At 31.6% G+C, this 115343-nt stretch carries 118 protein-coding genes, 2 tRNA genes and 1 riboswitch (1 of these 121 running past the window's edge); of the genes, 50 read left to right on the top strand and 70 right to left on the bottom strand.

Features of this window, described 5'->3' with window-relative positions; translation table 11 throughout:
- The first annotated feature begins 369 nt into the window (after positions 1 to 369).
- The 4 genes from thrS to rplT all read left to right on the top strand — a co-directional run bounded on the left by thrS (position 370) and on the right by rplT (position 3578).
- Positions 370 to 2307 (top strand): threonine--tRNA ligase, encoded by a 1938-nt coding sequence (gene thrS, locus ACI5KZ_RS07960; RefSeq protein ID WP_406847380.1) that lies wholly within the window; start codon positions 370 to 372, stop codon positions 2305 to 2307.
- Between the two features lie 28 nt (positions 2308 to 2335).
- A complete protein-coding gene (gene infC / locus ACI5KZ_RS07965) occupies positions 2336 to 2890 on the top strand; it encodes a translation initiation factor IF-3 (protein WP_165815813.1) in 555 nt (184 codons plus the stop codon).
- A 56-nt stretch (positions 2891 to 2946) separates the two neighbouring features.
- The gene (rpmI, locus tag ACI5KZ_RS07970; RefSeq protein WP_109308746.1) at positions 2947 to 3144 is read left to right on the top strand and encodes a 50S ribosomal protein L35; all 198 of its coding nucleotides are present in this window, start codon (positions 2947 to 2949) and stop codon (positions 3142 to 3144) included.
- Positions 3145 to 3233: 89 nt separating this feature from the next.
- Positions 3234 to 3578, top strand: coding sequence for a 50S ribosomal protein L20 (rplT, locus tag ACI5KZ_RS07975; protein WP_109308747.1), 345 nt, complete (start codon positions 3234 to 3236; stop codon positions 3576 to 3578).
- A gap of 158 nt (positions 3579 to 3736) precedes the next feature.
- Here rplT and ACI5KZ_RS07980 read toward each other — a convergent pair whose 3' ends face one another.
- The 7 genes from ACI5KZ_RS07980 to tgt form a co-directional block, all read right to left on the bottom strand.
- Complete coding sequence (locus ACI5KZ_RS07980; RefSeq protein WP_406847519.1) at positions 3737 to 4921, bottom strand: asparagine synthetase B; 1185 nt, start codon at positions 4919 to 4921, stop codon at positions 3737 to 3739.
- A 140-nt stretch (positions 4922 to 5061) separates the two neighbouring features.
- Positions 5062 to 6081: an AI-2E family transporter gene (locus ACI5KZ_RS07985; protein ID WP_109308749.1), complete on the bottom strand. Its 1020-nt coding sequence runs from the start codon at positions 6079 to 6081 to the stop codon at positions 5062 to 5064.
- Between the two features lie 32 nt (positions 6082 to 6113).
- The gene (gene dnaB, locus ACI5KZ_RS07990; RefSeq protein WP_406847381.1) at positions 6114 to 7652 is read right to left on the bottom strand and encodes a replicative DNA helicase; all 1539 of its coding nucleotides are present in this window, start codon (positions 7650 to 7652) and stop codon (positions 6114 to 6116) included.
- A 168-nt stretch (positions 7653 to 7820) separates the two neighbouring features.
- Positions 7821 to 8774: an acetyl-CoA carboxylase carboxyltransferase subunit alpha gene (locus ACI5KZ_RS07995; protein ID WP_109308751.1), complete on the bottom strand. Its 954-nt coding sequence runs from the start codon at positions 8772 to 8774 to the stop codon at positions 7821 to 7823.
- A 126-nt stretch (positions 8775 to 8900) separates the two neighbouring features.
- Positions 8901 to 9812 (bottom strand): DMT family transporter, encoded by a 912-nt coding sequence (locus ACI5KZ_RS08000; RefSeq protein ID WP_109308752.1) that lies wholly within the window; start codon positions 9810 to 9812, stop codon positions 8901 to 8903.
- Positions 9799 to 10875: an LptF/LptG family permease gene (locus ACI5KZ_RS08005; protein ID WP_109308753.1), complete on the bottom strand. Its 1077-nt coding sequence runs from the start codon at positions 10873 to 10875 to the stop codon at positions 9799 to 9801. The genes ACI5KZ_RS08000 and ACI5KZ_RS08005 overlap by 14 nt, the downstream gene beginning before the upstream one ends.
- A gap of 2 nt (positions 10876 to 10877) precedes the next feature.
- Positions 10878 to 12008 (bottom strand): tRNA guanosine(34) transglycosylase Tgt, encoded by a 1131-nt coding sequence (tgt, locus tag ACI5KZ_RS08010; protein ID WP_406847382.1) that lies wholly within the window; start codon positions 12006 to 12008, stop codon positions 10878 to 10880.
- A gap of 169 nt (positions 12009 to 12177) precedes the next feature.
- Here tgt and ACI5KZ_RS08015 point away from each other — a divergent pair, with 169 nt between their 5' ends.
- From ACI5KZ_RS08015 to ACI5KZ_RS08025, 3 genes are read left to right on the top strand one after another with little or no spacing between them, the layout of a single operon-like run.
- The gene (locus ACI5KZ_RS08015) at positions 12178 to 13023 is read left to right on the top strand and encodes a transketolase (protein WP_406847383.1); all 846 of its coding nucleotides are present in this window, start codon (positions 12178 to 12180) and stop codon (positions 13021 to 13023) included.
- Between the two features lie 19 nt (positions 13024 to 13042).
- Positions 13043 to 13996, top strand: coding sequence for a transketolase family protein (locus ACI5KZ_RS08020; protein ID WP_406847384.1), 954 nt, complete (start codon positions 13043 to 13045; stop codon positions 13994 to 13996).
- A gap of 45 nt (positions 13997 to 14041) precedes the next feature.
- Positions 14042 to 14629: an outer membrane beta-barrel protein gene (locus tag ACI5KZ_RS08025; protein ID WP_109308757.1), complete on the top strand. Its 588-nt coding sequence runs from the start codon at positions 14042 to 14044 to the stop codon at positions 14627 to 14629.
- A 53-nt stretch (positions 14630 to 14682) separates the two neighbouring features.
- On the opposite strand, the gene ACI5KZ_RS08030 is transcribed toward ACI5KZ_RS08025, so the two are convergent.
- Positions 14683 to 15777: an FKBP-type peptidyl-prolyl cis-trans isomerase gene (locus tag ACI5KZ_RS08030; protein ID WP_109308758.1), complete on the bottom strand. Its 1095-nt coding sequence runs from the start codon at positions 15775 to 15777 to the stop codon at positions 14683 to 14685.
- Positions 15778 to 15858: 81 nt separating this feature from the next.
- Here ACI5KZ_RS08030 and ACI5KZ_RS08035 point away from each other — a divergent pair, with 81 nt between their 5' ends.
- Positions 15859 to 16230, top strand: a complete 372-nt coding sequence (locus ACI5KZ_RS08035; protein WP_109308759.1) for an RNA-binding S4 domain-containing protein — start codon at positions 15859 to 15861, stop codon at positions 16228 to 16230.
- Positions 16231 to 16287: 57 nt separating this feature from the next.
- Positions 16288 to 16791, top strand: a complete 504-nt coding sequence (locus ACI5KZ_RS08040) for a phosphoribosyltransferase domain-containing protein (RefSeq protein ID WP_109308760.1) — start codon at positions 16288 to 16290, stop codon at positions 16789 to 16791.
- On the opposite strand, the gene ACI5KZ_RS08045 is transcribed toward ACI5KZ_RS08040, so the two are convergent.
- Positions 16783 to 17301, bottom strand: coding sequence for a shikimate kinase (locus ACI5KZ_RS08045; protein WP_109308761.1), 519 nt, complete (start codon positions 17299 to 17301; stop codon positions 16783 to 16785). The two genes, ACI5KZ_RS08040 and ACI5KZ_RS08045, sit on opposite strands and share 9 nt — an antisense overlap.
- A gap of 131 nt (positions 17302 to 17432) precedes the next feature.
- Here ACI5KZ_RS08045 and ACI5KZ_RS08050 point away from each other — a divergent pair.
- A tRNA-Lys gene (locus tag ACI5KZ_RS08050) sits at positions 17433 to 17505 on the top strand.
- A gap of 57 nt (positions 17506 to 17562) precedes the next feature.
- Positions 17563 to 17646, top strand: a tRNA-Leu gene (locus tag ACI5KZ_RS08055).
- A 4-nt stretch (positions 17647 to 17650) separates the two neighbouring features.
- Here the strand turns inward: ACI5KZ_RS08055 and ACI5KZ_RS08060 are convergent.
- The 8 genes from ACI5KZ_RS08060 to ACI5KZ_RS08095 all read right to left on the bottom strand — a co-directional run bounded on the left by ACI5KZ_RS08060 (position 17651) and on the right by ACI5KZ_RS08095 (position 27832).
- Positions 17651 to 18214 (bottom strand): TlpA family protein disulfide reductase, encoded by a 564-nt coding sequence (locus ACI5KZ_RS08060; RefSeq protein ID WP_406847385.1) that lies wholly within the window; start codon positions 18212 to 18214, stop codon positions 17651 to 17653.
- Between the two features lie 157 nt (positions 18215 to 18371).
- A complete protein-coding gene (locus tag ACI5KZ_RS08065) occupies positions 18372 to 19244 on the bottom strand; it encodes an anti-sigma factor domain-containing protein (RefSeq protein WP_406847520.1) in 873 nt (290 codons plus the stop codon).
- A 72-nt stretch (positions 19245 to 19316) separates the two neighbouring features.
- The gene (locus ACI5KZ_RS08070) at positions 19317 to 19988 is read right to left on the bottom strand and encodes a Crp/Fnr family transcriptional regulator (protein WP_406847386.1); all 672 of its coding nucleotides are present in this window, start codon (positions 19986 to 19988) and stop codon (positions 19317 to 19319) included.
- Positions 19989 to 20100: 112 nt separating this feature from the next.
- On the bottom strand, positions 20101 to 22365 hold the full coding sequence (locus tag ACI5KZ_RS08075; protein WP_406847387.1) for an aconitate hydratase: 2265 nt from the start codon (positions 22363 to 22365) through the stop codon (positions 20101 to 20103).
- Positions 22366 to 22626: 261 nt separating this feature from the next.
- A complete protein-coding gene (locus tag ACI5KZ_RS08080) occupies positions 22627 to 23580 on the bottom strand; it encodes an AAA family ATPase (RefSeq protein WP_406847388.1) in 954 nt (317 codons plus the stop codon).
- A 2-nt stretch (positions 23581 to 23582) separates the two neighbouring features.
- Positions 23583 to 25031: a peptidylprolyl isomerase gene (locus tag ACI5KZ_RS08085; protein WP_109308765.1), complete on the bottom strand. Its 1449-nt coding sequence runs from the start codon at positions 25029 to 25031 to the stop codon at positions 23583 to 23585.
- Entirely contained in the window at positions 24994 to 25854 is an 861-nt protein-coding gene (locus tag ACI5KZ_RS08090) for a peptidylprolyl isomerase (protein WP_109308766.1), read from the bottom strand. Before ACI5KZ_RS08090 ends, ACI5KZ_RS08085 begins: the two co-directional genes overlap by 38 nt.
- Position 25855: 1 nt before the next feature.
- Positions 25856 to 27832, bottom strand: coding sequence for a peptidylprolyl isomerase (locus ACI5KZ_RS08095; protein WP_109308767.1), 1977 nt, complete (start codon positions 27830 to 27832; stop codon positions 25856 to 25858).
- Positions 27833 to 27994: 162 nt separating this feature from the next.
- On the opposite strand from ACI5KZ_RS08095, the gene ACI5KZ_RS08100 reads away from it, so the two are divergent.
- Complete coding sequence (locus ACI5KZ_RS08100; protein WP_406847389.1) at positions 27995 to 28450, top strand: SRPBCC family protein; 456 nt, start codon at positions 27995 to 27997, stop codon at positions 28448 to 28450.
- On the top strand, positions 28443 to 28679 hold the full coding sequence (locus ACI5KZ_RS08105) for a hypothetical protein (RefSeq protein WP_406847390.1): 237 nt from the start codon (positions 28443 to 28445) through the stop codon (positions 28677 to 28679). The genes ACI5KZ_RS08100 and ACI5KZ_RS08105 overlap by 8 nt, the downstream gene beginning before the upstream one ends.
- Positions 28680 to 28681: 2 nt before the next feature.
- Here ACI5KZ_RS08105 and ACI5KZ_RS08110 read toward each other — a convergent pair whose 3' ends face one another.
- From ACI5KZ_RS08110 to ACI5KZ_RS08120, 3 genes are all read right to left on the bottom strand, one after another.
- On the bottom strand, positions 28682 to 30319 hold the full coding sequence (locus ACI5KZ_RS08110; RefSeq protein WP_406847391.1) for an ABC-F family ATP-binding cassette domain-containing protein: 1638 nt from the start codon (positions 30317 to 30319) through the stop codon (positions 28682 to 28684).
- 135 nt (positions 30320 to 30454) lie between these two features.
- On the bottom strand, positions 30455 to 31912 hold the full coding sequence (gene cls / locus ACI5KZ_RS08115; RefSeq protein ID WP_109308770.1) for a cardiolipin synthase: 1458 nt from the start codon (positions 31910 to 31912) through the stop codon (positions 30455 to 30457).
- A gap of 27 nt (positions 31913 to 31939) precedes the next feature.
- Positions 31940 to 33514, bottom strand: coding sequence for a serine hydrolase (locus ACI5KZ_RS08120; protein WP_406847392.1), 1575 nt, complete (start codon positions 33512 to 33514; stop codon positions 31940 to 31942).
- A 288-nt stretch (positions 33515 to 33802) separates the two neighbouring features.
- Between ACI5KZ_RS08120 and ACI5KZ_RS08125 the strand changes: the two genes are divergently transcribed.
- Entirely contained in the window at positions 33803 to 36544 is a 2742-nt protein-coding gene (locus tag ACI5KZ_RS08125; protein WP_406847393.1) for a LamG-like jellyroll fold domain-containing protein, read from the top strand.
- Positions 36545 to 36638: 94 nt separating this feature from the next.
- Here ACI5KZ_RS08125 and hisS read toward each other — a convergent pair whose 3' ends face one another.
- From hisS to rpsF, 5 genes are all read right to left on the bottom strand, one after another.
- On the bottom strand, positions 36639 to 38009 hold the full coding sequence (hisS, locus tag ACI5KZ_RS08130; RefSeq protein ID WP_109308773.1) for a histidine--tRNA ligase: 1371 nt from the start codon (positions 38007 to 38009) through the stop codon (positions 36639 to 36641).
- Between the two features lie 100 nt (positions 38010 to 38109).
- Positions 38110 to 38577, bottom strand: coding sequence for a DUF6495 family protein (locus ACI5KZ_RS08135; protein ID WP_109308774.1), 468 nt, complete (start codon positions 38575 to 38577; stop codon positions 38110 to 38112).
- Between the two features lie 115 nt (positions 38578 to 38692).
- Positions 38693 to 39154, bottom strand: coding sequence for a 50S ribosomal protein L9 (gene rplI / locus ACI5KZ_RS08140; RefSeq protein WP_109308775.1), 462 nt, complete (start codon positions 39152 to 39154; stop codon positions 38693 to 38695).
- A gap of 13 nt (positions 39155 to 39167) precedes the next feature.
- Entirely contained in the window at positions 39168 to 39467 is a 300-nt protein-coding gene (gene rpsR, locus ACI5KZ_RS08145) for a 30S ribosomal protein S18 (protein WP_188467106.1), read from the bottom strand.
- The gene (gene rpsF, locus ACI5KZ_RS08150) at positions 39467 to 39805 is read right to left on the bottom strand and encodes a 30S ribosomal protein S6 (protein ID WP_109308777.1); all 339 of its coding nucleotides are present in this window, start codon (positions 39803 to 39805) and stop codon (positions 39467 to 39469) included. Before rpsF ends, rpsR begins: the two co-directional genes overlap by 1 nt.
- A gap of 198 nt (positions 39806 to 40003) precedes the next feature.
- Here rpsF and ACI5KZ_RS08155 point away from each other — a divergent pair, with 198 nt between their 5' ends.
- On the top strand, positions 40004 to 40705 hold the full coding sequence (locus ACI5KZ_RS08155; protein WP_109308778.1) for a LytTR family DNA-binding domain-containing protein: 702 nt from the start codon (positions 40004 to 40006) through the stop codon (positions 40703 to 40705).
- 2 nt (positions 40706 to 40707) lie between these two features.
- Here ACI5KZ_RS08155 and priA read toward each other — a convergent pair whose 3' ends face one another.
- The 5 genes from priA to nadC form a co-directional block, all read right to left on the bottom strand.
- Complete coding sequence (gene priA, locus ACI5KZ_RS08160; protein ID WP_406847394.1) at positions 40708 to 43098, bottom strand: primosomal protein N'; 2391 nt, start codon at positions 43096 to 43098, stop codon at positions 40708 to 40710.
- A 4-nt stretch (positions 43099 to 43102) separates the two neighbouring features.
- Positions 43103 to 43255, bottom strand: coding sequence for a hypothetical protein (locus tag ACI5KZ_RS08165; RefSeq protein ID WP_406847395.1), 153 nt, complete (start codon positions 43253 to 43255; stop codon positions 43103 to 43105).
- Positions 43252 to 43632, bottom strand: coding sequence for a DUF2147 domain-containing protein (locus ACI5KZ_RS08170; RefSeq protein WP_406847396.1), 381 nt, complete (start codon positions 43630 to 43632; stop codon positions 43252 to 43254). The genes ACI5KZ_RS08165 and ACI5KZ_RS08170 overlap by 4 nt, the downstream gene beginning before the upstream one ends.
- 34 nt (positions 43633 to 43666) lie before the next feature.
- Positions 43667 to 44608, bottom strand: a complete 942-nt coding sequence (locus ACI5KZ_RS08175; protein WP_109308781.1) for a YihY/virulence factor BrkB family protein — start codon at positions 44606 to 44608, stop codon at positions 43667 to 43669.
- A 72-nt stretch (positions 44609 to 44680) separates the two neighbouring features.
- Positions 44681 to 45538, bottom strand: a complete 858-nt coding sequence (nadC, locus tag ACI5KZ_RS08180) for a carboxylating nicotinate-nucleotide diphosphorylase (RefSeq protein WP_406847397.1) — start codon at positions 45536 to 45538, stop codon at positions 44681 to 44683.
- A 173-nt stretch (positions 45539 to 45711) separates the two neighbouring features.
- Here nadC and rlmH point away from each other — a divergent pair, with 173 nt between their 5' ends.
- Positions 45712 to 46185 (top strand): 23S rRNA (pseudouridine(1915)-N(3))-methyltransferase RlmH, encoded by a 474-nt coding sequence (gene rlmH, locus ACI5KZ_RS08185; protein ID WP_109308783.1) that lies wholly within the window; start codon positions 45712 to 45714, stop codon positions 46183 to 46185.
- Between the two features lie 65 nt (positions 46186 to 46250).
- On the opposite strand, the gene hpf is transcribed toward rlmH, so the two are convergent.
- The 4 genes from hpf to ACI5KZ_RS08205 all read right to left on the bottom strand — a co-directional run bounded on the left by hpf (position 46251) and on the right by ACI5KZ_RS08205 (position 50233).
- Positions 46251 to 46550 carry a ribosome hibernation-promoting factor, HPF/YfiA family gene (gene hpf / locus ACI5KZ_RS08190; RefSeq protein WP_109308784.1) on the bottom strand — a complete coding sequence of 100 codons (300 nt, stop codon included), beginning with the start codon at positions 46548 to 46550 and terminating at the stop codon, positions 46251 to 46253.
- A gap of 161 nt (positions 46551 to 46711) precedes the next feature.
- The gene (locus ACI5KZ_RS08195) at positions 46712 to 46873 is read right to left on the bottom strand and encodes a hypothetical protein (protein ID WP_165815800.1); all 162 of its coding nucleotides are present in this window, start codon (positions 46871 to 46873) and stop codon (positions 46712 to 46714) included.
- Between the two features lie 138 nt (positions 46874 to 47011).
- Positions 47012 to 48559 carry a lipopolysaccharide assembly protein LapB gene (locus ACI5KZ_RS08200; protein WP_109308785.1) on the bottom strand — a complete coding sequence of 516 codons (1548 nt, stop codon included), beginning with the start codon at positions 48557 to 48559 and terminating at the stop codon, positions 47012 to 47014.
- Positions 48560 to 48589: 30 nt separating this feature from the next.
- Positions 48590 to 50233: an AMP-binding protein gene (locus ACI5KZ_RS08205; RefSeq protein ID WP_406847398.1), complete on the bottom strand. Its 1644-nt coding sequence runs from the start codon at positions 50231 to 50233 to the stop codon at positions 48590 to 48592.
- A 180-nt stretch (positions 50234 to 50413) separates the two neighbouring features.
- Here ACI5KZ_RS08205 and ACI5KZ_RS08210 point away from each other — a divergent pair, with 180 nt between their 5' ends.
- The 3 genes from ACI5KZ_RS08210 to ACI5KZ_RS08220 are packed head-to-tail and all read left to right on the top strand — an operon-like array spanning position 50414 to position 52173.
- Positions 50414 to 51712, top strand: a complete 1299-nt coding sequence (locus ACI5KZ_RS08210) for a DEAD/DEAH box helicase (protein WP_406847399.1) — start codon at positions 50414 to 50416, stop codon at positions 51710 to 51712.
- A gap of 5 nt (positions 51713 to 51717) precedes the next feature.
- Entirely contained in the window at positions 51718 to 51933 is a 216-nt protein-coding gene (locus ACI5KZ_RS08215; protein ID WP_109308788.1) for a DUF6500 family protein, read from the top strand.
- On the top strand, positions 51934 to 52173 hold the full coding sequence (locus tag ACI5KZ_RS08220; RefSeq protein ID WP_406847400.1) for a VF530 family DNA-binding protein: 240 nt from the start codon (positions 51934 to 51936) through the stop codon (positions 52171 to 52173).
- On the opposite strand, the gene ACI5KZ_RS08225 is transcribed toward ACI5KZ_RS08220, so the two are convergent.
- Positions 52157 to 53056 (bottom strand): DUF4421 family protein, encoded by a 900-nt coding sequence (locus tag ACI5KZ_RS08225; protein WP_406847401.1) that lies wholly within the window; start codon positions 53054 to 53056, stop codon positions 52157 to 52159. The genes ACI5KZ_RS08220 and ACI5KZ_RS08225 overlap by 17 nt on opposite strands.
- Positions 53057 to 53247: 191 nt before the next feature.
- On the opposite strand from ACI5KZ_RS08225, the gene ACI5KZ_RS08230 reads away from it, so the two are divergent.
- The 5 genes from ACI5KZ_RS08230 (at position 53248) to ACI5KZ_RS08250 (ending at position 59291) form a co-directional block, all read left to right on the top strand.
- Entirely contained in the window at positions 53248 to 53823 is a 576-nt protein-coding gene (locus tag ACI5KZ_RS08230; RefSeq protein ID WP_406847402.1) for a non-canonical purine NTP diphosphatase, read from the top strand.
- A 134-nt stretch (positions 53824 to 53957) separates the two neighbouring features.
- Positions 53958 to 55622, top strand: a complete 1665-nt coding sequence (locus ACI5KZ_RS08235) for a serine hydrolase (protein ID WP_109308790.1) — start codon at positions 53958 to 53960, stop codon at positions 55620 to 55622.
- Between the two features lie 169 nt (positions 55623 to 55791).
- Positions 55792 to 56211, top strand: a complete 420-nt coding sequence (locus ACI5KZ_RS08240) for an urea transporter (protein ID WP_406847521.1) — start codon at positions 55792 to 55794, stop codon at positions 56209 to 56211.
- A 334-nt stretch (positions 56212 to 56545) separates the two neighbouring features.
- Positions 56546 to 58405, top strand: a complete 1860-nt coding sequence (locus ACI5KZ_RS08245; RefSeq protein ID WP_406847403.1) for a DEAD/DEAH box helicase — start codon at positions 56546 to 56548, stop codon at positions 58403 to 58405.
- Between the two features lie 106 nt (positions 58406 to 58511).
- Entirely contained in the window at positions 58512 to 59291 is a 780-nt protein-coding gene (locus ACI5KZ_RS08250) for a carboxypeptidase-like regulatory domain-containing protein (RefSeq protein WP_165815801.1), read from the top strand.
- Between the two features lie 105 nt (positions 59292 to 59396).
- Here the strand turns inward: ACI5KZ_RS08250 and ACI5KZ_RS08255 are convergent, their stop codons facing one another.
- Both ACI5KZ_RS08255 and ACI5KZ_RS08260 read right to left on the bottom strand, forming a co-directional pair.
- Positions 59397 to 60053: a TrmH family RNA methyltransferase gene (locus ACI5KZ_RS08255; protein ID WP_406847404.1), complete on the bottom strand. Its 657-nt coding sequence runs from the start codon at positions 60051 to 60053 to the stop codon at positions 59397 to 59399.
- A gap of 173 nt (positions 60054 to 60226) precedes the next feature.
- Positions 60227 to 61426, bottom strand: coding sequence for a CHRD domain-containing protein (locus ACI5KZ_RS08260; protein WP_109308795.1), 1200 nt, complete (start codon positions 61424 to 61426; stop codon positions 60227 to 60229).
- Between the two features lie 109 nt (positions 61427 to 61535).
- On the opposite strand from ACI5KZ_RS08260, the gene ACI5KZ_RS08265 reads away from it, so the two are divergent.
- A complete protein-coding gene (locus tag ACI5KZ_RS08265; protein ID WP_406847405.1) occupies positions 61536 to 62210 on the top strand; it encodes an SIR2 family NAD-dependent protein deacylase in 675 nt (224 codons plus the stop codon).
- A 105-nt stretch (positions 62211 to 62315) separates the two neighbouring features.
- Complete coding sequence (locus tag ACI5KZ_RS08270) at positions 62316 to 62861, top strand: phosphatase PAP2 family protein (RefSeq protein WP_165815802.1); 546 nt, start codon at positions 62316 to 62318, stop codon at positions 62859 to 62861.
- 4 nt (positions 62862 to 62865) lie between these two features.
- Here the strand turns inward: ACI5KZ_RS08270 and ACI5KZ_RS08275 are convergent, their stop codons facing one another.
- From ACI5KZ_RS08275 to ACI5KZ_RS08310, 8 genes are all read right to left on the bottom strand, one after another.
- Entirely contained in the window at positions 62866 to 63513 is a 648-nt protein-coding gene (locus ACI5KZ_RS08275) for a sterol desaturase family protein (protein WP_109308798.1), read from the bottom strand.
- A gap of 55 nt (positions 63514 to 63568) precedes the next feature.
- Entirely contained in the window at positions 63569 to 65041 is a 1473-nt protein-coding gene (guaB, locus tag ACI5KZ_RS08280; protein ID WP_109308799.1) for an IMP dehydrogenase, read from the bottom strand.
- A gap of 55 nt (positions 65042 to 65096) precedes the next feature.
- Positions 65097 to 65816, bottom strand: a complete 720-nt coding sequence (locus ACI5KZ_RS08285) for an Insecticidal toxin complex protein (protein ID WP_109308800.1) — start codon at positions 65814 to 65816, stop codon at positions 65097 to 65099.
- A 35-nt stretch (positions 65817 to 65851) separates the two neighbouring features.
- Positions 65852 to 66352 carry a hypothetical protein gene (locus ACI5KZ_RS08290; RefSeq protein ID WP_406847406.1) on the bottom strand — a complete coding sequence of 167 codons (501 nt, stop codon included), beginning with the start codon at positions 66350 to 66352 and terminating at the stop codon, positions 65852 to 65854.
- 1 nt (position 66353) lies between these two features.
- Positions 66354 to 66881, bottom strand: a complete 528-nt coding sequence (locus ACI5KZ_RS08295) for an FMN-binding protein (protein ID WP_109308802.1) — start codon at positions 66879 to 66881, stop codon at positions 66354 to 66356.
- A 114-nt stretch (positions 66882 to 66995) separates the two neighbouring features.
- Positions 66996 to 68174, bottom strand: coding sequence for a porin (locus tag ACI5KZ_RS08300; RefSeq protein WP_109308803.1), 1179 nt, complete (start codon positions 68172 to 68174; stop codon positions 66996 to 66998).
- A gap of 167 nt (positions 68175 to 68341) precedes the next feature.
- Positions 68342 to 69205, bottom strand: a complete 864-nt coding sequence (locus tag ACI5KZ_RS08305) for a hydroxymethylglutaryl-CoA lyase (protein ID WP_406847407.1) — start codon at positions 69203 to 69205, stop codon at positions 68342 to 68344.
- Positions 69206 to 69235: 30 nt separating this feature from the next.
- Complete coding sequence (locus ACI5KZ_RS08310; RefSeq protein ID WP_109308805.1) at positions 69236 to 69811, bottom strand: LysE family translocator; 576 nt, start codon at positions 69809 to 69811, stop codon at positions 69236 to 69238.
- A 283-nt stretch (positions 69812 to 70094) separates the two neighbouring features.
- Between ACI5KZ_RS08310 and ACI5KZ_RS08315 the strand changes: the two genes are divergently transcribed.
- Complete coding sequence (locus tag ACI5KZ_RS08315; RefSeq protein WP_109308806.1) at positions 70095 to 71009, top strand: spondin domain-containing protein; 915 nt, start codon at positions 70095 to 70097, stop codon at positions 71007 to 71009.
- Here ACI5KZ_RS08315 and ACI5KZ_RS08320 read toward each other — a convergent pair.
- Positions 70995 to 72011: a quinone-dependent dihydroorotate dehydrogenase gene (locus ACI5KZ_RS08320; RefSeq protein ID WP_109308807.1), complete on the bottom strand. Its 1017-nt coding sequence runs from the start codon at positions 72009 to 72011 to the stop codon at positions 70995 to 70997. The two genes, ACI5KZ_RS08315 and ACI5KZ_RS08320, sit on opposite strands and share 15 nt — an antisense overlap.
- Before the next feature lie 123 nt (positions 72012 to 72134).
- Here ACI5KZ_RS08320 and pepT point away from each other — a divergent pair, with 123 nt between their 5' ends.
- The 3 genes from pepT to ACI5KZ_RS08335 all read left to right on the top strand — a co-directional run bounded on the left by pepT (position 72135) and on the right by ACI5KZ_RS08335 (position 75027).
- Complete coding sequence (gene pepT / locus ACI5KZ_RS08325) at positions 72135 to 73379, top strand: peptidase T (protein WP_109308808.1); 1245 nt, start codon at positions 72135 to 72137, stop codon at positions 73377 to 73379.
- A 112-nt stretch (positions 73380 to 73491) separates the two neighbouring features.
- Positions 73492 to 74274 (top strand): hypothetical protein, encoded by a 783-nt coding sequence (locus ACI5KZ_RS08330; protein WP_406847408.1) that lies wholly within the window; start codon positions 73492 to 73494, stop codon positions 74272 to 74274.
- A gap of 156 nt (positions 74275 to 74430) precedes the next feature.
- Positions 74431 to 75027: a YdeI family protein gene (locus ACI5KZ_RS08335; RefSeq protein ID WP_109309108.1), complete on the top strand. Its 597-nt coding sequence runs from the start codon at positions 74431 to 74433 to the stop codon at positions 75025 to 75027.
- 4 nt (positions 75028 to 75031) lie between these two features.
- Here the strand turns inward: ACI5KZ_RS08335 and ACI5KZ_RS08340 are convergent, their stop codons facing one another.
- From ACI5KZ_RS08340 to ACI5KZ_RS08365, 6 genes are all read right to left on the bottom strand, one after another.
- A complete protein-coding gene (locus tag ACI5KZ_RS08340; RefSeq protein WP_406847409.1) occupies positions 75032 to 76069 on the bottom strand; it encodes a hypothetical protein in 1038 nt (345 codons plus the stop codon).
- A 23-nt stretch (positions 76070 to 76092) separates the two neighbouring features.
- Entirely contained in the window at positions 76093 to 76818 is a 726-nt protein-coding gene (locus ACI5KZ_RS08345; protein ID WP_406847410.1) for a porin family protein, read from the bottom strand.
- Between the two features lie 103 nt (positions 76819 to 76921).
- Positions 76922 to 77218 carry a preprotein translocase subunit YajC gene (gene yajC, locus ACI5KZ_RS08350; protein ID WP_109308812.1) on the bottom strand — a complete coding sequence of 99 codons (297 nt, stop codon included), beginning with the start codon at positions 77216 to 77218 and terminating at the stop codon, positions 76922 to 76924.
- Between the two features lie 4 nt (positions 77219 to 77222).
- On the bottom strand, positions 77223 to 77792 hold the full coding sequence (locus ACI5KZ_RS08355) for a DUF1573 domain-containing protein (protein WP_109308813.1): 570 nt from the start codon (positions 77790 to 77792) through the stop codon (positions 77223 to 77225).
- Between the two features lie 49 nt (positions 77793 to 77841).
- Entirely contained in the window at positions 77842 to 78753 is a 912-nt protein-coding gene (nusB, locus tag ACI5KZ_RS08360) for a transcription antitermination factor NusB (RefSeq protein WP_165815814.1), read from the bottom strand.
- A gap of 166 nt (positions 78754 to 78919) precedes the next feature.
- Entirely contained in the window at positions 78920 to 80023 is a 1104-nt protein-coding gene (locus ACI5KZ_RS08365) for a Glu/Leu/Phe/Val dehydrogenase (RefSeq protein ID WP_109308815.1), read from the bottom strand.
- Between the two features lie 141 nt (positions 80024 to 80164).
- Here ACI5KZ_RS08365 and ACI5KZ_RS08370 point away from each other — a divergent pair, with 141 nt between their 5' ends.
- Positions 80165 to 81937 (top strand): ABC transporter ATP-binding protein, encoded by a 1773-nt coding sequence (locus ACI5KZ_RS08370; protein WP_109308816.1) that lies wholly within the window; start codon positions 80165 to 80167, stop codon positions 81935 to 81937.
- Between the two features lie 134 nt (positions 81938 to 82071).
- Positions 82072 to 82461, top strand: coding sequence for a PUR family DNA/RNA-binding protein (locus tag ACI5KZ_RS08375; RefSeq protein ID WP_109308817.1), 390 nt, complete (start codon positions 82072 to 82074; stop codon positions 82459 to 82461).
- A gap of 62 nt (positions 82462 to 82523) precedes the next feature.
- On the opposite strand, the gene ACI5KZ_RS08380 is transcribed toward ACI5KZ_RS08375, so the two are convergent.
- Genes ACI5KZ_RS08380 through ACI5KZ_RS08390 form a run of 3 tightly spaced genes read right to left on the bottom strand, consistent with a single transcriptional unit; the run spans position 82524 to position 84805 of the window.
- Positions 82524 to 83555 (bottom strand): lysophospholipid acyltransferase family protein, encoded by a 1032-nt coding sequence (locus ACI5KZ_RS08380; RefSeq protein WP_406847411.1) that lies wholly within the window; start codon positions 83553 to 83555, stop codon positions 82524 to 82526.
- On the bottom strand, positions 83552 to 84466 hold the full coding sequence (locus tag ACI5KZ_RS08385) for a bile acid:sodium symporter family protein (RefSeq protein WP_406847412.1): 915 nt from the start codon (positions 84464 to 84466) through the stop codon (positions 83552 to 83554). The genes ACI5KZ_RS08380 and ACI5KZ_RS08385 overlap by 4 nt, the downstream gene beginning before the upstream one ends.
- 3 nt (positions 84467 to 84469) lie before the next feature.
- The gene (locus tag ACI5KZ_RS08390; protein WP_109308819.1) at positions 84470 to 84805 is read right to left on the bottom strand and encodes a tRNA-binding protein; all 336 of its coding nucleotides are present in this window, start codon (positions 84803 to 84805) and stop codon (positions 84470 to 84472) included.
- A 148-nt stretch (positions 84806 to 84953) separates the two neighbouring features.
- Here ACI5KZ_RS08390 and ACI5KZ_RS08395 point away from each other — a divergent pair, with 148 nt between their 5' ends.
- Positions 84954 to 85511 carry a thioredoxin family protein gene (locus tag ACI5KZ_RS08395; RefSeq protein WP_109308820.1) on the top strand — a complete coding sequence of 186 codons (558 nt, stop codon included), beginning with the start codon at positions 84954 to 84956 and terminating at the stop codon, positions 85509 to 85511.
- 20 nt (positions 85512 to 85531) lie between these two features.
- Here the strand turns inward: ACI5KZ_RS08395 and ACI5KZ_RS08400 are convergent, their stop codons facing one another.
- Both ACI5KZ_RS08400 and ACI5KZ_RS08405 read right to left on the bottom strand, forming a co-directional pair.
- Positions 85532 to 86788, bottom strand: a complete 1257-nt coding sequence (locus ACI5KZ_RS08400) for a glycosyltransferase family 4 protein (protein WP_109308821.1) — start codon at positions 86786 to 86788, stop codon at positions 85532 to 85534.
- A 59-nt stretch (positions 86789 to 86847) separates the two neighbouring features.
- A complete protein-coding gene (locus ACI5KZ_RS08405) occupies positions 86848 to 87321 on the bottom strand; it encodes a heme-binding domain-containing protein (RefSeq protein WP_109308822.1) in 474 nt (157 codons plus the stop codon).
- A 37-nt stretch (positions 87322 to 87358) separates the two neighbouring features.
- On the opposite strand from ACI5KZ_RS08405, the gene ACI5KZ_RS08410 reads away from it, so the two are divergent.
- From ACI5KZ_RS08410 to ACI5KZ_RS08420, 3 genes are all read left to right on the top strand, one after another.
- Positions 87359 to 87940: an adenylosuccinate lyase gene (locus ACI5KZ_RS08410; RefSeq protein ID WP_109308823.1), complete on the top strand. Its 582-nt coding sequence runs from the start codon at positions 87359 to 87361 to the stop codon at positions 87938 to 87940.
- 123 nt (positions 87941 to 88063) lie between these two features.
- Positions 88064 to 89407: an adenylosuccinate lyase gene (gene purB / locus ACI5KZ_RS08415; RefSeq protein ID WP_109309110.1), complete on the top strand. Its 1344-nt coding sequence runs from the start codon at positions 88064 to 88066 to the stop codon at positions 89405 to 89407.
- Positions 89408 to 89411: 4 nt separating this feature from the next.
- On the top strand, positions 89412 to 89648 hold the full coding sequence (locus ACI5KZ_RS08420) for a hypothetical protein (RefSeq protein WP_123808357.1): 237 nt from the start codon (positions 89412 to 89414) through the stop codon (positions 89646 to 89648).
- A gap of 57 nt (positions 89649 to 89705) precedes the next feature.
- Here the strand turns inward: ACI5KZ_RS08420 and ACI5KZ_RS08425 are convergent, their stop codons facing one another.
- From ACI5KZ_RS08425 to ACI5KZ_RS08440, 4 genes are read right to left on the bottom strand one after another with little or no spacing between them, the layout of a single operon-like run.
- Positions 89706 to 90248 (bottom strand): DUF4252 domain-containing protein, encoded by a 543-nt coding sequence (locus tag ACI5KZ_RS08425; RefSeq protein ID WP_109308824.1) that lies wholly within the window; start codon positions 90246 to 90248, stop codon positions 89706 to 89708.
- Between the two features lie 10 nt (positions 90249 to 90258).
- Positions 90259 to 90825: a DUF4252 domain-containing protein gene (locus tag ACI5KZ_RS08430; RefSeq protein ID WP_109309111.1), complete on the bottom strand. Its 567-nt coding sequence runs from the start codon at positions 90823 to 90825 to the stop codon at positions 90259 to 90261.
- Between the two features lie 53 nt (positions 90826 to 90878).
- Positions 90879 to 91355, bottom strand: a complete 477-nt coding sequence (locus ACI5KZ_RS08435; protein WP_109308825.1) for a hypothetical protein — start codon at positions 91353 to 91355, stop codon at positions 90879 to 90881.
- Complete coding sequence (locus tag ACI5KZ_RS08440; protein ID WP_406847413.1) at positions 91342 to 91851, bottom strand: RNA polymerase sigma factor; 510 nt, start codon at positions 91849 to 91851, stop codon at positions 91342 to 91344. The genes ACI5KZ_RS08435 and ACI5KZ_RS08440 overlap by 14 nt, the downstream gene beginning before the upstream one ends.
- Before the next feature lie 134 nt (positions 91852 to 91985).
- Here ACI5KZ_RS08440 and ACI5KZ_RS08445 point away from each other — a divergent pair, with 134 nt between their 5' ends.
- Complete coding sequence (locus ACI5KZ_RS08445) at positions 91986 to 93407, top strand: S41 family peptidase (RefSeq protein WP_406847414.1); 1422 nt, start codon at positions 91986 to 91988, stop codon at positions 93405 to 93407.
- Positions 93408 to 93447: 40 nt separating this feature from the next.
- Here ACI5KZ_RS08445 and ACI5KZ_RS08450 read toward each other — a convergent pair whose 3' ends face one another.
- Complete coding sequence (locus ACI5KZ_RS08450) at positions 93448 to 95376, bottom strand: TonB-dependent receptor plug domain-containing protein (RefSeq protein WP_406847415.1); 1929 nt, start codon at positions 95374 to 95376, stop codon at positions 93448 to 93450.
- A 66-nt stretch (positions 95377 to 95442) separates the two neighbouring features.
- Positions 95443 to 95649, bottom strand: a riboswitch (cobalamin riboswitch).
- A 204-nt stretch (positions 95650 to 95853) separates the two neighbouring features.
- Here ACI5KZ_RS08450 and ACI5KZ_RS08455 point away from each other — a divergent pair.
- The 9 genes from ACI5KZ_RS08455 (at position 95854) to ACI5KZ_RS08495 (ending at position 104508) form a co-directional block, all read left to right on the top strand.
- The gene (locus ACI5KZ_RS08455; RefSeq protein ID WP_406847416.1) at positions 95854 to 96996 is read left to right on the top strand and encodes an ABC transporter substrate-binding protein; all 1143 of its coding nucleotides are present in this window, start codon (positions 95854 to 95856) and stop codon (positions 96994 to 96996) included.
- The gene (locus ACI5KZ_RS08460) at positions 96997 to 98025 is read left to right on the top strand and encodes a FecCD family ABC transporter permease (protein ID WP_406847417.1); all 1029 of its coding nucleotides are present in this window, start codon (positions 96997 to 96999) and stop codon (positions 98023 to 98025) included.
- Complete coding sequence (locus tag ACI5KZ_RS08465) at positions 98026 to 98820, top strand: ABC transporter ATP-binding protein (protein ID WP_406847418.1); 795 nt, start codon at positions 98026 to 98028, stop codon at positions 98818 to 98820. It abuts the gene before it with no gap.
- A gap of 124 nt (positions 98821 to 98944) precedes the next feature.
- The gene (locus tag ACI5KZ_RS08470) at positions 98945 to 100672 is read left to right on the top strand and encodes a tetratricopeptide repeat protein (protein ID WP_406847419.1); all 1728 of its coding nucleotides are present in this window, start codon (positions 98945 to 98947) and stop codon (positions 100670 to 100672) included.
- A 78-nt stretch (positions 100673 to 100750) separates the two neighbouring features.
- Positions 100751 to 102073 (top strand): DNA recombination protein RmuC, encoded by a 1323-nt coding sequence (gene rmuC, locus ACI5KZ_RS08475; RefSeq protein WP_406847420.1) that lies wholly within the window; start codon positions 100751 to 100753, stop codon positions 102071 to 102073.
- A gap of 12 nt (positions 102074 to 102085) precedes the next feature.
- Positions 102086 to 102454, top strand: a complete 369-nt coding sequence (locus tag ACI5KZ_RS08480) for a 6-phosphogluconate dehydrogenase (protein WP_109308836.1) — start codon at positions 102086 to 102088, stop codon at positions 102452 to 102454.
- The gene (locus ACI5KZ_RS08485) at positions 102455 to 103000 is read left to right on the top strand and encodes an acyl-CoA thioesterase (RefSeq protein WP_406847421.1); all 546 of its coding nucleotides are present in this window, start codon (positions 102455 to 102457) and stop codon (positions 102998 to 103000) included.
- A 192-nt stretch (positions 103001 to 103192) separates the two neighbouring features.
- On the top strand, positions 103193 to 103807 hold the full coding sequence (locus ACI5KZ_RS08490) for a transcriptional regulator (protein ID WP_109308838.1): 615 nt from the start codon (positions 103193 to 103195) through the stop codon (positions 103805 to 103807).
- Positions 103804 to 104508, top strand: a complete 705-nt coding sequence (locus ACI5KZ_RS08495) for a DUF3307 domain-containing protein (RefSeq protein ID WP_109308839.1) — start codon at positions 103804 to 103806, stop codon at positions 104506 to 104508. Before ACI5KZ_RS08490 ends, ACI5KZ_RS08495 begins: the two co-directional genes overlap by 4 nt.
- A gap of 81 nt (positions 104509 to 104589) precedes the next feature.
- On the opposite strand, the gene ACI5KZ_RS08500 is transcribed toward ACI5KZ_RS08495, so the two are convergent.
- The 4 genes from ACI5KZ_RS08500 to rpmH all read right to left on the bottom strand — a co-directional run bounded on the left by ACI5KZ_RS08500 (position 104590) and on the right by rpmH (position 109127).
- On the bottom strand, positions 104590 to 105396 hold the full coding sequence (locus ACI5KZ_RS08500) for a T9SS type A sorting domain-containing protein (protein WP_165815803.1): 807 nt from the start codon (positions 105394 to 105396) through the stop codon (positions 104590 to 104592).
- Between the two features lie 6 nt (positions 105397 to 105402).
- The gene (locus tag ACI5KZ_RS08505; RefSeq protein WP_406847422.1) at positions 105403 to 105918 is read right to left on the bottom strand and encodes an ankyrin repeat domain-containing protein; all 516 of its coding nucleotides are present in this window, start codon (positions 105916 to 105918) and stop codon (positions 105403 to 105405) included.
- An 85-nt stretch (positions 105919 to 106003) separates the two neighbouring features.
- The gene (gene carB, locus ACI5KZ_RS08510) at positions 106004 to 108856 is read right to left on the bottom strand and encodes a carbamoyl-phosphate synthase large subunit (protein ID WP_406847423.1); all 2853 of its coding nucleotides are present in this window, start codon (positions 108854 to 108856) and stop codon (positions 106004 to 106006) included.
- Positions 108857 to 108965: 109 nt separating this feature from the next.
- A complete protein-coding gene (rpmH, locus tag ACI5KZ_RS08515) occupies positions 108966 to 109127 on the bottom strand; it encodes a 50S ribosomal protein L34 (RefSeq protein WP_109308843.1) in 162 nt (53 codons plus the stop codon).
- 171 nt (positions 109128 to 109298) lie between these two features.
- On the opposite strand from rpmH, the gene ACI5KZ_RS08520 reads away from it, so the two are divergent.
- Together ACI5KZ_RS08520 and ACI5KZ_RS08525 are read left to right on the top strand one after the other, a co-directional pair.
- Positions 109299 to 110195 carry a DUF6263 family protein gene (locus tag ACI5KZ_RS08520; protein ID WP_123808362.1) on the top strand — a complete coding sequence of 299 codons (897 nt, stop codon included), beginning with the start codon at positions 109299 to 109301 and terminating at the stop codon, positions 110193 to 110195.
- Positions 110185 to 110757 carry a hypothetical protein gene (locus ACI5KZ_RS08525; protein WP_109308845.1) on the top strand — a complete coding sequence of 191 codons (573 nt, stop codon included), beginning with the start codon at positions 110185 to 110187 and terminating at the stop codon, positions 110755 to 110757. Before ACI5KZ_RS08520 ends, ACI5KZ_RS08525 begins: the two co-directional genes overlap by 11 nt.
- A gap of 75 nt (positions 110758 to 110832) precedes the next feature.
- Here ACI5KZ_RS08525 and ACI5KZ_RS08530 read toward each other — a convergent pair whose 3' ends face one another.
- Both ACI5KZ_RS08530 and ACI5KZ_RS08535 read right to left on the bottom strand, forming a co-directional pair.
- Entirely contained in the window at positions 110833 to 111762 is a 930-nt protein-coding gene (locus ACI5KZ_RS08530; RefSeq protein ID WP_109308846.1) for a lytic transglycosylase domain-containing protein, read from the bottom strand.
- 42 nt (positions 111763 to 111804) lie between these two features.
- On the bottom strand, positions 111805 to 112479 hold the full coding sequence (locus ACI5KZ_RS08535; RefSeq protein WP_109308847.1) for a YqiA/YcfP family alpha/beta fold hydrolase: 675 nt from the start codon (positions 112477 to 112479) through the stop codon (positions 111805 to 111807).
- Between the two features lie 120 nt (positions 112480 to 112599).
- On the opposite strand from ACI5KZ_RS08535, the gene ACI5KZ_RS08540 reads away from it, so the two are divergent.
- A complete protein-coding gene (locus tag ACI5KZ_RS08540; RefSeq protein WP_109308848.1) occupies positions 112600 to 112896 on the top strand; it encodes an N-acetyltransferase in 297 nt (98 codons plus the stop codon).
- A gap of 33 nt (positions 112897 to 112929) precedes the next feature.
- On the opposite strand, the gene mtaB is transcribed toward ACI5KZ_RS08540, so the two are convergent.
- Both mtaB and ACI5KZ_RS08550 read right to left on the bottom strand, forming a co-directional pair.
- A complete protein-coding gene (gene mtaB, locus ACI5KZ_RS08545) occupies positions 112930 to 114255 on the bottom strand; it encodes a tRNA (N(6)-L-threonylcarbamoyladenosine(37)-C(2))-methylthiotransferase MtaB (protein ID WP_406847424.1) in 1326 nt (441 codons plus the stop codon).
- Positions 114256 to 114366: 111 nt separating this feature from the next.
- Complete coding sequence (locus ACI5KZ_RS08550) at positions 114367 to 115185, bottom strand: T9SS type A sorting domain-containing protein (RefSeq protein WP_109308850.1); 819 nt, start codon at positions 115183 to 115185, stop codon at positions 114367 to 114369.
- A gap of 54 nt (positions 115186 to 115239) precedes the next feature.
- Between ACI5KZ_RS08550 and ACI5KZ_RS08555 the strand changes: the two genes are divergently transcribed.
- A protein-coding gene (locus ACI5KZ_RS08555; protein WP_109308851.1) for an ABC transporter substrate-binding protein crosses the window boundary here: on the top strand, positions 115240 to 115343 show its 5' portion. Its footprint extends 1477 nt past the window's final position; only the first 104 of its 1581 coding nucleotides appear in the window; the start codon lies at positions 115240 to 115242; its stop codon lies beyond the right edge, outside the window.

A 115343-nucleotide genomic window follows, 5' to 3' on the forward strand; every position in this document is an offset into this window, starting at 1 on the left:
CGGGGTGCAAATATACAACCCTTTTTTTATCCTAAACAAACTTTTTTTAACCTTTTTTGAATCTTTTTCTTAAACACCTTTTAAAACTCTTATTAACTGCATTTTATATAATTGAGTTTTTTTTAAAATATATACATTAGTAAAAAATCGGATATTATTAAAACCTAAATTTTATAGATTGATATAACCAATCTCTTACAATAAGTCCAAATCATCTTGATCCAAACTAAACGAATCATGCCTATATATAAGTATAAAACATTAGTCCATTATAATCTGATACATTATGTTATATAAATAATGGATGGAACATTGTATGTAAAATTTTATACTATTATCTTTGCTTCTTTATTTTAAGACATATATATAATGATACAGATTACATTACCAGATGGTAGTATTAAGTCGTTTGAAAAGAATACGACTGCAATGGAGGTTGCAAAAAGCATTAGTGAAGGGCTTGCTAGAAATGTTATTTCTGCTAGTTTTAACAATACTATTATTGAAACGACCACTCCATTAACTACCAATGGTTCATTAATCTTATATACATGGAATAACGAAGAAGGTAAAAAAGCATTTTGGCATTCTTCTGCACATATATTAGCACAAGCTATAGAAGAACTATATCCTAATTCAAAATTATGGGTTGGTCCAGCTATTGAAAATGGCTTTTATTACGATATTGATTTAGGAGAAGAAACTATTTCAGACAAGGATTTTAAGAACATTGAAGATAAAATGTTAGAAATAGCTAGAGGTAAACATGATTTCAAAATGAGATCTGTATCAAAGGCTGAAGCTTTATCATACTATAAAGGTAAGAATAGTTATAAAGTAGATTTAATTGAAAACCTTGAAGATGGTACCATTACATTCTGCGACCATTCAACTTTTACAGATTTATGTCGTGGTGGTCATATTCCTAACACAAGTATTGTTAAGGCTGTAAAAATTCTAAGTGTTGCAGGAGCTTACTGGAAAGGTGATGAAAATAATAAGCAATTAACTCGTGTTTATGGTATTTCTTTCCCAAAACAAAAAGAGCTTACTCAATATTTAGAACTTCTTGAAGAAGCAAAGAAAAGAGACCACAGAAAACTTGGTAAAGAATTAGAGTTATTTACTTTTTCGCAAAGAGTTGGTCAAGGACTACCTTTGTGGTTACCAAAAGGAGCTGCCTTACGTGAGCGCTTAGAAAACTTTCTAAAAAAAGCTCAGAAAAAAGCTGGATACGAAATGGTAGTTACCCCACATATAGGTCAGAAAGAATTATATGTCACATCTGGACATTATGCAAAATACGGAGAAGACAGTTTTCAACCAATACACACTCCTAAAGAAGGTGAAGAGTTTTTATTAAAACCAATGAACTGCCCTCATCATTGTGAAATATATAATAGCAGCCAGTGGTCTTATAAAGATCTTCCAAAGCGATTTGCTGAATTTGGAACCGTTTATAGATATGAACAAAGTGGCGAACTACATGGATTAACACGTGTGAGAGGTTTCACTCAAGATGATGCACACATTTTCTGCACACCAGACCAATTGGATAAAGAATTTAAAGATGTTATAGATTTAGTACTTTATGTCTTTGGCTCATTAGGCTTTGAAAATTTTACAGCTCAAGTATCTTTAAGAGATCCTGATAACCCAGAAAAATATATTGGAGATGATCATTTATGGGAAAAGGCTGAGCAGGCAATTATCAATGCAGCAGAAGATAAAAAATTAAATTTTGTCATTGAAACTGGTGAAGCTGCTTTCTATGGACCAAAATTAGATTTTATGGTTAAAGATGCCCTTGGTAGACAATGGCAACTAGGAACTATACAAGTTGACTATACGCTTCCTGAACGTTTTGATTTAACTTATAAAGGCAGTGATAATGAATTACACAGACCTGTAATGATTCACCGTGCACCTTTTGGAAGTATGGAACGTTTTATAGCAATTCTACTTGAACATACTGGAGGAAATTTCCCACTTTGGTTGATACCAGATCAAGTAATTGTGTTATCAATTAGTGAGAAATATGAAAAATACGCGAAAAAAGTTTTAAATGTGTTAGAAAATAACGAAATTCGCGCCCTGATTGATAACAGAAATGAGACCATGGGTAAGAAGATTCGGGAAGCCGAAATGAAAAAAATCCCATATATGGTCATAGTTGGAGAGAATGAAGAGCAAGAAGATATGATTTCTGTTCGCCAACATGGTGGAGAAGATCTTGGCATGATTACTGTACAAGATTTGACAGATATTATAAATAAAGAGATAAATAAGTCATTAAAGACATTTTAAAAATAAGTTTAACTAAAATTATAAAGCCATAGCAATACGTAGAAGAAAACAAGTCTCTAGACGAGTTAGTCAAGAAGATCAACACAGAATTAATTCTAAAATTAGGTCTGAAAAAGTGCGATTAGTAGGTGATAATGTTGAAGTTGGTGTATACCCAACTAAGGACGCACTAGCTATTGCAGATGAACAAGGTTTAGATCTTGTTGAAATATCACCTAAAGCTGATCCTCCGGTTTGTAAGGTTATGGATTATAAAAAGTTTCTTTACGAACAGAAGAAACGTGAAAAAGCTTTAAAATCTAAAGCTAGCAAAGTTGTAGTTAAAGAAATTCGATTTGGTCCACAAACCGATGATCATGATTACGATTTTAAAAAGAAACATGCTGAGAAATTTTTAAAGGAAGGTGCAAAATTAAAAGCTTTTGTATTCTTTAAAGGTCGTTCGATTGTTTTTAAAGAACAAGGTCAAATCTTACTTTTAAGATTAGCTCAAGATTTAGAAGAATTAGGTAAAGTGGAACAAATGCCTAAATTGGAAGGTAAACGTATGACCATGTTTATAGCTCCAAAAAAATCAAAATAAATCCTGATTTACAGGTTGAAAATAATAAGTGAAATAAACAAAACTAGGAGAACAAGATGCCTAAAATGAAAACCAAATCTAGTGCCAAAAAACGTTTTAAGTTAACAGGTACTGGTAAGATTAAAAGAAAGCACGCTTTTAAAAGTCATATCTTAACAAAGAAGTCTAAAAAGCGTAAGTTAGCATTAACTCACAGTACTTTAGTACATGCGAGTGATGAGAACAGTATTAAAGAACAATTACGATTAAAGTAATCACGTTCGGTTAAATTATTATTTAAACCCTGGAGTTAGGCAATTAAAGTGTCGATTATCGGCCGCCTACTACAAAAAACAATTAAATTATGCCAAGATCAGTAAATTCTGTTGCCAAAAGAGCCAGAAGAAAAAAGGTGCTTAAACAAGCAAAAGGTTACTTCGGACGTCGTAAAAACGTTTGGACAGTAGCAAAAAATGCGGTTGATAAAGCGATGCAATATTCGTATAGAGACCGTAGAAACAAAAAGAGAACATTCCGTGCTTTATGGATTACGCGTATTAACGCTGGAGCTAGAGAACATGGATTATCTTATTCTCAATTTATGGGAAAATTAAAAGCTAATGATATTGAATTAAACCGTAAGGTTTTAGCAGATTTAGCTATGAATAATCCTGAGGCTTTTAAAGCTGTAATAGAGAAAGTAAAATAAGGCGTTTCGCCTATTGTATAACATATTTCACTTATAAAAAAACCAACTCTTTTGAGTTGGTTTTTTTGTTTAAAGAATTACATTATACATTTTTATAAATTGAATTAACGTTATAATTCATTCCAAAGTTTAACAAATAACAAAGAGAGTTAATGCAGTTAAGTTTTCTGCTTCTTTTTTCTTGCTGCCGGAAACAAGACATTATTTAAAATAAGCCTATAACCTGGTGAAGTTGGATGCAGGTCTAATTCTGTTTTTGGGTCTCCTACTCTATGTGTATAATCTTCTGGGTCGTGACCTCCATAAAAAGTAAAAAAACCTTTTCCTTTTATTCCATGAATGTATTTGGCTTCTCCATTGGTTTTGTTTTCTCCAAGCACTAATACATTTGACTTAATTTCATCTCTTGTAAAAGACGTTGTTTGTCCCATAAACCCTTTAACTAAAGCTGTATGGTTCTGATTTAACATCGTTGGAATTGGATCCCATTTTGCAGAAAAATCCATCAATGTAAAATAATCTGTCATTTTAGGAATCTGTCTTTTTTGAGTCATATCTATAGAAGAAAACTCATAAACCATAGGATTTCTTTCCAATTTAAAATCTTTAAATGCGAACGTTTTATTGTAATTTATTTTAGATTGATAGTTTGGATCGCTAGCGTCTCCATCGAACATGGGTTCGCAAATATCTATTCCTTCTGCAGAGAGAGCTATATCAAAACTATCTGTAGCGCTACACATAGCAAACATGAAGCCTCCACCTACTACATAATCTCTTATTTTTAAAGAGACAGCAAGTTTTTCTTCAGATACTTTAGAATAACCCAATTTAGCTGCTAATGCTTCAGAAGCTTTCTTTTCTTCTATGTACCAAGCAGCAGTTCTATAATTTGCGTAGAATTTACCATATTGCCCTGTAAAATCTTCATGGTGTAAATGCAACCAATCGTAAAGTAATAAAGCATCATTCAACACTTCTTCATCATATACTGTTTCATAAGGAATTTCAGCATAAGTTAAAACCATGGTTACAGCGTCATCCCAAGGTAGTTTTCCTTTTGGCGTATAAACAGCAATTTTAGGTGCTTTCTCTAAAACAACAGCTTCCATATTTTTACTAGGACTACTAATTTCTTCTAGTATGGATTCAGTTTTGGCATCAGATAATATTTCAAAAGAAACTCCCCTTATTTGGCATTCACGTTGAATTTCTTCAGTATCTGGCATTAAAAAAGAACCTCCTCTGTAATTTAATAACCATTTTACTTTTAATTGTTTTTCTAAAGTCCAATAAGTAATTCCGTAAGCTTTTAAATGATTTTTCTGACTTTCTGCATCCATAGGAATAAGGATATATGATGCAAATGTGTTTACCGAAAATAATAGGACAAATATAAGGGCTAGCTTTTTCACAGTTGAAATATACTTAAAAATTATGCCTCTAAATACCTTTTAAATAAAATTTAACCTATAGTTACTTATTAACTGTTTCTTGAGAGAATATCTGAGAGAACTTTGGTTGATGGAAATTGGTCTAAGATAATTTTAATAAAAACTGTAATAGGAATGGCCATAATTAAACCTGGAACTCCCCAGAGAAAACCCCAAAACATAAGCATCACTAAAACGGTTATAACGTTTAATGAAAATGATTTTCCCATAAAAATAGGCTCTAAAATAGAACCGAATAATACTTGAACACTTGTAATTGATATGATAAAAAACAGGAGTGTACTTGTTGGATCTAACTCAATAAAAGCGAATATTGATAATAAAACGACTGTAATAATAGAACCAACCATTTGCACAAAATTAATAACAAAAGCAAAAAGACCCCAAAAAATTGGAAAACTCACATCGAAAAACAAGCAAGCTAAACCAGTTCCAATTCCAGTTGCAAGGCTAACAAAAAACTTGACTTTAATAAACTTTATAAGATCTTTTTCAATCTTAAAAAACGTTTTAAGAGATGTATGTCTCTGTTTTAGGATGGTACTATTTAATACTTTTTGGATATTTATAGATTCAGCTAACCATAAAACAACGAAAAAAATTATCATGAGTATCATGGTAAGCGTTCGTTGAATGAAGTTTATAGTGTTTCCTAAACTATCTTTTGCAAGAAACTGTTTTAAAACACTTTCTTTATCATCTAGTTTGAATCCAAATGTTTCTTGTGCTAAATGAAATAAACTGTCTAACTTTACTTCTGCTTTAGAAAAGAATTCGGTATCTGAATTTAGGATTTGTTTGCTTGATAATTGGATTAATTCTACACCAATTTTCAAACCTCCAATGATTAGTAAAACAACAATTACAATACTAATGAATTTAGGAACATTCTTTTTCCCTAACCAACGCATAATTGGCAAAAAAAGTAGTGCAATAAACATCGAGAACACTAATGGAACAAAAATGAAAGAAAGTATTTTTAGTAAATAAAAAATTAAAGGGATAACAATTACTAATAATAATATGTTTGTGGTTCTTAATTTATCCATAATATTTGAGCTATATAAAATAGACTTGGGCTTTAAAATGGCACGTCGTTATCATCTTCTGGTGTACCGAAAGCATCACTTGCAGAAGGGAAATTATCTGGAGAAAATGTATTATCGTTTGCTGCAGCATTCATTTTAGAATGAAACTCTTGTCCAAATGGTGTATCAAAATCATCAAGATTATCAAATTTACCTAAATGACCAATAAATTTTAGACGAATATTCTCTAATCCTCCATTTCTGTGTTTCGCAATAATAAATTCGGCTTGACCTTCAGTTGGTGTTCTTTCATCGTCGTCCCATTCGTCTATTTTATAATATTCCGGTCTATAAATAAAGGATACAATATCAGCATCTTGCTCGATGGCTCCAGATTCACGAAGATCGGAAAGCAAAGGCCTTTTGCTACCTCCACGCGTTTCAACTGCACGAGATAATTGCGACAAAGCAATTACAGGGATACTTAATTCTTTTGCTAATGCTTTAAGGTTACGCGATATCATAGAAATCTCTTGTTCTCTATTTCCACCTTTCTGGCCACCACCTGCAGTCATTAATTGTAAATAATCCACCACAATTAATTTAATACCATGCTGAGAAGACAGACGTCTAGCCTTAGCTCTAAGGTCAAATATAGAAAGTGAAGGTGTGTCATCAATAAACAAAGGTGCTTTTTCTAAGCTCTTAACTTTAACATTTAGTTGTTCCCATTCATGTTTTTCTAGTTTTCCAGTTCTCAACTTTTCTGAAGACAAACCAGTTTCACTAGAAATTAAACGCATAATTAATTGTACAGAAGCCATTTCTAATGAGAAAAAAGCTACAGGGATGTTTTGAGTGACAGCAATATTTCTTGCCATAGACAAGGTTAGGGCAGTTTTTCCCATACCTGGTCGAGCAGCTACAATAATCAAATCGCTTTCTTGCCAGCCAGAAGTAAGTTTATCTAGTTTTGTAAACCCAGAAGGAATACCACTCAAGCCTTCTTTATTAGAAATTTCTTCAATTTTCTTTTTAGCTTGAATAACTAATTCTTGAGCTGTTTCACTAGATTTTTTTATATTTCCTTGTGTTACTTCATATAGTTTAGATTCTGCGCGATCTAACAAATCAAAAACATCTTGGGTTTCATCGTAAGAATCTTCAATAATTTCATTTGAAATTTTAATTAAACTTCGCTGAATAAATTTTTGAAGAATGATTCGTGCATGAAACTCAATGTGGGCAGATGAAGACACTTTTTGAGTTAATGAAATAAGGTAAAAATCTCCACCTGCTAAATCTAACTTTGAGTTTTTCTTTAATTGGCTAGAAACGGTTAATAAGTCGACTGGTTCACTATTTTCAAATAATTGAAAAATAGCTTCAAAAATATGTTGATGAGCTTCTTTATAAAAAGTGTCAGCACTTAAAATATCTATAACCTCATCGACTCCTTTTTTATCAATCATCATTGCGCCAAGCACAACTTCTTCTAAATCAATAGCTTGAGGTGGTATTTTACCTCTTTCCAGATTGATAATTGTGCTTTTATCTACTTGATATCCTTTAATTTGGTTCGGTTGTTTCATACGTTACGAAAGTAGCTAAATTGAAAAGAAAAATGACGAATAATCAACTCTTGATTGTTCACCATAAGTTAACAATTTAACTGTTAATAACTTAAAAATATTGTTAATAAGCATAAAAAAATCTGAAATATGACATTTCAGATTTATGCATTATAGGTTTTAGTTGAGTTAACTTTTAAAAACACCCATTTCCATATATTTTTCCATGCGTTGTTTTACTAATTCTTTTGGTGATAAGTTTTTTAATTCATCGTAAGACTTAATTATTGCCTGACTAACCGATTTGAAGGTTGTTTCTCTATCACTATGTGCTCCTCCTATTGGTTCTTTTATAATTGCATCGACTACTTTTAGCTTTTTAGCATCTTTAGCTGTTAATTTTAAGGCTTCGGCTGCTAGTTCTTTTTGATCCCAGCTACGCCATAAGATGGAAGAGCAGTTTTCTGGTGAGATAACAGAGTACCATGAATTTTCTAACATAAGAACCTTATCTCCTACTCCTATTCCTAATGCTCCACCAGAAGCACCTTCACCTATAACGATGGTAATAATTGGCACTTTTAAACGTGTCATTTCAAGAATATTTCTTGCAATGGCTTCACCTTGCCCACGTTCTTCAGCTTCTAAACCTGGGTATGCCCCTGGTGTATCGATTAAAGTAACAACTGGAATTCCAAATTTTTCGGCTGATTTCATTAAACGCAAAGCTTTTCTATAACCTTCTGGGTTTGCCATTCCAAAATTTCTGTATTGTCTAGTTTTAGTATTATAACCCTTTTGTTGACCAATAAACATAAAACTTTGGTCTCCAATTTTCCCTAATCCGCCAATCATGGCTTTATCGTCTTTAAAGTTTCTATCGCCATGAAGCTCTAAAAAAGTGTCTCCACATAGGGCCTTAACATAATCTAAAGTATAAGGTCTACTTGGATGACGAGACATTTGTACACGTTGCCAAGGGGTTAGGTTTTTATAAATTTCTTTTTTGGTAGTTATAAGTTTTTTTTCAATTTGTTTACAGGTTTCCGTAACATCTACTTCGCTCTCTTGACCAATAACTTGGCATTTCTGCAGTTGATCTTCAAGTTCTTTAATAGGAAGTTCAAATTCTAAATATTCCATTGGAAGTTATAGTTTGTTTTTTGTTAGCTTACAAAATTACATATTTTATTTCGTTTAAATTTTCGATTTAAACATAAAATTTCATGTCAATAATTAAATAAAAATAAGGTTTTAAAAACAAACTAGCTACTCTTCTAGACTAGTTCTTTTTCTTTTTCTTTTAATTTTGATGTTTTTCAATATTCCATTTAGCATCACTACGCCAATAATAATTGAAGCTCCCAAATAAAAAGACGGACTCATTATTTCTTTTTTTGGAAATAAAATAAGCGCTAAAACAATACCATAAATTGGTTCTAAATTATAAGTTAACACTACTGTATATGGACTAACGTATCTCATAACATAAACTGAAGCAATAAAGGCATATGCTGTACATACAGAGGCTAAAACAAAAAGATAACCAAAGTCTGATATGCTTAGAACAAAGAACTCTTTTGAAAATCCATTACCAAATAAAATAATAAACAAACTAATAAATAAAACACCACTAATAAACTCGTAAACTGAAATAACAGTTGCCGTATGTTTCTCTAAGAATTTGCCGTTTAAAACAGCAAATGTAGAGGATAAAAATGCTGAAACAATTCCTAAAATAATACCATATAAATATTTAAACTCACTATTAGTAATGATAGCAACACCAACCATAATAAGAAGTCCAAATACAATTTCATACCAAATAATTTTTCGTTTATAAATTATAGGCTCAAGCAATGAAGCAAAGAATGCTCCAGTAGAAAACATCGCAAGGGTAATAGATATATTTGACACTTTTATCGATTCGAAAAAAGTAATCCAATGCAAAGCAATAATAATACCAGCAAAGGCTAATTTTGCAACCGATTTTAATGGGATCTTAATATTTATCTTAGCAAAAATAATATACATAAACATTAAGGCAGTTGCTATAAGCATACGATACCAAACCAATGACACGGCATCTATAGATATTAACTCACCTAAAATAGCTGTAAATCCTGCGATAAATACAAGAAGATGTAGGTGCAGGTAATTTTTTAAATTATCGTTTAGCATTGTAAAGAAGATAAGCCGCTAAAAAACCAAAAATCACATTAGGAAACCAAACTGCCACCAATGGAGAAAAATCTGATTGTGAGGCTAACACACCAAATATTTTATCGAAAAACACAAAAACCATAGCGATACAAATTCCGAAAGCTAGGTTAACTCCCATTCCACCACGACGTTTAATAGAAGAAACAGCTACTGCAATAATCGTTAAAATAAATACAGATACTGGTAAACTCCATTTACGATATTTTACCAATTTATATCTATTTATATAAGACGATCCCCTCTTTTCTTCTTTTTCAATAAATTTATTTAACTCGCCATAAGGTAATGTTTCTGCTATGTAAACTACTGGTGTTAAATCTTCTAAATCGAATGGAAAAAGGGTGTCTTTTTTTCTTACTATATCAAGAATGTCATCGCTTTCTCCAATTAATCTTTTGGTATAATTATTTAAAATATATGTGCTATCTTCTTCATTAAACTTAATCGTATTAGCACTAATCTTATAAGTCATTTTATCATCTTCAAAATGTTCTAAAGTAAAATTTCTACCGATTTTTTGTTTCACGTCAAAATTTTTCACATAAATATAATCGTGATCATTAATTTGCCTATAAACGTTCTGATTATTAAGTGCATCATTACTGTTTTTAAGGTATTTATAATTAAAATCGTTAAACCCTCTACTTGCATTTGGTGCTAAATACATGCCTAAAACCAAAGCTAAAATAGCAACAATAGTAGCTCCAATCATGTAAGGTCTTAAAAATCTAGAGAAAGAAACACCAGAACTTAAAAATGCAATAACTTCTGTGTTATTAGCCAATTTTGAAGTAAACCAAATTACAGAAAGGAATAAAAACAATGGAAATAATAAATGGGCGAAATAAATTGTGAAGTCTAAAAAGTAGATTAATACTTCTCCAAAAGGCACTTCGTTTTCAAGTATTTTACCTATTTTCTCTGCTAAATGGACTGTTATTCCAATAGGAATAAACAATAGCAACATGATAAAAAATGTAAACAAATAACGTTTTAATATGTACCAATCGAGTATTTTCAAAATTATAGTCGTTTATCCATTTGTTTCACCATCCTATCTTTCCAAATTCTAAAATCTCCTGCTAATATATGCTTTCTCGCTTCGCGAACCAACCACATATAGAACCCTAAATTATGTATGGTTGCTATTTGCGCTCCTAATCTCTCGTTTACAGTAAATAAGTGACGAAGGTAGGCTTTAGTGTAATCTGTATCTACAAAAGTAATTCCCATATCATCAATTGGTGAAAAATCGTCAGCCCATTTTAAATTCTTTATATTAATGGTACCTTGGGCTGTAAATAACATGCCGTTTCTAGCATTTCTAGTAGGCATCACACAATCAAACATATCAACTCCTAAGGCGATATTTTCAAGAATATTTATAGGAGTTCCAACACCCATTAAATATCTTGGTTTGTCTTCTGGTAGAATATCGGTTACAATTTCTGTCATGGCATACATTTCTTCAGCTGGTTCCCCGACAGACAAACCTCCAATAGCATTCCCTTCTGCACCTGCATTGGCAATATATTCGGCAGATTGCTTCCTTAAATCTTTATAGGTGCTTCCTTGAACAATAGGAAAAAAGGTCTGACTATAATTGTATTTAAAAGGCACTTTTTCTAAATGATTAATACATCTATCCAACCATCTATGCGTCATATGCATAGAGCGTTTTGCATAATGATAATCGCACGGATAAGGCGTGCATTCATCGAATGCCATAATAATATCTGCTCCAATGGTTCGTTGAATTTCCATCACATTCTCTGGAGTAAACGTATGGTAACTTCCGTCAATATGACTTTTAAATTTAACGCCTTCCTCTTTTATTTTTCGATTAGCAGAAAGCGAATACACTTGGTATCCACCGGAATCGGTTAAAATATTACGATCCCAATTCATAAATTTATGCAATCCTCCAGCTTTTTCTAAAATAGTTGTTTGTGGACGAAGGTATAAATGATAGGTATTACCTAGAATTATATCTGGATTAATATCATTTTTAAGTTCACGTTGATGAACCCCTTTTACAGATGCAACAGTACCAACTGGCATAAATATTGGAGTTTCTATTTTACCATGATCTGTTGTAATTACTCCAGCCCTGGCATTTGATTGAGTGTCTTTTCCTTTTAATTCAAAAATCATATACTAATAACATCAGTTGGCAAATATAAATAACATAAAGCGAGGAATTTCTTAATAAAATCAAAATTGTTAGCAAAACACCAACATTCGTTAATAAGTGACTTAAAACTCCTTTTGAATACGTATTTTAAACCATTATTTTTGCAACTGAAAAACTAACAAAATAAACATGCCAAACACACAACAATTAAAAGATTTAACTACCCAGGTTCGTAGAGATATTCTTCGAATGGTACACAAAGTAAATTCAGGTCATCCTGGAGGTTCCTTAGGATGTGCTGAGTTTTTTGTAGCACTTTACCAAGAAATTATGGATAGAAACACCCATTTTGACATGGATGGAATTGATGAAGATTTATTCTTTTTATCGAATGGCCATATTTCTCCAGTTTATTATAGTGTTCTTGCAAGATCTGGTTATTTTCCGGTGGACGAGTTAAACACCTTTCGTTTAATTAATTCGCGCTTACAAGGTCACCCAACAACTCATGAAAACTTACCAGGAATACGAATTGCCTCAGGTTCTCTAGGTCAAGGTATGTCTGTTGCATTAGGTGCTGCTCAAACCAAAAAATTAAATAAGGATTCGCATTTAATATATAGTTTGCATGGTGATGGCGAATTACAAGAGGGTCAAAACTGGGAAGCCATTATGTACGCTGCAGGAAACAAAGTAGATAATATTATTTCTACTATAGATTTAAATGGTCAGCAAATTGATGGTTCTACAGATACCGTTTTACCAATGGGGAGTTTAAAAGCAAAATTTGAAGCTTTTGGCTGGACAGTTGTTGAAATAAACGAAGGAAATAACATCGAAGCTATTTTAAAAGGCATGGCTGAAGCAAAAAGTAAAACTGGGCAAGGAAAACCAGTTTGTGTTTTATTAAAAACCATTATGGGTAATGGTGTCGATTTTATGATGCATACACATGCATGGCATGGCAAGGCTCCAAACGATGAGCAATTAGCTAATGGGTTAGCGCAAAACCCAGAAACTTTAGGAGACTATTAATTATCAATCAACAACGAACATGAAAACATACATAAATACAGGAAATAAAGATACTCGTTCAGGCTTTGGAGACGGTTTAACAGAATTGGGACAAACGAATGAAAATGTTGTGGCATTATGTGCCGATTTAATTGGCTCTTTAAAGATGGACGATTTTAAAGCAAATCATCCCGAACGTTTTTTTCAGGTAGGGATTGCTGAAGCTAATATGATTGGTTTAGCAGCTGGAATGACGATTGGTGGAAAAATTCCATTTACTGGTACTTTTGCTAACTTTTCTACGGGTCGTGTTTACGATCAAATTCGTCAGAGTGTTGCTTATTCAGATAAAAATGTAAAAATATGTGCCTCACATGCTGGTTTAACTTTAGGTGAAGATGGTGCTACCCATCAGATTTTAGAAGATATAGGCTTGATGAAAATGTTGCCAGGAATGACGGTTATTAACACTTGTGATTATAACCAAACAAAAGCAGCAACTATTGCTATTGCAAATCATCAAGGACCAGTCTACCTACGTTTCGGAAGACCAAAAGTGGCTAACTTTACTTCTGAAGATCAGACATTTGAAATTGGGAAAGCCCTTCATTTAGTAGAAGGTTCAGATGTTACTATTGTTGCCACTGGGCATTTGGTGTGGGAAGCTCTTGAAGCTGCTAAAACTTTAAATGAAAAAGGGATTTCTGCTGAAGTTATAAATATTCATACCATAAAACCATTAGACGATGAAGCCATTATCAAATCTGTTTCAAAAACAGGCTGTATAGTAACTGCTGAAGAACATAATTTTCTTGGAGGTTTAGGTGAAAGTGTTGCACGAGTATTAGCAACAAAAAAACCAACACCACAAGAATTTGTGGCTACCAAAGATACCTTTGGTGAATCAGGAACCCCTGAACAGCTTATGGAAAAATATGGTTTAAATAGCCAAGCCATTATTAAAGCCGTTGAAACTGTATTAAAAAGAAAATAATTGCTTTAATGTTTCGTTTTATATTAAACCCTAAAACGAAAATTTATGAAGCAGGTATTTTATTTAAGTATAGTTCTAATAGTTTTTACAACGTTTGCTCAAGCACAAAACAAATCTGGTTTTGGATTTAAAGGAGGTTTAAACTATAATGCAAATGGGGACTATTTTGAATCTATAGGAAGTAATGCAGAACATCCAGATAGACATGTAGGTTATCACTTTGGTATCTTTGGTAAGATAGGTGGTAAAATTTATTTAAAACCAGAATTGGTTTATACAAGCACTAAAAGTGACTATAATACTGGGAGTTTTAAAATGCAAAAGCTGGATGCTCCAGTATTGGTTGGTTTAAGATTCTTTGAATTTCTTAATGTCTTTGCTGGTCCTTCTTTACAATATATTCTAGATTCAGAATTTGAAGGAATTGACATTAATGAAATTGAAAATGATTTTACTGTTGGTTTAAACTTTGGCGTTGGAGTTAGTTTCAACAGAATTGGAATCGACCTAAGATATGAAAGAGGGTTTAGTGAAAACGAAGCTACTTTTATAAATAGTAATTCTGGTTTAAATGTCAGTAGAATTGATACTAGACCAGATCAATTAATCTTGAGTTTATCTTTTCTTTTATAAACAAAAAAACCTCTTAATAATTTAAGAGGTTTTTTTGTTTTACAATGTTACTTTTAGTTTACACTACTATCTAAATAATCTGGAATCCCATCATTATTTGAATCTGTGTAAATAACCGTATTTAAAGTAAATGTCCCATTGTTATTATCTACAATATTATATAATACTTCATCTGGTGCCGCATAGGTATCATAATACGTTTGAGCTGCTGTATTTGAAGTAAAAGGCATCATGTTTTCATCTTCAGTATAAACCGTTCTTTCTATTTCATCTTTTGTTAAAACCCCATCACCATCGTCATCAACATCCACAAAGTCTGGAATATCATCACCATCTGTATCATCATCAAAAGAATCTTGATTATTGTTTAAATCTTCTAAATAAGAAAATACACCATCAGAATCATGATCAAAAAGCGTTCGTTTTTCTGGATTAAAAGTAAAAATTAAGTTAGAATATGCAGGCACATTTGCTTGTGTTTGAGAAAAATAACCCAATCCAGAAGGAACAAAAACAGCACCAATACCATGATTGTGATTTGTAATAGTTCCGTCCATATTTTCGGTATAACCTTGTCTAGCTTTAAACTCTATAATGCCTTCTTTAAAACCATCTACCACACCTAAATAATTACCAACCGAAGTTAAATGAAAAGGGATTCCAGTTACAGCACTGTCAAAAAGAGTTCCATCTATTAAAGTCCCATTATAATTAGCAAAAACCTGATCGATTGGGTGAATATCACCTCCTAAACCTTCTCTAACAACTAAATAATAAAGCTTATAAACTATGCCTTCAGAATCTGTTACTTCTTTAATTTTCAATTCGTCACCTAGCATATCCATTAATGATGTTTTATCGCTATTTGCACCAGCAATGGTATCGATAACTATTTCAAAACTATCGTTAGGTGTTACGATATAAGGCATCACGTCTAAATTACTATAAACTTGGTTTTGCTCAAATTCTTCATAATTATAAAAATGAGTTTCTAAATACGCCTCTATTTCTACGATATTTTCATCATAAACTTCCTGTCTATCTCTTGGTGGTACAACATATGGACTATCATCATCTTCATCTTTTTTACAAGATAAAACAATCAAACCAAAACATAAAACAGCAGTTGCTATATTTCTAATTTTCATTATTGCTTCTTTTTTGAGGTGCAAGATACAATTTATTAATAATTTTGCACAAGAACATTAACGTAGATTTTAGATAATATTATGCGAATTGACAAGTATTTATGGTGTGTAAGATATTATAAAACAAGGAGTCTTGCTACAACTGCATGTAAAAAAGGGCATGTAAAAGTTAATGGAGACCCTATAAAGCCTAGCCGTGAAGTTTACCCAACAGATGAGGTTCAAGTAAGAAAAGACCAAATAAACTATACGTTTACTATAAACGATTTACCTCCAAGTAGGGTTGGCGCCAAACTAGTCGATATTTATAGAACAGACACTACACCCAAGGAAGCATTTGAAGCACAAGAGCTTTTAAAATACTCTAAAGACTACTACCGAAAAAAAGGAACCGGAAGACCAACAAAAAAAGATAGAAGAGATATTGACGACTATCAAGATGAAATTGAATAACAAAAATCTCCAAAATTCTAAATTTGTATTTTATCTTTGAACAAAGAACTATCTAAGATGACTTTAACAAAAAATATTATTTTAAACCACGAAGAAATAAATCATAAAATCAAGCGAATTGCTTATCAGATTTATGAAAACAATGTAAATGAAACCGAGGTTATCTTAGCAGGTATTGACAAAAATGGATACATTCTTGCCAAGAAACTAAAAACAGTCTTAAGTAAAATTTCTCCTATTACTCCAGTTTTGTGCAAGGTGGTTATTGATAAGAAAAATCCAAGAAACGATATTAAAACATCTCTTAACACTAAAGATTACGAAAATAAATCTGTTGTTTTAATAGACGATGTCTTAAATTCTGGTACGACTTTGATTTATGGCGTGAAATATTTTCTTGAAGTGCCATTAAAACAATTTAAAACTGCCGTTTTAGTTAATAGAAATCATAAAAAATATCCTGTTAAAGCGGATTTTAAAGGTATCTCACTTTCTACTTCCTTAAACGAGCACATAGATGTCATTTTAGAAGGAAAAGCGTTTAAAGCATATTTAAAATAGCTTTGAAACTATATTTTCTATCACTTCTGCTTTAACTTTGTTTCCATCTATTTTATAATTAGCCTGATTATAAAAAGGCAAACGTTCAAATAAATGCTTACCAACAAATTCTAACATATCATTTTGGTCTGAAACATAGGCAACTAATGGTCTATTGCTTTTATCATTCATTAACCTTCTTGCCAATTCATTTACAGGAACATTTAAAAAGAATGAGGTTACATCTTTATTTTCTTTGAGTAATTCTAAATTATTCGAAAAGCAAGGAGTTCCACCACCGAGAGATAAAATCAAATCGTCTTTTGATGAAATAATCTCTTTTAAATAGCTATTTTCAATTTTTCTAAAAAAAATTTCACCTTTTTCTAAAAATATTTTCTGAATGGATTTACCTTCTTTTTCTTCAATAAATTGATCCAGATCGATATAATTTATTTTTAAAATTTTGGCTAATTCGCTGCCTATTAAAGACTTCCCCGAAGCCATATATCCTAATAAAATAATTTTCATAATTGCTCAAAATTTTTAACTAAATGACTTTGCAAAGTAACAAAACAAAAAAACAAAAATAATCTTTTAAAAAGGTTTGGAATATTGATTAAAGCTCTTATATTTGCACCCTCGTTAGAGAAAAACAAATTGACCTGGTAGCTCAGTTGGTAGAGCATCTCCCTTTTAAGGAGAGGGTCCTGGGTTCGAGCCCCAGCCCGGTCACAAAAAAAAGTTAAGCTACATGCTTAACTTTTTTTATTTTTATATCTTACACATTATGCGCACGTGGCGGAATTGGTAGACGCGCCAGCTTGAGGGGTTGGTGAACATTAGTTCGTGGAAGTTCGAATCTTCTCGTGCGCACAATTTATTCTTTTATTAAATTGTTTAATTGCTCTCTAACTCCATCGCTATGCCAATTTGCTGCACCTGTTTTATCAATAATAATATTACCTAATTTGTCTATAATAAAAGTTCTTGGAATTGCGCTTACTTGAAATGTTTCTGGGTTAGTTGTTTTTGGTGTATGAAACTGAAAGCTATATTCATTTTTATTAATAAAACTTTGAATAACTTTTGACTCTTCATTGGATACAAATAAAAACACAACATTATCCTTATATTGATTATAAAGCGCTTCTAAACTTGGCATTTCTGCTATACATGGTGGACACCATGTTGCCCAAAAATTAATAACAATAACTTTCCCTTTTGCTTCGTTAAAATTATAAGTTTCACCGGAATCACTAATTAATTGCCAATTATAATCTGTTAGCTTTTCTCTTTTATTTTCATCAATTATTGAAGGTCCAAATAAGGCAAGTCCCTTATGAAGAAATATTTGTATAGGTTGCCTAGTCTGAGGAATTATTAATAGGGCTATAACTATTAAAAATATGATGTTACTAGTATTGAATTTTGGTTTTTTCATTTGTTGATCCCTATTTTTTAATGGTTATTTGGAACATACTTATTATTATTCTGACTCTTAATTAAACTTTATATATAGATGTTTCGTAAAAATTAAAGCATAGTCCCTTTGACGAAACTATGCTTTATAACTAACAAAAACAAAATTGTTAAAGCTATTATCGATTAACCATTCCTGTTGGAAACGATGCTAAATTAAGACTCAGATTATGAGTTGCAGGTGCAGTTGTATCTCCAGCAGTACCAACTAGTGGTTTCAATGCAAAAGGTGCAGGAGAATTATCTGGTACCGGCTCTACTGAAATGACTACTGTTCTATTTCTTACATCTAAAGGAAATGTTTCTCCAACTGGAGCATTTAAAAAGAAATCTTCACCTGGAACAGGAGGACCTGGTTGTATTGTTTCGCTAAAAGGTGCTGCATCATCAACAGTATCAAACATATTAAATGTCCCAGTCGTTAATGGTCCCGAATCACCAACTACCCAACCTTCATAAACCCAGCCTTCAGGTAGCGTTGGTAATATGAAATTTGTAGTTGGAGGAGCTCCTGGTGTACCAAACCAAATACCATTTTCATCGTTCCCATTGTTCATTCCAGTTTCATCTGTTGGAGTTCTTAAAAAGAAAGTCCCTTCTGCTGTTAGAAAATCGCCAACTATTCCAGTATTGACATTTGCTGAGTCTCCTGTGAAATCTCCTGCTAAAATTTTTGTTGCTGCAGGAGCTGGATCTGCATCGTTTGCTGGTTCTATAGACAGCACAAAAGTTGTAGCGCTATTAAGTTGTGTTGAGTTTACTGAAAATGTTTGAGGAAAAGTTACACTTGAAAATGTTCCAGTTGAAACTGGAGATCCATCTACAATAATCCAACCTTCGTAAACATAATCATTTCCTAAAGATTCAAGTCCAGAAAGATTTAAAGTTAAGTTTGAGGTTGAAGGCACATTGTTGTTAACATCATCATCACTACTACAAGAAACGAGTAAGGCAGATAATGCTAATACTGAAAAAATCATTTTTTTAATCATCACATTTTTATTTTTAAATTTATAATTCAAAATTAAGTTGATGTTATGATTTAAAATGTTAGCTAGCTAACACTAAGCAGATTTTTTTAAAATTCTAATTTCTTTTCGGTTAAAATCTATATATTTTTCTGTCCTAAGTTCCTGAAGTAAAATATTTAACGTTGGACGTGATGTACCTATTAACGAAGCAATATCTTTTTGAGTGTAAGGATGCTTAATAACGTGGTCGCCTGTTTTTTCGCAATCATAACCATAATCTGTACATAATTCATCTAAAAATTCTATTAAACGGGTTTTAGCATCTTTAAACAATAGTAATTGCAATCTCCTTTCAAGCTTTTTAAATTTAAATCCAATAAACTTATATATTTTAAAGCTAAAGGTTTGATTGTCACGCATTAAATCATGCATGGTTTGAACGCTTATAGGACAAATTGAAGTTTGGTTATCTAAACATTGGGCAAACTCTTCTCTAATGTTTTCGCCTAAAATGGCTTGTTCACCAAATAATTCACCTTTTGTAAGTATGGCTTTTACAACTTCTGTCCCATCTTGATTATAATACCCAATTTTAACTTTACCTTTTTCAATTAAATAAACTTTAGAAGCCGAATCTTCTTCAAAATAGATATAGTCTTTTTTATTATATATATCAAAACTGTGACAGCTCTTATAAGCTTTGAATTTATGAGGACAAAGTATTTTAAATAAATTGACATCGTCAAAAAACCAAATGGAGTTCATTGCGTAAAGTTTTTGTTAGTTAAAAGAGTTGTCGTGAATTCATATAAAAAATTACAAAAAAACTCCTGAATTGCTTCAGGAGTTTTTTTATAAAATTCAACTTCTTAAAACCTTATGAAGCATTTTCTTTTTTAATTAAATTTAAAGCAGAACCTTCATTATACCAATCTATTTGAGATTGATTGTAAGTATGGTTGGCAACAATTACATTTTTACTTCCATCTGCATGAACAAACTCTAATTTTAAAGGTTTACCAGGAGCAAATTCGTTTAAATCTAGGAAATTAATTGTATCGTCTTCCTGAATTAAATCGTAATCAGATTCATTAGCAAAGGTTAAACCTAACATCCCTTGTTTTTTAAGGTTTGTTTCATGAATACGAGCAAACGATTTTACTAAAACTGCTGCAACACCTAAATGCCTTGGTTCCATAGCAGCATGTTCACGAGAAGAACCTTCACCGTAGTTATGGTCTCCAACTACTATTGAATATATTCCTTTTGCTTTATAATCTCTTGCTACATCTGGAACACCGCCAAATTCGCCAGTTAATTGGTTTTTTACAAAATTGGTTTTCTTACCAAATGCATTAACAGCCCCAATTAACATGTTATTAGAAATATTATCTAAATGTCCTCTAAAACGTAACCAAGGTCCAGCCATAGAGATATGGTCGGTTGTACATTTCCCGAAAGCTTTAATTAATAATTTAGCACCTGTAATTTTATTTCCAATAGGTGTAAAAGGCTCTAATAATTGTAAGCGCTCTGAATTTGGATTAACAGATACATCTACTTTACTTCCATCTTTAACAGGCTCTACATAACCAGATTCTTTAACATCAAACCCTAATGGTGGTAATTCAAGTCCTTTTGGCTCATCTAATTTAATTTCTTGACCATCTTCATTAATTAACGTATCATTCATTGGATCAAAATCCAATCTTCCTGAAATGGCGATTGCCGCAACCATTTCTGGAGAACCAACAAAAGCATGCGTATTTGGATTTCCATCAGCTCGTTTTGAGAAGTTTCTGTTAAAAGAGTGTACAATGGTATTTTTTTCATCTCCCTTTCTATCGCTTCTATCCCATTGTCCAATACAAGGTCCACAAGCATTTGTAAAGATAGTGGCATTTAAATCTTCAAATATTTTTAAAACGCCATCTCGTTCAGCAGTAAAACGAATTTGCTCAGAACCTGGATTAATTCCAAAATCGGATTTGGCTTTAATATTTTTATCTACCGCTTGTTTAGCAATAGAGGCTGCACGTGTTAAATCTTCGTAAGAGGAGTTTGTACAAGATCCAATTAATCCCCAATCAACTTTTAATGGCCAATCGTTTTTTCTTGCTTTTTCACCAAGATCACCAACTTCTGTTGCTAAATCTGGGGTAAATGGTCCGTTTAAATGTGGACGTAACGTATTTAAATCGATTTCGATAACTTGATCAAAATATTGTTCTGGAGACGCATATACTTCATCATCTCCTGTTAGATATTCACGGATTTTATTTGCTTCATCAGCAATATCATTTCTATCTGTAGCACGTAAATAACGTTCCATAGAATCGTCGTAACCAAAAGTAGAAGTAGTAGCTCCTATTTCTGCTCCCATATTACAAATAGTTCCTTTCCCTGTACAAGATAAATTTTTAGCACCAGGACCAAAATATTCAACAATGGCACCTGTTCCACCTTTTACAGTAAGAATGCCTGCAACTTTAAGTATTACATCTTTTGCAGATGTCCACCCATTTAAGCTACCAGTTAATTTAACACCAATTAGTTTAGGGAATTTTAATTCCCAAGCCATTCCTGCCATAACATCTACAGCATCAGCACCACCTACACCAATTGCAACCATTCCTAGTCCACCTGCATTTACAGTGTGAGAATCGGTTCCAATCATCATTCCTCCAGGAAATGCATAATTTTCTAAAACTACTTGATGAATAATACCTGCTCCTGGTTTCCAGAAACCAAGACCATATTTATTAGAAACGGATGCTAAAAAATCAAAAACCTCGTTACTAGTTTCATTAGCACGTTTTAAATCAGGCACTGCTCCTTGTTTCGCTTGGATTAAGTGATCGCAATGTGTCGTTGTTGGTACTGCCACTTTAGGCTTACCTGCTTGCATAAATTGTAATAATGCCATTTGAGCAGTAGCATCTTGTAATGCGATACGGTCTGGAGCAAAATCTACATAATCTTTACCTCTTCTAAATGCTTTCGTTGGCGTTCCATCCCAAAGATGTGAATATAGAATCTTTTCTGAAAGTGTTAATGGTTTACCTACAATTTCTCTAGCTTTATCTACACGACCTGCCATTGTAGAATAAACCTTTTTTATCATTTCAATATCGAATGCCATATGTTTTTATTTTAAGGATTATAGTTTTAATTTTTGTGTCTTGCAAAATTACAAATTTTAAAGGAGATTTAAAAATATGTAACAAAATCGATTAATCTTTGAATATAATTCAAAAAAAAGTCTATAATTAGATGTAAATTTGATGATTTCGCAATTTATTACGCAATAAAATAATAAATTAACAATTCAGTTTTTGATATATTTCAATTACTTGAATAAAGAAATTGAAAAAAGTAATAGATTAAATTATTTTAAGACTTATTAGAATAAGCTTTTAATAATCTGTTCTTCAGAAATCCCTTCAGCTTCAGCTTTATAATTTTTTATAATTCTATGTCTTAAAATACTACCAGCTACAGCTTGAACATTTTCAATATCTGGCGAAAATTTTCCATGGATAGCTGCATGTGTTTTAGCCGCTAGTATTAAATTTTGAGATGCTCTAGGCCCAGCTCCCCAATCTATATAATTTTTAACTAAATCTGTTGCTTCTTTACTATTAGGTCTAGTTTTACCAACCATTCTAACAGCGTATTCAATAACATTATCTGCCACGGGAATTCTTCGTATTAGATGTTGAATATCTATAATTTCTTGGGCTGAAAATAACGAATTGACTTTTACTTGAACGTCTGTTGTGGTAGATTTTACAACTTGAACTTCTTCTTCAAAAGAAGGGTAATCTAAATTTACAGCAAACATAAACCTGTCTAATTGGGCTTCTGGTAAAGGATATGTTCCTTCTTGCTCTATTGGGTTTTGCGTAGCAAGTACAAAATAAGGTAGGTTTAATTTATAATTATGTCCGGCAACGGTTACTGAGCGTTCCTGCATAGCTTCTAATAAAGCTGCTTGTGTTTTTGGAGGTGTTCTATTTATTTCGTCTGCTAAAATAATATTTGCGAAAATAGGTCCTTTTATAAATTTAAACTGTCTGTTTTCGTCTAAAATTTCGCTTCCTAGAATATCGCTTGGCATTAAATCTGGCGTAAACTGTATGCGTTTAAAATCAAGACCTAATGTTTGAGCAATGGTATTAACCATTAATGTTTTGGCAAGACCTGGCACACCAATTAATAAAGCATGACCACCAGAAAAAATAGAGATTAGAATTTGACTAACAACTTGATCTTGCCCAACAATTACTTTGGCAATTTCAGTTTTTAATGTTTGATATTTTTGAACTAATTCTTCTATTTTCGCTACGTCCGACATATTTATTTTTTTAACCAGTTACTAGAAAATTCACAATCTCTATAGTCCCCATTAATTTTAATATAGGTTTCCATAATTTTTTCATCTTGCCAATCTTCAATAACTTTAAAACGCTTTTCGTTTAGTGCTAATTCTTTAATTTTTAAATAGTCTCTTGAAAAGTCTGCAACGTGCTCGTCTATTCTGTCGCTAACCATCATTATTTTAAATTTGACGTTTCCTGTTCTCCCTCTATCCGTTAAGATTAAACTTACCTCATCGTCTTTTAATTCTTGAATTTGACCATATAATTCTGGATCCATTCTAGTCAGTTCAAAATTATAATCTTGAGTTGCTGGGTTTATTAAAAACCCACCTTCACTTTTGGTTTCTTTTTCGTCGCTAAATTCTTTTGCAGCTTCAGCAAACGAAATATCTCCATCGACGATTCGTTGTCTTATGGTTTCAATTTTAGTTTTAGCTTCAGTAATAGCATCTTGAGAGACTTCTGGTATTAATAAAATATGACGTACATCAAACTCCTGACCTCTAATTTTTTCTAAATAAATAATATGATACCCAAATTCTGATTCAAAAGGTTCTGAAATTTCTCCTTCTTGTAATGAGAAAGCCACATCTCTAAATTCTTTTACCATTCTTGGTTTTTTTCTATAAAGAGTGTAAAGCCCTCCTGTTTTAATGGATTCTTTATCGTCTGTATACAAAACAACTTTAGATCGAAAACTAGCTCCATTCTCTAAAATATCGGCTTTGAATTGTTTTAATTGATCGATAACTTTTTGTTTATTTTCTTCTGAAACTTCAGGTTCAATAACAATTTGAGACACTTTTAATTCGGTTCCAAAGGTTGGTCTTTCGTCTTCTGGAATCTTGCTGAAAAACTGTCTAACTTCTTCTGGAGTAACCTCTACTTCATCTATAATTTTTCTTTGCATTTCGCTAGCTAGCTTATTGCTTTTATTGATTTCAAACATTTCATCTCTAAAACTTTTTTCATCTTCTTTATTATAAAATGCAATAAGTTCTTCCATGGTTTTTCCAGACTGATCTAGAAATTGTTGTAATTGATAATCTACTGCTGAACGAATTTCGGCATCCGAAACAATAATACTATCTTGTATGGCTTGATGTGCATACAATTTATCTTCTAAAAGTTTACCGAAAAGTTGACAACGGGTAACACCTTCCATTGAGGCTCCTTGAGCTTTTAACTGTAGAATAGTATTGTCAATATCGGAATCAAGAATAATATAATCTCCTACCACTGCAACAACGCCATCAATTCTTCGAGATTGAGAATTATCTACTGTGTCTTTCTGGACCTCAACAGTTTCATCTTCTTCAATAATGATTTGAGCAAAAACCCCTTGTGTTACTAAAAATGTTAAACAAATTAGTACGTACTGGTTTAATTTAATTATAGATTTCAAATTTTTTATTTTTAATAGCATCTTTAATAATGTCTTTTTCTAATTCTCTAATGAGTTCTAATTTCCGTTTATTTATAACGATTTTCTCTATGGTTGGCTTTACATATTCTAATGGAGCTGTATTGTTTCTAAGCAAGACATCGTTAATATGCACCAAATATAATCCTAATGAATCTTTGAGTTGTATAAAATTAGATTTTTTTAACAGTTCGTTTTTATTTTCGGTTGTAATTGCAGGAATTTTATCTACAACTTGGTCTACTTTTATCCAAACAGAATCTTTTAATGAGAAGGATTTAAATTGAATTGAAACCGAATCTAACTCGCGTTTATCTTCTTGATTGAATCTCTTAAACTTTTGCTCTAAGTCTCTTAAGTCTAATCTGTTTTCTTCTAAATTAATATATCTCAGTTTTATTAAATCTTCATTTAATCTAAAAATCTGTTTGTTTTCATTATAATAAGCTTCAATTTCATTAGATGTAATTACAGTATCTATGTTCTTAGCTACCAAAGCTTCTAAATATGCTTTAGAATAAAGTTCGTTTTTATATTCTAAAGCATATTTATTGAAAGACTCCTGTTTGGCTTCGGTTAAATTGCGTTTGGCTCCACTAACTAATAATTGTTCTGTAGCCCATCGATTTATAAAATTTGAAACAACCATGGTGCTATCTTGCGTAGACATCCCTTCTTTTATTAAATCTAAGATGTCTTCTTCATAAAGATAGGTGTCATTAACTTTTGCGATTGCTTTCCTGTCGTCGGTTTCTTTAAAAAAATTGCATGAAACAAACAGGAAACAAACAAGCAATAGATATAATATGTTTGTTTTAAATTTCAAATTAATTATTTAACTGAGTTTTTACTTTTGATAGAGCCTCTTGGTTGATCTTTACTTTGTATTTATTGTCCAAATCTAAAATCCAATTCGTCTCTTTTTCATTTTGGAAATCGTTTATTACAGCTCCTTTAGCTTCTTCGAATGATTTTAATTCTTTAGGCAAAACCTTTTTAACATCTGCAACAATAAACCCATCGTTAAATTGATAGATGCTAGAAACACCTGTTTTAAACTCAAAATCTGTAGGTAAAGACTGGTGTTGAGCATCCATTATTCCAGAAGTAAAAATAACATCAATTGATTTATCTGAATTAATAATTGATTTAATTTCCTCTGTCGTTTTATTTTCGCTTAATAGCTTTTTAACTTTTTTAATGGTACTTTTTTTAGCTGAAGATGCTACAACTGCATCTATTCTTTGATTCCAAAAATAAGCTTCTTTATTCGTACTGTAATATTCTTGAAGCCCAACAGAGTCTTTTTTAGCTGCATTCCAAATTTCAGTTTCCATTAAGTCGAATAACAAGAGTCCATCTCTATATTCTTCAACTATATATGCATAATCTGGGTTTTCAAAGACTAATTGTTCTTCTTTATATTGTAATAACTCTTTTTCTAAAAATTGCTCATAGCTTTCTGATACTAATTTATTTAAATCAATCTTGCTAGTGTATTTTTTTTGCGTTGTTTCTAAAAATGCCCCAAAAGCAGCATTTGTTATTTGCTTTTTTCCTAATTTAACAAGTGGCAAGTCTGCTTTAAAATCTTGAGGTAAAACCCATCTGCCAGTAAAATAATCATCATTTAAAATAGAAACAAAATAACTTAAATCTGGTTGTGCCTTAGAAACTAAGTATTGCTTTTTAAGATTAGTAATTAATGCAGAATTAATAAGTTGCGATCTAGAGTCTCTTTTTACTTTTGCTTCAAGTTCATTTTTCATACTTTCATAACTTCCTACAGGTTTTTTGTTATAAAGCTTGATAATATGCCATCCATATTCTGTTTTAAAAGGTTTAGATATGTCTCCAATATTTTCAAGACTAAATGCTTGGTCTTCAAATTCCATAGCTGTTAATTGCCCACCACTAAATGGTGATAACATGCCACCTTTGCTTGCAGAACTCTGATCTTCAGAAAATTGTTTCGCTAAAGCCTCGAAATCTTCACCTTGTTGTAGTTTTAAATAAATATCGTTAATTCTAGATTCTGGATTATCGTGTGGTTTATCGGCTGTTTTATTATTAATCATAATATGAGCCACTGTACGTTCTCCTCTTGAAGGTCTCTTATCTTGAACAAAAACAATATGATAACCAAACTTTGTTTTAAATGGCATTGAAACTTCTCCTACATTTGTATTATATGCTTCATTTTCGAAGTCGTAAACCATTTTAAACGCTGTAAAATATCCTAAATCTTCAGCATAGATAGTGTTTCCATTATGAACATCGTTTTTAACTGTCTCGAAACCTTCATTAAGAACTCTTTCTCTTAATTTTAATAAATCATTGTAGATTTGCAAGGTATCAACTTCATTTTCAACATGCATACCATCTTCATGAGAGGGATGGTCTGGAATACGAATTAATATATGACTAGCTTTTACCTCATTAACCGTTCTGTAATAAGCTTCTTCAATAAGCTCGTCGGTTACTTTGGAGTCTGTTAAGTAGTTTTTAGCCAATTGGGATTTGTAATTAGCCAGTTCGTTTATATAAGACTTCTTTGTGTCTAAACCCAAGGAGTGGGCTTCTTTTAACTTAAGTTTGTAATTAATAAATAACTTTAAATACTCATCAACATCTTTCTGAGATTCGTCTTTAACTAAATCTATGTTTTTATTAAAAACTCTTGTAAATTCCGAAACATATACTGGATCGTTGTCTACAGTAAACAGTACTTCCCCTTGAGAGTTTTGAGCATTATTCACAAAAAAACACAAAGAAAAAACAGCTACTAAAAAATATTTATTCATGTTATTAATTTTATTTTTATTCTGTTGCAAAAGTAGTAATATTAACCATTAATCCAAGCTGCATTAACAAACGCTTTAGAAAGTTTTTTAGTATGCTTTTTTACCTAGCTTTTAATGCTGTGTAATTTATTGTATCTTGGAGTTGTTGAAACTGAAATAATTATGAAATACACTACAGAAATCATAGTTAAAGTGCCTATAGAAGACTTTAGTAAAAAATTTGATAACCCTGAAAACATGAAGCATTGGCAACGAGGTTTAGTAGCTTACGACTATATTTCTGGAACACCTGGAGATGTTGGTGCAAAAATGAAGTTAATTTATAGAATGGGAAAAAGAGATATGGAACTTATAGAAACCGTGACTCATAAAAAAATGCCCCATGAATTTCATGCAATGTACGACACGAAAGGAATGTATAATATTCAGGCAAATTATTTTACAGAGACTCCTGAAGGACATACTAAATGGACAACGGAAAACGAGTTTACACCTACCGGATTCATGCTAAGATTGATGACATTAATCATGCCAGGAGCTTTTAAAAAACAAACAAAACAATACATGCAAGATTTTAAAAATTTTGCTGAAAAAGGAACGTCAGTTGCACATGCGTAAATTAAAATTAATCTGGGATTTTAGAGGTCCAACAGCTCAAAAAATAGCAGAACATCACGAGCATCATTTAAAAGAATATATAAACATTGAAAATCTTGCAATTCAAATTACAGGAGTAGAAATTATTAACAACATGCATGTAATGGTCTTTATGGTTGTAAATGAAACTGATATGAAACCAGTTCGAGATGCATTAAAACCTCATCGTGGGCAAGTTTATCAAAAATAGTTTTATTTCTTCAAATCTATTTCCTTTAAGTTTTCTATTCTGTTTCTCTTTAAAAAAGCATCTATTGTTTCAAAATGTTCTATAACTCGTTGATCTTTAAATTCGAATACCTTTTGAGATAATCCCTGCAAAAAATCTCTATCGTGAGAAACAAGAATCAAAGTGCCATCGAATGCTAATAAGGCTTCTTTTAAAACATCTTTAGACTTTAAATCTAAATGGTTAGTTGGCTCATCTAAAATGAGCAAGTTTACTGGCTCTAAAAGCAATTTCACCATGGCTAATCTGGTTTTTTCTCCACCAGACAAAACGCTTACTTTTTTATCTATATCGTCTCCGCCAAACATGAAACGACCTAAAATATTTTTAATTTGTGTTCTAACATCTCCTTCTGCTACCTCATCAACAGTTTGAAAAACGGTTAAACCTTCATCTAATAAAGAGGCTTGATTTTGTGCAAAATAACCCACTTTTACGTTGTGACCTAAACTGCAATTTCCTTCAAAATCAATTTCTCCCATAATGGCTTTAATCATGGTCGACTTACCTTCTCCATTTCTCCCTACAAAAGACACCTTTTCACCTCTTGAAATGGACATGTTTGCATTTTTAAACACCACATGGTCTCCATAAGTCTTCGTTAAATCTTGAACCGTTACTGGATAATCTCCAGAACGCTGAGCTGGAGGGAAACGTAATTTTAATGAGGCATTATCGATTTGATCTATTTCAATAATATCTAATTTTTCCAGCATACGCTCTCTAGAGCTTACCTGATTGGTTTTAGAATAAGTGCCTTTAAACCGTTCAATAAAAGCCATGTTTTCTGCAATAAATTTTTGCTGTTCCTGATAGGCTTTAACCTGACTAGCACGTCTTTCTTCTCGTAATTGAAGATAATGTGAATAATTGGCTTTATAATCGTAAATACGACCCATTGTAACCTCGATTGTTCTATTTGTAATATTATCGATAAAAGCTTTATCATGAGAAATAACCATAACAGCTTTGGCTTTATTTACTAAAAAGTCTTCTAGCCAAATTACAGATTCTATATCGATATGGTTTGTAGGTTCATCTAAAAGTATTAAATCTGGTTTTTGAAGTAATATTTTAGCCAATTCAATTCTCATACGCCATCCACCGCTAAACTCGCTTGTCAATCTATTTAGGTCATCACGTTTAAATCCAAGACCAGCTAGTGCTTTTTCTACTTCTGCATCGTAATTAATATCTTCTAAAGCATAAAATTTTTCACCTAAATCTGATACTTTTTCAATGATTGACATGTACTCATCAGACTCATAATCGGTTCTAGTTTCTAGAGCTTTATTAAGCGTATCCATTTCATCACGCATGTCGAAAACATGCTTGAAGGCTTTAGATGCTTCTTCAAAAACGGTACAATTATCTTCAGTCAACAAATGTTGTGGCAAGTAGGCTATAACAGCCTCTTTAGGACCTCTAACATGCCCACGTGAAGGTTTTTGCTCTCCTGCAATAATTTTCATCATGGTTGATTTTCCTGCTCCATTTTTACCCATTAAAGCTATTTTATCGTTTTCATTTATAACAAATGAAACGTCTTTAAATAAGGAATGTCCACCAAACTCTACTGCTAATGCATCTATTGAAATCATTGACTAAATTTTAAGTTTGCAAAATTATGGAAAAGAAAAGAGATTTTACAACTAATAATAAAGAATGAAATGAGTATTAGTTTCAATGATGAATAGAGTTTTGCGTTTAGACTACCTGTAATCAGACTGGACATTCTATAAGATAGGTGAGAATAATCGTGCTAGTTTATCCAGGAACCTGTAATAGGAAGGTCTGTTTTCCCATTCATCAAAATCAATTTTTTTAGTATCTTGAATATCATTATAAAATGCTGTACGTAATTGGTTTGCAATTTCTACGTCGTAAACAATGGCATTGACCTCAAAATTCAAATCAAAACTTCTTACATCCATGTTGGCTGTTCCAACAATAGCTATCTCATTATCAATAACTAAGGTTTTTGCATGTACAAAACCTTTGGTGTAACGATATATTTCCACTCCTGATTTTAATAAATCTGAATAATATGAACAGGCTGCCGCATTAACTAATTTAGAATCTGATTTATCTGGAACAATCAGTTTTACTTTCACACCACTTTTTGCTGAAATAAGGATGGCATCTTTTATGCTATTACTAGGTATAAAATAAGGGGTTGTAATAAGAATTTCTTCTTGAGCAAGATTAATAGCTTGAAGCAAAGCAAATTTAATAGTTGGTACATCTGAATCTGGTCCACTAGCTGTTATTTGCACGTGTTTGTCTTCATTTGTACTAAAAGACTCGTAATCTGGAAATAGTTTATTGTTTATGGATATTTGGTCTTGAGCACAAAAATTCCAATCGCATAAAAAGAGATATTGTAAATACCAGGTGGCAGGGCCTATAATTTTTAAATGTGTATCTCTCCAATATACTTGGTTTTTATTAGGTTCAGAATTAATATATCTATCGCTTACATTTACACCACCAACAAATGATGTATGACCATCGATAACAATAATTTTTCTATGGTTTCTATAGTTAATTCTATTGGCGAAAGCTATGAGTTTAATTTTATAAAAAGGAAAAACATTAACGCCTCCATCTTTCATCCTTTTTACTTGTTTTTTTCTAATAGAACGACTTCCAAAATCATCATAAATAAATCTAACTTTAACACCTTGGGCTACTTTTTCTAAAAGCAGGTCTATAATTTGAATTCCAATATTATCATCTGAAAAAATATAATACTCAATATGGATGTGCTCTTTTGCCTGAGCTAAACATTTTAAAACTTCAGGAAATTTCTCTTCACCATTAAGGAATAATTTTACTTTATTTCCATCGGTTAAAGGACTTAAATTTTCTTTTAAAACAAGGTTGACTAATTTTTTATTTTCTTTAACAGATTCATCTCCATCTTTTAAAACACTTTTTGAATATGAGATGAGTTCTTTTTCTAGATTTTGCTGTAAACCTTCATTGGTCATGAGTTTTTTATCATACATCTTCCTAATACGATAATTTACTCCGAAGGAAAAATAGATGATCATTCCAACAATTGGAACAAAAAAGACCAGTAACAAATAGGCTAATGCTTTTGTTGTGTTTTGTGTATCGATAATTACACGATAACTTACAAGCATTAAAATAACAACATATACAATTTCTAAAATTAAGATGTAATTCATTTAAATAATTTCGTTGTATGTCTTTAATTAATCTTCTTTGATTCGTTGTAAGTCTAAATCATGGAAATCGAAACTAAAATCGATATTTGGAGAAATCCCTTTCATTTTTATGCTTTGCGCTTTTCCATGTTCATCTAAAGAAAACATTGCAAATGCATCGGCATTCATATCTTGATACTCCCACTTAATAGTAAATGTGTTTGCTTTATAAAACTGTAAGGGTCCATTTAATTTTGGTGATCGATAAGATTTTACCCATAACTGATTTCCTTTTTTAAACACTTCCATTTTACCAAACCAATTGTCTTTATAAACACCTATGTAATCTGCTTCATTAATTTTTACATTTTTATTTGCAGCAACAGTTTCCCAAACGTCTTTGGTTATTTGATCTCCTTCCGATTCTTTAGATTTAAAATAGTTATAAAATTTATCAGTCCATTGAAAATCATCTAAACCTAAATAGCTATCTACAATGGTTCTTGAAACTGCTAAAAATACACCAGCTCCACCCGGATCTGTATTGGTTAAAACTACAATACCCACATTTAAATCTGGAATTAAAACAGTTATGCTTAACATGCCTGGAAGTCCTCCTGTATGAGATACAATCATATTCCCTTTTTTATCTTCTAAATCCCATCCTAATCCATAACCAGAAAAGTGTGAATTATAACGTGAATTTCTACTCACATCTGTTGTAGTGTGAATTTTCCACATTTCATGCTGACTTTCAACTGAAAATAATTGATTCTGCAAACTGTCTCCATATTTTCCTTGGTTAAGATGAGCAAGCATCCATTGAGACACATCATTTACATTTGAATAAATCCCTCCAGCTGAACCATTAATCATTTCTTTAAAATTAGGTAAAACAACAAAATCACCACTTGAAGTATTATGTGGTACTGCCAAATTACTCGTGTCCTTTATTAAACTTAAACTAGCATAAGAGTTATCCATTTGTAAGGGTTGAAATATTCTAGTGGTTATAAATTCTTCCCATGTCATACCACTCACCCTAGCAATCAACTCTCCAGCAACTATATATAATAGGTTGTCGTAATCAAATTGTGTTCTAAAAGCAGAAACGGGTTTGAAATATTGAAAAGCTGAAAGTAAATCGTCTATATTAAAGTCTGATCCATCTGGAAAAAACATTAAATCTCCAACTCCAAGACCTAAACCTGATCTATGAGTTAATAAATCTTGAATATTAAAGTTTTCAGTAACATAAGCATTGTACATTTTAAACTCTGGAATATGGTGTATAACTTTATCTGTCCATTCAATTTTGCCGTCTTCGACTAAAAGTGCTAATGCTGCTGTAGTATATGCTTTACTATTAGATGCAATTGCAAAATTGGTATGTTCGTTAACTTTTACGTTGGTTTTTTTTGAAATAACTCCATAGCCTTTTTCATGAATTATCTTACCATCTTTTACAATAGCTACAGCTGTACCAGCTACTTGAAATTTTTCAATAGCATCGTTGACTAAGCTATCTATTTGAGATGAAGATAACTGAGCGAAAACAGATATATTAAAAACAAAAAACAGACAAAAGGTTAAAATTATCTGGTTACTTTTTATGGTTTTCATAAATTATATGGTTTTGTTAGGTAGTTGATTCTAAAGGTATATATTAATTATTAATAATCCTATTAAGCGTCATGAATACAACTCTTAATCAACTTAGTTGTTTTAACATAGCACCTGTAAAAGTTCAACTTTAATATTGAAATATTTTCTATTTATTAACTATCATTAATTCACTAAAATACATTTCATCGGATTTTTTTGCATTTTATAGATGTTTTTTGAAATATTTATCTATATTTGTCAGATAAAGAAGTAAAAACATTTAGCCCCAAACTAAATTAACCACTTATGAAAAATTTTAGACCATTGTTAAGGATAGCTATGCTATTTTATATCCTAGCATTTTCAAATAATATTTTTTCTCAAATATTCACAGGTTCAGAAAACACTGAAGAAACCACACTAATAGATTTCGATGGAAACAATGATTTTATCGATGTTGGTGATGAGCTAAATTTAATTGACTCATTCTCGATTGAAGCTTGGGTACTTCAGAAAACAACGTCTGCATCGGTGGCAACCATTCTCTCTAAAAGAGAAGCTAAACCTGGTTACGAAAAAGGCTATCATTTAATTATAACAAATAATAATCAACCAAACTTAACCTGGTTTAATGCCTCTGGAGATAAAATAGTAAGCTTAACTTCCCCTTATGCAATTCCAAATAATAAATGGCATCATATAGCTGCTACATATAATGGTAATGATGCAAAACTATATATTGATGGTATAGAAGTTGCTTCGGGGAGTTCTACAATTGGACCAATGAATGAAAACGAAAAATTTATGATTGGAGCTATGTATAATAGCAGCAATCCACCTAATATTGGAGCAAACCTATTTCATGGTTTTATTGATGAAGTTAGAGTTTGGGATGTGGCATTAACTTCGCAGCAGCTTCGAGAAATGATGAATCAAGAAATAGAAGCCTCAGAAAATGCTGTAAGAGGTAAAGTTATACCAAAAAATATTTCTGGAGATTTAACATGGTCTAATTTGAAGGCTTATTATCCAATGACCAATAATTTAGCTAATGATGCCTCAAATAACAACCATAATGGCACTCCAAAAAACATAACTACAAATCAGGATGATACGGCTCCATTACCTTATACATCTGTAAGAGATGGAGATTGGTATGATATTACGGCAGCAACACCATGGAAGTATGGAAATTCTGTTTGGAATCTTCCAAATAGCTTAGGAGTTGATGGAACAACATTAATTAATTGGAATATTGTAAAAACAGACCATAACATAAATATAGACACCTATACAGATTTAGGTCGCGAAAGCTATGTATTAGGCTTAATTGTTAATTCTAATACATTAACCGTTAATGGTATTACAGATAAAGTTACTAATACGTATACTGGGAATGGATTAAATGTCAGTAGGTATTTAGAATTAAATGGAAAGATAGATCTAGAAGGTGAGTCACAATTAATTCAACCATTAAACAGTGATTTGGTTGTTGGGACTTCTGGCATGTTAGAAAAAGACCAACAAGGTGTTAGAGATTATTACACTTATAATTATTGGAGTTCTCCTGTTGGCCATACAGCAACATCAAGTCCTAACAATTATAGTTATACATTAAACGACCATATATTAAAAGACGGAACCACACCTTCTTCTCCTGCAAATATTTCATTTATTGGTGGCTATAATGGAAACGCAGGCCCTCCAATTAGCATCGCCAATTATTGGATTTGGAAGTTTGGTAATTTACCTAGTAGCGATTATTCTGCCTGGCAGCATGTAAGAAATAATGGAACTATTTTAGCTGGAGAAAGCTTCACTATGAAAGGTATTGAAAATACTGGCGATGATTTATCTCTTGAACAAAATTATGTGTTCCAAGGGAAACCAAATAATGGAGATGTTATTTTACCACTACATGTTGGTAATGATTATTTAGTAGGAAACCCTTATGCTTCGGCCATCGACGCAGAACAATTTATAAAAGATAATGGTCCACGTTTTGACAGTGACACTGGAGATTTAATTTCAGAACCATTAATTAGTGGTACATTATATTTGTGGCAACATTATGGTGGTGGCTCGCATAATTCTTCCGATTATCAAGGAGGTTATGGAACCTATAATTATTCTGGTGGTGTTCCGGCTGCAGCATGGGGAAATCCTAATCCAGATGTAGCCCTTTCAGGTACTGGTACAAAAATGCCAAATAGGTTTATTCCTGTAGGTCAAGGTTTTTTTGTAACTGGTAATAGCTCAGGAATTATTAATTTTAATAATGGTCAGAGGAGATTCCAAAAAGAAGGCAGCAATTCTTCGGTTTATATAAAACAAACAGCCAATAGTAAAACTACTGATAATTATACAGATTCAAGAATAAAAATTAGACTTGGATTTAACTCTATTAACACCATTCATAGACAACTATTATTAACTGAAGACTCTAGAGCTACTTTAGGTAAAGATTGGGGGTTTGATGGTTTGTTATACAGAAACCAAACAGATGATATGTATTGGATTCTTGATGATGAAAAGTATACCATTCAGGCTATAAATGAAATTTCTGAAAATACTGTTCTCCCTATAGGAATACATACTTCAGATCCAGGATTAAACAATATAGTTATTGATATTTTAGAAAATGTACCCGATACCATTGATATCTATTTGCATGATAAGGACTTAGGAATATATCACGATTTAAGAGCTAGTAAATATGAAATATTTCTAAATGCTGGAGAATACTTAGATCGCTTTGAAGTAACATTTACAGACCAGATATTAGGAATTGAGGAAACCGAAATCGTCAATTCTCTTCAAGTGTCTTATGTAAATACTAATGAAACTATTACAATCCAGAATCCAGAATTGGTAACCATTAAATCGGTTGAAATGTTTAACATTCTTGGTCAATCTATTTTCACGATTGATAATGTTAGTACAGAAATTCATACAAACATTAAAACAAACAACCTTAATGTTGGGACTTATATTATTAAGCTTCAAACAGAAACTGGAGAGATAAACAATAAAGTGTTAGTTAATTAAATTGTATTTGTTAGTTAAAAAGAAAGTCTTGAATCTATCATAAATTCGACTATTCTTTTCATTGGAGTCCTGAAATTATTTCAGGACTCCTTTTTTATTTGAATTTAGAAATTAATTCTTGTATCGAAAGTTTAACTTGTTCGCCAGAAACCATGTTTTTTAAAGTAAAGCTATTCGAGTTCATTTCCTCCTCACCAACTAAAACAACAAATGGAATATTACGCTTATTGGCATGATTCATTTGTTTTTTCATTTTGGCAGCATCTGGATACAACTCAGCATTCACATTATTTACACGTAATTGCTTAATAGCCTTTAAACAAAATAAAGCTTCATTATGCCCAAAATTTATAAAGAGAACATCTATGTTTTTAGAAACAGTATCCGGAAATAAATTGAGCTCTTCTAAAACCAAGTATATTCTATCTAATCCAAAACTAATACCAACACCACTGACATCTTTCAATCCAAAAATGCCTGTAAGATCATCGTAACGACCTCCACCACCAATGGAACCCATTTGTACTGTTTTTGGAGCAGACACTTCATAAATAGCTCCTGTATAATAATTTAAACCTCTAGCAAGAGTGACGTCTAATTGCAATGTCGCAGTTTGCAACCCAAGTTCTGTAATAGCTTTATCTATAAACTCTAATTCTTCAATGCCTTTTTTACCTTCTTCAGAAGTACTTAAAATAGATTTCAACTGTTCTACTTGAGAACTAAAAGATCCTGAAAGTGTAAATAACGGTTGAAGTTTCTCAATGCCTTCTTTAGAAATTCCTTTTTCAAGCATTTCAACTTTTACTTTCTCTTCGCCTATTTTATCTAGCTTATCTAAGGCTACTGTAAAATCTATTAACTTATCGCTTGCTCCAATAACTTCGGCAATACCAGATAATATTTTACGGTTATTGATTTTAATGGTAACACCTTCTAGTTTTAAAGCTTTAAAAACGGCATCGTATAATTGAACAAACTCCACTTCTTGCCATAAAGAAGTTGAGCCAACCACATCAGCATCGCATTGATAAAACTCTCTAAAACGTCCTTTTTGAGGTCTATCTGCACGCCAAACAGGTTGCATTTGATAACGTTTAAAAGGAAATTCAATCTCGTTTTGATGTTGCACCACATAACGAGCAAAAGGCACAGTTAAATCGTAACGCAAAGCTTTTTCAGAGATTTTAGAAGTAATAGAATTTGAGTCTTTTTTATTATAAAGTTTATCATCTACTTTATTTAAAAAATCTCCAGAATTCAAAATTTTAAAAATCAGCCTATCGCCTTCATCTCCATATTTTCCCATTAAGGTGTCTGAGTTTTCAAAACTAGGCGTTTCTATAGGTTGAAACCCATACAATTCAAATTGGTGTTGAATGGTGTTAAATATATAGTTGCGTTTTGCTACTTGTTCTGGAGTAAAATCTCTAGTTCCTTTTGGGATGCTTGGTTTTTGTGCCATATATAACTGCCTGCTAAAACAGGAAACTCTTTTAAGTTACTATTTATAAACAAAACTATTAAAAAAATAGTTCTCGACTGCGCTCGAACAGACAAACTTATTAATTAATAAGCTTATTCATATAAGTAAATAATTCGCCTTTGGTAATCACGCCACCTTGTTCTATTAATTTAAACTTATCGGTATTTTTATCTTCGCTATACTCTTTTTTAGCTTGTAAAAATTCAACATCGTCGTCCATTAAGTTTTCACGTAACCAATTAAACCCATCAGTTGTAGTTAGATCTATTGGGTTTTTTATTTTAATGGCAATCAAATGCATGTTCTCTTCTTTTAAATGAAACAAATGTATTTGTTGTGGTGAAATATGCTCAATAAACTCCACTTTATTTAACACACCTTCCCACACCAAATCGCTAAACACATCCAATTCTTGTTCGGCAACTTCTGGTTTATTGGCTTTAATACCTTCCCACTCATCACCAGTAATAGACTGTGTTGCTAAAAAATTTATAAATTCTTTATGTAATTCTTCAAATTGTTCTTTTGTAAGTCTTGTATATTTCATTTTGTATCCTTATTTTACTATTTGTAAAATGGTTACCGTAAACGGGTTCATTCTAAAAAAATTTAAAAAAAAAGCCCCAACTAAGTTGAGGCTTTAAATATGTTAATCAACCATTTTAGGCTTGAGCAATCACTTCGAAAGGTAATTCGAAAGTAACTTCTCTATGTAAACGAACAACAGCATTATACTGTCCTAAACGTTTAATGTTACCACCTGTAATGCTTATGAATTTTTTATCGATTGTATGTCCTGCTTTTTCAAAAGCTTCCACTAAATCTGCTTTAGTAATAGAACCAAACAATTTATCTCCTGCTGAAGCACCTTCAGTTGCTTTAGCTGGTATTTTGATTTCTAACACTTTAATTGCTTCGGCAGTTTTATTTGCTTCATCAATTATTTTCTTTTCTTTATAAGCACGTTGTTTTAAATTTTCAGCTAATACTTTCTTTGCAGAAGCAGTTGCTAAAACAGCTTGCTTTTGTGGAATTAAAAAATTTCTACCATAACCGTTCTTAACCGTTACAACATCGTCTTTAAATCCTAAATTTTCAACGTCTTGTTTTAATATAAGTTCCATTGTTATGAGTATTTTATTTTAATAAATCTGCCACGTAAGGCATTAATGCTAAATGACGAGCTCTTTTTACAGCAACCGACACTTTTCTTTGATATTTTAAAGATGTTCCTGTTAAACGTCTTGGTAAAATTTTACCTTGTTCGTTAACAAAACCTAATAACCAGTCTGGATTCTTATAATCTACATATTTGATACCAGATTTTTTGAAACGACAATATTTTTTATTCTTGTTAGTTTCTATATTTAAAGGCGTTAAATATCTAATTTCTCCGTCCTTTTTTCCTTTTGCTTGTTGTTCTATAGATGACATAATTACGCTTTTTGTTTAAGTTTTTCTCTTCTTCTCTCTGCCCAAGATATAGCATGTTTATCTAAAGTAACCGTTAAGTAACGCATAAAACGCTCGTCACGTCTAAACTCTACCTCTAATGGATTGATAACCTCTCCATCTACTTGATACTCAAATAAGTGGTAAAATCCACTTTTTTTGTTTTGAATAGGGTAAGCTAATTTTTTTAGTCCCCAATCTTCCTTTGATACCATCTTTGCTCCACGAGAAGTAAGAAATTCTTCGTATTTCTGTACTGTCTCCTTTATCTGAGTTTCAGATAAAACGGGATTCAAGATGAAAACAGTTTCGTAATGATTCATATAAATATATTTTATTGTTAAAAATGGGTGCAAAAATATGAATATTATTTATATATTACAACATAAAACCAAACATTATTAACATCTATTTCGAATATGTTAAATTATGTTAAAATTAACGTTTTACCGATGTTTTTTGGTTTTTAACCGAATTTTTTGTACTATTGTCGATATCTTAACCGAAATAAATTAAATGTTATGACTTTAAACTGTGTAGTAGTAGACGACTCAGCAATTCAGCGTCTCTCGATAGTTAAGTTAATTGAAAATCATCCTTCTCTTAACTTAATCGCTGAATACAACAGTGCCCTAGAGACTAAAAATGGACTTAATACGCATAAGGTAGACTTGATATTCTTGGATATTGAAATGCCTGTATTAAATGGGTTCGAACTCTTAGACGTACTAAACAACAAACCCCAAATTATCTTTGTTACAGGAAAAACAGAATATGCTTTTAAAGCATTTAATTATGATGCAACCGATTATTTGCACAAACCTATAACTAGAGAACGTTTTAATACAGCTGTCGATAAAGCTGTAGAACAACACAAATTAAAACTAGACTTTAACGAAACTGAAGGCGAGCATATTTTTGTAAAAAGCAACCTTAAAAAACGTAAAGTTTATATTAAAGATATTAAATGGATTGAAGCCCTTGGAGACTACGTCAAATTAGTAACTGAAGAAACTAGCTTGGTAGTACTTTCTACCATGAAGGCTTTTGAAGCAGAATTACCTGAAGGGAAATTTTTAAGAATCCATAAGTCATACATTGTTAATCTAGATAAAATTGACAGGTTTAACAGTAAGAATGTTGAAGTTGGTGCTTACGAAATTCCTTTAAGTAGAAATAAAAAGACCCAATTAGTTGATGCTTTAAATAATATTACAACTTAAAATTAATAATTATCGACATTTAATATTACTCTTACAGCCCTAAAATCTTTTATATTGAAGAAGCTATTGTTAATTTTAATAATAGCTTCTTTTGTTTTTGCAACAGATTGTTTTGGTGGGATTTTCACCAAAATATGTTTAATGTACTGATTTCTTATTCGAGAAACTGGAGGGAATTCTGGCCCTAAAACATGCGCTTTAAAAACAAGCCTTAGTGATTTTGCATACCAATCTGCTCCCAGGTTTACTCGGTTATAATCTCGATGCTTTAACGTAATCTTTATTAGTCTATAGACAGGTGGGTATTTAAAATTCAACCGTTCTTCCATTTGTTCTCGATACATATCTTGATACGAATTGGTTGTTACCTGCTGTAAGATATTATGAAAAGGGTTGTAAGTTTGTATAAGCACCTTTCCACGTTCTTCAGTTCTTCCAGCCCTTCCAGATACTTGCAACATGAGTTGAAAACTTCGTTCATGGGCTCTAAAATCTGGAAAATTTAGCATGTTATCTGCATTCATAATACCAACAAGCTTCACATGTCTAAAATCTAATCCTTTTGTTAGCATTTGTGTTCCAACTAAGATGTCTACTTCTTGCTGTTCTAAAGCTGTAATTATTTTTTCGTAACCATATTTCCCTCTAGTTGTATCTAAATCCATTCTAGCCACTTTAGCATCTGGAAACAGTTCTTTTACTTCTTCTTCGACCTGCTCTGTTCCAAAGCCTTTATTGTCCAAATCTAAACTACCACAAGCTTCGCAAGCTTTAATCATTGCAGAATAATATCCACAATAATGACAACGCAACTGATCTTTATATTGATGATACGTTAAACTAACATCGCAATTTGGACATTGTGGTGCATGGCCACAGGTGTTACATTCTACAATAGGAGAAAAACCTCTTCTATTTTGAAACAAAATTATTTGATGACCATCTTTTAAGGTTTCAGCCATTTCTTCAATTAATCTATCGCTAAAATGGCCCGTCATTCGTTTGCGTTTCTGTTTGTCCTTTATATCTACAAGCTCAATATCTGGCATCAAAACATCATTAAATCTCGTTGTTAATTCTACCAAACCATACTTATTTTGTTTGGTATTATAATAACTCTCTAAGCTTGGAGTTGCTGAACCCAAAAGCGTTTTACATTGAAATAAATGAGCTAAAACAATAGCTGTATCTCTTGCATGATAACGTGGTGCTGGATCGAATTGCTTGTATGACGATTCGTGCTCCTCATCAACAATAATTAATCCTAAACGATAAAATGGCAATAACACAGAAGATCGAGCTCCCAAAATAACTTGAGCTTTAGGTGAATTTTCTAACACATGATTCCACACTTCTACGCGTTCTTGAGACGAATATTTGGAATGATAAACAGCTACTTTTTCTCCAAAATAGTCTTGTAATCTTCCTACTAATTGAGTTGTTAAAGCAATCTCAGGCACCAAATACAAGACTTGATTCTCGTTTTCTAAAGCTTCTTCAATGAGTTTGACATAGATTTCTGTTTTTCCAGATGACGTTACACCATGCAATAAAGTAATTTGATGTGTTTCGAAAGTAGTTTGTATCTCCTTATAAGCTTTTAGTTGTGGCTTATTTAAAGTTTTTACAGCATTATTATCTTCTCCTGCATATTGAATTCTGTCTGTTTGAATGTAATATTCCTCTAAAACATCTTTATCTATTAACGATTTTATAATTGCTGTAGAAGCTTTGCTTTTTTCTGTTAATTCAGAAACCTTAATTGGTTTTTTTGTTTGAGCAGACATAGAGAAAAGTGTCATAACTACTTGTTTCTGTTTTGGTGCTCGGTTTAAATCATCTAATAATTCTTGCAATTTGATTTCAGATGAATAATAAGTGCTTAACTTAACATAACGCACCAGTTTAGGTTTGTATTTTTCGTAAACCTCCTCCTCGACTGATACAACATCTTTTTCTAGAAGCCGTTTGATAACTGGTAGTACATTCTTTTTATCTAAAATACTAATGATGTCTTGTATTTTAAGTGATGTTTGATGATTTAAGGCCTCATAAATTAAAAATTCATCATCTTTTAAATCTGTGTCTTTAATTGATGCATTAGCGCTTCTACTAATAATCGTTTCACTTTCTAAAATAAAAGCATTAGGCAAAGCTGCACGCATAACATCTCCCAAAGTACACATGTAATAATCTGAAACCCATTGCCAATGCTTAATTTGCTTTTGAGTAACAATAGGCGTATCATCTAAAATTTGATGAATCTCCTTTGCTTCATAAACCGAAGGTTTATTTGTATGAATATTAAAAACCAGAGCTGTATATATTTTAGACTTTCCGAAAGGCACAGATACACGCATTCCAGTTTTTAAAAAACCTGCTTCTGCTTCCATAATACTATATGTAAATAGCTTTGGAAGTGGAATGGGAAGTATGACGTCTATATAGTGCAATAGCAATTGGTGTTTGGTGTTTGGTGTTTGGTGTTTGGTGTTTGGTGTTTGGTGTTTGGTGTTTGGTGTTTGGTGTTTGGTGAAAAAGATATTTCAACTTTCTATACGCTCCCAATATTGTGTGGCATAAAGAAAAGAGATGTAGCCTCTAACCATTAATATATCAGGATTATCTTCGTCTAGAGATAATCTGCATTTATACGTTTTACCAGCTTCTGGATCGAAAATCGTTCCGTTTTTAAAATAAATGCCATCTTGTGTTAAATCTTTAATAATCATCAATCCTAAAACTGGTTTATTATATTCGGCACCTTCACAAGTGTTACAAAGAGCTTCACGATCTTTAGGGTTGTAAATTTCAATAATCTTCCCAAAAACTTTTCCGTTCTTTTGAAAAATTTCAACCGTAGATTTGGCCTCACCTGTTTCATCATCAATCGTTTTCCATTTCCCAAAAATATTTTGAGAATTCATTGTTAATGGCAGCAATAAAACAATCAGAATCAATTTATACATAATCTTTATTTATTTTTTTTAATCTATTTAAAGACGCATTAAGCTCATATCCTAAAAGTAAAATATTAGCGTTTAACCATAAGTAAAACAATAAGATTAATAAAGCACCTATAGATCCATATAACTCGTTATATTTTGAAAAATTCTCAATATAAACACCAAATAAATAAGAGCTTAAAATAATAAGAATGGTCGTAAATAAAGCGCCAACAGAGAAAAATTTAGAAGCTTTGCCTTCAGTTGTTCCAAAATAATACAAAATAGCAGTCGCCAAATAAACCATAATTATAAAAAAAACATATTTAGCGAATACAAACCAAAATTGAATATTTTCTTTTTCTAAAACCCCATAACTTTCTAAGTTACCAATAATATAAATTTGAAAATACCCTAGAATTACAACTGTTAGAATTAATAAAAATGCCAAGATTAATGCCACTCCAAGTGCATAAAGATATTGTCTTAAAACATTACGTGTTAGTTGTTCATGAAAAGAGTTTTCAAACCCAGAGAATACAGCACTAATACCGTTGGCCATTAACAAGATTGAGGCTAGAAATACTGTTGATAAAAGACCTCCTCTTTGAGATCCTTCAATGTTTTCGAATATATTTTTAAAGAAAAAGTCGGATGTTGTTGGAGGCAAAATGGAGTTTAAAAAATTTAAAAATTCAATTTTAAAATCATCAATTGGAATAAGAGGAATTACAATTAAAATAAATAGTAAAAAAGGAAATAATGCCATAAAAAAACTAAAGGCAATAGCACTTGCTCTGGTAGTTAATGCACCTTTAATAATTCCCGTAAGATACAATTCAATCAGATCATAAAACGACAAACCTTCTAAACCTGGAAGTTTAATTTGTTTTAAAAAACGAACTAACAAATTTATAACAGGAATTTTATCTAATTTATCTTCTACAGGTTTTGTCATTAACTACTGTTTGGTGTTTAGTTGCTTTTACTAATTTTAAGTTCTAAGTGATAATCTATTATAAATTTAAGATTAAACGGCTTTTAAACTTAAATCCATATTGTAAACTGAATGCGTTAAAGCTCCTGATGAAATATAATCTACACCACATTCGGCGTAATTTCTAATGGTTTTTTCGTTTATACCTCCAGAAGACTCTGTTAAACAACTATCTCCAATTAAAGCTACGGCTTTTCTAGTATCTTCAAAATTAAAATTATCTATTAGTATTCTATAAACCCCTTTTGTTTGAAGAATTTCTTTAATTTCCTCTAAGTTTCTAGCTTCAACAATAATTTTCAAATCTCTGTTAGTGTCCTTTAAATAAGTTTTTGTTTTGTTAATAGCATTAGTAATACCACCTGCAAAATCAATATGATTATCTTTTAGCATAATCATATCATAAAGTGCAAATCTATGGTTTTCACCTCCTCCAATTTTTACAGCCCATTTTTCTAAAGCACGAATTCCTGGTGTTGTTTTTCTAGTATCTAAAATTTTTGTTTCTGTACCTTCTAATAAATCGACAAACTGCTTTGTTTTAGTAGCAATGGCACTCATGCGTTGCATGGCATTTAAAACGAGTCTTTCTGCTTTTAAAATAGATTGCGAAGCCCCTTCAACATAAAAAACAATATCGCCATATTTAACTAATGAACTATCTTCTAGTAGTGTCTCAACTTTTAAATCTTTGTCGATATAATTAAATACTTTTTTTGCAAACGCAACACCTGCAATAACACCATTGTCTTTCACCAAAAGTTTTGCTTTTCCATTTGCTGATCTTGGAATACAAGCCAAAGAACTATGGTCGCCATCTCCTACGTCTTCTCTAATAGCATTGGCTATAATTAATTCAATTTCTGTATCAAATTGCTCTTGTGAAATCATTTTATTTTATTTTATCATGTAAAAATACTAATTGAATTGTAAATTAATTACTTTCTAAATTCAAAATTCTAATTAATATGTAAATTTGTGAATATTATAAGAATGAGGTATTTCCCTCGAGCGCAGTCGAGAGGAAATAATAACGTTTTAACTGCGCTCGACTAAACTTAATCATGCATATAAAACTTCTTGCCATTGGCAAAACCGACAACAAGCAACTTCAAGCATTAATTGATGATTACCAAAAACGTTTGGGCTTTTACATTAAATTTGAGTTTGAGATCATTCCAGATTTAAAAAAAGTAAAACACTTAAGCGTGGATCAGCAAAAACAAAAAGAAGGCGAGCTGATTTTAAGCAAACTTCAAAATCAAGATGTTTTAATTTTATTAGATGAAAATGGGAAGCAATTAAGTTCTGTAGGTTTTTCAAATTACTTACAAAAACATATGAATTCTGGCATTAAGCAAATTGTCTTTGTTATTGGTGGCCCTTATGGTTTCTCAGAAGCTGTTTATTCAAAAGCTCAAGGTAAATTGTCTTTATCGAAAATGACTTTCTCACACCAAATGATTCGGTTATTTATTGTTGAACAACTATATAGAGGCTTTACTATACTAAAAAATGAGCCTTACCATCATCATTAAAAAAGCCACAAAATCAATCATATTATTGAACTCGTGGCTTATTTCTGTCTTAAGAAATGATGTTTCTAATGTGTTGAAAATGTTTGTTTTCTCTTTTTAAGCTGAATATCTAAATCGTTAATCGTTTCTTTTACTGCAGCTTCAAAATTCTTTTCGGTAGAAGTAGCGAATATTTTTGGTCCAGGCAAGCTCAACTCCATATTACATATTTTACCTTGCTCTTTTTGGTTATTATCTTGTTTAAAAAATACATCACAGCCAATTAACCAATCGTACCTTTTTGCTAATTTTTGTAGTTTCTCTTTCGTATAGTTTGATAAAGATTCGCTTGAATCCATATTTACATATTGAATAATGATGTTCATAGAATATTGATTTTATTGTATTAAATATATAACAATATTATAAGAAAAAAGAACAAAATATAATGATATATATCATATTTTGTTCAAAATGAAACAATCATTTGCCTAAAGTAAAAAATTAAGCGTAATAGCTATTGAAGACGAGTATAATTGCTATTTTTTTAAAGTAAAGTAGCAATACTTGCTTGAATGTCTGTACTATGAAATAAATCAATAATAAACAAGATGATTTGAATTTTTACATAAATAGCTATTCCAACAAAAATTCCAAATAAGACATTTTCTGCCGTATTCTCTGCACTAAATAAAGTTTTGGTTTTCATAATAAATACAAATAATTAGTTAGACTATTAACTAGTAAGAATTGATATTTATATGATTGATGATTAGCAATATACAAAAAAAACAGGGAGATTCCTTAACAAATTATTAACAATTAGTCTACATATGAAAATAATATTTTAAATTCCCACATTCTCAGCCTCAGATAGTTGCATTGCTCTCTCAATACCTTCAAGGGCCAATCTTCTTTTAGTAGCTCTTTCTAAAGTAGCAGTATAATGCTCGATGGCTTCATGAAACCTATTCTGACTCATTAACCAATCTGCATACAATTCATTAGTTGGTTTTTGAATTACTGGAGGTCCATAACTATAGCTTAGCTCTTGTTCGTTAGAAATTGTTTCTTGAAAAAGTTTTTCTGTTTCAAGAACATCATCTTCTAACCAAGACTTTAATGCTTCTAACTGTTTTAACATGACCAGAGATTGATTGATGTTGGTTTGTGTTGGAGCACTTCTAGAAAGTGACGAACAGACTGTAAATCCATCGCTTATATTTTCTACTAATAAAGATTCTTTATTTATTTCTTTTGAAAGTGTTTCTATGATAGATGTAAGTTTTTCAACTTTTTTATTTGAAAAAGCCTTATAACCTTCAATAAAATAATATTGTGATTGTCCTGTTACAGATAAGTTTGAAACATCAATTTCAATATCAGCAATTGGTGAATCCCATAGGTTGGTTTCTACTAAGTAAGTTCCTTTCAAGAAAACTAAATGAATTTTAGATCTGTTTGAAGGGGTTTCTTTTGTATAGGTTTCCATATCTAAAACCATTTGTTTGGCTTTATCAAAATCTCCTCTTTGTAAATATCCATATTCTAACCAATGATAAGCATGGTAACCACGAGCATCGTTGCCTAATTCTTTACGTTCCATTCTATTTAAACTTGCTTGATAGGAATCGATGTTGGAATTTATTACTTCGTCCCACATACCTAAAGCTACATAAATATGTGAAGGCATGTGCAAGGCATGACTAGCATCTGGAGCTACTTTAGAATAACTATTAGCAGCATCTATTGCTAATTGAGCATGATTAGGGTCGTCGTAAGAATGTATTAAATAATGAAGTGCTCCAGGATGTTTTGGGTTTTTATCAAGCACCTTTTTAGCTATCTCTGCACCTTGTCCATAAATAGCATCATCTCGCCCTTCTGGAACAGAACCTAATAATGAAATAGCATAAAATGCAGCAACTTCTTGATTGTCAGGATAGGTCTCATGCAAGGTTTTCATATACTCTTTATAAGCTTGATCTCTTGCAACTTTGGCTGTTTTTGGTTTGTAAAGAATGGAGACGGCTTCAAGGAAACCTTTTTCAGTTTGAGAATAATCTTCAGAATCTTGGAGATGTGCCACGTTTTCAATGGCTGAAAACCCAGCATCATAATCCTGTTCTCCCCAGAGACTGTGATTATATGTCATAGCCTCTCCCCAATAAGCCATGGCCATGCTTGGGTCTGCTTTTTGTGCTTTTAAAAACTCTTCTCTCGCATCATCATATTCAAAACTATGAAGCAGTAAAAGTCCCTTTTCAAAGTAGTTTTGCGCTTCTTTGTTACCTGTTACCTGAAATTGAACAACGCCAAGGGTATCTGCTTTTTTATTTTCTTTTTTACAAGAGAATATCAAAGTAAAAACAAGTATATATATTAGATTTTTCATTTTAAAATATTTAAGATTATAATAATTACATCATTCAAAAATAACTTTATCTTCCATGTCAAACCAACTTTTATATAAAGGTTGATGCACTTTTTCAATGCTGTTCCTTTTTACTTTTAAGGTTGGTGTGGTCATACCATTATCAACACTCCAATCCTCTTTCATAATAATTATTTTTTCAATTTTTTCGTGTTTACTTAAGTCCTTATTAATCTCTTTGACAGAATTTTTCAAACTTTGTATCAAAAGGTTTTTAGTTTTAGATTTACCAAGCTCAGACAAGGTAATTAAGGCTATAGGTTGTGGTATTCCTGTTCCTACAATACAAATTTGTTCTATACTATTGTTTTTCGAAAAATTTAATTCTATGAGCGAAGGAGAAATATAATTGCCTTTATCTGTTTTAAATTGGTCTTTAACACGACCTGTAATCGTTAAATAACCTTCGTGATTGTATTCTCCAATATCGCCAGTTTTTAAATAGCCATCTTCTGTAAAAACACTTGCTGTCAATTCGGGAGCTTTGTAATAACCCGTCATTAGACAATCGTTCTTTATTAAAACTTCGCCTTCAACTGATAATTTGGTCTGAACAGTTGACAACCTTTTACCTACAGTCCCTATCATGTTTTCATTTGGTAAATTAAAATGTGAGATGATACAATCTTCTGTCATTCCATAACCTTGCAATATCTCTACACCTATTTTTTTATACCAATACATTAAGTTTACTGATAATGGTGCTGCCCCAGAAATAATGAATTTTGCTTCTTTTAAACCTAATTTTTGTTTTAGTTTCTTTTTTATAATACCATTTAAAATGGGTATGGTTAATAAAATGCTTAACTTCTTTTTTGGCATTTTTTCAAGAATCTTCTCTTGAAATTTCGCCCAAATTCTAGGTACTGCAAAAAAGATATGAGGCTGACATTGTTCTAAGTCAGAAGCAAAAGAGTCTAAGCTTTCTGGAAAAGAAAATTCGGCTCCAATAACAAAACCATGTGTTGCAATTCCCATGCGTTCTGCAACATGTGCTAATGGCAAATAAGAAAAAAACCGAGACCCTTGTGGTAAGTTCATAACATTTTTCATAATGTTAGCACTTTTAATAAAATTACCTACGGTATGCATAACACCTTTTGGGGTTCCTGTTGTACCAGAGGTATAAATTATAGTATGTAATTTATCAAGACTTGGTAAAGTTACGTCTTCTAACGGCTGTGTTTTATTTACAATTTCTTCCCATGATTCGCCATCATTTTCATCATATAAATCAACACATATTTTAGGGATGTTTTTAATTCCAGATTTTTGGGCAGAATAGTTATCTAATTTTCCTATAATAATTACTTTCGAATTACTATGTTCTAGAATCTGCTGAATAGAAATATCGTTTAAGGTTGGGTAAATAGGAATAGACACGTAACCAGCCATCATAATGGCTAAATCTGCCATCATCCAATGGGCACAATTTTTCGACAACAAAGCGACATGACTTTCATCTGGCAAATTATAATCCTGCAAAGCTGCAGCTATCCTTCTAGCTTCATTACCAGCTTCTGCAAATGTATAAGTGCGTAATTTGCCTTTAATTGGCTGTTTTAAAAAAACTTGATTTGGAGAATTAGCTTCCCAATGCAAGAAAGCCTCTAGAGGAGATTGGAAATTTGACATAACTTTTTGATTGGTTTTTAAAGATAGTATAAAGTTTCTGTTTTTTTTGACAAAACAGACTAAAATCACATTAGCAATTCTCAATAAATTCAAATATTAAAACAACTTCGAAAAAATTAGCTGTAACTTTGCAACCAATAAAAAAATGGCATATAACTTGTCATTTATCAAATACAATATATGTCATTTAACACATTAGGCCTTTCTGAAGCGATTCTTAAAGCTATCAGTAAAAAAGGATATAATGAACCATCTCCTATTCAACTTAAAGCCATTCCACCCATTTTACAAGGAAAAGATGTTTTAGCTTCTGCTCAAACTGGTACAGGAAAAACTGCAGGTTTCACCCTGCCTCTACTTCATATTCTTTCTGAAAGAGAGACATCGAAATTCAGATCTATTCGTGCTTTAATCTTAACACCAACACGTGAATTAGCAGCACAAGTTTATGCAAATGTTAAAGAGTATAGCGAGTTTACAAACTTAAGAAGTGCTGTTATTTTTGGAGGTGTTAATCAAAAGCCTCAAGTAGCTACTATACGTCAGGGTGTTGATGTTTTAGTAGCAACTCCTGGACGCCTAATCGATTTACAGAATCAAGGACTTTTATCTTTAAAAAATGTCGATATCTTGGTTTTAGATGAAGCAGACAGAATGTTAGACATGGGATTTTTACGTGATATTGAGCGCATTATGAATATGATGCCAGCAAAACGTCAAAATTTGATGTTTTCTGCTACATTTTCAAAAGACATAAGAAAATTAGCAAATGGTATTTTACATCATCCTGTTCAAGTTGAAGCTACTCCAGAAAATTCGACTGTAGATGCTATCAATCAAAAAGTATATCGTGTAGCAAGTGGTAAAAAATCAGCCTTAATTATTAAATTAATTTCCGATGGCAATTGGAAACAAGTTTTGGTTTTTACACGTACCAAACATGGCGCTAACAAACTTTGTAAAAAGATGTTAAGCGCTGGTATTTCAGCTGCTGCCATTCATGGTAATAAAAGTCAAGGTGCTAGAACCAAAGCCTTAGCAGGATTTAAAAACGGAAGTGTTCGCGTGTTAGTGGCTACAGATATTGCTGCTCGCGGTCTCGATATTCCATTATTACCACATGTAGTGAATTACGAACTTCCTAACATTTCTGAAGATTATGTTCATAGAATTGGTAGAACAGGTCGTGCTGGAGCTAGTGGTGAAGCTATTTCATTAGTAAGTGCAGACGAAACGACTTATTTAAGAGATATTGAAAAATTAGTTGGCATGAGAATTCCAAAAGAGATTCTAGAAGGATTTGAACCAGACCCAAATGCATCAACAGAACCTAAAAAACAAGGTGGAGGACGTTCTTCTCGATCTAACAATAACAACCAACGTTCTCAAAATTCAAACAGATCGAATAACAGCAATACTTCAAATAATTCGAGACGTCCTAAAAGAAATAAGAGACGTTCTGACGACCGTAGAAATTAACTTGTATGACTCCCGCATTAAAAGAAAAAATAATAGCCGTTTGTAATCGCAAAATTGAGCAAAAAGGACTTAATGTAGGTCTGTCTTTTTATGCTTTCTTTGCCAATAAAAATGACAACCCAGAATTACTTATGGAAGCTGCCACTTGGTGGATTTTAACTCATAAATTAGATCATTTTGAGAAAGCTGAAAAAATTAAAAATCTAGTTTCTAATTTATAAATGGAAAAGCAACCAAACAATCCGTTACATGGTGTCAAGTTAGAACAAATAGTAACTGACCTAGAAATGCATTATGGTTGGGAATATATGGGACATCAAATAAACATTCGTTGTTTTCAAGACAACCCATCTATTAAATCTAGTTTGAAATTTCTTAGACGTACACCTTGGGCTAGAACAAAAGTAGAGAACATGTATTTAAACATGCTTAATAAACAAAACATTACAAAGAAGTCTTAATCTTTTTATTCACCTTAATTTTATAACCTATAGAGATTTTAGCTTTGGTATTGCTAAACAAATAATTTAACCCATAATCTAAGTTGGTTGTATAAATGCTACTTCCATAAAGTAGGGTTATATAAAAACGTTTATAATTATACCCTATACCTGCATTATAGTCTAGTTTATAAAGCATTGGGTTAGATGCTCTGTAATTGTTGGTTTCCGAATATCCTTTCTTGTACATAAACCCAATTCCAGGAATGACATTTAAAGTTGCAAAAAAGTTAGCAGGAAGCACAAAAACAGATAAAATACCACCAGAAACCCCTACTCCAATTCCCTTAAATTCATTTAAATAAGCATCTTCATTAAAATCGCCATTGTATGGTATTATAGTATTATCAGTATAAAAATTATCATAGACCATAAAACCTCCAACTCCATACGATATGAAATGTTTCTTTTCTTCTTTGGCTAATCCAGCTTTTAAAGTTGCTGAAGAAAATGAGATCTCATCGAAAGAATATAGATAACTAAACCCTATTGAAAGTGAAGTAATATCACTACTAAAAAACTCTGGTTCATTAAAATTATTTTTGACATTAAACCCTTTATATCTTTGAACATATAGACCAACTAAATGATTAGAGCCTACAATTAAAGATCCTTGCATATCAAACCGTTGGGTTGGATTTTCTTCGTTGCCTTTTAAATTAAAAGCTATATCAATAATTAGCTTGCTCGTTCCTAGACCAAAACCAACACCAGCTCTATTGTTAGGTTTAAAAGATATCTTATCCTCATTATTTATCAAATTAAAACTTTGTCCTTTGTAATTAGTAAAGAGTCTAACAGACCAATTATTCATATCTCTATCAATTAACAATGTATCTATCATTTGCTTTGTACTTAAGGAATCAGATTTTTTTATCTTTTGCGCATGTAGAGACATTGTAAAACTTAAAATACATATTACTAAGCAAGTTTGTTTAAACATAGAGATTCGGGAAATTGCAAATATTTCAATGAAATTAATATTATTTTCCGTTTTTTTGAAATTAAATGTCAATTTTCAATAATTTAAAAATTATGAAACTCGTTTTTGCCACTAATAATTTAAATAAACTTAAAGAAGTTCAAGTTTTAATTCCTGAACATATCCAACTACTCAGTCTAAAAGATATTGGCTGTCTAGAAGATGTTCCAGAAACTCAAGAAACTATTGAAGGTAATGCCATACAAAAAGCTGAATACATAAAAGCTCATTATGGTTACGATTGTTTTGCAGACGATACAGGGCTTGAGGTTAAAGCTTTAAATGGTGAGCCAGGTGTGTATTCTGCTCGTTATGCAGGTACACAACGAGATGCTAATGACAATATGAATTTATTACTTGAAAACTTAAAAGATAAGCCCAATAGGCAAGCCCAATTTAAAACTGTAGTTGCACTTAATTTACATGGTGAATTGCGAACTTTTACAGGTATTTGCGAAGGAAACATTACTCATGAAAAACAAGGCGAACAAGGTTTTGGGTACGACCCCATTTTTAAAGCTAAGGGTTTTATAAAAACTTTTGCGGAAATTTCATTAGAAGAAAAAAATACGATTGGACATCGTGGCAAGGCTGTGAAGCAGTTGGTAAATTACCTTAATAAGATATAGCTTTTTAAAGCTCTTGGTTATTATTTATATAGACAACCCAACACTCCAAAAAACTAATCAACTATCTTTGGATTTATAAGAAGACGTTACCTGAAAGCTAAAAAGCAGACTAGATTATTCAAAATCAAACGAGAATGAAATTTCAAAAAATCATACTTTACTTTTTATCTATTATCTCATTTAGTGTATCTGCTCAAAATATGGCCGATTATACAAATAACTGGGAAGGAAAAATTAAAAATGAAAATGTGTTCAATTTCTCAATCGAAATAACTGGATTACAAACAGAAAAACCAATTCTTATTATTTCAAACAATAAGGCAATCATCGAACAATCATTTAAGAAAACTGATCCTAAGTTGATACATGTTAAGCTAGGAGAAAATTTATCTTTTCAAGGCGTATTATCTAATAAAAGTAATGAAATCAATGGTTTTATAAAATCTGGCATGTTACTATATCACGTAAAATTAACCAAAACAAAAACGGGCTCATTTACTGGTGTTTGGAATATTTTAATGGTAGACGAGTTAAAATCTCAAAATTTTTATTTGAGTATTGAGAATGGTTCAGGCGATTCATATCAAGCATATCCCATTCTAGGAGATAACCGTTTCACTGGAACTTGGTGTGGAAATTTTCAAAAAAAAAATGACACCATTTTTTTTTCAGATATTAAAACTGGACTGAAATTTAAAGGGGAATTAGGGAATGAAAAAATACAACTATCAATTTATCTAGAACATTATTTAGTAACCCAAATAGTATTAAATATATCTAAGAATGATTGGCAAATAGGAGGATTTGAAACAATAAAACAAGACAGAATCTATCAAAACATTCAGCTAAGTGAATTGGAGAATTTAATTTTAAAAGATTCACTTCCAAACACACATGCAGTTTTAATTTCTAAAAATGGCAAAATTATTTATGAAAATTATTTTGATGGATACAATAAGGAAATTCCTCACGACATGCGTTCGGCATCAAAAAGTATTTCGTCTGCCATAGTAGGAATTGCAGAAACCAAATCGTTATTTACAAGTGTTGAGCAATCTATTTTTGATTTTCTCCCAAATACATATCAACCTCTTAAAGATAGTTTAAAATCTCAAATAGACATTCAAAGTCTTTTAACTATGAGTTCCGGATTAGATGCAGATGATTATACAAGGGAGAGAAGATCAACAGCATCCGAAAATAATTACCAACCTTCTAGAGACTGGACAGAAACTGTGCTAAAAGCGGAAATGTTAAGCAAACCAAATAAACATGCTAATTACGGCTCAGCTAACCCTTATCTTCTTGGTGTAGCTATAGACTCTGTGGTTTTAGAGCCATTAGAATTATTTATGGACAAAAACTTATTTCAAAAATTAGAAATTTCTAATTACATCATTCAAACAGATATTAAAGGTCGTCCCTACTTTGGTGGAGGCATGTATTTAACACCAAGAGACATGATGAGGTTTGGTCAACTATATCTTCTGAAAGGAATCTGGAAAAACGAACAGGTATTAAGTGAACAATGGGTCGTAAACTCTTTTAAAAATTATCATGATTTAGAAAATGTGCCTAAAAAAAACGGTTATGGATATTTGTGGTGGCACAACACATATCAAGTAAACGAGAAAATTATAAAATCCATTGAAGCAAGAGGAAATGGCGGACAATATATTTTTGTAATACCAGAATTAGAAACAGTTGTAGTAATAACATCTGGAAATTTTAGAAACGGGAAGTTTCAACAACCAGAATTGATTTTAGAAAAATATATATTACCTAATATACAGAACTAAACGACGTCTGTTTATCAACAATAAATTAATGGAAGCCTCAATTAAAAATAGATTGTGCTATTTCACAACAAATACAATAAAAGACAAAAGCAAATAAATATATTTATAGAAATTTTTAATCTTTAGAATAACTTGTTTTTTTATTAACGCAAATAGAAACAACTTTATCATTAATTTAATGAGGTTTACTCAAACAATATTTCGAGGCATCGGTCAAGTAATGTTTCAAGAAAATGTTATTACGGGATTATTTTTTCTGTTTGCTATTTTAATAAACAATAAACTAATGGCAATTTATGCCATTTATGCTGCTGTAATGGGCTCCATAACTGGCTGGCTGTTTTCAGTGTCATTTTCATCAATTAATACTGGACTTATGGGTTACAATGGTATACTTTGTGCCATCGCACTTTCAGGAAAAGGATGGCGAGATTTACTGTGGATTACTATGGCAATAATTCTCTCCACATTGATAAATATCGGACTGGCAATAACGGGAATCATAACGTTAACAGCCCCATTTGTCTTAGCTACTTGGATGGTTTTAAGGTTAAAAAAACTAACTAAATTTAAATCTAACTCCTATTAAAATAAGAAATAAATTTAGGAAACATTGAAATTTTTGAAAAAAAGAGGTTTTGTATGACAAGTTGCTCAAAAAGATGAATAACCAATAACAATATCCAACTAATTTTAAATTGAAATCGAATCCATGAAACTTCATTTAACTAGTTTTTAGATTCTTACACATTCAACACCATTATATAAAATAAAAGTGTACCTTTGCACGAAATTTATCGGAGCCTGAAGTTCTGATTAATAATTCCTCAGAGAGAGGATGTGTTACTAGAAGTTTAGGTTAAGTATGTCGATTCGCTTCTTATGTAACACCACATAATTTAATCGATTACTTATACAAACGAATGAACACATTCCAAGATTTAGGTCTTAATAAAGACCTTTTACAAGCAATTACAGATATGGGCTTTGAGACCCCAAGTGATGTCCAAGCCAAAGCTATTCCAATTTTATTAGAAAAAGAAACAGATCTAGTTGCTTTAGCGCAAACCGGAACTGGAAAAACTGCAGCTTTTGGGTTTCCAATGCTACAAAAAATTAATATTGATAGTAGAACCACTCAAGGTTTAATCCTATCTCCTACTCGCGAACTTTGTTTACAAATTACAAACGAGATGAAACAATATGGTAAATATTGTAAAGGTCTTAACGTGGTTGCAATTTATGGAGGAGCAAGTATTACAGATCAAGCCAGAGAAGTAAAAAGAGGCGCTCAAATTATTGTTGCAACTCCTGGTAGAATGAAGGATATGATTAAAAGAAAAATGGTCGATATTTCTAAAATAGAATATTCCGTTTTAGATGAAGCTGATGAAATGTTAAACATGGGCTTTAAAGAAGATATTACCGACATCTTATCTCATACTCCTGAAGACAAAAATACCTGGTTGTTTTCTGCAACCATGCCTAAAGAAGTCTCCAACATTGCAAAAAAATTCATGAAGAGTCCTATTGAAATAACAGTAGGAAATAAGAATGAAAGTACCAACCAAGTCTCACACGAATACTATTTAGTAAATGCTAGAGATCGCTACCAAGCTTTAAAACGCTTAGCAGATGCCAATCCAGATATTTTCTCGGTAATTTTCTGTAGAACTAAACGAGACACTCAAAAAGTAGCCGAAAACTTAATTGAAGATGGTTATTCAGCTGGAGCATTACATGGCGATTTAAGTCAGAACCAACGAGATTTGGTTATGAAATCCTTTAGAAACAAACAAATACAAATGCTGGTTGCTACAGATGTAGCTGCTCGTGGTATTGATGTGGACGATATTACTCACGTCATCAACTATCAATTACCTGATGAACCAGAAGTTTATACACATAGATCTGGACGTACAGGACGAGCTGGTAAAACTGGTATCTCCATGGTAATTGTTTCGAAAAGTGAAGAAAGAAAAATAAAAAGTATTGAGCGCATTATTAATCAAAAATTCGAGCTTAAAGAGATTCCAGATGGTATGGAAATTTGTGAAGTTCAATTAATGTCGCTTGCTAATAAAATTAATAATACAGAAATCAATCATGAAATTGATAAGTATTTAGAAAGCATCAACGACTTATTTGCAGATACTACTAAAGACGAATTAATTAAGAAATTTTTCTCAGTAGAGTTTACAAGATTTTTTAATTACTATCAGAAAACTAAAAACCTAAATGTAACAGATACTTCACGTGGCGAAGATAGAGATAGAGGTGGAAGAGCTTTTAGTGGAGGTTCTAACGGTTCTCGTTACTTTATTAACGTTGGTAGAAAAGATGGTTACGACTGGATGAAATTGAAAGATTTCTTAAAAGAAGTTCTAGAACTTGGAAGAGACGATGTCTTTAAAGTAGACGTTAAAGAAAGTTTTTCTTTTTTCAATACAGAAAAAGAACACCAAGAAAAAGTATTAGCATTTTTTACAGATTTTAAACACGATGGTCGTTTTGTTAATGTAGAAATAAGCGAAGATAAAGGTGGCGGTACTAGTAGAAACAAAAGACGTCGTGATGGTGGAGGAAGCAAAAGACGTAGCGACGATAAACCAAGAGGAGACAGACGTTCTAGCTCAAGAGGCGATGGAAACAGAAGTGACAGACGTTCTTCTGGTTCTAGAAGTGATAGAAGCGACAGACGCAGTTCCTCAAGTAATGAAACTCGATCAAGACGTACTGAATCTAGTACCAGTTCTGAAAGACCAAGACGCTCTAGACGTTAAAAGTTACTTGCCTTAGGTCAAGTAATTTGTTAATTTTTAGTCAAAATATAAGACATCTAAATATATTCTCGTTTAGTTTATTACTTTTATGCTCAATATGGCTTTAATGAAAAAACTGCTTTTACTATTTACTCTTATTTTTGGAATCTCTTTTACCTATGGTCAAGAAGAAACTACTGTAAAAGGTATTGTAATTAATGCTTCTGAAGGCGTGCCTTTAGAAAGCGTAAATATTGTTAACTTAAATCAAGTAAAAGGGACCACTACTAATGTTAGAGGTGAGTTTGAGATTAAAGCAAAAGCAACAGACACACTTCATTTATCTTATTTAGGTTTTAAATCCATAAAAGTAAGGGTTACTAACGACTGGATAAAGTTTGGTGTTTCAACCATTCAATTAACAGAATTAGCTTTTGCATTAGAAGAAGTTGTTGTTAACGAATTTAAACTAACAGGATTTCTTGAAGTTGACATTAAGCAGGTACCAATAAACACAAATTACAGATATAATATTTCTGGACTTCAAACGGGTTATGAAGCTGGAGGGTCTTCTTCAAATGCTGTAACTAGAGTCCTTGGTGCTGTATTTAACCCAGCAGACTTTTTGTATAGTATGTTTGGAAAACAGCCAAACGAAATGCGAAAATTGAAGAAAATGAAGCAAGATGATGAAATAAGAACCCTTCTAGCCAATAGATTTGACCGGGAGATGCTTACAGCTTTATTACAAGTAGATCGTGCAGATTTAGATGAAATAATCAGGCAATGTAATTATTCGAAAAGCTTTATTGAAACAGCAAACGATCTTCAAATATTAGATGCCATTAGTGAATGCTATGAAGAATATAAGGTTTTAAGTAGGAGCAAGAATAAAGGAAGATTATAAAAATAGAAAAGCAGAAATATTATTTTCTGCTTTTTTTTGCCCATTATTGTAAGACATCTTTATTATAGTACAATACATTCAATCATGCGATAGATTGGTATATTTTTAAGTCTTGTCGTAAAATCTAGCTACAATCTCATCGTAACTTTTAATAGTTTTCTTAATCCAATCTAGTCGTTTTTCTTGTTGTTCTATCTCTGTAAGTTCCCAATGGATATTAGTCTGTTTTAATTTTGTGGTAACATGTTGTAGAATAATAGCTGCAGACACCGAAATGTTTAAACTCTCTGTAAAACCAGACATAGGAATTTTTAAATAACAATCTGCCTGATCTAAGACTTCTTGTGACAAGCCTTGAGTTTCTCTTCCAAAGAAAAAACAGGATTTTTTAGAAACATCAAATTCATGCAACAAACAGTCGTTTGTATGTGGTGTTGTAGCAACAATTTGGTACCCTTTATGTTTTAAATCTTGAATACAATCTTTTACAGAATGAAACCTCTTTAAATCGACCCATTTCTGAGCTCCCATAGCAATCTCCCTATCTATTTGCTTCGAATTCACCTCTTCAACTATATGGACGTCTTGAATGCCAAATACGTCGCAACTTCTTATAACGGCACTTGTATTATGGAGTTGATAAACATCTTCAGTTGCAACTGTAAAATGTTTTGTTCTTTGAGCAAGTACATTATTGAAACGTTGTCTTCTATTTTCAGTTAAATAGGTTTCAAGATATTCCAAAAGTTTTAAATCTACCATATTTTAAAAATAAAAAAAAGAAGTTGTTTAAAAAGTAAATTTTTCGTCAAACAGAACTTTTTTCAGTTTCCTTTAATCCCAGTAATAAATTAGGCTAAGATTCTGAAATTAATTCAAAATAACGATTATTTAAGCTTTTCAAACAACCTCTTAATTTCAATTATATTTTAAATTTAATCATTTGAGCCAATATTCCCTTGGGCTACAAAGATTGTAGGCTGAGTGGTACTTAGTTGTACCTTTATATGACCATTGACAACTAATACATCTTCAAATCCAAAGACAGAATCGTCATCTAAAACAGATACATTCGTTTGGCTTAGCCCAGTATTTCCATCAACTGGATTAAATGTAAAAATAATGTTACCAGCTGTATCCACATCATTCGCATATATATAAGCAGGATGTATACCGTCTACAGGAGTGTTTTGTAATTCGATAACGGCTAAAGCTTCACCGTTAGTTCTTCCATAGAAAGTGGCAGTTCCACTTATTCCAGACATATCAACCTCATCTAAACTATAAGATATGTAATCTCCTGTAAGTTCATTCTGACCAATATCTCCTTGTGCCACTATAGTACCTAGGTTTGTCTCGCTTTCATGAACATTAATATATCCATCAAAATCAATAACATCTAGATATAAAAAAGAGATAGCATCATCAAATTCAGAAACATTGGTAAAACTTTTTCCGGTATTTCCATTAATTGGATTAAAAGTAAAAGCAATATCTCCACCTTCAGCAGCTGTATTATTATGGATATGTGCTGGATACATATTTCCATCTATGGTATTTGTTAATTCAATTACAGCAAGTGCTTCACCATTTTCTCGTTCTGAAAATCTAGCAATTCCTGAAATTCCAGGCATATCTTTTTCACCTAATGGATAGGTTTTAGACACACCAGTAAGTTCATTTTGACCAATATCTCCTTGAGCTACAATAAGGTCTAATTGCGTTTCACTTTCGTGGACATTAATATACCCATCAAAGCTCATTAACTCGTCGTATGTTATTGGAGTTCCATCATCTAAAGCTGAAAAAGTAATAGTACTAAAACCTGTAGTTCCACTTACTGTACCTAACGTAATAGCTATGTCTCCACCTTCAGCAGCTGTATTATAATGAATGTGCGCTGGATGCGAACCACCTGTTGGAATAGAAGTGAAATCTAACTCTACGGTTGTGGAATTATCTTCGTTTTTAATGAATTTCGCATGACCAGTTACATTATTATCATTAATAGAACTTAATGCATAAGTTTTAGAAATCTGACTGGAATCTATGGGAGTAATATGGTCATCACCACTACAGCCCTTTAAAATAATTAAGGGTAAAAATAAAATTAGTGACTTAAATAGTGTCTTCATAATCTAATATTAAATATCTGTAATATTACACATAATATATAAATTTTTAAAGTGTTGTTGCACTCCTTTTTTATTTTATTTTAAGTTTGAAATGTTATAATTTCACAAAATGAAACACATCGTTGTATTATCAGGAGCAGGAATTAGTGCCGAAAGTGGCATTAAAACCTTTCGAGACGCCGATGGTCTTTGGGAAGGTCATGATGTTATGGAAGTGGCGTCTCCAGAAGGATTTACAAAGAACCCTGAGTTGGTTTTAAATTTTTATAACGAAAGAAGAAAACAACTCCTAACGGTTCATCCAAACCTAGCTCATAAAACATTAGCCGCTTTAGAGGAAGAATATAAAGTAACTATTATTACTCAAAATGTAGATGATTTACACGAACGTGCTGGAAGTTCTAATATCATACACTTACATGGCGAGTTACTAAAAGCTAGAAATATATATAACGAGACATCTATTATTGATTGGAAACAAGATATTTTACTTGGCGATGTTTGTGAAAAAGGATATCAAATGAGACCACATATCGTTTGGTTTGGTGAAGCTGTACCAATGATTGATAAAGCAATTTCCATTTGTGAAACGGCCGATATTCTTGTAATTATTGGCACTTCCATGCAAGTATACCCTGCTGCTAGCTTGATGGATTTTACTCCAAACCACATTCCAATTTATTACATAGATCCAAAACCAGCGAAAGTAAATAACCAAAGAATTACAGTGATCCCTGAAACTGCTACTAAAGGTGTAAAAAAACTTGTAGAATTACTTTCTTAATTACTTCGTGCAATATTAAAGGCAGTAATAGAGTTCTATTTTTGTCTAACTATATTCTTTTTTTGAATGTTACGAATAATGATAATCATACTAATCCAAGTATTCATGATGAATTATTCATATTCACAAAACACAGATCCAAATCCAAATAGCACACACGAAAAATGGGAATATGTCCTAGAAGGAACTGGAGATATATTACAAATAGCACTACCAGTAGCTGCTGGATTAGCAACTGTTTTCAAAAAAGATTGGGAAGGCAGCAAACAGTTTGCATTTTCTTATACTACTAGTTTTATAATTGCCCATGCTTTAAAAAAAATAGTTCATAAACAGCGTCCTGAAGGTAGAAATCTCTATGATGCTTTTCCCTCAGGTCATACTACCTCTGCCTTTAGTGGTGCTTCATTTATCCAAAGACGCTATGGTTGGAAATATGGAAAATGGGCCTATTTATTGGCTTCTATTGTTGGTGTAAGTAGAATGGAAGGACCAGATGGATGGCATGATATATGGGATGTCCTAGGAGGTGCAGCCATTGGTATTGGTAGCACATATATTTTCACAAAACCTTACCAAAATAACCCCGTTGAATTAGGTTTCTATTCCAGAAACAACCACTATCTTATAACTGCTAAATTTAAATTTTAGAAGACTAAGCTTTCTTTTTTTCTTTTTTTGGAGGCATCGTTCCAAATACTTTATCCCAAAAAGTGTTAGAAACACCAAAAGCTTTGTTAGGATACTTATAATGATGTAGACTATGGTGGTGCCATAAATCTCTAAAACGTTTAGGAGGACGCATGACATGAGTAGCTCTGTGTACAAATGAATACATTAAATACCCAATAAAAAAACCTGGAAAAAAACCATAAACTAATTGCGTAAAACCTGTAGCCCAAAATACAACAAAGAAAATCCCGAATAAAAAAGATGCTAAAATAATCCCCGGAACAGGAGGCATTAACAAACGGTCTTTATCTGTTGGGAAATTATGATGAGCGCCATGCATGATAAAATGAAATCTTTGAGACCATTTAGCTTCTGTTACCCAATGAAACACATAACGATGTAACATGTATTCAGCAAAAGTCCAAAAGAATAAACCAAAAACAAACAACCCTAAAAAGGACCATACGCTTAATCCAATAACTCCTATAGCTAAGTAGACTAAAAAGGCATTAATTAAACCGTAAACAATAATATTTGAAATAGGATCCGTTTTTGTTAAACGTTCTAAAATTGGATTTTTAAATATTTCTGCTTGACCAGTTTGAAAATCTGTAGTCACTTCTGGTTTCATAATTTATACTCGTTTATTATTGCAAAATTATAAAAAATAAAGATATACAAAAAAACTATCTAGAATAATTAGGTGATTCTTTTGTAATAGTAACATCGTGTGGATGGCTTTCATTAATTCCAGAGGCTGTTATTTTTACAAATTGCCCTTTATCTTTAAGTGTCTCTATATCTTTAGCACCACAATAACCCATTCCAGCTCTTAACCCACCAACAAATTGATGAATACTTTCATACAACTCCCCTTTATATGGAACACGACCTACAATACCTTCTGGGACTAATTTTTTAATATCGTCTTCCACATCTTGAAAATATCGATCTTTACTTCCTTGTTTCATAGCTTCTACTGAGCCCATACCTCTATAAGACTTAAATTTTCTGCCTTCATAAATAATAGTTTCACCAGGACTTTCTTTAGTTCCAGCTAATAAAGAGCCTAACATTACGCTATCTGCTCCTGCTGCTATGGCCTTTGGAATATCTCCAGTATAACGAATACCTCCATCTGCAATTACTGGAACTCCTGAACCTTTAATGGCTGCAGCGACTTCTAAAACAGCTGAAAATTGAGGAAAACCAACTCCAGCAACTACACGAGTAGTACAAATTGAACCTGGTCCAATACCAACTTTAATAGCATCTGCACCTGCTTCAACCAAATATTTTGCTGCTTCTGCTGTTGCTATATTACCAACAATAACATCTAATTTGGGAAATTTAGCTTTAACCTCTTTAAGTACAGCTACAACTCCTTTTGTATGTCCATGTGCCGTATCAATAATAACTGCATCTACGCCAGAATTTACCAAAGCAGCTGTACGTTCGACAACATCTGGGGTTACTCCAAGAGCTGCAGCAACACGTAAACGACCAAACACATCTTTATTAGAAATAGGTTTTTGGGTTAGTTTAGTAATGTCTCTAAATGTAATTAAACCTGCTAGTTTATAATTGTCATCAACAATCAATAATTTCTCAATTTTATGTTCTTGCAAAATCACTTCGGCTTGTTGTAAAGATGTCCCAACAGGTGCTGTTACCAATCTATCACTAGTCATAACGTCAACGATGGGTCTTTCTCCATCTTTTTCAAAACGCAAATCTCTATTGGTTACAATCCCTTTTAAAAACCCTTGATCGTCCACAATTGGAATCCCTCCTATACTGTGTTCTGCCATATTTTGTTTAGCATCAAGTACTTTTGCTTCTATGGTAAGTGTTACAGGATCTGTTATCATACCACTTTCTGCACGTTTTACTTTCCGGACTTCGTTAGCTTGTTGAGCAATCGTCATATTCTTATGAAGCACACCAATTCCTCCTTCTCTTGCTATAGCAATTGCCATAGCACTCTCAGTAACCGTATCCATAGCTGCTGAAACTATAGGAATGTTAATTGTAATATTTTTAGTGAATTTTGTTTGAATATTGACTTCTCGTGGTAATACTTCTGAAAAAGCCGGTACTAGTAGGACGTCGTCGTAAGTTAAACCTTCTCCTACAATTTTGTTTGAATGTGATATCATGTTGCAATTACATTTAATTGCGTGCAAATATACAATATTTATACCTAACTAAATTTTAGTTATTCTTAAAATATTTATATTCCGTTTTGCAATAAGGCCTTAGGGTCTTTAAAGCATAATGATATCTATTTTCTTTATTGGATAAATCTCCTGAAAATACAACTTCTTTGGGCACCATGAATTTATAAATACATTTACCCTTAGCCATTTTATCAATAGTTTTCAAAGTTTTTGAGTCTACTTGATTATATATTTCTTCCAACCAAACATATTGTTCTTCATGAATAATCTCCTCATCCCAAGTCAATGCTTTATCTGATTTTAAAATCGATTCAGAAAAATAAAGCGTCTTCATTTTTGAAAAGGCCTTAATAAAAACTGTTTCACTTCCTTTTGTAGCGTATCGTTTCACTTCTTTTCTTGTGAAAATATTAAAAGGAAAAGCTTTGATATTTTCTAATTTATTAGATATAAAATGTGCCATTTCTGGCCAAACTACTTCGGAACCTTTTGCATCTAATGCGTTATATATCCATAAATAAAAATCGGTACGTTCTTTAATAGACTTGTATTCTAAAGGAAGGTTGTTTTTTAAATTATACAAATTGGCTTGTTGCCAAATTAAGGTGTTATCTTTTCTGTCTTTTCTAAGCCAGTCGGAAGATTCTAATTGGAGTTTTCCAGTCTTTTTTTGGTATTCATTGAGGTTCTTATACTCTTTAGAAAAACTTATGGTCGTAAAGCATAAAAAAAACACATATAAAAATAGCTTCATATAAATTTAATGAAAGATAAATTTACAAGAATATTCTAATTATTCACTTTTTTAAAATCAAAAAGTTGTTTTAATATAATTAGTACTGAAAGTGAAAAAGTAAGTGTCATTAAAATTCCAGAAAACATTACAATATACTTGGTCCAGTAAAATCCAGCCCAAAGCAGATAAAGTCCACCAAATGTTAAAATAACAGAAAGAAATGGCTCAATAATTAAAAACAATTTAAGAGTCTTATTTATTTTGGTTGTACTTAAAATTATACCTACTAAAAAGAAAATAATTGACATAGATAAAATATGATTATGAACCAACGTAAGCATTTCCTTTTCGCTTTTTTTAAACTTCATCACGGTTGCTGATTCATTGTTTTCGTTTCCTAAATATTGTTCCTCTATACCATGTGGATTAGTGCTAGATGTTTCGCCAACAAAAAGCAGCCCTGTAAAAAACCCAACACTTAACACAATAATAAAAGCTGCAATTAAAAGCTTTATTTCTTTAGGAAACGTATAAATTAAACCGTTTAATTCCATATTAAATCATGTTTTTTGAATGAAGAATTTTTAAAGATTGTAATAAATTATTCATTGCAGTCGTCATGGATCTTACAGAAATGGTTGCTCCAGAAATGGCCATAATATTATCGCCATATCTTAGATCGTCATTTTGAGTTTTACCAATAAATTGTTTTAACCAACGTTTACTGCCTATTTCACCACCATAATCTTCTCTATAAACTAATACTTTCGAACTTAATACAATTAATTCAGTATCTAATAAAACCAAATAATCGAACTGGTCTGTTTTACTTGGAGCCTTAGAAACATAAGCATAACCCAACAATTGATTGTTTGAATGGATTTGAAAAAAATTATTGGTTTCAAATTTAGATGGTAATTCTGATGCGACATTAGTGGGGATAACAAAAGCCTCAAACGTAAAGTTTTTTGTTTGAAAAGTTTCAGTTATTTCTTTATCCACTTTTTTCTGAAGGTTTTTTGGCAATCCAATAACTTGAAATCCAAACAGGAGAATAAAAATTATAGTAAGTTTTATATTCATTTTGCAAAGATATTTAAATGTTTAATGTTACCAACTAAAATGCCAAATAGCTAGAGTGAAAAAAAAATCTCTCTAGCTACAGGACAAATAAAAATTAAAAACTAAATCTTTATATTAAAACCAAACTCCGATTCCGAAATTTAACTGGTTTCCTAAATCATTATTGGTCGCATCGTTTTTAAACTGATAATCTGCTTTAACGACAGCTCCAGGAGTTAATTTATAAGACAAACCTAAGGTCCAATCGCTTCTATTATAAGCGTCATTTATCAATAGATCTCCTTCAACTGATGCGTTTGTATCGTAATCTTCATAACGTGCAAATGCATAAAGCTGTTGTTTTTTAGTAAGTGGTAGTAAATTATAGGATGCTTCTAAATACCATCCTTGCATAGCGCTTCCAAGTCCTTGTGTTGGATCTGCTTCTAAATCGTAATACAATTCATTATAAGCTTCAGTATCTGTCAATCCAGCATACACAATTTGACCCCGTGCAGCAATACGTTTGTAAGCATAACGAGCATCAAGTCCTACCATAGACAAACCTACGCTAGAACCGTCTAAATCTTCAACATCATCTTCTGCTTGCGAACGACCAACGTATCCAGATAACCCTAATCGTAATCCTGGTAGGCCATAATAATCAAATTTAACAGATAAGTTAGGTGAATCTACTGTAGATTGAATTCCTTTTTGTCTTCCGTTTCGTAAACCATCTTTTCCACCAAGAACCTTAGAACCATTTACCGAAGCAAAACCCGTAAAGATATATGCTTGGTAGCCTAACGAAATCTCATTAAATCTTCCAGAAACACCTACACCAATTTCTCTCCAAGTTGTTGGCACAATGCTTTTATCCATACTAGGTCTTTCTACACCATTAAAAGTTGTTGGCTCATGGTATTCATTAACAATACCCATAGGCACTAACATTAAACCACCACGTAGATTTACATGGTCTGATAAACTATATTGCAAGAATGCTTGTTCAACATAAACTTCTTCAACATGCTCTAATTCTACTTCTGTTACAAATTGCACTTTATCGCTAAATTTGTAACCGAATAATAATACCAAACGTTGTACATCTAACTCGCCATTATCTCCTTCTGGCTGGTTATAAGTAATCTCTCCATAACCACCAACAGTAACTCCAGAACTAACATTACCTGACAAGATACGTTGAGCTGAATTTTCTTGTTGTTGCGGATTTGTATATAAAGAATCTGGAACAGTTTGGGAAAACCCAATCGTTGAAACTAAAACTGAAATTGATAGAATAATATTTTTCATTATTACCTTTACTTTTATTTAGACTTATTATAAATAATTTAATGTTTTTCGACTGCAAAAATAGTATAGGATTTTAAATACGCAAAGCTTATTTAGATTAATTTAAAATAAAAAAATAACAAAAATTTTAACTAATTGAATTCGTGAAAAATAAGTGCCGTAAAAGTTTAATGATATGCATTAAAAATTTTGGTTGCTTCATTATACGCGCTCTCAAAACTTAATGCATTTAAGTTAGAAACTTTTTTTTGGGTGAAGTAAGACAGTAGTTTTTCGGTAGGCATATTGCCAGTAAGTTCATCTTTAGCCATTGGGCAACCTCCAAAGCCTTGAATGGCTCCGTCAAAACGTTTGCATCCTGCCTTATAAGCTGCATCTACTTTTTCAAACCAGGTTGTAGGTGTGGTATGTAAATGAGCACCAAATTCGATATTTGGATATTTTGGTATTAAATTCGAAAACAAATAGTTGATATTTTCAGGATTAGAACTTCCAATTGTATCGCTTAGAGAGAGGATTTTTACTCCCATATTATAAAGTCTTTCTGTCCACTCTCCTACTATTTCAACATTCCAAGGGTCTCCATATGGATTACCAAATCCCATAGAAATATAAACCACAACTTGTTTGTTTGTTTTATATGCAATTTCAAGTATTTCAGTTAGAGTTACTACAGATTGTGCAATGGTTTTATGCGTATTACGCATTTGGAAATTTTCTGAAATTGAAAACGGATACCCTAAATAATCTATTTGTTGATGCCCAGAAGCATCTTGAGCTCCACGAGTATTGGCAATAATAGCTAATAATTTGCTTTCCGTTTTGCTTAGATCTAATTGGTCTAATACTTTGGCTGTATCCACCATCTGTGGAATGGCTTTTGGCGAAACAAAACTTCCAAAATCAATGGTATCAAATCCAACTCGAAGTAATGATTGAATGTACTGAACTTTTTTTTCGGTTGGAATAAAGTCTTTAATGCCCTGCATGGCATCTCTAGGGCATTCAATAACTTTTACTGGATTTGACATTTTATTTACGTTGGAACTGTAAAAATAGCACTATTTTTTTGAAATCAAGATGAAAACTGCAATACCTACAAACACAATAATTTGCAACCATTTTAAATAGCTTCCTATATGTTTATGTTGTTTGATATAATTTGAAATTGAACCTGCTAAAATGGCGATACAAGAAAAAATAATGAGGGATACTGCCATAAACAAAAGTCCTAATACATAAAATTGTGTCACTTCGCTTAAAGTGTCACTAAACAAAAACCCAGGAAATAAGGCTAGAAAGAATAAAGAGACTTTTGGATTTAAAACATTCATTAAAAACCCTTGTTTAAACAATTGGAATCCACCTTTTTTAGGGATATTTCCAGCATGTAATTGCAATTCTCCATCGCTTTTAAAAACCTTAAATGCTAAATATAATAAGTAAGCTGCTCCAAAAAGTTTAATAATAATAAATAGATAATCATTTTCTTTAATAAGTGCTGACACTCCAAAGGCAACAAGTGTTGTATGAACCAAACAACCTGAAATCAATCCAGAGACAGTTGCTAATCCTGAGTTTTTTCCATGACTGATGCTTTGCATCAAGACATAAATATTATCCGGCCCTGGAGACATGGCTAAGGCTGCTGTGGCTATTATAAATGATATAAGGATGTCGAAATTCAGCGTGTGTTTTTTGTGTAAAAATAGAATTATAAATCTGTTTTCAAGGCTTTGTTGAATGAAATTTAAATGATGATTTACTACTATAAAGATTTTCGATTTATTGATAAGTTTATCAATTCAAACTCATATTTAATTAAAAAAACACTTAACTAATTAAACCTTCAACGACATGAATGATATTAAACGATTGTAATTTTAAATAAAAGCAAGCGACTATTAATAAAAAAGTATCATGAAAAACATTACTCAAATTACTTTAGTTCTTTTTTTAACTATTTCTTGCCAATTACTCTCTCAATCCATAGCCACTTACAATATTACTTTTCAAAGCACATGGAATGCAACAGATCACACATCAATACCTCCAAATGCACATTGGTCTAAACTGGTTGGCTCAAATCATAATAGCAACGTTTCCTTTTTAGAAGTAGGTAGCATGGCAAGTTTAGGGATAGAAATGATTGCTGAATCTGGAAATAATGTGCAATTTGAAACTGTAGATGTTGAAAACGCCATCAATGCCGGAAATGCACAACAATATATTAATGGTTCTTCACTTGGTTCTGCCTCAGGAACTATAACTATTGATGGATTAGAGGTTAGTGAAGAATTTCCTTTATTAACGCTAGTATCAATGGTCGCACCTAGTCCAGACTGGATGGTTGCCATTCACGATTTAGAATTGTTAGAGTCAACTGGTAATTGGAAATCTTCAATCAATATTCCTATGACATATGTGTATGATGCTGGAACAGATACTGGAACAGATTATACCTCTGGAAATGCCGATAGCAATTTGCCGATATCTGTTTTTAATATGTCGAATAGTATCGCTCCCTTTAATGGAAATGCCATTGGTAATATTGAAATAACGCTTACAAACGTGTTAGGTATTAACCATGAGAACTCAAGTGCAAACATGAAGCTTTTCCCCAATCCTTCTCAAGGATATGTAACTATAACCAATTCTACTAATTTAGAAACTATTGAAATCTATAATATCTTAGGGAAGATAGTTCAAGAAACTCCCATAACCAATACCTCCAAGGTACAATTAGATTTAAGCAATTTACAAAAAGGCTTATATCTCGTGAAATTAAAAAACATCAACAAAAATTCTGTCACTCAGAAACTAATTCTGAAGTAACGCTTTATTAATCTGTTTAATCAACTTCGGACCTTCATAAATAAAACCTGTATAAAGTTGAATTAAATCGGCTCCAGCTTCCATTTTTTCTAGCGCATCTTCAACTGAATGAATACCTCCTACTCCAATGATCGGAAACGATTTATGACTTTTTTCTGCTAAAAATCGAATAACTTCCGTAGAACGATTGGTTAATGGTTTCCCACTCAAACCTCCCATTTCAGATTTATTTCCACTTGTTAAACCTTCGCGAGAAATAGTTGTATTGGTTGCAATTACACCATCTATTTTTGTGTCTTTTACAATATCTATAATGTCTAACAATTGAGAATCCGTTAAATCTGGAGCTATTTTTAAAAGAATTGGCTTTGGATACTGTTTTTTAGAGTTTTGAATTTTTAGGTCTTTAAGAAGATTTGTGAGTGGTTCTTTGTCTTGCAGTTCTCTTAGATTTGGTGTGTTTGGTGAACTTACATTCACAACAAAATAATCCACATAATCAAACAAAGTTTGAAAACAAATCTTATAATCTTCAACAGCTTCATGGTTTGGAGTTACTTTATTTTTTCCAATATTGCCACCTATCAAAATACCTTTATTCTTTTTTAATCTCAATACGGCGTCTTCTACACCTCCATTATTGAATCCCATTCTGTTAATAATAGCAGCATCAGATTTCAACCTAAACAAACGTTTTTTTGGATTACCATCCTGAGGTTTTGGGGTTAAAGTACCTATTTCAACAAAACCAAAACCAAGATTTCCTAACTCTTGATACAGTTTAGCATCTTTATCAAAACCAGCAGCCAAACCAACTGGGTTTTTAAAAGTCAAACCAAATAATTGACGTTCCAAGCGTTTATCTTCAACTAAATACAATCCTTTTAGAAGACTTGGTATTAAAGGGATTTTATTTACAAAACGAAGTAAGGAAAACGTAAAATGATGAATTTTTTCAGGATCGAAAAGAAAAAAAATGGGTCTTATTAATAATTTATACATAGTCGTTGTCTTGTTTGGCAAAAATACTATTCATTTGATTATAAATGCTAACATAAGTTTTATAAATTATTGGTATTTTTGAAGACGTTATTAACATCATTCATACCAAACAAACACATCCAAATGATAGACAAGCAACATATAATCGATCGTTTTGTAAGCTATGTAACAATAGACACAGAATCCGACCCAAAAAGTGACACAACCCCAAGTACAGAAAAACAATGGGATTTAGCCAATAAATTAGTTGAAGAACTAAAAGCCATTGGCATGCAAGAGGTTACAATAGATGACAATGCATATATTATGGCAACTTTACCAAGTAATGTAGATCATGAGGTTCCAACCATAGGTTTTATTTCGCATTTTGATACGACACCAGATTTTACTGGAGCCAATGTAAAGCCTCAAATTGTTGAAAATTATAATGGGAAAGACCTTGTTTTAAATGCTGAACAAGACATTGTATTGTCTCCAGATTATTTTGAAGATTTATTGTTGTACAAAGGACAAACTCTAATTACTACAGATGGAACAACGCTTTTAGGGGCCGATGATAAAGCAGGAATTACAGAAATAGTATCGGCAATGGAATATTTAATCAAACACCCAGAAATTAAGCATGGCCCTATTCGTATAGGATTTACTCCAGACGAGGAAATTGGTCGTGGTGCTCATAAATTCGATGTTGAAAAATTTGGAGCAGATTGGGCTTACACCATGGATGGCAGCCAAATTGGCGAATTAGAATACGAAAACTTTAATGCTGCTGGAGCTGTAGTGAAAATAAAAGGCAAAATTGTACATCCAGGTTATGCCAAAGGAAAAATGGTTAACTCCATGTACATCGCTACCGAGTTTATCAATTCTTTACCTAGAATGGAAACCCCAGAGCATACAGAAGGTTACGAAGGTTTCTTCCATCTATATTCTATACAAGGTGAAGTAGAGGAAACTGTTTTAGAATATATTATTAGAGACCATGACAGAGAGCATTTTAAAGCCAGAAAAGAAGTTATGATAAAGCTGACTAATGATATTAACGAACAATATGAACGAGAAGTTATTACTACAGAGATAAAAGATCAATATTTTAATATGAAAGAAAAGGTAGAACCTGTGATGCATATTGTAGATATTGCTGAAGAAGCTATGAAGCAAGTTGGTATAAAACCATTAATTAAAGCCATTCGTGGAGGCACAGATGGCTCTCAATTAAGTTATATGGGTTTACCTTGTCCAAATATTTTTGCTGGTGGACATAACTTCCATGGACGTTATGAATATGTACCTGTAGAAAGCATGATAAAAGCTACTGAAGTGATTTGTAAGATTGCTGAATTGACTGCTTTAAAAGCTGAAAGTTAGGAAGTTTGGATAGTGTTATAAACATCATTAAAAAAAAAACTTCGTTAACACCAGATATCAATATTAAAACGAATTCAAACCATAAAGTTCTAACCAATATAAAACAAGCTATATGCCTAAAAGAATATGTATAATTTCATTGATAATTTTACTATCGAGTATTGGTTATGCGCAATCGGATAAAATAAAAATTAAATCAGAAAATCTTAAAGAATCAAATTATCTAAAAGCGGATGATTTTTATTTAACTCATTATTTATATATTGACTTATTCTTAAGAGAGGGTTTATTTCCAGAAGCAAGTCCTGAAGAAGTTTCCTCTATATTAAACGCTCTTAAAAAATATATTTCTATAGAAAACAAATTAGATATTGAAATTGAAAAGCCTGGAAAAAGAAATTATTTAATTCGGTTTGTTATATTAAAGAAAGATGACGGAACTGAGCTTCTAATTGCATTTACAAACTGGAGCACAAAAGAAAAAATATTTGAAAAAGAAATAAAAATTGAGAACGACTCCTACACAAGATGGTATTTTCTAAATGGAGACAAAATGACTTATAGAAAAGATATGTCTAATGAAAATGACTATTCAGATATGACCAAATCTGACTTAGCCAATGCATATCTATTCGATGAACTTCCTGAAAATGATTTAGAGATAAAAAGTACAATAGACAATATTCTAAATGAAAGTGATTTGAATGTGTCAGATAACATTATGGCTAATTTAGTGCTCTTAAAATATCAGATTTTTCAAAGGGAAAATGAGAGTTTAATTAAGCAAACCGAATACCTGAATGACCTATTTGAAACCAACAAATATGAGCCTAATCTTAGAGGTCTAAAAATGGCTTTTGATGCAACTAAATTTCAAATAGAATTAATGAAATAAACTGTTCTCAACTAGTTGTATAGTTCATTGCTAGTGAATTTCTTTCTGAAAATCCTCGCACATTTACTATCTTAGTTCTTTATCGAAAAAGGTTCCTACGTGTCTTTCAGCAACGAAACCATATACAAAACCGCTAACAAAACTAAAAATCTCATCATGAAAAAAATAAGCTCAGTTGAGGAATACATTGAAAACAACGCGCATTTTGGCGAGGCATTAACTATTTTAAGAGATTTAATTAATTCTACCGAATTGGAAGAGACTGTAAAATGGAGTGCTCCTGTTTATGCCTTAAACGGTAAAAATGTGGTAGGGCTTGGAGCCTTTAAAAAGCATTTTGGTATTTGGTTTTTTAATGGAGTCTTTTTAAAAGATGAGAGCAATCTTTTAGAACAGGCACAAGAAAAAACAAAAGGCTTAAGACAGATGCGTTTCAACTCCTTAGAAGACATTGATCCAAACGCTGTTTTAGCTTATGTTAAAGAAGCCATAGGAAATCAAAAATTAGGAAAAGAAATAATCCCAGAAAAAAAAGGGAAAACAGTTATTATTCCAAAGGAATTAGAAAACGAACTAAAAGCAAATTCAGCATTATTCGATGCCTTTAAAACACTCACACCTGGTAAACAACGAGAATATTGCGATTACATAGATTCAGCCAAACGTGAAGCGACTAAAGCCTCTCGATTAGAAAAAATAAAACCTATGATTTTAAAGGGAGTTGGGCTGAACGATAAGTACAAGAATTGTTAGATTTTTAAAGTAAGAAGCGATAATTTAAAGAAAGTAAAACCGATTTTCTATTCCCTAAAACACCTAATTCTGTACGTAGCATCCAATGCTTGTTATACTGAAATTGAGCCCCAATTACACCATTCCATTTTTGTTGTACCTGTTTGTCTAAACCGTATTTTATAATGGCTTCACCATCGGCATCTGCTAAACGTTCTACTATAGGTGTAAGAATACGATCTGCTACAGCTTTTTGTGGAATCGTAGCTTCGTTATCATACCAATAATAATAATCGCTTACAATTTTATCTCGTTTAGTTCCATCTGCTGAAGGTAATGCATCTTTAAGTTTTAACTGCCCATAAGTATCACTTCCGGTTTCCATAAAAAAACCACCAACCCAAACTGCGATATTTCTATCTGGTTTATTATGAAATACAAAACTATGTCCAGCTCTAATTCCAGTCACTCTAACAGGTACAGCCTTGTCTAATAATTCAGGCTTGTTCCATGTAAAATTAGCATCCACAGAGAAAAACACGGGCCCAACAGCACCAGCAGCCATAACACCAATTCCATAAGTAGATACAGATTGCTCTACAACAGATCTCAATGTAATAGGATAAACCAAATTAACTTCCGTTTTAGTATGACCATAACCTAAAATACCATACACATTTAGAAATGGGAACACCCAAACATCAGGCCTAACATTAACACTATAAGATGTATTGACATTGTCACCAAATTGTATAAAATCTACAGGTGTCATGTCAATATTAACATTTTTAGTTTCTAAACCTAATTGCAAATTATTAACAGAAATACCTTGTTCCATCCAGACAAAATTCCCCATAATACCAACAGGGTAAGGAATATCAAATCCTTTATTATAAGCACCTTGTCCCATAAAAGGGAATGTATAATGATAATCAACTTGTTTTAAACTATCTCTGTATGCCTCATGCTTTTTATTAATTTTAGTACTAGGCTGTTGTGCTTGAATTGTTTGGTTAAAAACACAAACAGTAATTACAATAATTAAAAAACATTTTATTTTCATTTTCATCAATTTAAATAAGTTCATTATTGGGGCTTGTTAATATTGTTACTTTCTATTTTATCATGACTTTTTTTAGCACCAATTGGTAAAGTAACCGCTAGAAATAAAGAATTGTTTTTAGTGCTAGAATTTCCTTTATACACATTTACGAAACCTTGAAAATATTTAACTCCAAAACTCATTCCTCCAACTTTATCAATCTTGTACCCTGCTCCAATTCCTACTCCAGCTTCTATTGGATTAATCATGTCTTTATTATATTGACGAATATTAGTTTCAACATCATCTGTATCATTTTCATATTCGACCCAAGCTTTATAGCGCAAACCAAATTCTGGACCAGCTTCAACAAAGATGTTATTTGAAAATATATATTTACCGAAAACAGGCACTAAAAAATAATTTATTTTTTGACTGTACGTTCCGTTTTCATCAATATAATTAACACCTGCAGCTTGTACATCTGATACACTTAATTTATTAACACCCAATTTAGATTTTACAAGAACACCTGTATGTATATAAAGTTGCTCTTTAACACGAAAATCAAAATAAAACCCAATATTAAAAGTTGAAAACCTACTAGAAGTGTCTAAGCCTGAAACAGCTGGGAAATTAACACCTCCTTCTAACCCAAACTCTAAATCAGGCGAATTCAATTTATCGCCAAATAACAAGGTTAAAAGTACTTGGGAATTTGCCATATTTATTGTCAATAAAAAGGCAAGACTACATAGAATTTTTTTCATTTTCGAGTGGTTAGTTTCTAACAATATCGCAATAATATTTTATTAAAATAATAAAGTCACTTAGAATATAAGTGACTTTATTAATATTAACTAGGTAAGTAAATTATTTTTTAGTAGTTGTCGATGGATTTAATTTCTTACTCATTTCCATAGAAATGGCAGATTTATCGAACTTGATTTTACCTGCTAATGTTTCAATAACACAACTAGCATCGGTATCGTTTAATTCGATTACTTTACCATGCATACCACTTTTGGTAATTACTTTATCGCCACGTTTTAATTCGGCAGCAAACTTTTTTTCTTGTTTTTGACGTTTCATTTGTGGTGCAATCATAAAGAAATACACGACAACAAACATTAATATAAACGGCAAAAAACTACTAATACCTTCTCCCATTTAATTAATCGTGGTTATGACCTTCGTGACCAGGTTGAGTACTAGATTTTTTTTGTGCAGCAGGTGTTGCCATTGGGCTACCACTAATTGCTGGATTTAATGCTTGTGCTGGTTTTACTGGTGCATTAGGATCTGGTTTAACAAAAGCAGAAATTTTAACTGTCTCTTTTCCTGTTTCTGTATTAGCAGTAATTGTAACTGTTTTAGATACTTTGTTAGCACCTGTTCCATTAAACTTTACTGTAAAATGACCTGAGTCTCCAGGTTGTAAAGGCTCTTTACTCCAATCTTGAGGAACTGTACAACCACATGAACTTTTAATATCAGTAATTACTAATGGAGATTCTCCAGTGTTTGTATAATTGAAAACAGTTTCAACATTTTGTTTCGATTCAATTTCACCAAAATCATGCTCAGTCTTATCAAAAGTTAATACTGGAAATTTTGATGAATTAGCATCTCTTTCTGCTGCAACTGCAACATTTTCTTCATTAATTTTTTTTGAAGCATCTTCTTTACAAGATGAAAATGCTATTAAACATAGAGCTGTTAACCCTAAAATCGCTTTTTTCATTTTAAATTGTTTTTTTTATTTAATTTGTAAAAGTAATAATAATTTCTAACTACATCAACCCTCTACCTGTTTTATTTAAAGTATCACTTTCTTGATACTCTTTAACAAGCTTATCTAATATCCCGTTAATAAAAATACTACTCTTTGGAGTAGAGTATTCTTTAGCTAATTCTAAATATTCATTGATTGTTACTTTAACTGGTATAGATGGGAATTTTTGTATTTCGCAAATAGCCATTTTTAATAACACATTATCTAAACTTGCTATTCTTTCAGTATCCCAATTTTGTGTTTTTTCTTGAATGATTTCAGTAAATTTAGACTGATTTAAAAGTGTCTTTTTAAACAAATCTATGGCGTATTCTTTATCTTCTAAATCCTTATATATTTTTGGTAAAAAATAGGTAGCTAAGGATTGTTCTTTAACTTTACGGAGTAGTTTTAATATGGCTGTGTTTACAACTGGTAAATCGTCTATCCATGTAATGTTCTTATCTTCCAGGTAATCGTAAAGCTTATTATTTGGAGCTATAATTTCAGTAAAAATATCTGTTACAAACTTTCTGTCTTCTTTAAAAGTAGATGTTTTAGTTTGCATGTATTCTGCAAATAGATCGCTTGCTAGAATTTCGCGAAAAATAATTTCGACATATTCTGAATCTAATTCCCAATTATTGATTTTATGTTCCTCTAATTCATCTTGAAGAAGCATGTTGTTTTTTAACATTAAAAGGACCTGATTATTTACCAATTTTTTATTTGGATCTTTATCTTCCTTTGTAGCTAAATGTTTTTTGCTAGATTTTTCCAGATGATCTTCAGCTCTTTTTTGAACTTCAATAAGCAAAGACATTAATAATAAGTATAAGTTGTAAATATTATCTAGACTGTGTAATAAGAACTTTTGTTCTTTATCAAAACTATCACTTTCTCCTCCTTTAAAGGAATAAATAGTTTGCATGACTTTTATTCTAATATGTCTTCTGTTAAGCATCTGTACAAAGAACTTTAATAGTTTAATTAGTTTTTGAACCTTCTTTTTTAGATAGGTCGCAATTTACTTTTAATTAAAGAGGCGAAAGTTAGTTTTAACTTTCGCCTCGCAAAAATAATATTATTTTAAAGAATTATCTCTTATTCTCTTTTTTTCTTGTCTCTATCCTATTTTGAGCAATATTTAAAGCGGCATGATTTGTAGTAATATTATGAGTCTTTGCATTTGTTAATATCTCTAACGTTGTGTTATAAATATTTTCTGTTTTACGCATAATTTCTTTTTTATCGTAACCTTCTAATTCTGCATATACGTTAATAATACCACCTGCATTAATTAAAAAATCTGGAGCATAAACAATATCTCTATCTTGAAGAATTTTTCCATGTTTTTCTTCAACAGCTAGTTGGTTATTTGCAGCTCCAGCAATTACTTTAGCTTTTAATTTATATATAGTATCATCATTAATTGTTGCTCCAAGTGCACAAGGTGCATATATGTCCATATCTTCTGAATAAAGATCATTTCCACCATAAATAGTGACACCATATTTCTGTCTCATTGCTTCAAGACGTTCTTGATTGATATCAGAAATGGTAACTTTAGCTCCTTCGTCTACTAAATGTTCCACAAGAGCCTCTCCTACGTTTCCAATACCTTGAACATAAATATTTTTATCTTCTAAAACATCTGAGCCAAATTTGAATTTTGCAGCAGCTTTCATGCCCATAAAAACACCATAAGCAGTAATTGGTGACGGATTTCCTGCACCTCCAATTTCTTCTGAAATACCTGTAACGTATGGCGTTACTTGTCTTACTAAATCCATATCTGCTGTTTCCATTCCAACATCTTCAGCTGTAATATATCTTCCGCTTAATGAATGAACAAACTCACCAAATTTTTTCATTAATTCTGGTGTCTTTTGAGTTTTAGCATCTCCAATAATAACAGCTTTTCCCCCTCCTAAATTTAAACCAGTAATTGCAGACTTAAAAGTCATTCCTCTCGATAAGCGAAGCACATCGTTTAATGCTTCCCATTCATTATTGTAATTCCACATTCTAGTTCCACCAAGTGCTGGTCCTAAAACGGTGTTATGAATTCCAATTATTGCTTTTAATCCTGTATCTTTGTCGTTGCAAAACACAACTTGCTCATGATTATCGAATGAATGTTGTCCAAAAACTGGATCAACTTTATGTAGTTCGCCTGCATTAATTACGTCTGTAACCATTTTAATATGTATTTAAAGTTATAGGTTGTGTTTTATTATTTTTAAAACAACGTGCAAAACTAGTCCATTATAAAGGTATACACAAATTATTATTGCTAAAAAGACAAATTGTTAAAAACTTTATCAGCTCCTAAAAGTTAAATGAAAGAATTACAACACCTTAATAAGTATTTTTTAAAGTATAAATGGCAACTAATTATTGGTATTTTAATAACCATAATTTCAAAAATATTTCTTTTAATAACTCCTGAACTAATTGGTTCTTCTATTGATGTTGTAAATGATTATTTAAAAGGTGAGGTAACAGATTTAGCGATTGTAAAAAAAGAATTATTTATTAACATTATCTATATAATTGGTGCAGCCTTAATTACAGGTATTCTAACTTTTTTTATGAGACAAACCATTATTAATGTGTCTCGATATATCGAATTCGATTTAAAAAATGAAGTCTATAAACATTACCAAAAACTCTCCCTAAAGTTTTATAAAAACAATCGTACTGGAGATTTAATGAATAGGATTAGCGAAGATGTTGGTCGTGTACGCATGTATGTAGGACCTGCCATTATGTACAGCATCAACACCATTACGTTGTTTGCTATATCTATTGGATTCATGTACAAACAGGCTCCTTTATTAACGCTTTATACCATTATTCCTTTACCTATCTTATCGTTTATTATTTATAAATTAAGTAAAGAAATTCATAAAAGAAGCACTGTTGTACAGCAGTATTTATCGCATTTGTCTTCTTCCACACAAGAATCTTTTAGTGGAATTTCTATTATTAAAGCGTACGGATTAGAAAATGAGACATCAAAAGCATTTAATGACTTATCTGAAACCAGTAAACAAAAACAATTAAGCTTAGTACAAATTAGAGCTTTTTTCTTCCCTATGATGATTTTACTTATTGGAATTAGTAACATTATCGTTATTTACATTGGTGGCCTTCAATACATTAATGGAGAAATAAGTTTAGGGGTTATTACTAAGTTTATTATATATGTTAATATGCTAACTTGGCCAGTTGCAACAGTGGGCTGGGTAACATCTATAGTTCAGCAAGCTGAAGCTTCGCAAAAGCGTATTAACGAGTTTCTAAAAATCACTCCAGACATTACCAATACGGTTCATGAGCCTACTAAAATAATTGGGGATATTGAGTTTAAAAATGTGCATTTTACCTACAACGATACTAATATTGAAGCCTTAAAGGGCATTTCGTTTACTTTAAAACATGGTCAAACCTTAGCTATTATTGGTAAAACCGGTTCTGGAAAGTCGACCATTTTAGATTTAATAGGAAGACTTTATGATATTGACAAAGGCCAATTACTTATAGACAATACTCCTATTAATAAATTAAATTTAACAAGTTTAAGAGATAGCATTGGTTATGTCCCTCAGGATGCCTTTTTGTTTTCCGATAGTATTGGTAATAACATTAAGTTTGGAAAAGAGGATGCTACAGATGAAGAAGTTATTCAGGCTGCAAAATATGCCCAAGTCCATAAAAACATCATGGGATTCAATAAAGGTTACCAAACTATTTTAGGAGAGAGAGGTATCACGCTTTCTGGTGGACAAAAGCAGCGAGTATCTATAGCTAGGGCAATTATTAAAAACCCAAATATTCTATTGCTAGACGATTCGTTATCTGCTGTCGATACCGAAACCGAAGAGCAAATACTAAAACACCTTCTACATTTAACCGAAGGCAAAACAACTATTATTGTTAGCCATAGAGTTTCTTCAGTTAAAAATGCCGATCAGATTATTGTTTTAGACGATGGAGAAATTGTTCAATCTGGCAACCATGAGACATTAATAGATGTTGATGGTTATTATAAACATCTATATTTAAAACAATTAAGTGAGACTTCAAATACAGATAATTTAAACAATTAAAATGCTGGCTTTCAGTAGTTTTATACTCTATAAACAATCTATAATTTAATTAGACTAAAAGAAATAACATAAATTGTTGGTTGGTAAATGTTTTTTTTAGATTTTTGAAGAACTATTAAAATAACAATACGATTATGAATAATAATGATATGATGGAGAAAGAAGAGATTTTTTCTAAAGTATTAAGAGCAGGAAGAAGAACTTACTTCTTTGATGTTAGATCAACAAAAGCTGGAGACTACTACTTAACAGTTACTGAAAGCAAAAAATTCACTAACGATGATGGATCATTTCATTACAAAAAGCATAAAATATATCTTTATAAAGAGGACTTTTCTGAATTTAATAGTATTTTAAACGAAATGACAGATTACATTATCAATGAAAAAGGAGATGAAGTAATAAGTGAGCGCCATCAAAAAGACTTTAAAAAAGAATATGATACAGACAATACTGCATCAGAAACTAAAGTTGAAGATACATCTACAGAAAAATTTACAGATATCAATTTTGATGACATCTAGAAATTAAAAAACAATAGAGTTCAAAGCCAATACTTAGTAGTGGCTTTTTTTTATAGTTTAAGCTATAGCTTTACACTTATTAAAGTTACTAATAACACTGATAGAAAATAAGTTATTCCAAATAACAAGCCAAAATTTAAAGTAATAATCATACAGATAATTAGTAACCAAAGTGGCACTAAAGTAATGGCTATTGCAAATCTAAAAGTAGCAATAAATTCTACTTCATCAATTTTTGGTTTAATATAGCATCTCCAGATTACTATTGGTAAAAAAAGATTAATCTTTAATAAAACCATAAAAAATGATTTCAACCAACTTTTAGTTTGCTTTGGATTTGATTCACATGTTTCAAAGTTTGTCTCAAGACATGCATTAACTAGTTTAGGTTGTAAATAGTCTATATTTAAGCTGTTTAATTTTGTTATGGTTTTGGCATAACCATTTGGATCAATATGAGTTGTTAAACCCTTTATTTTACTTTGTATGGTTTGCCTTAATGCAACAATTTCTTCATTAGAGAATTTAGAAACCATAGATTTTGCAGGAATAGGATTCCCATAATACAAAGCCACACTATCTCCAAACGTTGTGCCATCTAAGTAATTAATTCCAATAGGAACTAATTGCAAGTCTAAATCTGGATAGGCACTTAATGACTCAAAAATAATTCTAGTAAACCCTTTGCTTAATGGTCTAACCGATCTATTTAGGTGATGATTCCCTTCTGGAAATAAAGCTACAGCCTCATTATTTTTCAGCTTCTCTGTACAAGTTTTAAAAATGTAATTATTTTTAGTTATCGTACTCCAACCGTCCCTAACTCGATAAACTGGCAACATGTTTACACTATGCAATAATTTAGAAACTATATTTTTTTTAAACACACTGGCTCTTGTTAAAAAATAAGAAAATCTACCCGAAGTAGTAGCAATTAACAACGCATCAATTAGAGCATTTTGATGGTTTGATAAAAACAATATAGGTTTGTTTCTAGGAATCTGTTTTTCTTTAACAACAATAATTTTTTTGTAATAGAAAAACAATCCTATAGTTAGGTAGGATCTAACAGTATGTAACCAAAGTTTTTTCAAGAGACTTTAAGTATTTTCTTTTCTTTAAAAGACCAGTAATATGATATAACTAAACCAGAAATAATATGCCAGATTCCCCAAAAAGCAGCCAAAATTGCCATACCACCTAATCCGTTGAAAAAAGTAAAAATCAGAAGCAACCCTAAACCAGAGTTTTGAATTCCTGTTTCTATGGCTAGTGTTTTCTGATTTTCGAGAGATAAATTAAACGCTCTAGCTACAGTAAAACCTAGTAAAATTGCCAAGAAATTATGAAGTATACCAATACCAATAACATGGTGTGCGTATGCATTAAAAACATCGATATTTTTTGAAAAAGCCAAAATAACAATAAGTACAAACACAATAATTGAAAGTGGTTTTAGTCGTTTGGATATTAAAATAGCAAGTTTTTCATTTTTAGCACGAAATATCATCCCTAAAATCAATGGAATTCCTAGTATTAAAATGACGAGTTTAAGAAGTTCAAACGGATCTAACTGCACTTCCTTTAATAATAAAGAAGTTGGTTCGTATAAATAACCATAAAATTGAAAGTTAAAAGGCGTCATAAAAACAGCAATAAATGTTGCAAACGCTGTTAAACTAACTGATAATGCAGAGTTTCCATTTGCTAAATGTGTCATAAAGTTAGAAATGTTTCCTCCTGGACAAGCTGCAACCATCATCATACCAAGAGCAATACTTGGTTGTGGTTTAATAATTAAAATAAGCAAAAAAGTAAGTAAAGGCAGCAAAATAAATTGTAATAAAACACCAATTAAAACAAGTTTGGGTTGTTTAAATAAGCGTTTAAAATCGTCTGTTTTAATACCTAATGCAACGCCAAACATAATCACGGCAAGTGCAATGTTTAAAACCCAAAGACTTTGGTTGTCGAAATTAATTTTTACGTCATCTAGTTCTAGCATACTTTATGAAACTGTTGTTCCGTTTTTCACTTTCACTTCCGGATTTAATAAAATCACATCTTTACCATCTACAGCACCTAAAATCAAACAATCACTCATAAAAGATGCTATTTGTTTTCTTGGGAAATTTACAATGGCTACAATTTGTTTATGCAATAAATCTTCTTTTTTATAAAGTGTCGTTATTTGAGCAGATGTTTTTTTGATGCCTAATTCTCCAAAATCTATGGTTAATTGAAAAGCAGGTTTTCGTGCTTCTGGGAAATCGACAACATCTAAAATGGTTCCTACTCGTAGATCTACTTTTACAAAGTCTTCAAACTGAACAACATGACTCATAATTAAAATAATTGGTTGGTTTATTTCTAAGTGAAAATTACACTTTTTAGTTAATACTTTTGCAATATAAGTATATCAAAGTAATTCTAATTCATTTGGAAAATTGATTATAAAATTGTAGTTTTTATTTTTATAAAAATCTCATAAAATGGCAAGAACATCTTCTAATATGCTCCCTTTAGGAACAAAAGCCCCTTCTTTCACTCTAATGGATACGGTTTCTGGTAAAAACTATTCATTAGAACAATTAAAAGGTTTAAAAGTTACGGTTATCATGTTTATCTGCAATCATTGTCCATTTGTAAAACATGTTAATAAAGAACTTGTTCATATAGCTAAAAATTACAAAAGTGGAGGTGTTAATTTTATTGCTATTTCCAGTAACGATGTTGAAAAGTATCCTGAAGATTCGCCTGAAAACATGAAGAAAAATGCCATTGAACAAGGTTATATTTTTCCGTATTTATACGATCAGACACAGGAAGTTGCTAAAGCTTATGATGCAGCTTGTACACCAGATTTCTATGTGTTTGACAAAAATTTAAAATTAACTTACAGAGGACAATTGGACAGTTCTAGACCAGGAAATGATATTCCTTCAACTGGCACAGATTTACGTCATGCCATACTGAGTATTACAGAAAATAAAGAAAATACATGGCCTCAGAAACCAAGTATTGGTTGTAATATTAAGTGGAAGCAATAAGAATTATTTGACGCTAGTTTTTATTTAGAATTGTGTTTATTTTTCTGTTCAATCCATTTACTCATATATTTTGTGCTTTGTAGGTTTTGATGTTGAAGCATTTGTCCTATAAAGTTGTGTAATCGATGACTTTCTAAACCCTTAGACATTCTAGCTATTCTAGTAAGGAAGTTGTTTTTAAATTGTTTTTTTTGAAATCGAAAATGGATGATTTCAAATCCGTTTTTTTGTTTTTCATTCCAAAGCATTTCATCATTATATAAGGCAACACATTTGTTTGCAAACTCCTGAGGAATATCTTCAATAAAACCGTTGGGTTGTAATCTCGAAGTTTCTGAACCAAACATACCTTCTGCTCCAATACTTGTTGTAACACATGGTGTGCCGTTTTGCATGGCATCTATTAATTTCCCTTTTAAGCCTGCACCAAAACGTATTGGAGCTAAACAAATTTTTGATTCTTGCATCACTTTAGATACAGATTCAGCAAAACCTTTTATTAAAAAACGGTCGTTTTGGTTATGTAACTGACTCACTTTTTGAGACACATAAGCACCATAAACATGTAATTCTGCTTTTGGAAGTTGCTTTATAATTAGAGGCCAAATGGTTTCTTTTAAATATAAAACAGCATTGTAATTGGGTTCATGCAGAAAATTTCCTATGGTTATAAAATGCTGTCTTGTTTCAAAACCTGGGAGTTGTTCTATGTCAGATTTAGAAATTTCTTCTAATAAAAACGGCAAATAACACAGTAGCGAATCGGGAATTTGAAATTCTGATTTAAGAATCTCTATTTCAGCTTCAGAAATAATCAAACTTAAATCACATCTGTAAATACTCGCTATTTCACGTTTTGAAGTATCATTAAACAAATAGCCTAAATCAAATGATTTTCCATCTTTTAAAGCTAGTTGTCTGCCTTTTCGTAGACCATGTAAATCTTCTGTATCGAGAATGCGTAAGGCATTTGGACATTGTTCTGCAACACGCCATCCAAACTGTTCTTCCATCATAAACCTATCAAACAATACAATGTTTGGATCGAGCATCTTAATAAAGTTATCAAAACTTGAGTGATTCAACTCAATAGACACCTGCTTGACGCCTATAATTTCAAGGTTAAAAGCATTATAACTTTTTGCACAAGGACTTGCAAAAGTAATGTTATAATTATCGGTTTGAAACAAGTTAATTAATTGCAGCATTCTACTTCCAGCTGCTGAGCTTTTAGGCTCTGGCCAAACATATCCAACTATAAGTAAATTTTTATTCATGAAAATTTAAATTCTCAATGGCTAATTTTAACAAATCCTAAACTGGGTGTGCTTAGAATTTATTCTGGTTTTGGTTCTAAACTATATTTAAATCGTACTTGTTTTGCCCATTCCACAAGATCATTTCTTTGAGCTTTAGAAAGCTTAGCCTCACTATGTGCCCAAGTATAAGAAGGCAATGGCATTTCTTCTTTTTCAATCATTTCTATAAGTTCTTCAAACTTATGGTCTTTTTTCTTTAAAGAAGAACCTTCCCAATTAGAAAAGTTAAAATGTTTCTTTCCAACTTTTACATGATCTGCCAACCAATAATTTACAGGAGTAATGTTGTTATACCAAGGATAACGAGTGACATTGGAATGACAATCGAAGCAACTTTCTCTTAAGATGGTTTTTATATTTTCTGGCGGATTGGTTTCTATTAGAAAAGGTTCTATTGAAGCTAGATTTCCTTCATTTTTTTCTGGTCCAAAAAATTGAGCAACCAAAAACACCATAAGTAAAAGGAGTAATAGTTTTTTAATAGTTTTCATTTTGATTAATTTTATGGATTAAAAATAAGTATTTCCTGTGACTAAAGACCAACTTTATAACGAATTAAATTATGTAAATCATTCACGAGAAAAGCGATTACATTATGCAAATTTAATTATTAAAAACCCTGAATTACTTCCAGAATTATTAAACATTCTGTTCATGGTAGACGATAAAATTTCGTGTCGAGCTGCTTGGGTTTTAGAATTTATGTGTAGTGAAAAATTAGAAAGACTTATTCCATTTTTAGATACTTTTACAGAAAACCTACATAAAGTACATTTAGATCCTGCTGTTAGACCAGTTGCTAAAATATGCGAATATATCACGAAAGCTTATTTTTCCAAACAAGAAAACCCCATAAAGCAAGCTTTAAATACCAAACACAAAGAACGCATTATTGAAACGTGTTTTGATTATATGATTAATGATGAGAAAATTGCCCCTAAAGCCTACTCTATGAATACGTTATATTTATTTGGAAATGAATTTGATTGGATTCACCCAGAGTTAATCCTGATTATAGAACGTGATTTCCAAATGCAAAGCTCTGGCTTTAAAGCGAGAGCCAAACAAATACTTCAAAAAATAAAGAAAAAACCCAATAAGAAAACCTGAATTCGAGAATTTTCAATTAAATCTTCAATAAACAAAGGTCTGTCTTCCAGCTAAAAAAACTATATTTGCATCTTTAAATTTTGCATGAAAACTTAAGTGACAATGCACAAAACATCACAACACATGTCTTTAACATCTTTAAATGCTATTTCTCCTATTGATGGTCGTTACAGGAACAAAGTAAACGAATTAGCTCCTTATTTTTCTGAAGAAGCTTTAATTAAATATCGTGTACAAGTAGAAATAGAATATTTTATTGCATTATGTGAGCAACCTTTGCCTCAACTAAAAGCTTTTAATTCTAGTTTATTTGATAAACTAAGAGCTATTTATAAAAACTTCACAACTATAGATGCTTCAGCCATTAAAGAAATTGAAAAAGTAACCAATCATGATGTAAAAGCTGTTGAGTACTTTATTAAAGAAAAGTTTGATGCTTTAGATATTTCAGAATATAAAGAATTTATCCATTTTGGATTAACATCACAAGATATTAATAACACCGCAATCCCTTTAAGTATTAAAGAGGCAATGAACGATGTATATGTTCCAGAATTTATTATCCTTCGAGATAGACTAAAAGCGTTGTCTCAAGAATGGGAAAACATCCCAATGCTAGCTAGAACACATGGTCAACCAGCTTCTCCTACTCGTTTAGGAAAAGAAATTGCTGTTTTTGTTGTTCGATTGGAAGAGCAGTTTAATTTGTTGAATGATATTCCAAGTGCTTCGAAATTTGGTGGAGCTACAGGAAATTTTAATGCACATAAAGTCGCTTATCCAAATATTGACTGGAGAGCATTTGGTAAGAATTTTGTGCAAGGAAAATTAGGATTACAACATTCATTTCCAACAACACAAATTGAACATTACGACCACATGGCTGCCTTGTTTGATTGTTTAAAACGTATTAATACCATTTTAATAGATTTAGACAGAGACATTTGGACCTATGTGTCCATGGATTATTTTAAACAAAAAATTAAAGCAGGAGAAGTTGGTAGTTCTGCTATGCCACATAAAGTAAATCCTATTGATTTTGAAAATAGTGAAGGTAATTTAGGGATTGCAAATGCCGTTTTCGAGCATTTATCTGCAAAACTCCCTATCTCAAGACTTCAACGTGATTTAACAGATAGTACTGTATTACGCAATGTTGGCGTGCCTTTTGGACATACACTAATTGGGTTTAAATCCACTTTAAAAGGATTGAATAAATTATTATTAAACGAAAGTAAATTTGCCGAAGATTTAGAAAATAACTGGGCTGTTGTGGCAGAAGCAATTCAAACCATTTTACGAAGAGAGGCTTATCCAAATCCATATGAAGCTTTAAAAGGGTTAACTAGAACTAACGAAAAAATTACTCAAACGTCTATTTCAAATTTTATTGATACCTTAGAGGTTTCAGATACTATAAAAAAAGAACTAAAATCTATTACTCCTAGTAATTATACTGGAATTTAAAGTTATGCTTACAGATAAACAATCTCTTATTCTTTGCGCCATAGTTGTATTTGGATTCTCTATTTCCGGAATTATGGGTCTATTAGAAAATTTTGTAATTGTAGCTGTACTTGTAGTTCTCTTTTTATTAGTTATCATCAATATTTTTGTACAAAAACCTATTAGTGAATATGATGATGAAGCATTAAAAGAGGAATTAAAAAACACCAATCCGAATTTAATTAACAACGAAAATTCATAAATAAAAAGGCTTCTAAATTTAGAAGCCTTTTACATATATAACTTTTTAACGATCAATTTATTTAAAAAAATCTGCAATACCACTTAGTTGAGAATCATCGAAATCTGCATTTTGTACAACACTTACGAGTGTCGCCATTTTTTCAGGTCGCATATCGTTTCCTAAAATTCTTACAATTCCAAAACCCATCTCATCAGAACTTGCAAACACAACAAACTCGTCTGCTACATCATCATCTCCAATATATTTCACAATGACTTTTGCCGCTTTATCGTTGAATACAATAAGTTCGTTATACTTTTTATTTTTTAAAATAGCTTTTACTTTTTCAAGTTCTAAAGTATAATCTTCCAGGTTATTTTCTTTTATTTTATAACCTAAAAAATTTAATCTTTTCACAGAATTATAGGCTTCTTTTTGCTCTTCAGTTAAAATAGATTCATCTAGTTTAACAATGGTTGTAGGCAAATCTGCAGAAATAAAATCTGGTGTTTCTTGGTTGTCTACAAAATACGTTTGTAAAGATTCGCCATTATTACAGCTTCCTAGCATGAAACATGCTAGTAAGCTGAGTAATGATATTTTGATTGATGATCTCATATATCAATTATTATTTTTTACCTTTTTTTTCTAAATGCTCACTTCCTTGAATGTTCATTTTCTGAGTAAGTTTCGAGATTTGATTTAAATCGATGTCACCAGTTAAAGAAACTACAACCGTTTCAAACTCACGTTTTTGACCATTCATATTTATATTAGCATCTTTAGTAATAGCGCTTAAGCCATCTACAAACATCAAGAACTCGCTTACATGATCTTCGTCTCGACCTTGCTTGACATAGAAAGTCATATTTACACCATCATCTTTAACAACCATTAATTCTTCTAATGAACTTTTACGAGACTTCACCCAATTAGTTACGTCTGCAGAAATCGCTTTGTTGTCTGTAGTTATTACTTTAAAACTTGTAATACTGTTTACCATTTTAATGTATTCTTGTGCTTCTGGATCGTCTGAATTAATATCCATTTTTGCTAACATTTGAAACATCTTTGGTTTAATAGACACATACGTAACATCTTGATTTTCGCTGTATTTAGAGAAAATATCTTGTGCCATAGATGTTAATGGAAATAACATAATTGCCATTAAGAAAAGGATTGCTTTATTTTTCATTTTAATTGTTTTAAATTTATTTATTGTTTTCATTTTATTCTTATTTATTGATTTTATTTAAAAATTAATTTGGTTGAATTTTCCATTTCATTAAGGTAACCAACCTTAGAAACCCCTTGGTCTAAACTATTTAGATAACCAACTTTCTCAGTACCTTTATTTAAACTGCTAGAAATTAATTCTAAAGATTTAACGACTTCATTGTAAGCCATCATTGGATCATCGTAAGTACCTAAATCTTCTTCTTGTTGAAACATTGGTAAACTAAAGTAAAAACCCATTAAAAGAACTGCTACTGCTGCAACCGAAACCAACTTGTAATTAAACATTTTTTTAGTTTGTAATGGAACGGTTTTGGTAAACGTTTCTTTTTGATTTACTGAAAAGTAAGCAAACATTGGTTTGTACATTTCTAAATGTGGCGCTACAGTTTCTTGAGAAAAATAGCTTTTTAACTGCTGCTCTTCGTTTAGAGTTGTTTCACCGTTTTCGTACTTTTCTAGTAAGTGTTCTATATTATTTAGTGCCATAACTATGTGTGTTAGTTAATTGTTCTCTTATTGATTTTCTTGCTCTGGATAAGGCTACTCTTACTGCTGTATTATTCATATCTAACATTTTTGCTATCTCATCCAAATCGTATTGTTCTATATCTCTTAATTGAATAACCATTTTTTGTTGTTCGGGTAAATTTTCAATAATCTTTGCTACCCAATTAACACTATCGTTTAATTCAATCTGCTTCTGCAAAGACGTGTTATTGTCTTGATAATTACTATGTACAATTTTTAAATTTTGTGCGTGTTTAGATTTTAATTTATCCAAACAAAAATTCTTAGTCATCGTCATAGAAAATGCTTCCACATTTTTATATTCTTCAATTTTTGTTTTATTATTCCACAGTTTTAATAAAATCTCTTGCGTTGCATCTTCAGCTTCTTCTTTCGAAACCAATAAGCGTTTCGCTAAGCGAAAGACTTTATCTTTAAATGGCATGACTATATTTAAAAATTCAGCCTGTGTCATAGTTTTGTTTGGTTTGTAACAGTTGGTTTATGCCTGTTTACTATTACGACGATACATTTATTGATTTGTTACAAAAATATTTTTAATCTAAGATAAAGTAAGTATTTTTAAACTGAAAAAGTTGCTAAACTACTATGAAATCTATCAAATTATTTGTTCTATTATGCTCGTTATCTTTCATTACTATTGGTTGTTTTGAAGATTTAGACGACAACCCTGTTTCAACTAGAGACTTAAACGATTTTGTATGGAAAGGATTAAATAGGTATTATGTTTATAAAGATAATGTCTCAGATTTAGCTAACAATAGATTTACTGATTCTGAATACGAAAGTTTTTTAAACAGTTTTTCTTCACCTGAAGATTGTTTTGAAAGTCTCATCTACCAGAGATCGACTATTGATCGATTTAGCTGGATAACCGACAATTATATTGAATTACAACAACAACTTAACGGAACGTCCTATAACAACGGTATGGAGTTTGGTTTAGTTCGTTTTTCCAGTACTAGCTCTGAAGTTTTTGGTTATGTAAGATATGTATTACCAAATACAGATGCTGAAAGTAAAGGGTTACATCGTGGTATTATTTTTAATGCCGTAAATGGCGTTTCGTTAAATATAGATAATTATAGAAACTTATTAAGTCCGAATAACTATACAATAAACTTAGCAACCTATAACGATAATGGCACTCCAGAAACAGACGACGATTCAATTGATCCAACCAACCAAAGTGTCAACCTAACAAAAACACCATATACTGAAAACCCTATTTTTATAAAACAGATTTTAGAAGTTGACAACCAAAATGTAGGCTATTTAATGTATAATGGCTTTACAAGAGATTTCGATTCGCAATTAAACGAAACCTTTAATTATTTTCAATCTCAAAACATTCAGAATTTAGTTTTGGACTTAAGGTATAACTCTGGAGGATCGGTAAATACAGCTATTTTACTGTCTAGCATGATAACTGGACAATTTACAGGACAGGTTTTTGCTACGCAACAATGGAATAGCGAGATTCAAAGTCAAATAGATCCAAATGATTTAATTTATAATTTTACAGATAATGACGATGGAAGCTCTTTAAACAGTTTACAACTAGCAAAAGTCTATGTTTTAACAACAAAAAGTACTGCTTCTGCTAGCGAATTGGTAATAAATTGTTTAAATCCTTATATAGATGTCATCCAAATTGGAACTAATACAACTGGAAAATATCAAGCCTCTATTACGCTTTACGACTCTCCTGATTTTAGCAATAAAGACCTAAACCCCATTCACACCTATGCCATGCAACCATTGGTATTAAAGACTTTGAATGCTGTTGGAAATACAGATTATATTGATGGTCTTGAACCAGATTTTCCAGCTAATGAAAATTATGGAAACTTGGGCGTTTTAGGAAATCCAGAAGAAACCTTATTAGCAATTGCTTTACAGCATATTTTTGAAAATGGCAGGACTTCATTACAACCTTATAACAGTACAGAACTTGTTGGCGATAGCAAGGATTTTACTTTAACAAAAAACAGGATGTATGTTGATTGATAATAAAAAAGCCACTTAGTAGTGGCTTTTTTATTAAATTCTATAAAGTTAAACTAAATCCAATATTCACATTTCTACCTTTTGTAGAATAGCCATACAATTCTTGATAACCCTCATTAAAAATGTTGGTGAGATTCGCGAAAATCTTCATTTTATTATCTAAAATATTCTGACTGATATAAAAATCTAACAGATTGTAACTTTTTAAATTCACTTCTTCATTCATATAGGTTAAATCGTTATAAAACGAATCTGTTCTATCGTCTGTAAACTGATATGATAAACTCATAAAGGTGTTTTCACATACTTGATATCCTAATAAACCATTCACTTTAAACTCAGGAATTCTTAAGCTTAAATCTTCATCAACATGCGTATAAGTAGCATTAGCTGTTAGTTTCAACGTTTTTGTTATGTTGTAATCTGCAACAAATTCAATTCCACTTGCCGTAAATTTTTCATCCACATTTTGATATTGATAAGTCCAACTACCTAAGTCAACAAAATCGATAAAATTCTCCTCTTCCCTATTAAAATAAACCACACTTATAGTTGCTTTATCTTTCAGTTGAATTTCTGCTCCAACTTCAAACGTCGCATTTTCTTCAGGTTTTAAATTGGTGTTTCCATATAAAGGATCAAAAAGCTGATACAATGAAGGCGTAATATAAGCTGTGCTATAACTTGCTAGACCTTTTAAATAACCAAAGTTGAAAGTCTTTGTATATGAAGGATTCAAACTATAAACTAGATAATTTCCATATTCACTATGATTGTTTAAACGTGCTCCAGCATTCACATGCAAACCAAAATCTGAAACATAAACCACATTCGCATAAGGATCGATATTGGTATATTCGGCAGTATCCGGATTAATCCCTTGTTCGAAATCTGTTCCACCAAAAGGAATGGTAAAACTCTCCATATTATTTTGTTGAACATTGACACCTAAAACCGTGTAAAATTTATCATTAAAATTGTATTTATTATACAAATCTCCATTAAAGCTTTCTGCATTAAACATCGCAGGATAACTAGACTCTATGTCTCGTTCCACTTTGTTATAAGCAGCGTTTAATGTAACACTTCCATTATTATATGTGTATTCAGGCGAAAGTCCGTAACGTTGTTGTTTTGTAGTTGAAAGATCGCTGGTGTCGACACCAGAAAAACCATCGTCAAAATCTGCTTTAAATTTATCCATGCTTCCATATATGTTTATTTTAAAAGCATCAGAAAAAACGTAACCCAACTTCAGGTTTCCATTGATAGAATTAAAAGCATCTGGTTCTGTTCCACTTGCAAGAGCAGATAATCCATCCGTATATTGATTTCCAAAACTCGCTAAATAGTTTAACTTATTGATGGTTCCATTTACAGAAACATTATTTTGAAAATTATTGATGTTATAGCTGTTATCTTCTTGAGATTGATTGGTTCCAAAAACACTTCTAAAGTTTGCAGATATAGCCTTTTTAGAGGCCTCCTTTAATTTTATATTTATAACAGCTGTTGCTGCACCAGAACCATACAATGTGCTTGAAGCTCCTTTTAATATTTCTATAGATTCAACCTGATCGGCATTCAATAAACGTAAATCGTAATCGTTTGCAATTTGCGAAGGGTCAGAAACAGCTATTCCATCGATTAAAATTAATACCTGCCTGTTTTTTCCTCCTCTAATATAATAATTCAAATTTTGACCAGCATTACTGTTAGCACCATTAATTTCAATACCTGCTGTGGTATTAATAATTTCAGCAATCGATTTTCCTTGTAATTGTTCCAACTCTTTCTGTGTGATTTTGGTAATGACCTTTCCAGATTCTTCACGATTTAAATCAAATTTAGAATCTGTTATTACCACTTCTTCTAATTTTTCTACAGGAGTAGAATCTACCTGTTGCTGTGCAACAGAAAATAATGACATACTACAAAGTACACCAAAAACAAATGTTTTTTTGTTCATTTTAAATTAATAATTACTCGAGAATAGCATGAAAATCACACCTAACTTTTGTCCCGAAAGTTTGACTTATTTTTTGTTGAAAATGGCAGGTCTCCTGACTTGCGTCTTCATGTTAGGTCTTCCCAGGTAAATACCCAGTGACTTGAAGTTTTACATGAAGCTTTATAGCCTACAGTTGCGGGAACAGTTCTGGAATTGATTGTAAAAATCGCACCAGATTCCCTTTTAATCCATCAAATAAATTTGATAAGAACCAAAATTCTCTGCAAAAGTAATTGAAAATAAAAGTATATCTGAAGAAAATTTACTTTTTCTTATTCAGTTTATAAATAAGATAAATAAAACCAATTAAAAAATGGAATATTATAATTCCTGCTACTATATATATTGTTAAATTTGAACCGTCTCTCATGGTTATGTTTTTTACAAAATTAAAACCTCAAGTATAATTAGACAGTTACAAATGTTACATAATTTATGATTTCAAGATATTTATTAATCAGTCTTTGCTTTCTACTTTTTAATTGTAAAAATAAAGCGCCCAAACCTGCCATAAAACTAGATGTTGCTAAGGTAAGTTTGAACTATGCAAAAGGATTTGAAATCATTCATCATGAAAATTTCAGCACATTAACTATAAAAAGTCCTTGGCCAAAATCTGATAAAACATATCGTTATGCTTTAATACAAAAAAACATGGCACCTAAAATCACTTTAAATAAGGATGATTTTGATGGTATTATTACGATTCCTATTGAAAAAATGGTTGTGACTTCAACCACTCACATTCCTGCTTTAGAACTTTTAGAAGTTGAAGAAACCTTAGTAGGTTTTCCTGGAACAGATTATATTTCTTCCGAAAAAACAAGAACAAGAATTGATAATGGATACATTAGAGAATTGGGTAAAAATGAAGGCATTAATACTGAAGTTTTACTTGAAATACAACCAGATGTTGTAGTTGGCTTTGGAATTGATGGCAACAACAAAACGTTTGAAACCATTAAAAAATCTGGTATTCCAGTAATTTATAATGGCGATTGGGTGGAACACTCGCCATTAGCAAAAGCCGAATGGATTAAGTTTTTTGGTGTACTTTATAACAAAAGACAAGAAGCAGACTCAGTCTTTAAATCGATTGAAAGAAGTTATATAGATGCAAAATCTTTAGCTTCAAATGCTCAAAACAAACCTACTATTTTAAGTGGTGCCATGCATAAAGATATTTGGTATTTACCTAATGGCACAAGTACTGAAGCACAAATTTTAAAAGATGCCAATGTAGATTATTTATGGAGTGAGACTAAAGGAAGTGGTAGTTTATCTTTAAATTTCGAAGTGGTTTTTGACAAAGCGAAACATGCTGATATTTGGTTGAACCCTTCGTATTACACCTCTTTTGAAGTATTAGAAAAAGCTAATGCCCATTACACAAAATTCGATGCTTTTAAAAACAAAACCATTTATAATTCAGCAAACACAACCGGAACTACTGGTGGTGTTTTATATTACGAATTAGGAATTGCCAGACCAGATTTGGTACTAAAAGACATAATTAAAATTTGCCATCCTGAATTGTTAGTAGATTATAAACCATTTTTTTATAAACCTTTAGACTAATTGCTTAAAACAAACACATATACCTTTTCATTTATAGCATTAATCACATTATTGTTTATATGCTTTTTTGTCAATATTAGTTTGGGCTCAGTTTCTATTCCAAATCAAGCTATTTTAAAAAGTTTTATTGGAACTTTAGATCACGAATCATGGCAATACATCATCCAAAACTATAGGTTACCGAAAGCAATTACTGCTATTCTTGTGGGTTCTGGTTTAGGTATTTCAGGACTATTAATGCAAACACTTTTTAGAAACCCATTGGCTGGTCCATTTGTATTAGGAATTAGTTCTGGAGCGAGCTTAGGTGTTGCTTTGGTGATTTTAGGTTCAGGTATTTTTGGAGGCGTTTTCACAACGCTTTTGGTCTTAAAGTGGACGGTAGTGATAGCTGCTAGTCTGGGTAGTTTTTTAGTGCTTTTAGCCGTTTTATTAGTATCGTCGAAAGTTAGAGACACCATGGCTATTCTAATTATTGGACTTATGTTTGGAAGCATTACAGCTGCAGTCGTTAGCGTCCTCTCCTATTTTAGTTCAGCCGAACAATTACAACAATACATTTTTTGGGGCTTTGGAAGTTTGGGAAATTTATCTTGGAAGGAACTTTTTATATTTTTCTTAATTTATAGCTTCGGAATCTTATTGAGTATTATTTCCATTAAAGGATTAAACACCTTATTATTAGGAGAAAACTATGCTAAGAGTCTGGGCTTAAACATCAAGCAAAGTCGTTTCATTATTATTATTGCTACCAGCTTATTGGCTGGAACCATTACAGCTTTTGCTGGACCTATAGCTTTTATTGGGTTGGCTATTCCACATATAACCAGACAGGTTTTTAATACGTCTAACCATAAAATATTATTACCAGCCGTCTTTTTATTTGGAGCTATTATCATGTTATTTTGCGACAGCATTGCGCAACTTCCAACGAGTGATTATACGCTACCAATTAATGCCATTACCTCTTTAATTGGGGCTCCAGTAGTTATTTGGTTGTTGGTAAGAAAACGTAAAATGATATTTTAAATGAATCAAAACAACCAACATATCATTTTAAAAACACAGAATCTTTCAATAGGTTACACGTCTAAAAAGGACGTAACAGTGATTACTTCAAACATAGATATAGAGCTCCAAAAAGGAGAGCTAATTGGATTGGTTGGTGCCAATGGTATTGGAAAATCAACTTTGTTACGAACGTTAACTCATGTGCAACCTAAACTTTCAGGAGATGTATTGTTAAATGAAAAACCTATTGCTAACCATTCGAATTTAGAATTGGCTAAAGTGATGAGTCTGGTTTTAACAGAGCCAGTTGCTTCAAAAAATTTATCTGTTTTTGAATTAGTTTCTTTAGGAAGACAACCCTACACCAATTGGGTGGGAAACTTAACTACGATAGACTTAGAAATGGTTAACCAAGCTTTAAACCTAACCCATATTGAAACTTTAAAACACAAAAAATGTTTTGAGTTAAGTGATGGACAACTTCAGAAAGTTTTGATAGCACGTGCTTTGGCTCAAGATACCGATTTAATTATTCTGGATGAACCAACCACTCATCTGGACATGTATCATAAAGCTTATATTTTAAAGCTGCTTCAAAAACTCGTTAAAGAAACCCATAAAACCATTCTGTTTTCTTCACATGAAATAGATTTAGCCATACAACTTTGCGATAAAATGATTGTTATGACAGAAGATGATGTTGTATCAGATTCTCCATGCAATCTTATTTCCAAAGGGACTTTTGAAAAACTATTTCCAAAAGACCTTATTTCATTCGACAAAAAAACAGGTAGCTTTCGAGTAAATAAATAAATTACCTTCTTATTTCATCTTTTAATTCATTAACTTTACCTCATTCATTTTCAACACCTTAAACTACTTTATCAATTAAAGCCTACATCACTTATTGCATTATTAACCATTAATCCAAAAAGTCATGAATTTCAAAGTAGGTTTAATCTTTTTCACAATATTATCTATTATAGGTTTTTTGTTTTATCAATTCAATAAAGAAGAAGCATTCGATTATTCAAAAAAAGTAGGCATGAACGCTATTAAGTGTACGCCTGCAAAGTTTCTTTTAACTAATGTTGATACAACCAAACAAATTTCACCACTCTTCGAAAACCTTGGAAATCATAATTATAAAGTAAGCACCAATAACAAGTTGGCGCAACAGTTTTTTAATCAAGGCCTTAGATTAACTTACGCTTTTAATCATGCTGAAGCCCATCGTTCTTTTATGGAAGCTGCTCGACTAGATTCAAATTTAGCCATGGCTTTTTGGGGACAAGCTTATGCTTTAGGTCCAAACATCAATGACCCTTTGCCAGATGATGAACGTAAAGCTAAATACAACGAAGCTATTGCAAAAGCTGTAAGTCTTTCTCCAAAAGCTTCAAAAAAAGAACAAGCTTTAATAAATGCTTTAACACATAGATATTCTTCAGATTTAGAAAAAGAAACTTCAGAATTAAATATGGATTACATGGAAGCTATGACAGATGTGATAGAAGAATTTCCCGAAGATTCTGACATCTTAACTTTATATGCAGCTTCTGTTATGAATACAGTTCCATGGAATTATTGGGATAAAGAAGGTAATCCGTCGCCTCATATTGCCGAAGCAAAAGTCGCATTAGAAAAAGCCATGATTTTAAGTCCAGATAATCCGGGAGCACATCATTATTATATACATATGGTCGAACTTCCTAAGCCAGATTTAGCCGTTCCAAGTGCAGACAAACTAGGCTTATTAATGCCTGGTGCAGGACATATTGTTCATATGCCATCTCATATTTATATTCGTGTTGGACGCTATAAAGATGCCGTTCTTGTTAATCAGCAAGCCATATTAGCCGATGAAGATTATATCTCGCAATGTTACGCTCAAGGTATGTATCCACTTGGTTATTACCCACATAACATTCATTTTTTATGGTCAGCATCCAGTCTTTTAGGAAATAGCGAGATTGCTATAGATGCCGCAAAAAAAACAGCAGAAAAAGTTCCAATAGGTGAAATGAAGGAATTGCATTTTTTACAAAATTTTGCTGCAACACCATTATTGGCATATACAAGATTTGGCAAATGGAATGATGTTTTAACATATCCAAAACCTAATAATAACATTAAATACTTAAATCTTATATGGCATTATACAAGAGGAGTTGCTTTTGTTAGAAAGAATAATTTGAAGGATGCAAAAGAAGAACTTGAAGCGATACAAATTCTAGTTGAAGATCCTGAAATGGAAACTATATATGCTTCTGGATTTGATAATGGAACTTCTATTTCAAAATTAGCCTATGAAGTCGTTGCAGGTGAAATTGCTCAATTAGAAGAAAATTACAATCTAGCTATAGCCCATTTTGAAACAGCAGTAGAAATGGAAGATAATTTAATTTACAACGAGCCAGCTGCATGGTACATCCCACCAAGACAAAATTTAGGGGCAACTTTATTAAAAGCTGGAAAATATAGTGAAGCAGAAAAAATATATCAAGAAGATTTAGACGATTTAAGACAAAATGGTTGGTCGTTAATGGGATTGTATGAAAGTTTAATGGCACAAGAAAAGTTGGATGAAGCTGCAGCCATTATGCAAGAATTTAATACTGCCTGGCAAGATGCTGATATAGAAATTAAAACGTCTGTTCTTTAAAATTATATTGAATATAACTTCTTTTAATGCTTTTTATCTTCAAGGTAAAAATTTATCTTTGGGTAAACTTCTTTTTAAATGAACGACAATCTTATTCTAATTCTAGTTATTTTAATTTCTGGTGGTATTGGTTCTTATCTAGGCATGACTATTACTAAACTTAAAAATAAAGGAGAACTGAGTACTCTGGAAGAACGCCAAAAACAGTTTAGTCAAACTATTGATAATTTAAAACAGGATTCAAATAAAATTGAAATAGAGCGTAATGAAATTAGAAATGAAAAAGAGCTCTTAAATTCTGAATTAACCAGACGCAATACCGAATACGAAAACCTACAGAATAAGTTAAAAGAGCAAAAAGTTGAAGTTGAAAAGCTCCAGGAAAAATTTTCTAAAGAATTTGAAAATCTAGCCAATAGAATTTTAGATGAAAAATCTAAAAAATTTACCACACAAAATAAGGACAATTTAGATGCTATTTTAAAGCCATTAGAAGAAAAAATCAAGCATTTTGAAAAACGTGTTGAAGAAACGAACAAAGAAGATATTACAAGAAGTGCCGATTTAAGAAGACAAATTCTAGGTTTAAAAGAACTTAACGAACAGATGAGTAAAGAAACCAACAATTTAACCAAAGCGCTTAAAGGCGATACCAAAATGCAAGGTAACTGGGGAGAGTTGGTCCTAGAACGTGTTCTAGAACGTAGCGGTTTAAAAAAGGATTCTGAATATTTTGTACAACAAAGTTTTGTTACAGAATCTGGGAAACGTGTAATGCCAGATGTTATTATTTCTTTACCAGGAGATAAAAAACTAATTGTAGATTCTAAAGTATCCTTAGTGGCTTACGAAAGATATATCAATGAAGTGGATGATTCTGAAAAAGCAACACATTTAAAAAATCATTTACTTTCTGTTAGAAAACGTGTGAGTGAATTGGGCGAAAAAAATTACCATCAAATTTACGAAATGGATAGTCCAGATTTTGTATTACTGTTTATTCCAATCGAATCAGCTTTTGCTATTGCATCCATGGAATATCCTGCTTTATACTCAGATGCTTTCGAAAAGAACATTATTATTGTTACGCCTACCACTTTACTTGCCGTTTTAAAAACAATTGATAGCATGTGGCAAAACGAAAAACAAAAAGCCAATGCTATTGAAATTGCTATGCAAGCAGGAAGACTTTACGATTCGTTTGTTAATTTAACAGAAGAGCTTATAAAAGTTGGAAATCAAATAGGAACTGTTCAAAAATCTTACGAAAGCGCCATGATAAAACTTACAGGAAGAGGCAACCTGATTAAACGTGTTGAAACTTTAAAAGAATTAGGTGCCAAAGCTAGTAAACAGCAGAATGAGAAGCTCTTAAAACGTGCTGGAGATACAGATAATTAACCAATTAGTTTTATGAAAAAATTTCTTTTAAAATTATTAGTAGTACTTATTGTTGTTCTAGCTGGATATTTCGCATTTATCTATTATGCTACTTATAGCGAAGGGATTCGAGCTGGCGAACTAGTCAAATTCAGTAAAAAAGGTGTCATTATAAAAACCTGGGAGGGAGAAATTAGTCAGGGTGTTTCAGAAGGACAATTATTTGAGTTTTCTGTTGAAGATAGTGAAAAAAAAGCCATTCAAAATTTAACCGATTTTCAAGGAAAATACGTTAAACTTCATTATTTTGAACGCTTTAATAGTATCTTTTGGTTAGGAGACACCAAATTTTTTATCACTAAAGTAGAAGAAGATACCCAACGTAATAACAGACGCTTTTAAATGAAAACACTTTACAAATCGGCAGCAGACTCTCGTATATCAATTTCTGAATTAATGAAACCTTCACATTCCAATTTTAATGGAAAAATTCATGGTGGATACATTCTCAATTTAATGGATCAAATAGCTTTTGCATGTGCTTCAAAACATTCTGAAGCATACTGTGTAACTGCTTCTGTTGATACAGTCGATTTTTTGAATCCTATTGAGATTGGTGAATTAATTACCATGAAAGCTTCAGTAAACTATGTTGGAAACACCTCTATGGTTGTTGGAATTCGGGTGATTTCCGAAAATATTAGAACGGGTATTGTTAAACATTGTAATTCCTCCTATTTTACCATGGTTGCTAAAAACGACGACAACCAATCTGTAGCTGTCCCTGGTTTAATTTTAAATAATCAAACTGATATTAAACGCTTTTTAAAAGCTATCGAGCTTATTAATTCCAAATACTCCAGACATCAAGAATTTAATGATAAGTCATTTTCAGCAGTAAATTACTTACCTGTTTTAGAATCTTACAAGGTTAAAGTAGCGCTATAATTTTTTATATCTGTCTCTTCTTTTTATAGATAAGTATCTTTTTTATTAAAATATACTTGTAAATTCCATAAAATAAGCTACCTTTATTATCATGTTATAAGATGATATATTTATTTATCATTTAATTAAGTGATGTTTTGTTTTATTTCTTATTAACGTGATATTAATATTTTTAATTAGAGACAAAAAGAAATGACAAGTGTAATAACAGGAGATATTGTAAAATCTCGTAGCATAGAAAACCCAGAGCTATGGTTACATACATTAAAAGATGCCTTAACTACAGTTGAAACAGACAGGTCTCTGTGGGAAATTTATCGAGGAGATAGTTTTCAAATAGAAGTTAAAGACATTAGAAAAAGTTTTGAAATTGCTATCTACCTAAAATCCTGTATAAAAACGATTAAGGGCCTGGATGTTAGGTTAGCTATTGGAATTGGAACAAAATCTTATTCTGGTAGTCACATTTTGGAATCTCAAGGAGAAGCGTTTCAATATTCGGGAGAAACTTTAGAAACCCTAAAAAAGGAAAAACAAAATCTTAAAATAAAAACATCTCATAAAAAATTAAATCAAGAATTAAATCTTTATTTTAAATTAGCCTTGTTAAGTATGGATCGCTGGACCGTAAATTCGGCTGAAATTGTAAAGCTAAGCTTAGAAAAACCAAATGCCATTCAAGAAGCGTTAGGGAAGCATCTCGGAATTAATCAAAATGCCATTAGCCTCAGACAGAAACGAGCAAATTTAGAAGAGATCCTAGAACTTAACAACATGTACCAACAAAAAATAACTCAGGAATTATGATACTCCTAATCAAACTATTTTTGGCTCATTTAATAGGAGACTTCGTCTTTCAATCTAAGAAATCTATCAAACAAAAAGAGAAAAAGAAGTTAAAATCTCCTGTACTTTATATTCATATAGCTATTCATTTTGCGTTACTATCTCTATTACTTTGGGATATATCGCTTTGGCCAATTATTCTAACCATTACAATATCTCACTTTATAATAGATGTTTTAAAACTAAAATTTCAGAAGAAAAAAACAAAACGCGTCTGGTTCTTTCTAGACCAACTGCTACATGTTATCATGATTCTTGTTTCTTACTTTTTGTTTACAGAACACCATTTAGAAATCTCATCATTTTTCACTGAGAATACCTTGCTATTAATTACTTGTGTGCTTTTCTTAACGCAACCAGTTTCCATAATTATGATGACTATTTTTAGCAAATGGAACATAGAGAAATTAACAAGTGGAAACGAGTCTCTCAAAGATGCTGGTAGGTATATTGGCATGTTAGAACGTTTATTAGTCTTTGTATTTATAATTTCTAATCACTGGGAAGCTGTTGGATTTTTAATAACTGCGAAATCGGTTTTTAGATTTGGAGATCTAAAGGAAAGTAAGCACAGAAAGCTAACAGAATACATACTAATTGGAACGCTTATTAGTTTTGGAATTGCGATACTTACAGGAATAGCTTACCTCAATTTTGTATAAAAATGTCATTCTAAAGGAGGCACGACTGAAGAATCTATTTTATTTAACAGATTCTTCGCTATGCTCTAAAGGATAAAAAAACTACTGTTTTATAAATCGTTTTGTTACTACTTGGTTTTCTTGAGTCACTCTTACTAAATAAACACCAGAGTGCCATTTAGAAACTGAAACTCTATTGTTTAAAGAACTTAATGCACTTGTATATATTTGTTTACCTAAAATATCTAAAACTTCTACGCGAGCGTCTGTACTGTATTCTGGTAAATTTATATTAAGATGTGTTCTTCCTGGGTTTGGATAGATTGTAAAATCTGCTTTAGTAAAAGTAGGAGCACTTAAAGTAAAAGACTCTCTAGTAATTCCAACATTTTCTCCATGCCATGCTAAAACATATCCCAAACTAGCTTCAAAAGACCAAACTAAATCGATAGAACTAGCAGATGCAGAAAACACATAATCGTTAGGATTTCCAGTATCTGGCAATCTAGTTGCTACCACATTTCTTTGTCCGCCAGTAGTTGTATTAGAAACGATAGTCCAATCTTGTTCGGTATCCAAGGTAGGTATAATACCTGTAGCTACTTGTCCATCTGGTTGACCAGGATATCCAAAATATCTGTCGGTTAACTTAAACTCACCATCATTTAACCAAATAACAACATCTCTACCAGCAGACATAGTCATGGCATCAAAACCTAAACCTAAATACTTATTATCTGGTCCGCTTAAAGTTAATGTTACCAAAGAGGTTGTAACTTCTATTTGTGCTGTATATAAATAGTCTTCATCATTAATTAGCTCAATCACTCCAGTAGAGTAAGTCTGGCTAAAAGAAAGAGAGGTTATTAATGTAAAAATTCCTATTAAGGAAAAAGTAATTTTTTTCATAATCATTTATTTTTCTAATAATTCTATAATTGTTGGATTACTACTATCCATTAAAGCATAATCTAAAGCAGTTTTGTCTCGACTATCTTTTAACGTTCTATCAGCATTTGCTTCTAATAATAATTTAATTATGGCTTCGTTTTTATTTAAAACAGCATAATGCAAAGGGGTTGTTTTATTAGCATCAGGAATATTCGGGTTTACTCCTTTTTCTAATAAAGCCTGAGTTAAAGCAACTTGCCCAGTAAAAACTGCTGCCATTAATGGTGTGCCGTATTTACTGTCACCATCAACCTCTTTAACCTGGTCAATTAAATACAATCCAACAGCCTCATTTCCTTTATAACATGCTAATGTTAAAGGCAAATAACCTCGATTATTCACTTTATTAATAGTATCTGGATTGATGGACATTAATTGCTTAACATCTTCAACAGTTCCAGAACGAGCTACATCAAAAATATTATTTTGAGAAGATACTGTTAAAGACATAAAGATACATCCAACTAATAATAATCGCAACTGATACATTTAATATTTTTGATTTTAAGTAGCTAAAGTAATAATTATTAATAAATTATAAGATACGTTTTATCGAATAAAACCTCTATTTGCTCAAATACATCTTACGTCTTGAATATAAATTATAAAACTCATCGTCTTTTAAGCTTTCAATAAACAAAATACTTTCTCCAGTACTTTTCATTTCTGGACCCAATTGTTTATTTACATTATGGAATTTATTGAAAGAGAAAACAGGTTGTTTTATAGCATAACCATTGAGTTGTGGGTTGAAGTTGAAATCAGTTATTTTCTTCTCTCCCAACATCACTTTTGTTGCAAAATTCACATATGGTTCTCCATAAGCTTTAGAGATAAATGGTACTGTTCTTGAAGCTCTTGGATTGGCTTCAATAATATAAACTATATCGTCTTTTATTGCGAATTGAATATTTATCAATCCAACGGTGTTTAATGCAAGAGCAATCTTGTGTGTGTGGTCTTTAATTTGTTGCAACACAAATTCACCTAAATTAAAAGGTGGCAAAGTTGCATTACTATCTCCAGAGTGAATTCCACAAGGTTCTATGTGTTCCATAATACCAATAATGTACACATTTTCACCATCGCAAATAGCATCTGCTTCTGCTTCGATTGCACCATCTAGATAATGGTCTAACAATAATTGATTTCCTGGCATTTGTCTTAATAAATCGACAACATGTTCTTCTAATTCCTGTTTATTAATTACAATTTTCATGCCTTGACCTCCAAGGACATAAGATGGTCTTACTAATATTGGAAAGTCTAAAACATCCGCAATGGCTGCAGCCTCGTCTGCTGTTGTTGCAATATCAAATTCTGGATAAGGAATATTATTTTCTTTAAGTAAATTTGAAAAAAGACCTCTATCTTCAGCTAAATCTAAAGATTGATAAGTGGTTCCAATAATTTTAATTCCGTATCTGTCTAACTTTTCTGCAAGTTTTAATGCAGTTTGTCCACCAAGTTGCACAATAACGCCTTCTGGCTTCTCATGTTTAATAATATCGTAAATATGTTCCCAGAAAACTGGTTCAAAATATAATTTGTCAGCTGTATCGAAATCTGTAGAAACCGTTTCAGGGTTGCAGTTAATCATGATGGTTTCGTAACCACATTCAGCAGCTGCTAAAACACCATGTACACAACAGTAATCAAACTCGATACCTTGACCAATTCTATTTGGACCAGAACCAAGAACGATAATTTTCTTCTTATCTGAAACCTCGCTTTCATTAGCAGCAAAACGTTTTCCATCTGTTGTTTCAACATCGCTTTCAAACGTTGAGTAATAATAAGGTGTTTGAGCTTTAAATTCGGCAGCACAGGTGTCTACTAATTTATAAACACGATTTACACCTAACTCTTCACGCTTGTTGTATACCTGACTTTCTAAACAATTTAGCATGTGAGCAATTTGCCTGTCTCCATAACCTTTTTGCTTAGCCTCCAACAATAAATCTTTTTGAATGGTATCTACTTTAAATGTGGATATCTCTTTTTCAAGCAAGTATAATTCTTCGTATTGCTTTAAGAACCACATGTCTATTTTAGTAATTTCATGAATTCGGCTTAAAGGAATTCCCATTTGGATGGCATCGTAAATTACAAAGACTCTGTCCCAACTAGCATAAGTAAGTTTGCTAATAATCTGGTCGTAATCTTTATAGCCTTTTCCATCTGCTCCTAGACCGTTTCTTTTTATTTCTAGAGATTGTGTAGCTTTATGAAGAGCTTCTTGAAACGAACGTCCAATACCCATTACTTCTCCAACAGATTTCATTTGAAGACCAAGTGTTCTATCACTTCCTTCAAATTTATCGAAATTCCAACGAGGAATTTTCACAATCACATAATCTAATGTTGGCTCAAATAATGCAGATGTAGATTTAGTAATTTGATTATCTAATTCATCTAAATGATAACCAATAGCTAATTTAGCTGCAATTTTTGCAATAGGATATCCTGTCGCTTTACTTGCTAAAGCTGAAGAACGAGACACACGAGGATTAATTTCAATAGCAATGATATCTTCGTTCTCATCTGGGCTAACAGCAAATTGCACGTTACAACCTCCAGCAAAATCACCAATACTACGCATCATATGGATTGCCATATCACGCATTCTTTGGTAGGTTCTATCACTTAATGTCATGGCTGGAGCAACGGTTATAGAGTCTCCAGTGTGGATTCCCATAGGATCCATATTTTCAATAGAACAGATAATAACAACATTGTCGTTAGCATCACGTAATAGCTCTAACTCGTATTCTTTCCAACCAATTAAAGCCTTATCAATCATGACTTCATGAATAGGGGAAATTTCCAATCCACGAGTTAATAATTCATCAAACTCTTCTTCCTTATACACAAATGAAGCTCCTGCTCCACCCAAAGTAAACGATGCTCTAATAACTAAAGGAAAACCAAATTCTTGAGCTATTTCTTTACCTTTTAAATATGACGTTGCCGTAGCCTGAGGTGCCATTGGAATACCAATTTTTAGCATTAATTCTCTAAACTGCTCTCTATCTTCAGTAATATTAATAGCATCAATATCGACTCCTATTATTTGAACTCCAAAATCTTCCCAAATACCTTTTTCGTCTGCCTCAATACATAAATTTAAAGCTGTTTGTCCTCCCATTGTTGGTAAAACAGCATCTATTTGAGGATGCTCTTTTAAAATTTGAACTAAAGACTTAGTGGTTAAAGGCAACAAGTATACATGATCTGCCATAGAAGGATCTGTCATAATTGTTGCGGGGTTAGAATTAATTAAAATGGTTTCAATTCCATCTTCTCTTAAGGATCTTAATGCTTGAGTTCCAGAATAATCAAATTCGCATGCTTGACCAATGACTATTGGCCCTGAACCAATAATTAAGATAGATTTAAGGTTTGAATTTTTAGGCATTTTTAAATTTTATGTGGTTATAATGTGTTTGCAAAATTAATAAATATCAGATATAAAAAAAGGCGTTACCGTTAAGTAACACCTTTTATATATCAACAATTGTTAATCATTATTTTTTATGTCTTGCTTCAGAAGATACAGATATTTTATGTCTTCCTTTAGCTCTTCTACGAGCTAGAACTTTTCTACCATTGGCAGAAGCCATTCTTTCTCTAAAACCATGTTTATTTTTTCTCTTTCTCTTTGATGGCTGAAATGTTCTTTTTGGCATTGTCTTATGTTTTTAAAATCTTCTTATTATAACTAAAATAATCTGTTCTATCTCTTTGTCTAAAACTGAGCGCAAATATACAAAGCCTTTTTTATTTCACAAACCTTATTTTAAAAATATTTTTTCAATAAAAATTTAGTTTCTTTGTACTCCAAAATCAAACCTTGTTTCATGAACCGATTCGTTCTAAAAATAACTTGTTTCTTTTTACTTATATCAAGTATTCTATCAAGTCAAAATACGTTAGAGTACAAGCTTAATATAGGTGATAACATGGGAGTTACGCAGATATCTAATCAGGATATTGTTCAAGACATGGATGATTCTAAACATGAAATGAACAATCATTTAGAAGGTGATTTCACATTTATTGTTACAGAAATTACTGACAGTTCTTATGTCATTAATTTTAAATTTAATAGGTTTAAATTAGTAACAACATCAAATATTTATGGAGAGTTAATAAATATTGACACTAAAAACAGCGTAATAGACGACAATTTAGAGGCAAAAATATTTTCAGGATTAACAAAATCCACCTTACAAATGGACATGTTAAAAACGGGGGAAATCATTAAAATTTCTGGCACAGAAGCCATGATTAACAAAATGATTACAGATGCTGGAATTACCGATGAGTTTACAAAAGAACTCATGGTAGAAGCCATGAAAAAAGAATTTGGTAATGAGAGTCTAGCCAGAAGTTTTGAACAATTAACTTTTATTTATCCAACTAAAAAAGTAATGACAGGAGATTCTTGGATAAACCATTATTCTGGAGACCTGAATGCTGAGAATAACTGGACATTAATAAATTGGGACAAAAATATTGAGTTGACTGCAAAAAGCATTGTGACAATGATTACTGAAGAAGATTCTCATATCATGTCGTTAAAAGGAACCCAAAACACCCATGTTATTGCCAACAAAAAAACGGGATTTGCAGAACTCATTACAGTCACTTCAAACACAACGGGATCGACGGTTATGAAACAAATGAATGATGTAAAAATACCAACAACTATCAAATCTAAATCAACATATAAAATTAAAAAACATGTACAATAAAGTATTTAAATTAATTATTGCAGGACTCATAATCGCGTATGCTATTTACCAATTCACTGAAGGTTTTATAGGTAATGGAATTATGTATCTATTACTATCTTCAATTTTTATTTTTCTATATTTTAAAAACGAAATCATATTAATAGCATTTTTACGTTTGCGTAAGCAAGATTTTAATGGAGCTAAAAAATGGTTAAACAGAATTAAAAATCCTGAAGGTGCTTTAGTAAAAAAACAACAAGGTTATTTTAATTTCCTTCATGGAATAATGGTTTCTCAAGACAACATGAATGAAGCTGAGAAATATTTCAAGAAAGCTGTAACTTTAGGTTTATCTATGGATCATGATATGGCCATGGCTAAATTAAATCTTGCGGGAATTGCATTTAGCAAAAGACGAAAAAATGAGGCTAAAATTCTTTTGAATGAAGCTCAAGCACTTGATAAAAGAAACATGTTGACTGAACAAATTAAAATGATGAAAGATAACATGAAAAAAGCACAAATGCCTAATCAGCATTTTGGAGGCCATAAACAACAAAGAGCAGGAAAACGCAGGTAATGATCTTATTAAAAGGCAAAAAAAAAGGCTTAACTTTTAAAAGTTAAGCTTTTTTTATCTCTAATTTAAAATTATTTAAGGGTTTGTTTTATAATACCCTTCTTTTGGAATATCAATAAAATATTGTTTTCTGGATTTGTTGTTAAGTTTTGGTTCTCTAAGCCAAGGATTATGAATTTTTAGTATTTTGTAATTAATGTCAAAACCTTTTGCAAAAGCTGAAAAATCTGTTACAGCTGTATCAACTGCAACCTTATAAGTTGGCACTTCTGTATATAAATCTTTTTCTCTAAAATTAAAACCATACTTGTCTGGATGAGCCAAAATCTCTTTTAAAGCGACTATTCTAAATAAATATCTTCCAGTTTCTTCACCCAACAGTAAATCGTAATAATCTTTTACTCCTTGTTCGTCTAACCTTCTAGAAACTCCTGCATTTCCTGCATTATAAGCTGCAGCTGCTAAAGTCCAAGAACCCAGCTGTTCTTTAGATTTCTTTAAATACTCACAAGCCACTTCTGTAGATTTTTCTAAATGATAACGCTCGTCGACATTGTCGTTTATTTCCAATCCATATTCTCTTCCTGTACTTGGCATTATTTGCCAAACTCCTCTTGCTCCTGCTGGAGACACTACATTCATTAATCCACTTTCAATAACAGCTAAATATTTAAAATCGTCTGGAATACCATGTTTTTTAAGAATCGGCTCTATTACAGGAAAATATTTATGTGCACGTTTAAACATTAACAATCCGTTAGATTGCCAATAGGTATTAACCAACAACTCTCTATCCATACGCTCATAAATATCTGGATCTCCTAAAGGCAAAGCTTCTCCTGCAAAATCCAAATGGTCTGGAATTTGAAGCGCATAAACATTATAATCGTTAATTAATTTCTTTTCAAAATTCTCGTCTGTTGGCGCATCTTGCATGGCATAAACAAATAACATTGTCAAGCATAATAACCCAAAAAAAGCAAACACATTCTTAACCCATTTCATCTTTAAATAGTTTTTATAAATTTATAAAATATACAGCAATTTCTAAGCCAATTTTTCATCTAAAATTAATTTTGGCAAATTTTCATTAAACCACTTATATTTATTAATAATCATGATATGAGTCCCACCTTTTACAGTTATACATTCTCCCAAACATCTGTGAGGAAAAACAGCATCTTTTTCACCATGAATATGAATAGCTTCTGGTATTGGTTTATCTTGATCCCAGCATATTACTTGCTTAATAGCCCAATCTAAATACTGTTTATTAGTAACAGATAAATATCTTCTGTATAAAGCAACGCGTTTTTTTATTGTATTACCAAATGTAAATTTTGCTAAAGCATCTACATTACTCGCTAAACTAGTTGGCATGACTTTATAAGCTTTTGTTATTTTGGCAAGTTTCATCCGTTTTGAAAACTCATGCTTCGTTTTCACGCTAGAAACTACAATTAGTTTTTTTAAGTTTAAGTGTTTACTCATTTCTTGTACCATAATTCCACCAAAAGAAACACCAATTAACACAACATGATCATGTTTGATGTTTTCTACCATTCGTTTTGCATAATGAGTAATAGACTCATTTTCAGAAGGTATCAGCCATTCAAGCATGTGCATTTCAAATTGATTCTCTGGTAATTTAATGTTCTCAAAGATCAATGGGCTTGCAGCCATTCCAGGAACAAAATAAACATGTATGATATCTTGACTCATAAGCTTTTAAGTAGGTGAATAATGATTTTTTACAATAATTTTTCGTAAATTTGCATGACAAAACTATTGAAAAATAGCACCGACTCCTAAAATTCCTTTTAAATAAAAAATTTTCTTATTATGATTGAAGCATCTGAACTTGTGGATAATGACTTTTTACGTCAGTATGAATTAAAAATTGATGAACATTTAGCTAAGATTGAGTATTCATTACAAGAACGAAAGATATTTTTAACGAAACTTATAATTCCAGATGAAATTAATACGGAGGAATTTGAAAAAGAATTTCTAGTTGTCGTTTTTCAAAATATTGCAGATCGTAATTTAAGTGTCGTTCCTACGAGTCCTGAAATTGCGAAATTTGTTCGAAAAAACAGAAAATATAAACGCATGCTTCCAGTAGGTGTTAGAATATAAAAATTAAATCCGAAGTTAAAACTTCGGATTTTTTTATACAGCTAATTCTTTTACAAACTCTAATCTTACCAGACCATCTTCATCAATCTTAGTCAATTCAACTTCATGTAACGAATTTACTAATTCTGGATTCCATGGGGCTTTAACTTTTACATAGTTTCCAGTAAAACCTTGAATATAGCCTTCTTTATTTTCGCTCTCAAACAAAACTTTACGCTTTGTATCTATCTGACTTTCATAAAAAGCTCGTCTTTTCTTAGCCGATAAACCTCTTAACATTTTACTTCTTTTTGCTCGCACTCTTTTTGGCACAACTTGGTCCATGCTTGCTGCCAAAGTATTGTCTCTTTCAGAATAAGTAAAAACGTGCAGGTAAGAAATATCTAAATCGTTTAAAAAGTTATAGGTTTCCAGAAACAAATCGTCTGTTTCTCCTGGAAAACCAACAATAACATCAACTCCTATACATGCATGTGGCATGACCTCTTTAATCTTATTAACACGATCGATATATAATTCTTTCATATATCGTCTTCGCATAAGCTTCAATATTTTATTACTTCCACTTTGCAGGGGAATATGAAAATGTGGCACAAAAGTATCGCTTTTAGACACAAAATCTATGGTTTCATTTTTTAACAAATTAGGTTCTATAGAGGAAATACGCAACCTTTCAATACCATTAACTTTATCTAGCTCCCTTACCAAATCCAAGAAAGTATGTTCATGTTTTTTATTACCAAATTCGCCTTTGCCATAATCGCCTATATTAACACCAGTTAAAACAATTTCTTTAATATCCTTTTTAGATATTTCTTCGGCATTTTTAAGTACATTAGTTAATGTGTCGCTTCTAGAGATTCCTCTAGCTAAAGGAATGGTACAGTAAGTACATTTATAATCGCAACCATCTTGTACTTTTAAAAAGGCTCTTGTTCTATCTCCAAAAGAATAACTTCCTACATAGAAATCAGCTTCTTCTATTTCGCAAGAATGTACTTCGCCTAAATCATTTTTAGATAAATCGTTTATATAACTTGTAATTTTGAATTTTTCTGTGGCTCCAAGAACCAAATCCACACCTTCTACATCTGCTAATTCCTGTGGTTTTAGCTGAGCATAGCAGCCAACAGCAACCACAAAAGCATTTGGGTTTAATTTTTGAGATTTTTTAACTATAGATTTAAATCGTTTATCTGCATTTTCGGTTACAGAACAGGTATTAATAACATAAATATCAGCAACTTCAGTAAAATCAACACGCTCAAATCCCTCGTCTTGAAAATTTCTAGCTATGGTTGATGTTTCTGAAAAATTCAGCTTACAGCCTAACGTGTAAAATGCGACTTTTTTTCTCATTAACATTTCGATTTTTTCCTTAATAAAAATATGATTGCAAAATTAATGAAAAAGAGCGCTTTAACCATTTAAAGCGCTCTTTTTTTATTTAATAAAAATAAAATATCTGTTTTAAGATTTCACAATCTTTCTAGTAATACTACCTTCTGAAGTTTCAATTTTTAATAAATAAACACCTGGATTTAAACCAGAAACATCAATATCTTTTTTATTCTGAATTTGTAAAACTACTTGTCCTGTTATTGAATACAACTTGGCATTAACCACTTTTATTGAATCATGTAGGTCTATATGAAGTTCATTTACAACTGGGTTTGGATAAATTGACATTTTATCTAAATCATATTCTTCTACACTTAATAAATCACCAGATACTGTAATATAATAATGTGCATCTGGAAAAGATATAGAATCTGTTGTAACATAGGTAGTTATACCACATGTTCCACTTTTAACAAAGGAATTAGCCGTTTCGTTTGCTGTTCCACCAATAAACCATCCAGTAGTATCAGATTGAGCGATTTCTATAACTACATGCGTAGAAGAAGCTGGAATGGTAATTGAAGGAGAAAAATTGTAACTCACTATAGTTTCGTCAGATCCCAAAGGTATAGTAACAACTTGGCTTCCTAATAAAGTTCCTGGGAACCCTGTAGGAAAAGAAGCATTACTATCATACACATTAACAGTTACATCAAAGGTTGCTGAAACAGATTGAACTCCAATTTCTCCACTAGTTAGTTCAAAGTCTGAGTTAATACCAAAACTTGCCAAATCAAATAATCTAGCCTGCTGATTATCTCCACTAGGACAAGCAACACTATTTGTAGCAGTAATAATATTGTCCGTATTTTGAGTTAATGTAATTTGTGCATTTGTAGTGTATCCAAACAAAATGCTTAATAAAACTAGAATGTAATTTTTTTTCATAATTTTAAATTTTCTATGTTAATAACGAATAAATATAAACCTTTTTAATTATAAATGAAATTTAAATACTTAGTTTTCATACTTCTAATTAGCTGTTCTGATAATAATAAAGACCTTGAAGCAGTTTTTCGATATAACGAACATAAAAATATTGGCTC

Origin of the sequence: Xanthomarina sp. GH4-25 (assembly GCF_045363175.1) — a bacterium.
GTDB lineage: Bacteria > Bacteroidota > Bacteroidia > Flavobacteriales > Flavobacteriaceae > Xanthomarina.

Excerpts from the sequence above, each read along its gene's own strand:
- rplT (WP_109308747.1), top strand. The coding sequence starts at position 3,234 with ATGCCAAGATCAGTAAATTCTGTTGCCAAAAGAGCCAGAAGAAAAAAG.
- nadC (WP_406847397.1), bottom strand. The coding sequence starts at position 45,538 with ATGATTTCACAAGAGCAATTTGATACAGAAATTGAATTAATTATAGCC.
- ACI5KZ_RS08275 (WP_109308798.1), bottom strand. The coding sequence starts at position 63,513 with ATGAAACCAGAAGTGACTACAGATTTTCAAACTGGTCAAGCAGAAATA.
- ACI5KZ_RS08345 (WP_406847410.1), bottom strand. The coding sequence starts at position 76,818 with ATGAAAAAAATTCTATGTAGTCTTGCCTTTTTATTGACAATAAATATG.
- ACI5KZ_RS08125 (WP_406847393.1), top strand. The coding sequence starts at position 33,803 with ATGAAAAATTTTAGACCATTGTTAAGGATAGCTATGCTATTTTATATC.
- ACI5KZ_RS08340 (WP_406847409.1), bottom strand. The coding sequence starts at position 76,069 with ATGAAAATAAAATGTTTTTTAATTATTGTAATTACTGTTTGTGTTTTT.
- ACI5KZ_RS08270 (WP_165815802.1), top strand. The coding sequence starts at position 62,316 with ATGATGAATTATTCATATTCACAAAACACAGATCCAAATCCAAATAGC.
- ACI5KZ_RS08320 (WP_109308807.1), bottom strand. The coding sequence starts at position 72,011 with ATGTATAAATTATTAATAAGACCCATTTTTTTTCTTTTCGATCCTGAA.
- ACI5KZ_RS08395 (WP_109308820.1), top strand. The coding sequence starts at position 84,954 with ATGGCAAGAACATCTTCTAATATGCTCCCTTTAGGAACAAAAGCCCCT.
- guaB (WP_109308799.1), bottom strand. The coding sequence starts at position 65,041 with ATGATATCACATTCAAACAAAATTGTAGGAGAAGGTTTAACTTACGAC.
- ACI5KZ_RS08120 (WP_406847392.1), bottom strand. The coding sequence starts at position 33,514 with ATGAAAACCATAAAAAGTAACCAGATAATTTTAACCTTTTGTCTGTTT.
- ACI5KZ_RS08175 (WP_109308781.1), bottom strand. The coding sequence starts at position 44,608 with ATGACAAAACCTGTAGAAGATAAATTAGATAAAATTCCTGTTATAAAT.
- ACI5KZ_RS08155 (WP_109308778.1), top strand. The coding sequence starts at position 40,004 with ATGACTTTAAACTGTGTAGTAGTAGACGACTCAGCAATTCAGCGTCTC.
- purB (WP_109309110.1), top strand. The coding sequence starts at position 88,064 with ATGTCTTTAACATCTTTAAATGCTATTTCTCCTATTGATGGTCGTTAC.
- ACI5KZ_RS08400 (WP_109308821.1), bottom strand. The coding sequence starts at position 86,788 with ATGAATAAAAATTTACTTATAGTTGGATATGTTTGGCCAGAGCCTAAA.
- ACI5KZ_RS08455 (WP_406847416.1), top strand. The coding sequence starts at position 95,854 with ATGATTTCAAGATATTTATTAATCAGTCTTTGCTTTCTACTTTTTAAT.
- ACI5KZ_RS08390 (WP_109308819.1), bottom strand. The coding sequence starts at position 84,805 with ATGAGTCATGTTGTTCAGTTTGAAGACTTTGTAAAAGTAGATCTACGA.
- ACI5KZ_RS08085 (WP_109308765.1), bottom strand. The coding sequence starts at position 25,031 with ATGCTATTAAAAATAAAAAATTTGAAATCTATAATTAAATTAAACCAG.
- ACI5KZ_RS08035 (WP_109308759.1), top strand. The coding sequence starts at position 15,859 with ATGCGAATTGACAAGTATTTATGGTGTGTAAGATATTATAAAACAAGG.
- ACI5KZ_RS08285 (WP_109308800.1), bottom strand. The coding sequence starts at position 65,816 with ATGAAGCTATTTTTATATGTGTTTTTTTTATGCTTTACGACCATAAGT.
- ACI5KZ_RS08530 (WP_109308846.1), bottom strand. The coding sequence starts at position 111,762 with ATGAAATGGGTTAAGAATGTGTTTGCTTTTTTTGGGTTATTATGCTTG.
- ACI5KZ_RS08525 (WP_109308845.1), top strand. The coding sequence starts at position 110,185 with ATGTACAATAAAGTATTTAAATTAATTATTGCAGGACTCATAATCGCG.
- ACI5KZ_RS08065 (WP_406847520.1), bottom strand. The coding sequence starts at position 19,244 with ATGATTAAAAAAATGATTTTTTCAGTATTAGCATTATCTGCCTTACTC.
- ACI5KZ_RS08490 (WP_109308838.1), top strand. The coding sequence starts at position 103,193 with ATGACAAGTGTAATAACAGGAGATATTGTAAAATCTCGTAGCATAGAA.
- ACI5KZ_RS08550 (WP_109308850.1), bottom strand. The coding sequence starts at position 115,185 with ATGAAAAAAAATTACATTCTAGTTTTATTAAGCATTTTGTTTGGATAC.
- ACI5KZ_RS07985 (WP_109308749.1), bottom strand. The coding sequence starts at position 6,081 with ATGGATAAATTAAGAACCACAAACATATTATTATTAGTAATTGTTATC.
- ACI5KZ_RS08520 (WP_123808362.1), top strand. The coding sequence starts at position 109,299 with ATGAACCGATTCGTTCTAAAAATAACTTGTTTCTTTTTACTTATATCA.
- ACI5KZ_RS08480 (WP_109308836.1), top strand. The coding sequence starts at position 102,086 with ATGAAAAAATTTCTTTTAAAATTATTAGTAGTACTTATTGTTGTTCTA.
- ACI5KZ_RS08205 (WP_406847398.1), bottom strand. The coding sequence starts at position 50,233 with ATGTCAAATTTCCAATCTCCTCTAGAGGCTTTCTTGCATTGGGAAGCT.
- ACI5KZ_RS07980 (WP_406847519.1), bottom strand. The coding sequence starts at position 4,921 with ATGGATGCAGAAAGTCAGAAAAATCATTTAAAAGCTTACGGAATTACT.
- ACI5KZ_RS08470 (WP_406847419.1), top strand. The coding sequence starts at position 98,945 with ATGAATTTCAAAGTAGGTTTAATCTTTTTCACAATATTATCTATTATA.
- hisS (WP_109308773.1), bottom strand. The coding sequence starts at position 38,009 with ATGGCACAAAAACCAAGCATCCCAAAAGGAACTAGAGATTTTACTCCA.
- ACI5KZ_RS08075 (WP_406847387.1), bottom strand. The coding sequence starts at position 22,365 with ATGGCATTCGATATTGAAATGATAAAAAAGGTTTATTCTACAATGGCA.
- ACI5KZ_RS08465 (WP_406847418.1), top strand. The coding sequence starts at position 98,026 with ATGAATCAAAACAACCAACATATCATTTTAAAAACACAGAATCTTTCA.
- ACI5KZ_RS08375 (WP_109308817.1), top strand. The coding sequence starts at position 82,072 with ATGAATAATAATGATATGATGGAGAAAGAAGAGATTTTTTCTAAAGTA.
- ACI5KZ_RS08305 (WP_406847407.1), bottom strand. The coding sequence starts at position 69,205 with ATGTCAAATCCAGTAAAAGTTATTGAATGCCCTAGAGATGCCATGCAG.
- ACI5KZ_RS08295 (WP_109308802.1), bottom strand. The coding sequence starts at position 66,881 with ATGAATATAAAACTTACTATAATTTTTATTCTCCTGTTTGGATTTCAA.
- ACI5KZ_RS08215 (WP_109308788.1), top strand. The coding sequence starts at position 51,718 with ATGACTCCCGCATTAAAAGAAAAAATAATAGCCGTTTGTAATCGCAAA.
- ACI5KZ_RS08200 (WP_109308785.1), bottom strand. The coding sequence starts at position 48,559 with ATGAAAAATCTAATATATATACTTGTTTTTACTTTGATATTCTCTTGT.
- ACI5KZ_RS08495 (WP_109308839.1), top strand. The coding sequence starts at position 103,804 with ATGATACTCCTAATCAAACTATTTTTGGCTCATTTAATAGGAGACTTC.
- hpf (WP_109308784.1), bottom strand. The coding sequence starts at position 46,550 with ATGAACATCATTATTCAATATGTAAATATGGATTCAAGCGAATCTTTA.
- ACI5KZ_RS08225 (WP_406847401.1), bottom strand. The coding sequence starts at position 53,056 with ATGATAGATACATTGTTAATTGATAGAGATATGAATAATTGGTCTGTT.
- ACI5KZ_RS08365 (WP_109308815.1), bottom strand. The coding sequence starts at position 80,023 with ATGGTTACAGACGTAATTAATGCAGGCGAACTACATAAAGTTGATCCA.
- rlmH (WP_109308783.1), top strand. The coding sequence starts at position 45,712 with ATGCATATAAAACTTCTTGCCATTGGCAAAACCGACAACAAGCAACTT.
- ACI5KZ_RS08420 (WP_123808357.1), top strand. The coding sequence starts at position 89,412 with ATGCTTACAGATAAACAATCTCTTATTCTTTGCGCCATAGTTGTATTT.
- ACI5KZ_RS08265 (WP_406847405.1), top strand. The coding sequence starts at position 61,536 with ATGAAACACATCGTTGTATTATCAGGAGCAGGAATTAGTGCCGAAAGT.
- ACI5KZ_RS08070 (WP_406847386.1), bottom strand. The coding sequence starts at position 19,988 with ATGAACTCCATTTGGTTTTTTGACGATGTCAATTTATTTAAAATACTT.
- ACI5KZ_RS08425 (WP_109308824.1), bottom strand. The coding sequence starts at position 90,248 with ATGAGATCATCAATCAAAATATCATTACTCAGCTTACTAGCATGTTTC.
- ACI5KZ_RS08045 (WP_109308761.1), bottom strand. The coding sequence starts at position 17,301 with ATGAAAATTATTTTATTAGGATATATGGCTTCGGGGAAGTCTTTAATA.
- tgt (WP_406847382.1), bottom strand. The coding sequence starts at position 12,008 with ATGATTTTTGAATTAAAAGGAAAAGACACTCAATCAAATGCCAGGGCT.
- ACI5KZ_RS08030 (WP_109308758.1), bottom strand. The coding sequence starts at position 15,777 with ATGAAAATTAGAAATATAGCAACTGCTGTTTTATGTTTTGGTTTGATT.
- ACI5KZ_RS08435 (WP_109308825.1), bottom strand. The coding sequence starts at position 91,355 with ATGGCACTAAATAATATAGAACACTTACTAGAAAAGTACGAAAACGGT.
- ACI5KZ_RS08485 (WP_406847421.1), top strand. The coding sequence starts at position 102,455 with ATGAAAACACTTTACAAATCGGCAGCAGACTCTCGTATATCAATTTCT.
- mtaB (WP_406847424.1), bottom strand. The coding sequence starts at position 114,255 with ATGAGAAAAAAAGTCGCATTTTACACGTTAGGCTGTAAGCTGAATTTT.
- cls (WP_109308770.1), bottom strand. The coding sequence starts at position 31,912 with ATGAATTACATCTTAATTTTAGAAATTGTATATGTTGTTATTTTAATG.
- ACI5KZ_RS08135 (WP_109308774.1), bottom strand. The coding sequence starts at position 38,577 with ATGAAATATACAAGACTTACAAAAGAACAATTTGAAGAATTACATAAA.
- ACI5KZ_RS08170 (WP_406847396.1), bottom strand. The coding sequence starts at position 43,632 with ATGAATTCTCAAAATATTTTTGGGAAATGGAAAACGATTGATGATGAA.
- ACI5KZ_RS08370 (WP_109308816.1), top strand. The coding sequence starts at position 80,165 with ATGAAAGAATTACAACACCTTAATAAGTATTTTTTAAAGTATAAATGG.
- ACI5KZ_RS08025 (WP_109308757.1), top strand. The coding sequence starts at position 14,042 with ATGAAGCAGGTATTTTATTTAAGTATAGTTCTAATAGTTTTTACAACG.
- ACI5KZ_RS08020 (WP_406847384.1), top strand. The coding sequence starts at position 13,043 with ATGAAAACATACATAAATACAGGAAATAAAGATACTCGTTCAGGCTTT.
- ACI5KZ_RS08535 (WP_109308847.1), bottom strand. The coding sequence starts at position 112,479 with ATGAGTCAAGATATCATACATGTTTATTTTGTTCCTGGAATGGCTGCA.
- ACI5KZ_RS08080 (WP_406847388.1), bottom strand. The coding sequence starts at position 23,580 with ATGTCGGACGTAGCGAAAATAGAAGAATTAGTTCAAAAATATCAAACA.
- ACI5KZ_RS08385 (WP_406847412.1), bottom strand. The coding sequence starts at position 84,466 with ATGCTAGAACTAGATGACGTAAAAATTAATTTCGACAACCAAAGTCTT.
- rpsF (WP_109308777.1), bottom strand. The coding sequence starts at position 39,805 with ATGAATCATTACGAAACTGTTTTCATCTTGAATCCCGTTTTATCTGAA.
- ACI5KZ_RS08300 (WP_109308803.1), bottom strand. The coding sequence starts at position 68,174 with ATGAAAAATATTATTCTATCAATTTCAGTTTTAGTTTCAACGATTGGG.
- rplI (WP_109308775.1), bottom strand. The coding sequence starts at position 39,154 with ATGGAACTTATATTAAAACAAGACGTTGAAAATTTAGGATTTAAAGAC.
- ACI5KZ_RS08290 (WP_406847406.1), bottom strand. The coding sequence starts at position 66,352 with ATGGAATTAAACGGTTTAATTTATACGTTTCCTAAAGAAATAAAGCTT.
- nusB (WP_165815814.1), bottom strand. The coding sequence starts at position 78,753 with ATGCAAACTATTTATTCCTTTAAAGGAGGAGAAAGTGATAGTTTTGAT.
- dnaB (WP_406847381.1), bottom strand. The coding sequence starts at position 7,652 with ATGAAACAACCGAACCAAATTAAAGGATATCAAGTAGATAAAAGCACA.
- ACI5KZ_RS08315 (WP_109308806.1), top strand. The coding sequence starts at position 70,095 with ATGAAAAACATTACTCAAATTACTTTAGTTCTTTTTTTAACTATTTCT.
- ACI5KZ_RS08100 (WP_406847389.1), top strand. The coding sequence starts at position 27,995 with ATGAAATACACTACAGAAATCATAGTTAAAGTGCCTATAGAAGACTTT.
- rmuC (WP_406847420.1), top strand. The coding sequence starts at position 100,751 with ATGAACGACAATCTTATTCTAATTCTAGTTATTTTAATTTCTGGTGGT.
- ACI5KZ_RS08310 (WP_109308805.1), bottom strand. The coding sequence starts at position 69,811 with ATGTCTCCAGGGCCGGATAATATTTATGTCTTGATGCAAAGCATCAGT.
- ACI5KZ_RS08255 (WP_406847404.1), bottom strand. The coding sequence starts at position 60,053 with ATGGTAGATTTAAAACTTTTGGAATATCTTGAAACCTATTTAACTGAA.
- carB (WP_406847423.1), bottom strand. The coding sequence starts at position 108,856 with ATGCCTAAAAATTCAAACCTTAAATCTATCTTAATTATTGGTTCAGGG.
- ACI5KZ_RS08230 (WP_406847402.1), top strand. The coding sequence starts at position 53,248 with ATGAAACTCGTTTTTGCCACTAATAATTTAAATAAACTTAAAGAAGTT.
- ACI5KZ_RS08260 (WP_109308795.1), bottom strand. The coding sequence starts at position 61,426 with ATGAAGACACTATTTAAGTCACTAATTTTATTTTTACCCTTAATTATT.
- ACI5KZ_RS08540 (WP_109308848.1), top strand. The coding sequence starts at position 112,600 with ATGATTGAAGCATCTGAACTTGTGGATAATGACTTTTTACGTCAGTAT.
- ACI5KZ_RS08210 (WP_406847399.1), top strand. The coding sequence starts at position 50,414 with ATGTCATTTAACACATTAGGCCTTTCTGAAGCGATTCTTAAAGCTATC.
- ACI5KZ_RS08015 (WP_406847383.1), top strand. The coding sequence starts at position 12,178 with ATGCCAAACACACAACAATTAAAAGATTTAACTACCCAGGTTCGTAGA.
- ACI5KZ_RS08440 (WP_406847413.1), bottom strand. The coding sequence starts at position 91,851 with ATGACACAGGCTGAATTTTTAAATATAGTCATGCCATTTAAAGATAAA.
- ACI5KZ_RS08095 (WP_109308767.1), bottom strand. The coding sequence starts at position 27,832 with ATGAATAAATATTTTTTAGTAGCTGTTTTTTCTTTGTGTTTTTTTGTG.
- rpmH (WP_109308843.1), bottom strand. The coding sequence starts at position 109,127 with ATGCCAAAAAGAACATTTCAGCCATCAAAGAGAAAGAGAAAAAATAAA.
- ACI5KZ_RS08445 (WP_406847414.1), top strand. The coding sequence starts at position 91,986 with ATGAAATCTATCAAATTATTTGTTCTATTATGCTCGTTATCTTTCATT.
- pepT (WP_109308808.1), top strand. The coding sequence starts at position 72,135 with ATGATAGACAAGCAACATATAATCGATCGTTTTGTAAGCTATGTAACA.
- ACI5KZ_RS08220 (WP_406847400.1), top strand. The coding sequence starts at position 51,934 with ATGGAAAAGCAACCAAACAATCCGTTACATGGTGTCAAGTTAGAACAA.
- ACI5KZ_RS08335 (WP_109309108.1), top strand. The coding sequence starts at position 74,431 with ATGAAAAAAATAAGCTCAGTTGAGGAATACATTGAAAACAACGCGCAT.
- ACI5KZ_RS08330 (WP_406847408.1), top strand. The coding sequence starts at position 73,492 with ATGCCTAAAAGAATATGTATAATTTCATTGATAATTTTACTATCGAGT.
- ACI5KZ_RS08245 (WP_406847403.1), top strand. The coding sequence starts at position 56,546 with ATGAACACATTCCAAGATTTAGGTCTTAATAAAGACCTTTTACAAGCA.
- thrS (WP_406847380.1), top strand. The coding sequence starts at position 370 with ATGATACAGATTACATTACCAGATGGTAGTATTAAGTCGTTTGAAAAG.
- ACI5KZ_RS08060 (WP_406847385.1), bottom strand. The coding sequence starts at position 18,214 with ATGAAAAAACCAAAATTCAATACTAGTAACATCATATTTTTAATAGTT.
- ACI5KZ_RS08355 (WP_109308813.1), bottom strand. The coding sequence starts at position 77,792 with ATGAAAAAAGCGATTTTAGGGTTAACAGCTCTATGTTTAATAGCATTT.
- ACI5KZ_RS08105 (WP_406847390.1), top strand. The coding sequence starts at position 28,443 with ATGCGTAAATTAAAATTAATCTGGGATTTTAGAGGTCCAACAGCTCAA.
- ACI5KZ_RS07995 (WP_109308751.1), bottom strand. The coding sequence starts at position 8,774 with ATGGAATATTTAGAATTTGAACTTCCTATTAAAGAACTTGAAGATCAA.
- ACI5KZ_RS08500 (WP_165815803.1), bottom strand. The coding sequence starts at position 105,396 with ATGAAAAAAATTACTTTTTCCTTAATAGGAATTTTTACATTAATAACC.
- ACI5KZ_RS08450 (WP_406847415.1), bottom strand. The coding sequence starts at position 95,376 with ATGAACAAAAAAACATTTGTTTTTGGTGTACTTTGTAGTATGTCATTA.
- yajC (WP_109308812.1), bottom strand. The coding sequence starts at position 77,218 with ATGGGAGAAGGTATTAGTAGTTTTTTGCCGTTTATATTAATGTTTGTT.
- ACI5KZ_RS08250 (WP_165815801.1), top strand. The coding sequence starts at position 58,512 with ATGAAAAAACTGCTTTTACTATTTACTCTTATTTTTGGAATCTCTTTT.
- ACI5KZ_RS08405 (WP_109308822.1), bottom strand. The coding sequence starts at position 87,321 with ATGAAAACTATTAAAAAACTATTACTCCTTTTACTTATGGTGTTTTTG.
- rpmI (WP_109308746.1), top strand. The coding sequence starts at position 2,947 with ATGCCTAAAATGAAAACCAAATCTAGTGCCAAAAAACGTTTTAAGTTA.
- ACI5KZ_RS08110 (WP_406847391.1), bottom strand. The coding sequence starts at position 30,319 with ATGATTTCAATAGATGCATTAGCAGTAGAGTTTGGTGGACATTCCTTA.
- ACI5KZ_RS08195 (WP_165815800.1), bottom strand. The coding sequence starts at position 46,873 with ATGAAAACCAAAACTTTATTTAGTGCAGAGAATACGGCAGAAAATGTC.
- ACI5KZ_RS08000 (WP_109308752.1), bottom strand. The coding sequence starts at position 9,812 with ATGCTAAACGATAATTTAAAAAATTACCTGCACCTACATCTTCTTGTA.
- ACI5KZ_RS08430 (WP_109309111.1), bottom strand. The coding sequence starts at position 90,825 with ATGAAAAATAAAGCAATCCTTTTCTTAATGGCAATTATGTTATTTCCA.
- ACI5KZ_RS08040 (WP_109308760.1), top strand. The coding sequence starts at position 16,288 with ATGACTTTAACAAAAAATATTATTTTAAACCACGAAGAAATAAATCAT.
- ACI5KZ_RS08235 (WP_109308790.1), top strand. The coding sequence starts at position 53,958 with ATGAAATTTCAAAAAATCATACTTTACTTTTTATCTATTATCTCATTT.
- priA (WP_406847394.1), bottom strand. The coding sequence starts at position 43,098 with ATGGAAGCAGAAGCAGGTTTTTTAAAAACTGGAATGCGTGTATCTGTG.